Origin of the sequence: Clostridium sp. OM05-6BH (genome assembly GCF_003481635.1) — a bacterium.
GTDB lineage: Bacteria > Bacillota > Clostridia > Lachnospirales > Lachnospiraceae > Butyribacter.
Genome location: NZ_QULH01000002.1, coordinates 57,672 through 173,014 on the forward strand (window position 1 = coordinate 57,672; position 115,343 = coordinate 173,014).

Consider the following 115,343-nt stretch of genomic DNA (forward strand, 5'->3'; position numbering starts at 1 on the left):
CGGAAAAAGAACCGGACAGACAGTATTATTTTATAAAAAAACTGCAGCAGCATATTGCGCAGAAAGAGCAGGAAAAAGGGCGAAAGCTCACATGCAATATTAAAACATTTGGATGTCAGATGAACGCCAGAGATTCGGAAAAGATCCTAGGTATTCTTCAGACGATCGGATATGAGGAGACGGATAGTGAACAGGCAGATCTGGTGCTGTATAATACCTGTACCGTTCGTGAAAATGCAAATCTTAAGGTATATGGAAGGCTAGGGCAGTTAAAACGTTACAAGTCCAAAAATCCGGACATGCTGACGATCCTTTGCGGCTGCATGATGCAGGAGCCGGAAGTTATTGAGCGCATAAAGAAGAGTTATCGCAATGTAGATATTATTTTTGGCACGCATAATATATTTAAGTTGGCAGAATTGCTGGCAATGCGACTGTTTGATCAGGATGCCAAGAGAATGATCATTGATATTTGGAAAGATACAACGGAGATCGTGGAAGAATTGCCAAATTCCCGTAAGTATTCTTTTAAGGGCGGCGTTAATATTATGTTTGGATGCAATAATTTTTGCAGTTACTGTATTGTGCCGTATGTACGTGGACGTGAGCGCAGCCGCGAACCGGAAGATATTATCGAAGAGATCAAAGGTATGGTAGCGGATGGCGTTGTTGAGGTGATGTTACTGGGACAAAATGTAAATTCTTACGGTAAGACGTTAGAGCATCCGATCAGTTTTGCACAGTTATTGCGTCAGGTAGAGCAGATCGAAGGGCTGGAGCGGATCCGTTTTATGACTTCACATCCGAAGGATCTGTCAGATGAGCTGATCGAGGTGATGTCGCAGTCTGATAAAATATGCAAACATCTACATTTGCCACTGCAGTCCGGAAGCAGCCGTCTGCTAAAGATCATGAATCGTCATTATACCAAGGAAAGCTATTTGGAACTGGTAGATAAGATCCGGGCCAAAAATCCGGACATTGCCCTTACGACAGATATTATTGTGGGATTCCCGGGAGAGACAGAAGAAGATTTTGCGGATACGATGGATGTTGTGGAAAAGGTTCAGTATGATAGCGCTTTTACGTTTATATATAGTAAACGCACCGGAACCCCTGCTGCCACTATGGAGAATCAGGTGCCGGAAGAAGTGGTTAAAGAACGTTTCGATCGTTTGTTAGAACGAGTTCAGCAGATTGCCGCAGTACATGCAGGCAAAGATGTCGGCAAAGTTGTGGAGGTATTGGTTGAAGAACAGAATGGACAGGATGCATCTCTTATGACAGGGCGCACCAGTCAAAATTATGTCGTGCATTTTCCGGGAGAAACTTGCTTGATCGGCAAGATCATTCCGGTGAAATTAATTGAAAGCAAAGGCTTTTATTATATGGGAGAACAAGCGTAATATCAATGGCGGTCAGAAAAAGGCGCAGCACTTGAAAAAGGGGGATTTCCATGTCACAGACAAAAAGTTTACGGCAGAAGCAGGAAGAGCGGGAACATCAAATATTAGGTCCGTTTGCATCTTATGCAGATGAGTCCGGAGGTCGCGACCGCGAGGAGCCGCAGTGTGATATCCGAACGGATTTTCAGCGCGATCGTGACCGTATTTTGCACTGTAAGGCATTTCGCCGTTTGAAACAGAAAACACAGGTCTTTTTGGCTCCGGAGGGAGATCATTATCGTACCCGTTTAACGCATACGTTGGAAGTGGCGCAAAATGCGCGGACGATCGCACGTGCGCTGCTTTTGAACGAAGATCTGACAGAGGCGATCGCACTTGGTCATGATCTTGGACACACGCCTTTTGGTCACGCCGGAGAGCGTGCACTGAACCGCATCTCTGAGGAATATGGCGGTTTTCATCACAATGAGCAGAGTGTTCGCGTGGTGGAACGGCTGGAAAAAGATGGCAAAGGCTTAAATCTGACGGCAGAAGTACGAGATGGAATCCTCAACCATCAGACAAGTCTGATGCCTATGACATTGGAGGGAAAGATTGTTCGCTTATCGGATAAGATTGCGTATATCAATTCGGATATAGATGATGCGATCCGAGCCGGTATCATACGGGAAGAGGAGATCCCAAAAGAATTGACAGATGTTTTGGGTGATACGACCAACAGTCGCCTGAATACGTTGGTGCATGACATCGTACATAACAGCGAGGGGAAGAATGAGATATGCATGTCATCTGATGTTGAGAAAGCAATGTATGCATTGCGCAAGTTCCTATTTGCTAATGTATATACCAATCCGATCGCCAAGGGCGAAGAGCGCAAAGTTGTACATATGATCGAGCAATTATATGAATATTTTATTCATCATTCTGACAAATTACCGGAAGAATTTTTGGAATTGATCAGGCAAGGGGAAACAACACAACGTACGGTCTGTGATTTTATTGCGTGCATGAGTGATCGGTATTCAGTAAACCTATATAAAGAGATCATGATACCGAAGTCCTGGTCGGTTCGTGGTGTGGAACACCGATAAAGAAAAATATATTTTGTCTGCAAAAAAGGAAATGGGAAAAAGACGTCGAATAACCCAAATAGAGTGTTTGATTTCGGAAAGGAGGAAACGGTGTGCCCAGATATACAGAAGAACAGATCGAACAGGTTCGGTCGGCAAATGATATAGTTGATGTGATAGGCGCGTCAGTACGATTGAAGCGTTCCGGCAGCGGGTATGTCGGGCTATGTCCGTTTCATAGTGAGAAATCACCGTCCTTTTCCGTGAACCCGGCGAGACAGATGTATAAATGTTTTGGCTGCGGTGTGGGTGGAAATGTGATCACGTTTGTCATGGAATATGAGAATTATTCGTTTCCGGAAGCGATGGAAAGCTTGGCAGAGCGGGCAGGGATCACTTTGCCAAAGCAGGAAATGACTGCCAAGCAAAAACAGGAAGAAAACTTGCGCTCAACGTTATTGGAGATCAATGCCAAGGCGGCAAGATATTATTATGCGACGCTAAAATCTCCACAGGGTAAATTAGGCCTTGAATATCTGCGGGGACGACAGCTTAGCGATGAAACGATCTTAAGGTTCGGTTTAGGTTATGCCGGACAGGGCGGCGGTGAGCTTTACCGCTATTTACGGCATGAAGGGTATGATGATCGCATTTTGCGTGAGACCGGATTGTTTAAGATGGATGAGCGTGGCGTTTATGATAAATTTTGGAACCGTGTTATGTTCCCGATCATGGATGTGAATAACCGGGTTATTGGTTTTGGAGGAAGAGTTATGGGGGATGCCAAGCCGAAATATTTGAATTCTCCTGAAACAAAACTTTTTGACAAGAGCCGTAATCTGTTTGGCCTCAATTATGCAAAGCAGGGCAAACGTAAGAAGTTTATTCTTTGTGAGGGATATATGGATGTGATCGCATTGCATCAGGCAGGATTTAGTGGTGCAGTGGCATCGTTAGGTACTGCATTTACAGAGCAGCAGGCCAATCTGCTTCGAAGATATACTGATGAAATCTATCTGACGTATGATAGTGACGAGGCGGGAGTCAAAGCAGCACTGCGTGCAATACCGATATTAAGGCGTGCAGGTATTACGGGACGTGTGGTTCATATGGAGCCATACAAAGACCCGGATGAGTTTATCAAGGGACTTGGCAGTGATGCGTTTGAAGAACGTCTGGAACAAGCACAGAACAGTTTCTTTTTTGAAGTAGATGTGCTTCGAAAACAGCACAATCTGAGTGATCCGGAGGAAAAGACAAAGTTTGTGCATGGAATGGCACGTAAACTTTTGGTGTTTGAGGACAAAGTGCAGCGGGATAGTTATTTGGAGGCGTTATCTGCTAAGTATAGTGTTCCGAAGGAAGATTTAAGATCCCTCATGATCCGCTACAGCAATATGGAGCCGGAAGGTTATCGGGAGGTCATGGAAGAACGACATGAACAGAGCAGAAGAAAGGCAATCCGCAAGGATCCGGAGGGAATGGCATATACGTATCGGCTGTTTTTGTCTTGGTTGATCGAACAGCCGGCCCTTTATGAACAGGTTAAACACATTGTGCATGTTGAGGATTTCTTAGAGGAGCCGTATCGTCAGGTGGCGGGGCTGCTATACGAGCAGCTGGAACGCGGACAAGCAGAACCGGCACAGATCATCAGTCGGTTTGAAGATGTAGAAGAGCAGCGGATGGTGGCAGGAATGTTTCAGACAACATTATCTGCGAAGATGGACAACCGTGAAAAAGAAAAGGCGGTCAACGAATTGATCCATCGGATCAAGGAGCGCAGTATAGAACATCAGACAAGAACTTTGACGGATTTTTCACAGCTTCAGGATCTTGTCCGCCAGAAAAAAGAACTGGAATCTCCGGGAAAACTGCATATTTCCCTGACAGGAGATCAGAATAGACAATAGATACAATGGAAAAACCCGGATATCCCGGTACACAGATAGAAAGGAAGGAACAACATGGCAACAGAAAAGAAACAGGCGGAGCTGCAGGAGACAGTCGTTTCCGAGACAAAGGAAAAGAAACAGACCAAAACTGCTAAGAAGGCGAGCACAACGAAAAAAACGTCTGCTTCTAAGGCAGAGACAAAAGCGGAGTCTGAGAAGGCAGCTAAGACAACGACGAAAAAGCAGTCGGCTGCGAAAGAACCTGCGGAGAAAAAGCAGACGAAAAAGGCATCTGCCGCAACGACGAAGAAGGCATCTGCCAAAGAAGCAAAAGCGACAGAAGATGAGACAAAGAAATTTATGGAGCGCATGAGAGCATTGTTAGATCTTGCAAAAAGTAAGAAAAATGTGTTGGAGATCGCAGAGATCAACAATTTTTTTAAGGATATTGATCTGACAGAGGAGCGTATCGAAAAGATCATAGAGTTTTTGGAACAAAAAAATGTGGATGTTTTACAGATTTCGGAGGACAAAGATACCGATGATGATATGATCTTGGAACTGGAGAATAATGGGGAAGTTCCGGACGATGATGAGATCGAGAATATCGATCTGTCTGTGCCGGATGGTATCAGTATTGAGGATCCGGTACGTATGTATCTGAAAGAGATCGGTAAAGTTCCGCTTCTTACTGCGGATGAAGAGGTTGAGCTTGCAAAACGTATGGAAGAGGGCGATGTGGAGGCTAAGAAGAAGTTAGCAGAAGCCAATCTTCGTCTCGTAGTCAGCATTGCAAAGCGTTATGTTGGTCGCGGAATGCTGTTTTTGGATCTGATCCAGGAAGGAAATCTTGGTCTGATCAAGGCAGTAGAAAAGTTTGATTACAAAAAGGGATATAAATTCAGTACGTACGCAACTTGGTGGATCCGTCAGGCAATCACACGTGCGATTGCAGATCAGGCGAGAACGATCCGTATCCCGGTTCATATGGTAGAGACGATCAACAAGTTTGTACGTGTTCAGCGTCAGTTATTGCAGGAACTTGGCAGAGAACCATATCCGGAAGAGATCGCAGAACAGATGGGCATGCCGGTAGAGCGTGTTCGTGAGATTCAGAAGATCTCTTTAGAGCCGGTTTCTTTGGAAACACCGATCGGTGAAGAGGAAGACAGTCATTTGGGTGATTTCATTCAGGATGATAATGTACCGGTTCCGGCAGAGGCAGCAGCGTTTACGTTGCTCCGTGAGCAGTTGGATGAAGTGCTTGGCACGTTGACGGATCGTGAGCAGAAGGTGCTCAAACTTCGTTTTGGCTTGGAAGACGGCAGAGCCAGAACATTGGAAGAAGTTGGTAAGGAGTTTAAGGTAACCAGAGAGCGTATCCGCCAGATCGAAGCGAAAGCTTTGCGCAAATTGAGACATCCGAGCCGCAGCCGCAAATTAAAGGATTATTTGGAGTAATGCAGTTATCTAAACGATTGCAGGCCGTGGCGCATCTCGTACACTCTGGCGGTGTTGTTGCTGATATTGGATGTGACCATGGATTTACCATTATATATTTGGTGATGAATCAGCTTGCATCGGCAGGGATTGCTATGGATGTGGCAGATGGACCGTTAATGCGTGCGAAAGAACATATACATCAGTATGGACTCGATAACAGGATCGCATTACGTAAGTCAGATGGTTTGCAGCAGCTTGTAGAAGGCGAGGCAGATACAATATTGATCAGCGGCATCGGTGGAGCTTTGATGGAACGTATTTTGCGGGAATTTCCGCACGTAACACAGTCTGCGAAAGAACTGGTACTTTCGCCTCAGTCAGAGATATACAAAGTACGTCATGCGCTGCACGATCTGGGTTTTGTGATCGCACGGGAAGAGATGGTATTTGATCAGGGTAAATATTATACGATCATACGGTGTGAGAGGGGCAGTGAGCATTACTTCACGGAGGAAGAATATATATATGGAGGGTACCTGATGCAAACGAGACATCCGGTATTTCTGGAATATATGCAAAAAGAGCTTGCGCGGGTGCAGCGTGTTTTGGAGGCAATGCCGGATACACAGCCGGCGAAGAGGCAGATTCTTCAGGAACAGCAGACTATCTCAGATATTTTGAATCCGAGATAACAGGCTGCATTGTCAGTGACAGAAAGGCAAAGGTGTTGTTATGGGGAAACAGATTAAAGTGGAAGTGATCATTGGCGCTAAAAGGATTCCTAAAACTTACGAAGAGGGAGTTACCTATGAGCAGGTGGCCAAAGAAGTACAATCGGCATATTCATATCCGATCATTCTAGCCAGACGTGGCGGTAAATTGGTGGAATTAAATAAGCGGATCCGTGAGGATGTCCAGATATGTTTTATGACGACGGCAGATGACAGTGGGCACAAGACGTATGTTCGTGGTGTGACATTACTGATGTTACGCGCGTTTTATGCGGTCTGCAAAGGGCAGCCGTTGGAAAATGTATATGTGAAATATCAGATCGGCGATAGCTGTTACTGCGAAGTGAGCGGTGTCCCTGTGACGGAATCTTTGCTGCAGCAGGTTGAACAGTATATGAAAGAACTGGTACATAGAGATATTCCATTTTTGAAACGGTCGGTAGATACTTCCGAAGCACTGCGTATTTTTGAAAAATATGGCATGATGGATAAGAAAAAATTATTTGAATATCGTCGTGTTTCCAAGGTAAATATATATACATTAGACGGATTTGAGGATTATTATTATGGTTATATGCCGGCAAGTACCGGTGTACTTCAGTATTTCAGTTTAGAGCCATATGAAAACGGATTTATGCTGAATCTGCCCAATAGCAAAACTCCGGATCAAACAACATTGCACAAACCAAGTCCAAAGTTGTTTGCAACCTTGCAGGAGGCGAAATCGTGGGGCAAGATGGTGGATGTTGATACGGTAGGTGCGTTGAATGATGTGATCTCGCATGGTGGTGCGCCGGAACTTATATTGGTACAGGAAGCACTTCAGGAGAAAAAGATTGCGCAGATCGCAGAGCAGATCGCCAATGACCCAAGTAAGAAATTTGTCATGATCGCAGGTCCGTCTTCTTCCGGTAAGACATCATTTTCTCATCGCTTGTCGATTCAGCTTCGAACACTCGGAGTGCATCCGCATCCGATCGCATTAGACAATTATTTTGTAGACCGCGATGAAACACCGTTAGATGAAAATGGCAATTATAACTTTGAATGTCTTGAAGCAATCGATGTTAAACTGTTTAATCAGCAGATGAATGAGCTGCTTGCCGGAAAACGTGTCGAACTGCCGACTTTTAATTTTGTGACCGGTCAAAAAGAATATAAAGGAGATTATAAGCAGTTAGGTGAGGATGATATATTAGTGATCGAGGGGATCCACGGCTTGAATGATAAACTATCTTATACGCTTCCAAAAGAAAGTAAGTTTAAGATATACATCAGTGCGCTGACCCAGATCAACATTGATGAGCATAATCGGATTTCTACGACAGATGGCAGATTGATCCGGCGAATGGTACGTGATGCCAGAACAAGAGGCGCTTCGGCCGCTCGCACGATCGGTATGTGGCCATCGGTACGCCGCGGGGAAGATCAATATATATTCCCATTTCAGGAAGAGGCGGATGTTATGTTTAACTCGGCACTGATTTATGAGCTTGCTGTTTTAAAACCGTATGCAGAAGCAATCCTCTTTGGAATACCGAAGGATGCACCGGAGTATATCGAGGCAAAGCGTCTGCTTAAGTTTTTGGATTATTTCATTGGGATCAGCAGTGAAGACATCCCGAAAAATTCACTGATGCGTGAATTTGTGGGAGGCAGTGTCTTTAATGTATAGGATTAATCTGTATAGAAAATTGCAACATTGACAGCAGGGCTGTATTAGGCACACATAATACAGTTTTTCCAGATCTGTCAGCAGGCAGTGTAGGACGGTCGGCAGATATGATAGATAACATGGTGTGCAGAAATGAGGACAAAAAGATATGGCACAGATTATTGATGGAAAGAAAATTTCAACACAGATCAAAGATGAGGTGAAAGAGCAGGTTGCTGCTCTGAAACAAAAAGGAATTGATGTAACTTTGGCCGTGATTCAGGTTGGTAAAGATCCTGCATCTACTGTATATGTCGGCAACAAAAAGAAGGCCTGCGAATATGTAGGTATTCGTTCTTTGGCATATGAACTGCCGGAAGAGACCAGTGAGCAGGAGCTTTTGGAGTTAGTACAATCGCTCAATGCTAAAGAAGATGTCGATGGCATTTTAGTTCAACTTCCGCTGCCAAAGCATATTGATGAGGATAAAGTGATCCGTACGATTTCGCCGGACAAAGATGTGGATGGTTTTCATCCGGAGAGCGTAGGACGTCTAAGTATTGGGCAGCCGGGCTTTGTTTCCTGTACACCGGCAGGGATCATCCAGCTTTTGAAACGTTCTGGAATAACGATTGACGGCAAAGAATGTGTTATTATCGGTCGGAGTAATATTGTTGGTAAACCGATGGGAATGCTCTTACTTAGGGAAAATGGAACGGTGACGATCTGTCATTCACACACTCCGGATCTGAAGACGGTTGCCAAGCGTGCAGATATTTTAGTCGTTGCGATCGGCAAGGCGAAGTTTGTAGATGCTTCTTATGTGAAAGACGGGGCCGCTGTCATTGACGTAGGAATGGATCGTGATGAAAATGGCAAGTTGTGTGGTGATGTTGACTTTGCTTCTGTTGAACCGGTTGCAGGGGCGATCACACCGGTTCCGGGAGGCGTTGGTCCGATGACGATCGCAATGCTTATGAACAATTGTGTGGAATCTGCACAGAGAAAACATTGTTAGAAATGGAGACTACGAATGGAACAACAGAATGTAACACCAATTTATTTTGTGTCGTTAGGGTGTGACAAAAATCTTGTGGACAGTGAAATGATGATCACTTCACTGCGGGAACAGGGCTTTCGTCTTGTGAATGAAGAGACAGAGGCAGAAGTGATTGTTGTAAATACCTGCTGTTTTATTGGGGATGCCAAGGAAGAAAGTATCAATACATTGTTAGAAATGGCGTCCTACAAGGAAACAGCTAAATGTAAGCTGCTTGTGGCTGCGGGATGCCTGGCTCAGCGTTACCATAAAGAGATACAAACGGAGATACCGGAAGTCGATATTATTGTCGGCACAATGGGGTATGAAAATCTCGCGGAAACGATCCGCGAAGAGTTAAAAGAGCATCAGGGTGTTGTTGAGACATTACAGAATATTGATTATCTGCCGACGCCGCTGACGAATCGAGATAGTATGTCCGGTGGATATTATGCATATCTTAAGATTGCAGAAGGCTGTGATAAATGCTGTACGTACTGCGTGATCCCGAAAGTACGCGGACATTATCGCAGTGTTCCGATGGAGAATCTGCTTGCACAGGCAGAACATCTGGTTCAAAACGGAGCCAAAGAGCTGATCTTGGTGGCACAAGAGACAACATTATATGGTGTGGATCTATATGGACACAAGAGCCTTCCTGAGCTTTTGGAAAAATTATCGGAATTAGAGGAGCTGAAATGGATCCGCATTTTATACTGCTATCCGGAGGAAATCACAAAAGAGCTGGTTCATGCGATCAAAACGCTTCCGAAAGTATGTCATTATCTGGATATTCCGATCCAGCACGGTTCTGATAGCATATTAAAGCGGATGGGGCGGCGTACCAATAGCAAAGAACTGCGGGATATGGTACATTATCTGCGTCAGGAGATTCCGGATATTGCACTTAGAACAACATTGATCACAGGATTTCCCGGCGAGAGTGAGCAGGATTTCGAACAGCTGAAAGAATTTGTGGAGGAACTTCGATTCGATCGACTTGGTGTATTTACGTACTCAAGGGAAGAAGATACACCGGCAGCCGCAATGGAGGAACAGGTGCCGGAAGAAGTTGCAGAAAAGCGGCGGGATGAGATCATGCAGATCCAGCAAAAGATTGCTTTTGAGAAGACGTCGGCACAGATTGGACGTGCTTTAGAAGTAATGGTAGAGGGGTCCCTGCCGGAAGATGGTGTTTATATTACGAGGACGTATATGGATGCACCGGAAGTGGACGGGTATGTATTTGTGGCAACTGATTGGAATCTGATGTCGGGAGATTTCTTAAACGTCAAGATTACCGGTGCAGATGAGTATGATCTCATTGGAGAGGTCATAGAGGAATAAGAGAATAGAATTGAAGGAGGATAAATATGAATTTACCAAATAAGATTACGATGCTTCGTGTATTTTTAATACCTTTTTTTGTTGTGTTTATGCTTGTATCAGCCATCCCTTATAGCAAATATATTGCATTAGTTGTTTTTGTTGTAGCAAGTCTGACGGATACCTTAGATGGTTATATCGCCAGAAAGTATAAACTTGTATCCAATTTTGGAAAATTCATGGATCCGTTGGCAGATAAATTATTAGTTTCTTCGGCGATGATCTGTCTGGTGTCCTTAAACAGAATTCCGGCTTGGGTTGTTATTGTGATCATAAGCCGTGAGTTTATCATTAGTGGATTTCGTCTGGTCGCATCGGATGCCGGTGTCGTGATAGCAGCGAGCTGGTGGGGCAAGATAAAAACAGTTGTACAGATGATCATGGTCATTGTCTTGATCTTGTCTATACACAATCCGGTTGTTGCTGTGATCGAGCAGATATTGATCTATTTAGCACTGGTACTTACGGTGGTATCGTTATTGGATTATTTGATCAAAAATTGGAAGGTTATGGATGATGGAAAGATGTAATGAGATAAGAGTACCATCTGAGGAGGCGGTACAGTTAGTAGAATATTGTATCCAAAACGGTTATAAGATTTCTACAGCGGAGTCATGTACCGGAGGCCTGATCGCAGCGGGTATTGTAGATGTACCGGGTGCATCAAATGTCTTTGAAGAGGGATATGTTACGTACGCAGACCGGGTTAAACAAAAACTGCTTCATGTATCCGTGACAACGATTCAAAAGTATACGGTGGTAAGTGCGCAGGTGGCTGAAGAAATGGCGCTTGGAACAGCGCAGGCCAGTGGAGCCGATATTTCTGTTACGACAACAGGTTATGCAGGACCGGAAGATGGTGAAGATGGGACACCGGCAGGAACCGTTTACATCGGAACCTGCTTTCGGGGGTGCGCAGAGAGCAGAAAATATTGCTTTGACGGTGATCGTGGGCAGGTGCGCTTGCAGGCAGCCCGTGAGGCAATGAAATTTGCATTAGAAAGGATGAAACAGATTGAGTGAGGTGATCGTTGTAGGCGGTGGAGCAGCCGGTATGATGGCAGCTATTGCGGCAGCGGACTGTGGACATCAGGTAACCATTATAGAAAAGAATGAAAAATTAGGGAAAAAATTATTTATTACAGGAAAAGGCCGGTGTAATATCACCAATGACAGTGATGTAGAGAATCATTTGAATCATGTGATCTCCAATCCGAAATTTATGTACAGTGCCTTTTATAGTTTTGACAGCAGCCGTATGATCGACTTCTTGGAACAGGAAGGTCTGGCGGTAAAGACAGAGCGCGGCAATCGCGTGTTTCCGCAGTCTGATAAGTCTTCCGATGTGCTGCAAACACTGCAGAAAGCACTTCGCAGAAGAAATGTTACGGTCAGATTGCATACGAAGATGACAGGACTTATGATCGAAGATCATATTTGTAAAGGTGTAAAAGTACAGAGTTATCATGGTGCATTGGAAACACTGGCAGCGGATGATGTCATCCTTACAACGGGGGGACTTGCATATCCTTCTACCGGATCGACAGGTGATGGACAACGACTGCTGAAACAGGCAGGAGTTGCTTTAGAACCATGTTATCCGGCGTTAGTGCCTGTTGAGACGGTAGAAGAGTGGCCAATCAGACTTCAGGGATTATCGCTTCGCAATGTGTCGTTGCGCGTGGAACGTGGATCGCATAAAATATACGAGGAACAGGGAGAAATGCTATTTACGCATTTTGGTGTAAGCGGACCATTGGTCTTGTCGGCGAGCAGCCTGCTCGGTCGTAAAGGTGCCAAAGACTGTAAACTGCATATTGACTTGAAACCGGCCTTGTCGGAAGAACAGTTAGATGAACGGTTACAGCGTGATTTTGCCGCACAAAAAAACAGCATGTTTAAAAATAGTCTGGGAAAGCTGCTGCCGTCAAAATTGATCCCGGTTATCGTGGAACTTTCCGAGATCACGCCGGATAAGCAGGTCAATGAGGTGACTAGGCAGGAGCGGCACAGACTGGTTAAGCTATGCAAAGATCTCACCTGTACCGTCAAAAAGCTGCGGGATTTTCCGGAAGCGATCGTTACCGGAGGAGGCATTTCCGTAAAGGCGATCAATCCGGCAACTATGGAATTAAAGGAGATTTCACATTTATTTGCCGCCGGAGAGCTGATCGATGTAGATAGTGTGACGGGAGGGTATAATCTTCAGGTTGCGTGGTCAACCGGGTATTTGGCAGGAATATCAGTGTATTGAATGATAATGGAGGATAGATATGTATAATATTGCAATTGACGGACCGGCAGGAGCCGGCAAAAGTACTATTGCCAAGATGGCAGCGAAGAAACTGGATTTCATTTATGTAGATACCGGAGCCATGTATCGTGCGATGGCGCTGTATTTTCTGCGTCGGGAAATTGATGCAAAAGATGAGAAAAAGATTGCAGAGGCCTGTGAGCATATCAATGTGACGATTGCTTATCAGGAGGGAGAACAGCAGGTACTTCTTAACGGTGAAAATGTCAATGCCTTTATTCGTACAGAAGAGGTTAGCATGATGACATCTAATACTTCAAAATATCCTGCTGTACGTGAGAAACTTCTTTATTTACAGCGGGAACTTGCGGCAGCTAACAATGTGATCATGGACGGCCGGGATATTGGAACTTGTGTCCTGCCGGATGCAGAGCTTAAGATATATCTTACAGCCAGTGCATCGGAGCGAGCTAAAAGACGTTATTTGGAGCAGAAGGAACGCGGTGTGGAAAGTGATCTTGCCCAGATCGAAAGGGATATTATTGCACGTGATGAGCAGGATATGAATCGTGAGATCGCCCCGTTAAAGCAGGCAGAAGATGCTATTTATCTAGACACCTCTGATATGACGATCGAGGAAGTAGTGACAAAGATCGTATCACTCGTTCAAAAGGCCTGAACAAAACGGATCTTTGTGGGCATAGAAAGGATTGAAAGATTTGTATGAAAGTTACATTGGCTAAGAGTGCGGGCTTTTGCTTTGGAGTGAAGCGGGCAGTGGAAATGGTTTATAAGGAAGCGGAGACGGGAAAGAAAGTGTATACGCTCGGTCCGATCATTCACAATGAGCAGGTTGTGCAGGATCTGGAACAAAAAGGTGTGCGTGTGATCGATACGCCGGAAGAACTTTCCAAAGCGGAGGATGCGACGGTGATCATCCGCTCACATGGCATCAGCGCAGACGTGTATCATCAACTGGAAGACAAAAAGGTTCGCATTGTTGATGCGACCTGTCCTTTTGTCAGCAAGATCCATCGCATTGTTGAGAAAAAATATCAGGAAGGAAGCTGTATTGTCATTGTCGGCAATGCAAACCATCCGGAAGTGGAAGGGATCAATGGATGGTGCAATGGCGCAGCTACAGTGATCGGAAGCGTTTCGGAGGCAGAAAATTATAGTCAGGAACCAGCCAGGAAGCTTTGTGTTGTGGCACAAACGACATTTAATTACAAGAAATTTAAAGATATAGTTGATATTTTTTCGAAAAAGAGTTATGATATAGACGTTATGAATACAATTTGCAACGCTACCGAAGAGCGTCAGACGGAAGCGGCAGCCATTGCCGGTGACTCCGACGCAATGATAGTGATAGGTGGAAAACATAGTTCGAACACGCAGAAACTGTATGAAATATGCAAGAATGTGTGTCCGGACACACATTTTATACAGACACTTGATGACTTGGATTTGAAGCAATTTCAATCTTTTCGTAGCGTGGGTATTACTGCAGGGGCCTCGACCCCAAATACTATTATTAAGGAGGTTCAATCATATGTCAGAAATGAATAATGAGTTTGAACAGTTATTGGAAGAAACATCATTAGTAACAATCCACAATGGAGAGGTTGTAGAAGGGACAGTCATCAGCGTTAAGGAAGATGAGATCGTTCTTAACATCGGCTACAAAGCAGATGGTATCATTACTAGAAATGAGTATAGTAATCAATCCGGCATTGATCTGAGAGATGTTGTGAAAGAAGGCGACAAAATGAACGCCAAGGTACTCAAGGTGAATGATGGTGAGGGACAGGTATTATTAACATACAAACGCCTTGCTATGGAGAAGAGTAATGAGCGCATTCGTGAAGCATTTGAGAATAAAGAAGTACTTACAGCTAAGGTTGTCAATGTATTAACAGGTGGCTTGAGTGTCATCGTTGATGAGACTAAGATCTTTATTCCAGCCAGCCTTGTATCTGATACTTATGAGAAAGATCTTTCTAAGTATGCAGGACAGGAGATTGAGTTCGTTGTCAGCGAGTTTAATCCAAAGAAGAGAAGAATCATTGGTGACAGAAAGCAGCTTTTGGTTGCAGAGAAGAAGAAGAAACAGGAAGAGCTTTTTGCAAGAATTCATGTTGGCGATACTGTAGAAGGTGTTGTTAAGAATTTGACAGATTTCGGTGCATTCATCGATCTTGGCGGAGCAGACGGACTTCTTCATATTTCAGAGATGTCTTGGGGACGTGTTGAAAATCCTAGAAAGGTATTCAACGTTGGCGACAAGACTAAGGTTCTTATTAAAGACATCAAAGACGATAAGATTGCATTGAGCCTGAAGTTTGAGGATCAGAATCCATGGTTAAATGCTGATGGAAAATATAGCGTTGGTTCTGTTGTGAAGGGTAAAGTTGCACGTATGGCTGATTTCGGTGCATTCATTGAGTTAGAGCCTGGTGTTGATGCATTACTGCATGTATCTCAGATCTCTAAGGAGCATGTTGATAAGCCGTCTGATGTATTGAAAGTTGGTCAGGAAGTGGAAGCTAAAGTTGTTGATTTCAATAGCGAAGATCACAAGATCAGCCTGAGCATCAAGGCTTTATTGAATGACTCACAGGCGGAGGAAGAAGAGGATGTCGCTGAAGAGCCAGCAGAGTAATAGTAGGTAATCGCTCGCCAATCCGTACTTGTACGGGTTGGCGATTTTTTTCGTATAGGGTTTTCGTTTGTGCGAAAAGTATGGAATGAAATTTGCGTATGTAAAGGAGGTCAGAAATGGGCGATTATGAGTTGTTTAAGAAACAGGTATTCGGGTTGACCCAGATAGACCTGAGTTGTTATAAAGAACGTCAGATGAAACGACGCATTGATGCGTTGATCACAAAGTGCAAGATTACATCATACGAGGAGTATATCCGATTGCTAAAGACAGATAAAGTGAGATTGGATGAGTTTGTGGCATACTTGACCATTAATGTATCTGAATTCTATCGCAATCCGGAGCAATGGAAGCTGTTAGAAGATGAGATGCTTCCGTATTTATTTGAGCGCTTTGGCAATGATCTGCATATATGGAGTGCTGCCTGCTCGACAGGAGATGAACCGTATACACTTGTTATGCTGTTAGCAAAGTTTATTCCGCTGGATAAGATCCATGTTTATGCGACGGATATTGACAGACAAGTGTTAGAAAAGGCGCAGATGGGTATTTATGATGAAAAGAGCTTAAAAGGACTACCGAAAGAATTTGTGTCGAAATATTTTACACAGGTTTCTGACCGGAGTTATCAGATCAGTGATCAGATCAAGCGTTGTGTCAAATTTTGTCAACATAATCTGCTGAAGGATAGATATCCAAAAGAATGTGATCTGATCGTCTGCCGTAATGTGATGATTTATTTTACGGAGGAAGCCAAAAAGGAGATATATCAAAAGTTTAATGCATCCCTTAAAAAAGACGGGTTGTTGTTTGTTGGAAGTACAGAACAGATCATATCGCCCGGCAATATCGGATTTGCAAGTTTTAAGTCATTTTTTTATAAACGCTTATAGTGTGGATAGTGAAAGGCATGGTGAAGAAAGATGGAGACTAAGATTAAGATCGTTGTGGATGCGATGGGTGGTGATTACGCACCAGAGGTTCCGGTACAGGGAGCCGTAGAAGCATTGCAGGAAAATACAAATATTTCTATCGTATTGGTAGGTAGAACGGATGCGATCAAGGAGCAGCTTGCAAAATATACGTATGATAAAGAGCGCATAGAGATCGTTCATGCAGAGGAAGTGATCGGATTTGACGAGCCACCGGTGATGGCAGTTCGCAAAAAGAAGGATTCTTCCATCGTAGTTGGCATGAAACTCGTTAAAAAAGGCGAGGCAGATGCATTTGTATCAGCAGGAAGCACCGGTGCTATATTAGTTGGTGGTCAGATGATCGTTGGAAGGATCAAAGGTATTGAACGAGCACCGTTAGCGCCATTGATCCCAACGGCCAAAGGACCGGCATTGCTGATCGATTGTGGAGCAAATGTAGATGCCAGAGCTTCTCATTTGGTGCAGTTTGCACAGATGGGATCCATATATATGAAACACGTTGTTGGAGTAGACAATCCTAAAGTTGCTATTGTAAATATTGGCGCAGAAGAAGAAAAAGGAAACCAATTGGTGAAAGAAACATATCCTTTATTGAAAGAATGTAAAGATATTAATTTTACCGGAAGTATTGAAGCAAGAGACATTCCGAAGGGTGATGCCGATGTTATTGTATGTGAGGCATTTGTTGGCAATGTTATTTTGAAATTATACGAGGGATTGGCAGGGACGCTGCTTTCTAAGGTGAAGCAGGGGCTCATGTCTACACTTCGCAGTAAGATAGGGGCATTGTTGATCAAGCCAGCATTGAAAAAGACAATGAAAGAGTTTAACACGGATGATCATGGTGGAGCACCATTGCTTGGCTTGAGAGGATTAGTTGTTAAAACGCATGGCAGCTCCAATGCGAAAGATGTCAAAATGGGCATTTTGCAGTGTGTGCAGTTTACCGAAGAGCAGATCAATGAAAAGATCAAAGAGAATCTTGCAGTAAAGCAGGAAGATTAGCGAATAGTATGAGATGGGAAAGGAATGAGTGTTTCTTATGGAGTTTGAAAAGCTGCAGATGATCATTGCAGAAGTTCTGGGCAAAGACTCGGAGCAGATTTATGCCAAAGCGCGGCTGGTGGAGGATCTGGGAGTGGATTCTCTGGAAGTTTTTCAGATCATTATGGGAATGGAAGACACGTTTGATGTTATTTTAGAGGAAGAAGCGGTGTATCAGGTGAAGACGGTACAGGATCTGTGCAATCTTGTGATGATACCTGCATAAAAAGGAGTATGATGAACAGTGAGACAGGAAAAGATAATTGAGTTTGAAAAAAAGATTGGATACACGTTTGAAAATCCGTATCTGTTGGTGACGGCATTGACTCACAGTTCGTATTCAAATGAAAAACGACTGAAAAAATATAAATGCAATGAGCGTTTGGAGTTTTTGGGAGACGCTGTATTAGAGTTGATCTCCAGCGAGTATATTTTTAAGGAAAATCCGCAGAAACCAGAGGGAGATCTTACAAGGATACGGGCAAGTTATGTCTGTGAACCGACGCTGGCAGCTTGTGCGCGAGAAATTTCTTTGGGTGATTATCTGCTTTTGGGTAAAGGAGAGGATCGCACCGGGGGCAGAGAGCGGGATTCTATTTTGTCAGATGCCATGGAGGCTACGATCGGTGCTGTTTATCTGGATGGAGGATTTGCCAGAGCAAAAGAGTATGTCGAGGCATTTGTGCTGCGTGATATCGAGAACAAAAAGTTGTTTTATGACAGCAAAACGATCCTGCAGGAGATTGTGCAGGGAAGACATCTTGCATTGGCATATCAGTTGGTGAAAGAAACCGGACCGGATCACTGTAAATCATTTGAGGTTGCTGTGATGATCAACGGTAAAAAGATAGCGGTCGGGACAGGAAGAACAAAGAAAAAAGCAGAGCAGTCGGCAGCGTATGAGGCAATTCTTGCTTTGCGGGAGAAATGAGGTAAGGGATGTATTTAAAAAGTTTGGAGGTACATGGCTTTAAGTCGTTTGCCAATAAATTAGTATTTGAATTCCATAACGGAATCACTGCTATCGTTGGACCAAATGGCAGTGGTAAGAGTAACGTGGCAGATGCTGTCAGATGGGTGCTTGGTGAACAGAGTGCCAAACAGCTTCGTGGAGCGAAGATGGAAGATGTCATTTTTGCCGGAACACAGCTTCGTAAGCCACAGGGCTTTGCGTATGTGGCGATCACGATCAATAATGAAGATCACAAGTTGAAAGTGCCGTATGAAGAGGTAAAGATTGCTCGACGGGTATACCGATCCGGTGAAAGCGAGTACCTGCTCAACGGTGCTTCGTGTCGTTTGCGGGATATTCAGGAATTACTGTTAGATACCGGTATTGGTAAGGAAGGTTATTCTATCATCGGGCAGGGTCAGATTGATAAGATCTTAAGTGGTAAGCCGGAAGAGCGTCGCGAGCTTTTTGACGAGGCTGCCGGTATTGTGAAGTTCAAAAAGCGCAAAACGGTTGCTGAGAAGAATTTAGAGGAAGAGCAGCAAAATCTTGTGCGAATCGAAGACATTTTATCGGAGTTGGAAAAACAGGTTGAGCCATTGGAGGCGCAATCCGAAAAAGCAAAAGAATATTTGAGTTACCGTGATGAACTGCGCAATCTGGATATCAATGTATTTTTGCAGGATTACAAAGAAAACAGCGCTTCCATGGAGGAACTTCGCGAGAAGGAAAGTATTGCAGATGGAGATCTGGCTAAGACAAAGGAAGAATATGAAACGGTCAAGTCAGAATATATTCAATTAGAAGAGGCACTGGATAAACATACGCGGAATCTGGAAGAATGCCGTGAAACGCTGAGTGCTGATAAAGTGAAGTTGAATCAGCAGGAAGGCGATATAAAAGTATTAGAGGAGCAGATCAATGCGGTGCGCCAAAGCGAGCTGTATTATCGTGAGCAGATAGAGAACTACCGTGCCAAAGTGTCTGAACTGGAAAGCGAACAGGAAGAGCATCGCGCAAAAACGAAAGAATTTGAAGATAAATTACAGCAGATGGAACAGTCCCGTCAGGATGTTACTGCTAAGCGGGAAAAGACCGGCAATGAGATCGCACTTCTCGAGCAGGAGATCGCAGGTCACAATGAGGCGATCGCACAGGCAAAAGATGCAAATACAGATGTTGTGACGCAGGAAGAACGCTTTCAAACGCTGTTAGAGCAGAACAATATCAAAAAAGTGGAACTGACAAAACGGATTTTGGAAAATAAAACGCAAACGGCCGGTTTGCAGGAAATTTTAGACCGAGAGCAAAGCAATCTGCAGGAGATCACGGATAAGATACAAGCGTTAGATGATGCCGGAGCAGAACTCGCACATTCTGTCAAGCATCTGCAGGGACAGACAGAGCAGTTAAATCTCGAGCGCCGTGAGACGGAGCGACAGTATCACATGGATCATTCCAGACTGCGTTCTCTGCAAAATATGACAGAGCGCTATGAGGGGTTTGGGCAGAGCATCAAGCGTGTTATGGAGCAAAAGCCGAATTATCCTGGCATTGTCGGAGTTGTGGCAGATATTATCCGCGTAAATAAAAAGTATGAGATCGCAGTGGAAACTGCACTTGGCGGCAGCATTCAAAATATCGTGACCGATAATGAGCAGACCGCCAAAAGTATGATCGCTCATTTAAAAAAGAATCGCTACGGCAGAGCTACATTTTTGCCGTTGACCAATATACATACAAAGGCAGCAAGCCGCGCACAAAATATTATGGCAGAGCCGGGTGTGATCGGTATGGCATCCACCCTTGTAGAGGCAGAAGATCGCTTCTCAGAATTGGTAGAATATTTGCTGGGACGTTTTGTTGTAGTTGATCATATCGATCATGCGATCGCTTTGGCCAAGAAGTATCATCACACGATACGTATCGTTACGACAGAGGGTGAACTCTTAAATCCGGGTGGTTCTATGTCCGGTGGTGCTTTTCGTAACAACAATAATCTGTTGGGAAGACGCCGCGAGATGGAGGAACTTGAGCAGCAGACGAAGAAATGGAAAGCGCGCCTTACCGAAATCGATGCAGATATTGCCAAGTATGAGAAAGATGGTGCGCAGATCCGTCAGAAGATCGAGACAAATCATCACCTGCGAGAAGAACTGGTATTGCAGCAAAATACTGCAAAATTGCAATATGATCGTGCAAACCGCGATATGGAACAAGCGAAGGAACAGCTTGATCACATTCGTTTTGAAAGTCAGGGGATCGAGGGACAGAAAAAGGAGCTGCAGGATGAATTAGATAAGCTGCAGGATCAACGTAAGGAAAATGAGGATCAGAATAAGATCCGCGAAGAGCGCATTGCAGAGTGTACGGACAAGCTTGATCAGGTCCGGGAGCAGCAAAAACAATTAGAGACAGAAGATGCACAGCTCCAATTGGACTATACAACATTGGAGCAGAAGAAACAGTTTCAGCAAGAAAATGTGAATCGTGTTGCCGGAGAACTGCAGAATATTTGCCAGCAGATGGAGGAAGCATCCGGGAATAATATGCAGGCAGATGAGAGGGTACGTCAAAAAGAGGCACAGATCGCGGATTTAAGACAGCAGATGGATCAGCTTTCTGTGCAGATCACGACGTTGACAGAGATGGTTGAGCAGAAAGTGCAGAAACGTGAGGAGCTGACAACGAGGCAGAAAGGCTTTTTTGAGCGTCGGGAGAGCTTATCGGAGCAGATGAATGCATTGGATAAAGAGGTGTTCCGCCTGCGCAACAGTCAGGAAAAATTGCAGGAAAAGATGGATTCTTACACGAACTATATGTGGGAGCAGTATGAACTGACCTTTAGTAAAGCGGAAGAAATTCGTGTAGCGTTAAATATGTCCGGGGCGCAAATGCGTGCCCAGATCAAAACCCTAAAAGGCAAGATCAAAGGCTTAGGGGATGTCAATGTCAATGCAATTGAACAGTACCGGGAGCTAATGGAACGCTATGAACTGCTTAACGGCCAGCATGATGATCTCATTAAGGCAGCCGATGTCTTACGTGGCATTATCGAGGAACTGGATACTGAGATGAGAAAACAGTTTGAAGAACAGTTTGCTGAAATTCAGACACGTTTTGATAAAGTGTTTAAGGAACTATTTGGTGGTGGACGTGGAGCACTGGAGTTGACAGAGGGAGAAGATGTCCTTGAGGCAGGCATTAAGATCGTTGCCCAGCCGCCGGGAAAGAAACTGCAAAATATGATGCAGATGTCCGGTGGAGAGAAAGCTCTGACAGCGATCGCACTGCTTTTTGCCATCCAAAGTCTGAAACCATCTCCGTTTTGTCTGTTGGACGAGATCGAGGCAGCGTTGGATGATTCTAATGTAGGGCGTTATGCCAATTATCTGCATAAATTGACCGAAAATACACAGTTTATCGTTATTACGCATCGACGTGGTACGATGAATGCTGCAGATATCCTATATGGTATCACTATGCAGGAAAAGGGAGTATCTACGTTGGTTTCTGTCAGTCTGTTGGATGAAAAAGAGATTGCCAATTAGATGGACAGATTGTCGGCATTTGAAACATATTGTATCTGATGTTGCATTTTAGCAGTAAAACAGGTAATATAGTAAGATGGTGCATAAAAAAGAATAACATGGAGAGTGAATATGAGTGAAAAAAAGGGATTTTTCAGCAGACTGAAAGACGGACTGACAAAAACACGAGACAACTTTGTCGCTGGAATTGACAATATATTCAACGGCTTTTCGGAGATTGACGATGATTTCTATGAAGAGCTCGAAGAAGTGCTTATTATGGCAGATATTGGTGTAAATACTACGTCAAAGATCATTGAGAATCTGCAGCAAAAAGTCAAAGAGCAGAAGATCAAAGAGATCAGTGTCTGCAAGCAACTGTTGATCGACAGTATCAAAGATCAGATGCGCGTGGATGAACATGCATATGACTATGAGAATGAGACTTCGGTTGTATTGTTGATCGGTGTCAACGGCGTTGGAAAAACAACGTCAGTAGGCAAGTTGGCAGGACAGTTCAAAAACAATGGTAAGAAAGTGATACTTGCAGCTGCTGACACATTTCGTGCGGCAGCAATTGAACAGCTTACCGAATGGGCAAAGCGTGCAGGCGTGGAGTTGATCTCCGGTCAGGAAGGCGGTGATCCGGCAGCAGTTGTGTATGATGCCGTAAATGCAGCAAAGGCAAGAAAGGCAGATATTTTGCTCTGTGATACAGCAGGACGACTTCATAACAAGAAAAATTTGATGGAGGAGCTGCGCAAGATCAATCGAATTATTGAACGTGAATATCCGGATGCACATCGGGAGACACTGGTTGTATTGGATGGAACGACGGGACAGAATGCATTAGCACAGGCAAAACAGTTTGGCGAAGTGGCAGACATTACCGGAATCATTTTGACAAAATTAGATGGTACGGCCAAAGGTGGGATTGCGATCGCAATTCAATCAGAGCTGCATGTACCGGTGAAATATATTGGTATTGGAGAGCAGATTGATGATCTGCAGAAATTTGATGCAGATCAATTTGTTGACGCACTGTTTGAATGATTGACAGGATAAAAAGAAAATTCATTGGAGGATAGTAACATGATGACATTAGATAAGTTTGAAGAAGCTTCAGAAAAGGTTAAGGAAGTCGTACTTCCGACCAATCTGATCTATAGCGAGTACTTTTCAGAACAGACAGGAAATAAAGTATATCTGAAACCGGAAAATATGCAGTACACAGGAGCTTATAAGGTGCGAGGCGCTTATTATAAGATCAGTACAATGTCATCGGACGAAAGAGAAAAAGGATTGATTACGGCATCTGCAGGAAATCATGCGCAGGGAGTTGCCTACGCGGCCAAATTATATGGTGTTCCGGCAACGATCGTAATGCCGACAACGACGCCATTGATAAAAGTGAATCGAACGAAAGGTTATGGCGCTAACGTGATACTGCATGGATCAGTATACGATGAAGCCTGCCAGAAAGCGTTGGAATTGGCAGAGAAGAGCGGTGCTACTTTTGTACATCCGTTTAATGATGAAACCGTTGCAACCGGTCAGGGAACGATTGCAATGGAAATCTTTAAGGAACTGCCGACAGTAGACATTATTTTGGTCCCGATCGGTGGTGGTGGACTGGCAGCCGGTGTTTCAACACTTGCTAAGCTGTTAAATCCGAACATCAAAGTGATCGGCGTAGAGCCGGCAGGCGCAAGCTGTATGAAAGCATCTTTAGATGCGGGCAAAGTAGTTACACTGCCAAATGTAGAGACAATTGCGGATGGTACCGCTGTTAAAACTCCGGGAGATAAGATTTTCCCATATATACAGAAAAATATTGACGAGATCATTGCTGTTGAGGATGAAGAGTTGATCGTCAATTTCTTAGATATTTTGGAAAACCATAAGATGTTAGTAGAAAACTCAGGCTTGCTTACTGTGGCAGCATTAAAGCATCTCGACTGCAAGGGCAAACGGGTCGTTTCAATCTTAAGTGGCGGTAATATGGACATTATTACGTTGTCTTCCGTCGTTCAGCATGGACTGATCGCCCGCGGCAGAGTATTTACCGTTGCCGTACAGTTACCGGACAGACCGGGTGAACTTGTCAACGTAGCGGATATTATCGCAAAAGAAAAAGGAAATGTTATCCGCTTAGAGCATAATCAGTTTGTCAGCATTAACCGTAATGCGGCAGTTGAGCTTCGGATCACGCTTGAGGCATTTGGACAGGAGCACAAAAATGAGATCTTAAAGGCGCTTCGTGACAAGGGATATGACGCAAAAGAAGAGACACCGACAGGTATGTATTAGAAAGGAATGGTTGTTTTATGGCAGGAACAGAAAATACAAAGGCATCAGAATTGTTGCACACACCCGGTGGAGTGCGGGATATTTATGGCAGTGCTTGTGCCAGAAAGCTGGAGGTACAGCATTCGTTAGAGCAGGTGATGCATTCCTATGGATTTCGAAATGTGCAGACACCGACGTTTGAGTATTTTGATATTTTTAATAAAGAACGTGGAACAGCTGCATCCAATGAGATGTTTAAGTTCTTTGACCGTGGCAACAATACACTAGTATTGCGACCGGACATGACGCCGGCGATCGCACGCTGTGTTGCCAAATATTTCCGTGAGGAGACTGAGCAGATGCGTTTCTGCTACACGGCACAGACTTTTGTCAGTACCGGACAATACAAGGGTAAATTACAGGAAGTGACACAGGTTGGAGCAGAGCTTTTTATGGATGACAGCTCCGATGCGGATGCAGAGATGTTAGCATTGACGATAGAATGTCTGTTAGAGAGCGGTTTGAAGGAATTTCAGATCGAAGTGGGACATGCCGATCTGTTCCGGGCTTTGGTAGAGGAAGCAGGCTTTGAGGAGGAGACGATCGAGACGCTGCGTGATCTGATCGAGAGCAAAAACTTCTTTGGCGTGGAAGAATTGTTAGGCAAGCTCACGGTACAGCAGGGGTTAAAAGAGGTCTTTGTGAAACTGCCGGAGCTATTAGAGAATTTAAAAGATGCGGCAGATTTTGTGCGTGCGAGAAGTAAGAGCGAGCGCGTATATAAAGCATTAGAACGCTTGGAAAAATTAGAAGAGATCTTAAAGATATATGGTTTAGAAGATTATGTCACGATCGATCTCAGTATGCTGAGTCATTACAGCTATTATACAGGAGTTGTATTCCGTGCCTATACATATGGAAATGGTGAGGCGATCGCCAGCGGTGGCCGCTATGACGGTTTGGTGGCACAGTTTGGCAAAGAGGCGCCGGCAATCGGTTTGGTTATCGTATTAGACCAGTTGATGATCGCAATGGAGCGTCAGAAGCTGTTTGGAGAGACTGCACTTGGCGGAACACTTTTGGTGTATCCGAAAGAGGTGCGTGCGCAGGCTTTGCAGGAGGCTAAGAAAATGCGTGAAGGTGGACAAGTTGTTCAGATGATGCGCAAATCTTCCAAAAAAGAAATTGAAGAATATGTTGCTTACGCAAAACGCAACGGTAATGATTCTTTGATCTACCTGACGAAAGATGGCGAAAAACAGCAGATGATAGAGGCGAAATAAGTAGGAGGATAGCGATGAAATACATAACATTTGCCCTGGCAAAAGGGCGTTTGGCAAAACAGACATTAGCGCTGTTAGAGCAGATTGGTATTACATGTGAGGAAATGAAGGATGAGAAAACGCGTAAGCTGATCTTTGTAAATGAAGAACTTGGTTTTAAGTTTTTCCTTTCGAAAGCATCGGATGTTCCGACTTATGTTGAAATGGGTGCTGCTGATATTGGTGTAGTCGGTAAGGATACCATTTTGGAAGAGGGCCGCAAGTTATACGAAGTATTGGATCTCAATTGCGGCAAATGCCGTATGTGTGTTGCAGGACCGAAAGAGGCGAAGGAACGCTTGAATGACGGTTCTCTGATCCGTGTGGCAAGCAAGTATCCTCGCATTGCAAAGGATTATTTTTATAATGTCAAACATCAGACAGTTGAGATCATTAAACTGAATGGGTCGGTAGAGCTTGCTCCAATCGTTGGTCTGTCAGAAGTGATCGTGGATATTGTTGAGACAGGTTCGACACTGCGTGAAAACGGTTTGGAAGTATTGGAAGAGATCTGTCCGTTATCGGCGAGAGTGGTTGTTAATGAAGTGAGTATGAAGATGCAGCATGAGCGTATTACAAAGTTGATCCGAGATTTGCGGGAAGTTATTCCACAGTAACATAGAAAGAGGAGGAAATTACGATGAGAATTGTAAAGCTGACACAAAAAGAGCGCGAAAATATTTTGGAAAATCTTTTGAAAAGAAGTCCGAATCAATATAGCAAATTTGAGACAACGGTTCGCGATATTTTGGATAAAGTGAAAGCAGAAGGTGACCAGGCACTGTTTGCGTATACAGAACAGTTTGATGGTGTAAAGATCACTGAGGAAACCTTCCGTGTTACCGAAGAAGAAATTGCTGAGGCATATGAAAAAGTAGATTCTCATCTGATTGAAATCATTCGTAAGGCGTTAGTGAATATTCGTGATTATCACCAGAAACAGGTTCGATACAGTTGGTTTGACAGCAAACCGGATGGCACGCTGTTAGGTCAGAAAGTAACAGCATTGGAACGTGTTGGTGTATATGTTCCGGGTGGTAAAGCAGTATATCCGTCATCGGTTCTGATGAATATTGTTCCGGCAAAGGTGGCAGGAGTAGAACGTATCGTTATGACAACACCGCCGGGAAAAGATGGCAAAGTATATCCGATCACATTGGTTGCAGCCAAAGAGGCTGGCGTCGATGAGATTTATAAAGTGGGTGGAGCACAGGCAATCGGTGCTTTGGCATATGGAACCGAAAGCATCAAAAAGGTTGATAAGATCGTGGGACCAGGCAATATTTTTGTGGCACTGGCCAAGAAAGCGGTATATGGACATGTCAGCATTGACTCGATCGCCGGCCCGAGTGAGATTTTAGTACTGGCAGATGAGACAGCCAACCCACGTTATGTAGCTGCTGACTTATTGTCACAGGCAGAACATGATGAGATGGCATCTGCAATCTTGATCACGACTAGCGAAGAGCTGGCTGATAAAGTATCCGAAGAAGTTGATGGTTTTGTGAAAAAATTATCCCGTCAGGAGATCATCCAAAAATCATTGGATTCTTACGGTTATATTCTGGTTGCAGATACGATGGAAGAGGCGATTGAAACAGCTAACGAGATTGCTTCAGAGCATTTAGAGATCGTTACGAAAAATCCATTCGATACAATGACGAGAATCCGTAACGCCGGAGCGATTTTCTTAGGAGAGTACAGCAGTGAGCCTTTGGGTGATTATTTTGCAGGACCAAACCATGTGCTTCCGACAAATGGCACTGCGAAGTTTTTCTCTCCACTGTCGGTCGATGACTTTATTAAGAAGTCCAGTATCATTTCCTATTCCCGAGAGGCACTGGAGCTAGTACATCAGGATATCGAGGACTTTGCAACTGCTGAGAAGCTGACTGCACATGCAAATTCAATCGCTGTTCGATTCGAACAATAATTGGAATACAAATTGCAAACTTTTGAAAAATCGGGTAAAATAAAAGGAAAAGCAAAGAAATGAGGATTCCTATGGAACAGAACGTGAAGTGCCGTCAGGCTGAGGTGACAAGAAAGACCGGAGAAACGGATATTACAATCCGTTTAAATTTGGATGGAACAGGGAAAGCTTCTATTCAGACCGGGATTGGATTCTTTGATCATATGTTGAATAGTTTTGCCAGACATGGGTTGTTTGATCTGGAAGTACAGGCAAAGGGTGATCTGGAGGTGGACTGCCATCATACGATAGAGGACACCGGAATTGTTTTGGGTGAGGCGATCCGTCAGGCTGTAGGGGATAAAAAGGGCATCTGCCGTTTTGGCGAGTGCATCTTGCCGATGGATGAAACGCTAGTACTATGTGCATTGGATCTGTCAGGCAGACCATACCTGCGCTATCATCTGGACCTTACAGTTCCATCTGTGGGACAGTTCGATACAGAGATGGTTCATGAATTCTTTTATGCAGTAAGCTATGCAGCAGGAATGAATCTTCATGTAAAACAGCTCGATGGGGAGAACAATCATCACATTATTGAGGCTGCTTTTAAGTCGTTTGCAAAAGCATTGGATCGTGCTGTGAGTTATGACGGACGTATATCCGATGTATTATCAACCAAAGGAAGCCTATAGGAGGACGATTATGAACCACAAAAAGATAATTCCTTTTATTAATGCAGAGAATGAGTATCCTGCAAATGTCATTCAGTTGGCAAACCGCTATTCCTGTGAGGGAGCGGACGAATTGTTTTTATATAATTATACCGGAGATGAAGCTTCCAGAGAGGAGTTTTTGTCTACCGTGCGGGAGATTGAAAAACAGATCGACATTCCATTTACGGTTGGAATCTATGTATCACGGTTTGAGGATGCCAAAAAGGCACTCTATACCGGAGCAAGTTCTGTTGTGATCCGTAAGGCTTTGCTGCCGGAGGAGAAAGAATTAAATGAGATCCTGCGCCGTTTTGATCGTGATAAACTGGCTGTGGAAGTCGACATGAAGGCTGATTTTCAAAATGCGGAACAGCTCAATGCTTTTTATGAGCAGGGATTTGGTACGGTCGTGTTAAAGCATATTGATACGACAAAGAGTTTTAGTGATGCAATCGATCAGTGCAAAATGACGGTTTTGATCCGAGATGGATTGATCCGTAATGATCTAAGTGAGCTGCTTTCCTATAGCAATGTATACGGTGTATCAACTAATTATTTTGAGGACAAAGATATTTATAAAGCAAAACGTGCATTGAAGCAGAATGGTATAGCTGTGGAAGTTTTCGAAAGCCTGATCGATTTTGCTGATTTTAAGCTGGATGCCAATGGGTTGATCCCGGCAATTGTGCAGGATTATCGCACCGGTGAAGTTCTTATGCTTGGATATATGAATGAGGAATCTTATGCGAAGACGATCGAAACAGGCCGCATGACATATTTCAGCCGAAGCAGACAGAAACTTTGGTTAAAGGGTGAAACTTCCGGTCATTTTCAGTATGTTAAATCATTGTCGTTAGATTGTGATAATGATACGATTCTTGCTAAAGTGCGTCAGATCGGTGCTGCCTGTCATACCGGCAATCGAAGCTGTTTTTTCAAAGAATTGGCCAAGAAAGAATATATTCAGACGAATCCTCTTACCGTATTGATGGAAGATTACAACGTTATTATGGAACGAAAAAATCATCCAAAGGAAGGTTCGTATACGAATTATCTGTTTGATAAGGGAATCGATAAGATTCTTAAGAAATGTGGAGAAGAGGCAACGGAGATTGTGATCGCTGCCAAAAATCCGGATGCAGAAGAGCTGCGCTATGAGATTGCAGATTTCCTGTATCATATGATGGTCCTGATGGCAGAATGTGGTTTGGACTGGAATGATATCACGAAGGAATTGGTGAATCGCAGGTAATAATAAGAAGGAGGAGAAGATATGATTGGTGTTTTGTTAGCAAAGGGGATTGCTGATCTGTCCTTTGGAGGTGCGCTGCTCTGGTATGTCGTTAAATATATCGTCAGTGCTGCTCTTGCCGTCGCAGCGGTTATGTTGGGAATCCGCCTGCGCAAAAATAAAAACGCAAAGACAGAGCAGTTAGCAGTGGATAAGGAAAGTGCTCATGGAAATTGAGAAAAAATATCAGATCAAAGAAATGCCTTGTTTGGATGGGGCTATGACAAAGGAAATGGAGCAGGGGTATCTCTGCACGGATCCGGTAGTGCGTATCAGACGAAGCAATGACAAGTATATTTTGACCTGTAAATCCTTTGATGGAATGATTGGCGAAAGACGGGCGGATGTTCGTATGTGCCAGGAGTATGAGATAAACCTGCCGGAGGAAAGTTATAAGCATCTGCGCCAGAAGGTAGATGGCGGCTTGATCTCTAAGACACGGTATATTATTCCGTTAGCAGATGGGCATATTGCGGAATTAGATGTATTTCATGGTCCCTTAGAGGGACTTCGTTTTGTTGAAGTGGAATTTCAGGATGAGGAAGATGCAGATCTGTTTGTTCCGCCGGAATGGTTTGGTCAAAATGTAAGTGGTGATAAACGTTATTCCAACAGTTTTTTGTCAACGCAGACAGGGCTGGAAGCGTTTTTGTAAATACAAAGTAAATCCGAATGAAGACAAAATAATGCGACTACAGGGAAATTCGGTTACTGCAATAAAAAATAATGGAGGCACATTATGTTTAAAATTTTAAAGAAAGAATACCTTGCCAATAATATCTGGCTTATGGATATTGAGGCACCAAGAGTGGCAAAACACTGTCAGCCGGGTCAGTTTGTCATTGTCAAGACCGATGAAAAAGGAGAGCGTATTCCGCTTACGGTATGTGATTATGACCGCGAGCAGGGAAGTGTTACGATTGTATTTCAGACAGTTGGAGCATCTACTACGGAGATGGCAAAGTATGAGGTAGGAGAATCCTTTATGGATTTTGTAGGACCGCTTGGATGTGCATCTGAGTTGATCAAGATGCCATTAGATGAGTTGAAAAAGGAGAAGATTCTTTTTGTATGTGGTGGTGTAGGTACTGCACCGGTATATCCACAGGTAAAATGGATGAAAGAACATGGTGTTGATGTCGATGTTATTATCGGCGCCCGCACAAAAGATATTATTATTTTGGAAAATGAGATGCGCGAAGTAGCTGCGAACCTTTATATTGCTACCGATGATGGTTCTTATGAGTTCAAAGGTAACGGCTGTGACAAGATCAATGATCTGATCGGACAGGGTAAGGAATATACGAAGGTTGTAGCGATTGGACCGATGATCATGATGAAATTTGTATGTAAGCTTACAAAAGAGCTTGGTATCCCTACGATCGTCAGCATGAACCCAATCATGGTCGATGGAACAGGTATGTGTGGTGCGTGTCGTTTGAAAGTTGGCGATGAGATCAAATTTGCCTGTGTAGATGGACCTGAGTTTGATGGACATTTGGTTGACTTTGACCAGGCAATGCTGCGTCAGCGTATGTACAAGACAGAAGAAGGCAGAGCAATGCTTAAATTGCAGGAAGGTGATACCCATCACGGTGGATGTGGCCAGTGCCATTAATGATAGAACAAAATAGAATAAACACTTCGAATGGAGGATAACAATGGAAGTAGATGTAATGAAGAGAGTTCCTGTACGTGAGCAGGACCCGAAGGTACGTGCCAAGAACTTTGAAGAAGTATGTCTTGGATACAATAGAGAAGAGGCAACGGCAGAGGCATCTCGCTGCCTGCAGTGTAAAAATCCGCAGTGCGTGAAAGGCTGTCCGGTAAATATTGATATTCCGGGATTTATTAGCAAGCTCGTAGAGGGCAGTGTAGAAGATGCTTATCATGTGATCAGTAAGTACTCTGCACTTCCGGCTGTATGTGGTCGTGTATGTCCACAGGAGAGCCAGTGTGAGTCCAAATGTATCCGTGGAATCAAAGGTGATGCTGTTTCTATCGGTAAGCTAGAGCGCTATGTTGCAGATACAGCAAGAGAAGAAGGCATTAAGCCGGCACCTGCAGAGACGAAGAACGGCAAGAAAGTTGCTGTGATCGGTTCCGGACCTGCAGGACTTACCTGTGCAGGAGATCTTGCAAAGCTTGGTTACGATGTTACTATTTTTGAGGCGCTGCATAAGGCTGGTGGCGTATTATCTTATGGTATTCCGGAGTTCCGTCTGCCAAAGACAAAAGTAGTGGATAAGGAAGTAGAAAACGTACAGTCACTGGGCGTTAAGATTGAGACAAACGTTGTGATCGGTAAGGCAACAACAATAGATGAGTTATTAGAAGAGGAAGGATTCGATGCGGTATTCGTAGGATCCGGTGCAGGTCTTCCTAGATTTATGGGTATTCCGGGCGAGAATGCCAATGGCGTTTTCTCTGCCAATGAGTATTTGACCAGAAGTAACCTTATGAAAGCCTTTGACGAGAACTATGACACACCGATCATTGCCGGCAAGAAAGTTGCTGTTGTTGGTGGTGGTAACGTAGCAATGGATGCAGCCAGAACTGCACTTCGTCTGGGGGCTGAAGTTCATATTGTATATCGACGTAGCGAAGAAGAACTTCCTGCACGTGTCGAGGAAGTACATCATGCAAAGGAAGAGGGAATTATTTTTGATCTCCTCACAAATCCAACACAGATCTTTACCGATGAAGATGGTAACGTTTCCGGTATGGAATGCATCCGTATGGAGCTTGGTGAGCCGGATGAATCCGGAAGACGCAGACCGGTGGAGGTTGCCGGATCTGAGTTTACGCTGGATGTAGATACCGTTATCATGTCTTTGGGAACCAGCCCAAATCCATTGATCTCTTCGACAACGAAGGGATTAGAGACAAACCGTCGTAAATGTATCGTTGCAGAGGAGCAGAATGGTCAGACATCAAAGGCAAAGGTATATGCCGGTGGTGATGCTGTTACCGGTGCTGCTACGGTTATTTTGGCAATGGGAGCCGGTAAAGCTGCTGCAAAGGGTATTCATGAATTCCTGAGCAAGTAATACGTATAAGTGAGTTTGCTGTCACGTAAGACCATGGACTGCAAATGGCGAGATCGTATTAACGAATAAACCGGATATCGGACTGTCGGAAGAGAGGACTCTTCCGGCGGTCTTTTTTACTTTATAGGAAACTTTTCGTTTCCTATAAAGTAAAAAACGCTCCGCGAGGATGCGCATCTCGCGGAGAAGAAGTTAGCTGTAAACAGCACCGCTCGAGCGCGAAAGAGTCGCAAGCGACTCTTTGTTCATTAATAACTGAAACTGCTGTTGTGTAGCGTGCGATCACCGCACAAAGTACTTGAAAGTACGAATTTATAGGGGCTTTCTGAGATTTTAGGCAAAAAAATTGTGCATATTGTATGGTTTGAAAGAGCAAAAAAGACAAATTGCACAAAATCAGGGTTGTCAATTTTTGTATTATCTGATTTTCTTTGTGAGAATTGCTATTTATGAGCATTTTTATTAGTACATACGTCCATTGTCCGGATGATATCATTTTGGTACGATATTACTAGTCCAGTGAGTGAGAAACATACACAAGATTTCAGTTTGCTGGACTGGAAAATCCAATTGTCAGGCAGATCATCTGATTGACATTCTAAGTTTTTGAAGGGTCTTTTGTTCATAATCACATTGAGAGAGTAAAGCAGCTTTCATATAGTATTTCTATTCATGATTTATTTCAGAATAAGTTCCCATATCGGACAAATCTACCTTTTACTAAAACACGATTTCTTCCATCGCTGTGCAACAGGGCAAAGAGAGGGATGATAGCTGTAGACAGCATAGAAGAGAACCGGATTTTCAAATGGAGTCGTTCATTAGGTTTCTCGAGGTTATAAGCTTTGATAGGGTGGGAGTATCGGGAAACCTCAAATTCAGCACAGATGAAACGGGCTGTTATAGCTTGTTTTGTCGAGAGTACATCAAGCAAATAGGGTATGGAGGAGATTATAGGATGTATGATTTTGAAGAGTTTAAAAATGTTATGGAACAGATGGTAAAAGAAAAATTTTCGGAGGGATATCAGGTCGAACGGCATAAAGTGATCAAAAACAATCAACTTGAATTGGATAGTTTGGTAATATTGGCAGAGGATACTAATGTATCACCACAGTTTTATATGCAGCAGCTCTATCCAAGATATGAACAGGGAGAGACGATGGAACAGTTAGTAGCTGACATTGTTTCGACCTATCACGAAACAGCCAAAAACAATCGGTTCGACAGTGAGAATCTGACATTGGAGGCGTGTCGGGAACAAATTATTTACCGCGTGGTATCTTTAGAGAAAAATGAAGAGCAGTTGGCGGAAGTTCCTTACATTCCATTTATGGATCTAGCAATCACCTTTCATTGTCTGATGGTGCAGGATGAACATGGAATTGCCTCTTTCCGGATCAGCCTTGATCTAATGCAGAAATGGGGATTGGATCATCAGACGTTGTTTACGATCGCACAAAACAATACGATGAAGCGTTTCCCGATTTCTATATGTCGTATGGAAACTATGTTATATGAGTTCTTTCAGCAGACAGATCATGAAAGCTCCTTGGATGATATTATGCAGACGGGGGATGAAAATATTTGGGGGAATCGAGCGTTTTGGGCAAAAAGTCGCGAAGGTGATCCATATGTTCTAACAAATTCGTCGAAGATTAATGGTGCGGCGGTTGTTTTGTATCCGCAATGCTTACAGCATATAGGAGAAAATATAGGAGGCAATTATTATTTGCTGCCTAGCAGCATCCACGAAATGATCATTATGCCGGAAAATGCAACAATGTCTCGGAAAGAACTGTGTGAAATGGTTACGGAGGTCAACGCGCAGTATGTTGAGCAGGATGAAGTATTATCGGATGCCGTTTATTATTATTCCTGTGTCAATAAAACATTGCAGATCTGCAACGGATAGCTTAATACATATCACTTATTAAGCGATATGAGGTTGTGAAAAAAATTTGAGGAATGGGAAGTTATTACAAGTTTGTACTAAGTAGCTATTTAAAAAGAGTTGGAAATTGTGTATAATAGGAAAAAGAGTTTTGCTTAAACAGCAAAGGAGTGGATTTTATGGATATGGTAAATAGTATTGCCGATATGTCGATCGCGATGGCAGGCAATCAGTTGATGACTAATGTCAGCACGGCAGTTCTTGATATGACGATGGATACCTATCAGGAACAGGCTGCGGAACTGACTAAAATGATGGAGACTTCTGTGACACCCCATTTAGGACAGCATATCGACATGACGATTTAAGAGGACAAAGAAATGGAAACGAGACAGTCTTGCGACTGGCTCGTTTCTTAATTGCAAAAAATTGGAGTCTGTGGCAATTATGATGTAGATGGTTATTATGAAGATAATAAATCGGATTATGATAATTACGATGATGCCTATGATGCTTTTGAAGATGACGAGGATTCGTGGGATGATTATTGATGCAAATGGAATAGAGAAGCTTACCAACATTAAAAGTACACCAGATCCGTGCCTTGACGGTTATATTCCCTTATGATATAATATTTCTCGCTGATTAATTGCACCTGTAGCTCAGTGGATAGAGCAACGGTTTCCGGAACCGTGTGCCGGGGGTTCGAGTCCCTCCAGGTGCGTTTTGATATTTGAGGAAGGATGTGGGTATATGCCGCTGCGATATAAAAAGTTTATTTTGATCTTTACGCTGGCAGTTATGTTTATTGGGTTGGGAACATTTTCTTTGATGGCTCCGGACCTTAATTTTTCGTTGTCAGCCACGAAGAGTGATGAACAGAATATAGCGGATGCGATAAAAGGCAAGTCGGATAAAGATATTAAAGAAGAGATCACCGATCTTGTGAAAGAATATTTTGATGCCAGACAGAAAGTAGATATGGATGCCTTGGCAGATTGTGTGACCGATGTGGACAACATTGACGAGCGCAAGTTGGTGGCGGCAGCGGAATATATTGAAAAATATGAGAATATTTCCTGCACGATCAAGGAAGGCTATGAAACAGGAAGTTATCGTGTTTACGCCTATCATGAAGATAAATTATATGATATTGATACGAAGATTCCATCGCTTACGGCATTATACATCAAGATGCAGCCGGATGGAAGATTTATGTTGCATTTTGGGACCTTGTCCGGCAAAGAGCAGAAGAAGATTGAAAAGCTGGATGCCAGCAAAGACGTCAAGGCGTTGCAGGATTCGGTTAATAAGAAATTAGAGGAGCTTCAAAGTACAAATCAAGAAGTTCGTGATTTCTGCAATATGTTGAATGAGTCTTCGGGCGATGGACCGGAAAGCACGGCTAATATTGATGGAGAAGCCGGAAGTGCGAATGGAGCAACCCCGGTGCCAACCGCACAGGGGGCACAGACACAAGCACCGGTGGCGACACAAGCACCGGCGGCGACACAGGCTCCGATGGCAACACAAGCACCGGCAGCGACGCAGGCACCAGCCGCTACACAGGCTGCACAGTAAATGAGGAAGTATAGGTAAGATAAGGTGATTCTTTTGAAGAGTCACCTTTTTCCATAAGGAAAGCAGGCAACACAGATGAGACTGCGTTTTGGGGTATACAGGCATGAAGCAGTAGGAAAGAAGTTCGCAGAGTTACTTTGCGGATGGAGAAAGGAATGTAACAATAGTATGGCAGACAATACGGGAGTAAGGATTAATAAATTTTTAAGTGAAGCGGGGGTATGCTCGAGGCGCGAGGCTGATCGAATGTTGGAGCAGGGGCGCATCACGATTGATGATAAGCCGGTAACAGCCGGTACAAGAGTGCATGACGGAGCTGTTGTGCGGGTAGATGGACGCCAAGTGACCAAAGAAGAGGAAGAGATTTTTCTGGCGTTTTATAAGCCCAAGGGGATCGTTTGCACGACAGCGCAGGAGGAAAATGGAGAACCGATCAAGAATGTTGTAGATTATATTGATTATCCAAAGCGAGTTTATCCTGTCGGCAGATTGGATCAGGCTTCGGAAGGGCTATTGCTTTTGACCAATCAAGGCGATGTAATGGAAAAAATTCTGCGCAGCCGTTACGGGCATGAAAAAGAATATTTTGTCAAGGTAGATCGTCCGATCCGCGATGAAGATTTACGTAAACTTGCCGCCGGTGTTCCGATTTTGGACACTGTAACAAAACCGTGCAAAGTGTGGCGGGAAGATGCGGATAGTTTTCATATCATATTGACGCAGGGATTAAATCGTCAGATCCGACGAATGTGTGAATATTTGGATTATCGGGTAACGCATTTGCGGCGTGACCGCGTGATGAATATTACATTAAAAGGGTTGAAAAAAGGCCGTTATCGCAGCTTGACGCCAATGGAGATCCGCGTGCTTCGCAAAGAACTGGAGCGGTAACGTCAGCATTTTCAGAAAGAATGGGGAATGATATGGAAGAGAAGAGAGCTAGGATCTTAGAGTTAGTAGAGCAGTTAAATCACGCGGCGGCAGTGTATTATCAGGGCCGTGATGAGGTTATGAGTAACTACGAATACGACAAACAATACGATGAATTACAGGCATTAGAAAAGGAGACGGGGATTGTTTTGGCGGGCAGTCCGACGCAGCGTGTAGGCTATGAGGTGCTTAGTGAGCTGCCAAAAGAACAACATCCTTCACCGATGCTTTCTTTGGACAAGACAAAGGATACAGAACAATTAGCGGCTTGGCTTGGTGAGCATCCGGGTCTGCTTTCGTGGAAAATGGATGGGCTTACTATCGTACTTACGTATCAGGAGGGAACTCTGCAAAAGGCAGTTACCCGCGGTAATGGTCAGGTAGGAGAAGTCATTACCGGTAATGCTCGTATGTTTGATAATGTACCGTTGCAGATCCCATTTCAGGGAGAATTGGTACTGCGCGGAGAAGCGGTGATTACGTATTCCAGATTTCGGGAGATCAATGAATCCCTTCCGGTGGAAGAGCAATACAAAAATCCGCGTAATTTGTGCAGCGGTTCTGTACGCCAGCTTGATAGCCGTGTTACGAAGAGCAGACATGTGAACTTTTTTGCTTTTTCGCTCGTGACGGCAGAAGGTGTTGATTTCAAAGATTCGCAGGAGAATAAATTCAAATTTTTGCAGGAACAGGGATTTACGGTTGTCGAATATGTTCGTGTTACCGGGGAGACATTGCCTGCAGCAGTGGCAGAATTTGCAGAAAAAATCGTCACCAATGATTTTCCGTCGGATGGCCTTGTACTTCTTATGGATGAGATCGCATACGGAGAAAGTTTGGGAAGGACCGCTAAATTTCCGCGAAATGCGATGGCTTTTAAGTGGGCAGATGAAATAGCCGAAACGGTGTTAGAGGAAGTGGAGTGGAGTGCCTCGAGAACGGGGCTGATCAATCCGGTTGCAGTGTTTGAACCGGTGGAATTGGAAGGAACAACGGTAAGTCGTGCGAGTGTGCATAATGTCAGCATAGTTGAACAGCTTGCTTTGGGGGTTGGTGATCATATTCAGGTGTATAAAGCAAATATGATCATTCCACAGATTGCGGAAAATATGACACGAAGCGGGACGTTACCTATTCCGGAAGAATGTCCGGTGTGTCATAGTGCAACAGCCATTCATGAAGAAAATGGAGTGAAGGCTTTGTTTTGTGAAAATGCATCCTGTCCGGCTAAGAAGATCAAAAGTTTTTCACATTTTGTCAGCAGGGATGCGATGAATATTGACGGCATGTCAGAAGCAACAATCGAGAAATTGATGAATCAGGATATGATCCATGAACCTGCAGATCTGTTTCGATTAGATCGATATAAAGACCAGATCATTGCAATGGATGGGTTTGGCGAAAAATCTTACGAAAAAATGGTTCAGTCAGCGACAAAGGCGGCACATACGACGATCATTCGCTTTTTGTATAGTTTAGGCATTCCGAATGTAGGATTATCCAATGCCGGCCTGATCTGTCGCTATTGCGCATATGATTTTGATCGTGTTTTGGCGGTTTCTGAAGAGGAGCTGACACAGATTGATGGCGTTGGTGCTGTGATCGCCAAAGCGGTAACAGATTATTTTGCGGTTGAGGCGAATCGACAAGTAGTGCAACATCTGTTACAATATATTTCGTTCGAGAAAATTGCGGATGATAATGTATCGAAAGATATGGAGGGAATCACGTTTGTAATTACCGGATCCGTTGAGCGGTTCAAAAACCGCAAAGAGCTGAAAGAGCTGATCGAATCGCATGGCGGAAAGGTGACAGGCAGTGTCACTTCTAAGACGAACTATTTGATCAACAACGATGCGATGAGCAACTCGACAAAAAATAAAAAAGCAAGAGAGCTTGGAATACCGATTTTGACGGAGCAAGCGTTTATAGAACAATATCACTTGTCCTAGCAGAAAAGTGCAGATATGCAGAAATGAGGTTTTATTATGCCAATTAAAGTACAAAATAATCTTCCGGCGAAAAAGATCATGGAGCAGGAAAATATATTTATGATGGACGAAACACGTGCAACGACGCAGAATATCCGTCCACTGTATATTGCTGTTCTCAATCTGATGCCACTAAAGGAAGATACGGAGGTTCAGCTGCTACGCAGTTTATCCAATACGCCATTGCAGATCGAGATTACATTTTTGACAACAGCATCGTATATTGGTAAAAATACGACGCTCAGTCATTTGAATGAGTTTTATAAGACCTACGATGATGTAAAAGAACGTAAATTTGACGGTTTGATCATTACGGGTGCTCCGGTGGAGCAGATGGAATATGAGGAAGTGCAGTATTGGGAAGAACTGAAGCAGATCATGGAATGGTCTAAGGCGAATGTGACATCAACAATGCATATTTGCTGGGGGGCTCAGGCAGGATTGTATTATCATTATGGAATCAAGAAACATCTGCTTCCAAAGAAAATAGTTGGTGTGTATGAACATCGGGTACACCATCGAAAAGTACCGCTTCTTCGCGGATTTGACGATGTATTTTATGCACCACATTCCCGTTATACCGGAGTTGATCATGAGGCGATTGAAGCGTGTGACACGCTAACTGTACTTGCAGACTCCGACAAGGTGGGAGAACTGTTATTAGTATCTGATGATGGTAAGCAGATCTTTGTGATGGGACATTTGGAATATGATCGTATGACGTTGGATTACGAATACAAGCGTGACAGTAAAAAAGGCTTAAATCCGGATCTGCCGGAGAATTATTATCCGGATGACGATTCGTCACAAAGACCATTGCTTCGTTGGAGAGGTGCTTCCAATGCCTTGTTTTCTAACTGGGTCAATTACTACGTATACCAAAATACGCCTTATGAGTGGTCATAAATGTGAGTGCGTAGCCCAGTCATGGATTATTTGAAATTATGTGAGCAATTATTATGAAAAATGAAAACAAACTAAAATACGAAAAATATATTATGAATATATCCATGATCGGAAGCGTTCTATTTATGATCGCAGAAGGTGTCATGGCATTTTGGACGAGATCACATTCTATTTTGATGGACTGTATCTTTGATTTGACAGATCTGATCATGATCGGTCCGTTTTTATTACTGGTGCCGTTGCTGTATAAGCCGGTAACAGAGCGCAGGCCATACGGTTTTGCCCAGGTGGAGTCATTGTTTGTCGTTATTAAGTACAGTGTGCTATTGGCGATCACGGTCCGACTGGTTTGGGATAACTTTTATGCGATATTGCATGGTGGTCGTGAAGTGGACGGCGGTAAGATTGCAGTGTTTGAGCTGATTGTTTGTGCATGTTGTCTGATCGTTTATATATTACTGCATTATTTTAGCAGACGTTATGCATCTATGACGATACAGGCAGAGATTTACATATGGAAGCTGGATGTGATCTCCAGTTTGGGTGTTTCTCTTGCATTTTTTGTAGAACAGTTCTTGCAAAAGACAACATGGAATCATCTGGCAGCTTATATTGATCCGATCGTTGCCATTATCATGTCGTGTTTGCTTTTAGTAGAGCCGGTCAAAATGATCATACACAATGTAAAAAGTCTGATATTGTTTGCACCGGATCAGGAAATCATGGATTCTATCCGGCAGATTGCAGAACATCACATGGATAAGATTCATTATGACATTGAATTTTTGGATGTGATACAGACAGGACGTAAAACTTGGGTTGAGATCTATCTGACCAGTCATAATCGCATTATCAATACCAAGATATTATTGCAGTTACGTAATGATATTCGTGCGGAGCTGCAGCAAGTATTTGATCAGGTATACGTGGAATTGATCCCAAGTTTGCCAGACGAATAGACTTGCGCAGAAACTAAAACTTCCCATACCGGAAGCTACTGCAAGAACCACATATTGCTTATTATGTCAAAGAATGCCAGGTGTTTTGCAGCCACAACATAGCGGCTTCTGTCGACAGAGAACTATAGTAATTGCCTTGCCGCTTTTTCGTTTTTGGTGATTTCTAGATTTTGTTGTCTCTGATGATTGATCTACATGCCCTTCGGAAACTCGAAGTCCCGGAAGCAAGGTATTCATCATTTTTGAAAGGGACTTTGCGCTCGTCGTTACTTATGTCTCGTATTTCAGAGACATTAAGTAACGTGACGTAGCGCATCGTAGCGAAAGCGTCCCGTCCAAAAATGGATGATACCTTGCTAAACCGGGACATCTCAGACAATCCTTCGGGCATGTATTCATCAGAGACGTAACAAAATAAGAAATCACCTAAAAACTCTGCGTTCTGCGGCAATTATCTTAGTTCTCTGCCGACAGAATAAGTTAGCTTATCGGCTGCAAAATACTATATTTATTGCTGACATAATAAGCAATATGTGGTTGCGTGAGATAATGAGGTGTGGGAAGTTTCAGTTACTAAATAATAAAAACGCCTGCGGACGAGTTCCTGGCAGGCGTTTTGTGTATTATGATAAAGCAAAGAGACTTACAGTGTGCGTTCACTGCCCCAGAAGAAGAGTGCTACTGTACCCGGACCGGTATGACTTCCTATGGTCGTGCCGATATTGTTGATCACTACTTTGCCGTTTAAGTTTGGAAAGCGTGCCTCTATCAGATCGGCAACTGCTTTGGCATCTTCATAGCAGGCAGATTGGGATATAAAACATTTCCCATCGTAGTCTAAGCCATTTTCGGCATCTTCTTCCATTTTAGCGACAATTTCACGGATCACCTTACGTTTTCCACGAATCTTAAAGCGCGGAATCAGCTTGCCCTCGCTGTTTACATCCAGCAATGGGCAGATGTTCAGCAAGTTTCCGATGGTACCGGCGGATTTTGATACACGACCGCCTTTTATAAAGAAAGTCAGATCGGAAGAGAAGAACCAATGACGTAAATGAAGCTTATTGGCCTCTGTCCAGTCACGCAGTTCATCAATAGTCATTCCATCATCGCGCAGATCTGCCAGACGATCCATCAATAGTCCATATCCAGCGGAGGCAGCCAGTGAATCAACAATATAGATTTTGCGGTCTGGATATTTTTCGGCGAGAATATCTCTGGCAATACAGGCGGAATTCATGACGCCGGAAATGCCGGAAGAGAGGCAGACATGTAGAATATCTTTGCCTTCCTGCAGAAAAGGTTCAAAATACTGCTCAAATTCTTCTGCATTGATCTGAGATGTTTTAGTGTCTTCGCCTTGCTCCATACGTTTATAAAATTCATCAAAAGGAATTGATTTGCCGAGATCATCCATATAACTTTTGCCGCCCAATTCAAAATGAAAACAGATATAATGAATAGATCTGGCCTCAAACTGTTCGTCTGTCAAGTCTGCTGTAGAACAACAGCTTAATACATAATTTTCTGCCATTTTAATACCATACCTTTCTCAAAAATGTCTTGCATGATCACAGGGGGTCATAATATTCCTGCATTATGCATGTCAGGACTCATTGTACCATGGAATTCTGATAATTTCAAATTACAACGGTAACGCCTCAAATTGTTCTTGAATCTGCAAAATATATTCAGTATAATATTTGTATATACGGCATAATGCGCCATACAAGGAGGACAAGATGAACTTTTTAGAAGAACGTATCCTAAGGGATGGTATAGTAAAAGAAGGTAACGTGTTGAAGGTGGATAGTTTTTTGAACCATCAGATGGATATTTCATTATTTGAGCAAATGGGAGAAGAGTTTAAAAAACGTTTTGCCGGTAAGGAGATTAATAAAATTGTTACGATAGAGGCTTCCGGCATAGGAATTGCATGTGTGGTAGCAAAGTATTTTAACGTTCCGGTTGTATTTGCTAAGAAATCTAAGAGTATCAATATTGAGGGAGATATGTATGTTGCTGAGGTGGAATCCTTTACACATAAGTGTAAAAATCAGGTCATAGTTTCCAAAAAGTTTTTATCTCCGGAGGACAAGGTGTTGATCATTGATGACTTTCTTGCCAATGGTTGTGCACTGCAGGGGTTGATTTCAATTATTACGGAGGCCGGAGCTTCTGTAGAGGGTATTGGAATTGCTATTGAAAAGGGTTTTCAAATGGGTGGCAAACTGATCCGCAATCTTGGTTATCAGTTAGAGTCTCTTGCAATTGTGGACAGCATGAATGCAGATACGAAAGAAATTGTATTTCGTGAGCAGTAAGCGGATCTGTTAGAACTATAGATATAAGATCGGGTGGATTGCAAAGAAATGAAAAGGACGTTTTTCTATATGCAGAAAGACGAAATGAGAAGCAGGAAGGATAAAGAACATGAAAACAAATGAAGCATCTGTACAAAATATTTATACATTAGACGGAAAAGTACCACTTCTTAAGGCAATTCCGTTTGGGTTGCAGCATATATTAGCTATGTTCGTTGCTAATATTGCACCGATCATCATTGTTGCAGGAGCAAGTGGATTGTCCTCTACTCAGACGGCAATGTTGATCCAAAGTGCAATGATCATTGCCGGTATTGGTACATTGATTCAGTTGTTCCCGGTATGGAAGATTGGTTCCGGATTACCAATTGTTATGGGTATCAGCTTTACGTTTGTGTCCATTGCATGTGTTATAGGAGCAAAATATGGTTATCCGGCGATTGTTGGTGCCGTGTTGATCGGCGGTATCGTAGAGGGCGTTTTGGGATTATTTGCCAAGTACTGGATCAAGATTGTTGCACCGATCGTAGCAGCAAGTGTTGTTACATCCATTGGTTTTTCATTGTTATCTGTTGGGGCTAATTCCTTTGGAGGTGGCAGTGGAAGTAAAAACTTTGGTGCTTGGGAGAACTGGGTGTTAGGCGGTGTTACGTTGCTTGCCTGCATTTTGTTTAATATTTTTGCCAAATCTTACTTCAAACAGCTTTCTGTTTTGTTCGGTTTAGTAGTTGGTTATATTTTGGCCATTGTAATGGGGATGGTGGATTTTTCCGGACTAAAGGGAAGTTCGATCATTGCATTGCCACATCTTATGCCATTTAAGCCGGAATTTCATGCTGGCGCCATTGTATCCATTGTATTGATCTTTTTGGTGTCGGCGACAGAGACGATCGGAGATACATCTGCGATGGCATCTTCCGGTTTAAATCGTGATGTCACACCGGAGGAAACTGCCGGGTCAATTGCTTGCGATGGTTTTATCAGTGCATTATCAGCAGTGTTTGGCTGTATGCCAATTACTTCATTTAGCCAAAATGTGGGCTTGATCGCAATGACGAAAGTAGTGAATCGATTTGCAATCGCAACAGGTGCGGCTATCATGATCTTAGCGGGAATCTTCCCGATCTTTGGAGCATTATTGGCAACATTACCGGATGCGGTATTAGGTGGATGCACGATCATGATGTTTGGAACGATCGTTGTCAGTGGTCTGCAGATGATCGGAAAATGTGGCTATACGCAGAGAAATATTACGATCGCTGCATTATCGCTCAGCGTTGGTATTGGTTTTACACAGGTTCCTGAACTGTTCGCAATCTTTCCTGAAATGGTACAAAATGTATTCGGGCAGAACTGCGTGGCAGTTGTATTTTTGGTTTCTATCATATTGAATCTGGTTTTACCACAGAATATGGAGGCAACGATACAAGAAAAAGCGTAAGTAAACACAGTGAGACGATGTGCTTTTGGAACTTTAGAAGCGAGTTGTCTGCTGTTAGAAAGGATGGGAGAATGAACAACAAAATAACGAAGAAAAGACGAGTTTTGGCTGTTGTACTGACTATCAGTCTGTTGTGCATGACCGGCTGTGGGGCAGCTAACGGCACACCGGACGATGTGGCGTCAAATGACGGAGGCAGTCAGACAGAGAGCGAAACAGGAAGTGGTGGCATCAGCAAAGATGACATCAAAGTCGGTGTATTATATATATCGGATCCGGCAGAGGGAAGCGGTTATTCATATACGCATGATCTAGGTGTCAAGGGAATGCAGTCTAATCTCGGACTCAAGGAAGATCAGATAGAGCGTAAGATCGTGGATGATAGTGATGCAGCAGCCACACAGGAAGCAATCGAAGCCTGTATTTCGGATGGCTGTAATATTATATTCACAACGAGTTGGGGTTACATGGATACCACAGAAAAGATGGCAGAAAAGTATCCTGAAATTTATTTTTCCCATGGAACCGGTTATAAGAGCAACGGCAAGAACTTTACTAATTATTTTGGCAGAATCTATCAGGCACGGTATTTAAGTGGAATCGTGGCAGGGATGAACACGAAGTCCGGCAAGATTGGATATGTTGCAGCCCAGGATTCTTCAAATTCAGAGGTAACGGGTGGTATTGATGCTTTTGCAATTGGAGTTGCATCGGTTAATAAATCGGCAAAGATTTATGTAAAAATAACCAATAGCTGGTATGACGCAGCGAAGGAAAAGGCGGCATCAGAAAAATTGTTGTCGATGGGCTGCGATGTTATGGCACAGCATTGTGATACGGCATATCCCCAGACATTAGCGCAGAAAAAGGGTGTGTATGGTATCGGTTATAACTCGGATATGAGTAAAGAAACACCGGATTCCTGCCTGACCAGTGTGATTTGGAATTGGAGTGCTTATTATACGTCGGCAGTACAAAGTATTATGGACGGAACATGGACTGGTGAAAATTATTATGGAGGCATGGCAGAGGGGCTGATTCAGATCACCGATCTGGCATCGTTTGCAAAGGAAGGAACGCAGGAAAAAGTTGATGAAGCGACCACAGCAATCCTTAGTGGTGAAAACAACGTATTCGATGGTGTATTAGAAACAAATACCGGGAAGAAGATTGGGGTAGCAAACAGTACATTAGACGATGCAACGATTACCGGAAACATTAACTGGTACTACAAAAATGTAGTGATCGTGAAATAGGAGGGTGGCTATGAAATTTACGATTCGCAAGAAAGTGTTGGTTTGCTCACTGCTCCCACTTGTTTTACTCGGGGCAATTGTTATTTTGGTGGCAGCAACGATCATGAAGGGTGCAATCATACAACATGTAGAAAATTCTCTGCGAGGAACAGCAACAGCGACACAGGCAGCATATGATCAAAATACCGGATCTTATCTGGAAACGGAGAATGGTGATGTATGGAAAGGCAGTTACAATATTTCCCAGTCCGACAATCTGGTAGATACGATCAAAGAAGAATCCGGCATGGAAGTTACCTTCTTTTATGGAAACAAGCGAATTATGACTTCTGCCAAGGATAAAGATGGCAATCGTATTTTACAGAGTGAGGCAGGAGAAAAGATCCAAAAAGAAGTTCTAAATGCAGGGCACGAATATTTTAGTGAGAATGTTTCTATTGAAGGGACTATGTATTATGGATATTTTACTCCGGTATATCAGCCGGATGATAAAAGTACACCAATTGGAATGGTGTTCGCAGGAAGTCCCAAACAGGAGACATTTCGCAGCGTTATAAAGATTATTAGCACGATAATAGCAATTGTAGTGTTTGTTACGATTGTGTGTGTGATCATTGTCAGTATTTGTGCAAGCTCGATCACAAAGGCTCTTAAAGTAGGTATTGCATCAGTTCAGCAGGTATCTGCCGGGAATCTGCAATTGACGATATCAGATAAACTGGCTCGACGCAAAGATGAGATTGGAGATCTGTCGCGGGCAATCCGCAAGCTTCAGCAGGAATTGCTTGGCATTATAAGCGGCATTAAGAAAAGCACAGATTCTCTGCGTGATTCATCCGACTCATTAGAACAGACGGCACATCAAACTTTTCACAGCATCGAAAATGTCAAAGAGACAATGGATGGTATAACGGAGGGGGCAGATCGACAGGCAGAAGATATCAAAAAAGCGTCCTTCAATGTTAATAATATGGGAAATCTGCTTTTAGAGACCGGACAGGAGGCAGAAGATCTTGGCAATGGTGCAGACAGCATGAAAAAGGCAAGTGATCATACATCGGAAATTGTACATCAGCTTCGCGTGATCAGTGATGAGGTACATCAGGCTGTAGAGACGATCGCACAACAGACAAAACAGACAAATGCATCCGCACAAAAAATTCGTGAGGCTTCTCGCTTTATTTCAGAAATTGCAGAAGAAACAAATCTGTTAGCTTTGAATGCCAGCATTGAAGCGGCTAGGGCAGGAGAAGCCGGCAAAGGCTTTGCCGTAGTAGCGTCTGAGATTCAGAAGCTGGCAGAGCAGACGAATAGTGCCAGCGGCAATATCGAAGAGATTGTTGAGGCACTGTTAAATGATTCAGAACTTGTTGTTGAGACAATGACGAATGCACAGGGTATTATTACCCGGCAAAATGATTTTATTGAAGGAACGGAAGGCAGTGTGGCAACCGTGATGAATGAAATCGAGCATTCGGTAAGCAGTATACGCAGCATAGAGAGCCGCATGAAAGAATTAGAGTGTGCGAGAAAAGAAATCATGCAGGTGTTTAAGGCTATGTCAGATATTGCCACTCATAATGTAAGCGACACAGAAAAGACCAATACAGCATTGGGTGCTATGACAGCAGACTTTAAGAATATCGAACAGTCGACGGAAAGTCTGCGAACAATGGCAGATGCGTTGGCAAACCATATTCAGAATTTTCAGGTGTAATTAGTTGCGTCAGTTTAGTGGAATATGCTATAATAGCAGTTACAAGAAATTAGGTAACTGCACAGCATGGAGGATTAATATGCAAAGAATAGCTTATTCCAAAAAGATCATATGCTATTTGTTCATATTATGCATCGCATTGACCAGCACATTTTCTGCGAATGGTGAATGCGGTGTGTTTTCTATGCAGAGACAGCAGACATATTGTTCTAAACAGACTGTGCAGGTTGACTCTTTTCAGAATGCAAAAGCAGAGCATTATTTACATATGATACAAACTTCTTTTGCCAAGGAAGATTGTCGGATTGAGGATGGATCGGCAAATACGATGCAGAAACTGAATCTGATTCGGGAGCAGAAGACGGTTAGTTTATCAAAGTTTGAGCGTATTTGCTATTGCTTGACAGATTGTTATGCAAGATGCGTTAGCATTATGCATAATCAATATATTCTAAAGGCGACATTGATCCGGGATGTTCATCAACAGATCGTGTCTTTTATTCATCGGAAGGACGGGCAGAAAATCCCCGCAATATTCTTTTTTTGACACGCAGATTTTTACCTGCGTTCGTCATGTATTTCCAAATTATACAATATGTATGTGCATAAGATTGCACAGGTAAATGAGACCGCTCAGCCAAAGGGGGCACGGTTTTTTTATGGTAGAAAAAAAGAATAAATAGGAGGTTTTTGCATATGTTAGAAACAATAGGTATTGTTTTAGTCGTTGTGGCATTGATCGCGGTAGGCGTTTTTTCATGGAAGTGGGAGAATAGCGGATCTGATGACATTAAGAGAACGCAGACAAAGGACGAACATAAAGAAGCGTAATAGATTCAACAAAGGCACATAAAGAATGCAAGCATGGAGGTATACATGAAACAAATACTTGTCCGATACATCAACATCATATTAGGCGCAATAGTGGCAGCATTTGCTTTGGAAGAGTTTTTAGTTCCAGCGAACATTTTGGACGGCGGGATTGTGGGAACCAGTATTATCATTAGTTCGATAACTCCGATCTCGTTAAGTATATTGACGGTATGCTTAAATTTACCGTTTGTATTGGTGGGAGCGAAGCAGTTGGAAAAAAGCTTTCTTCCGAGGACCATTGTGGCAATGGGGGTATTCTCTCTCTTTTTAGAAATTTTTAACCGTTGGCACTATGATGCTACCTATGATGCATTATTGGCGACAGTGTTTGGAGGATTGATTCTTGGTGCCGGAGTTGGACTTATTATTCGAAACGGAGGATGTTTGGATGGCACAGAGACAGTAGCGATCATGGTCGCCAAAAAGACATCACTTTCCGTAGGTCAAATTGTTCTGGTCTGTAACATTATCATTTATTTGATCGCCGGTATATTGTTCGGATTGGATCGTGCGTTATATAGTCTTCTGACCTATTTTATTACATCTAGGATCGTGGATTATATTAATACAGGATTGGATCAGGGCAAAGCTGTAATGATCATTACGGATCAGGGACGCGTGATCGCAGAGGATATTTATAAGACGTTAGGCCGGACAGTTACTTTTTTGTCCGGTGAAGGGCTTTTATCCGGGGAGAAGACAGTCCTATATTGTGTCATTACCCGGATGGAGCTTCCGTTGATCCGTAAGATCATAGAAAAAGATGATTATTCGGCATTTATGACGATTTCAGATGTATCGGAGATCATCGGACATCATATTAAAAACTCAGAAAGCAAAATTTACACCAAATTATAACAAACCATGGAGCGGAGAAAGTTCTCCGCTCCGTTTTTGATAGGGTCATTTGCAGCTGGTAACAATAGTGATAGGGCTTGTATAATTTAGACGAATATTATATAATTTAAAATTGTGGATTAACATTAGGAATTGCTGTTCAAAGAAGGGTTGACTGGTATGGTTAATGAGAAAAAAGTACGCTTAATGACGCAGCTTGCGTTAGACGAAAAGCGGTTTTATAAAGATGAACTAGACGAAAGTGGATATTTTCGTTCAGATTATATCCGTTCCAATACATTAAAGGTGCTGCTGGGCTATAGCATTTCCTATTTACTGATCATGGGACTGGTTGCCATGTATTATGTTGATTATCTGTTTACAAATGTAGTGCAGATGGATATGCAGAGCATGGTGTGGCTGGCCGGATGTATATATGTAGGATTATTATTGATCATTACGTTGTTTTGTGTATTGTTTTATATGACCAAATATACAAACAATCGCAAGCGTTTGCGCAAATATATGATGGAAATAGATAAGCTGCAGAAGTTTTATCGGGACAGCAAAGATAATAAAGAGACCAAAGAAATTAAGGAGGGAGACGCTGTATGACTCAGTTATTGATATTGCGTGAACATATACAGAAAATGTATCAGCGTTATTCATCCCTTTTTCAGGTGGTCATGCGGTTTATGGTTGGATTTGGATTGTTTTTTGCGATCAACCGTGTGTTGGGATATCGTCCAATACTTTCACATGGTTATGTGAATGTGATCATGGGAGTGATCAGCGTGATCTTTCCATTAGAGGCAATGATCTTCTTGGTGGCATTGTTTATTGTATTACAGGTCATGTATGTGTCCAAAATGCTGGCATTTTGTATTGGTGTTATATTTTTGATATTGTATCTGTTATATATTCAGTTCATTCCCAAACATGGATATGTGCTGATTGCTGTGCCGTTAGCATATTCTGTAGGACTCTCTGCAGGAGCACCGGTGCTGTTGGGATTGCTTTTTGGTCCGGCCGGAGTGCTGCCAGGTGTGATCGGAGTGTTGCTTTACTATTTGTTTCGCAATTTGATTACGGTTGCTTCTTCTGCAACGACAGATTCCTTCGATCTGTTTCAGGTGCTGATCGATCAGTTGGTAGAGGACGAAGAGTTGTTTGCCGCAATAGCAGTCTTCGTGGTGGTCATGTTGGTAGTGTATATGATTCGCAGCCTGCGCGTTGATTTCAGTTTTGAAGCGGCGATCATCATCGGGATTGTCAGTGATATCATTTTATGTTTGTTTGCTAACTATTTACAGCTCATGAAACTGCATATGATCCCATTTTTTGCAGGTGCGGTCATATCCCTCGGCTTAGTGTGGCTGATACAATTTTTCCGTTTGTCATTAAATTATGCCGGCGTTGAGAATTTACAGTTTGAAGATGAGGAATATTATTATTATGTCCGCGCAGTACCCAAGAACAGTATTGCAACAAAGAGTAAGCGTATAAAACGCTTTAATGCACATTTGTTTACTGACCGCAACGAGTTGTTAGCAGCAGAGATGGAAGATAACGAAGCAGTGCCGGATGGCGGTAACAGGGAGAATAAGGAGGATTCATGAATCAAATTATTGCGTCATTAAAAGGATATGTATATGGATTATCGCTCCCGAAGATTGGTGTTGTGGATATCCTGGAGATTATAATTATCGCTTTTGCGTTGTATCATGTGACATTTTGGGTAAAGCGTACAAGAGCATGGACACTGGTAAAGGGTGTTTTTGTGCTGTTTAGTGCTTATATTGTTGCCTATATTTTAGATATGAGTGTTATATTGTGGGTGTTTGATAAGACGATCGGTCTTGGTATTACAGCGTTGCTGATCGTTTTTCAGCCGGAATTGCGCAAGGCGTTGGAAGAGTTGGGACAAAAAAAGATTGTCAGTTCTATTTTGCCGTTTGATGAGAACAAAGATAGAAATATACGCTTTACAGATCGTACCGTGAACGAGATCGTGCGTGCAACTTCTGAGCTTGCCAAAGCAAAGACCGGTGCACTGATTATTATGGAAAAGGATATTATCTTATCTGAATATGAAAGAACCGGTATTATTATCGATTCTGCGATCAGCAGTCAGCTTTTGATCAATATTTTTGAGCATAATACGCCGCTGCATGATGGTGCTGTGATCGTAAGAGGAGATCGTATTGTTGCGGCAACCTGTTATCTGCCATTGTCAGACAATATGGGATTATCTAAAGATCTTGGAACGAGGCACCGTGCTGCAGTTGGTATTAGCGAGGTGAGCGATAGTCTTACCGTGATTGTATCTGAGGAAACCGGTATGATTTCCGTAGCAGTTGGTGGTAAATTATTGCGTAATATTGACGGGGATCTTTTACGACGTAAATTGAATGATTTTCAGGGGAAACCTTCTGAGGAGAAGCCAAAGAAATACTTTTGGCGTAGAAAAGGAGGGGATCGCACATGAAAGAATTAAAACAATTGATGAAAGATGTTGTGCTGCATAATATTGGGATCAAAGTGCTGTCATTGATCGGTGCTCTGTTTGTATGGCTGATCATTATCAATATTGATGATCCTTATAAGACGAAAGTGTTTCAAGTGCCGGTCGAGACGATCAATGAAAGTGCATTGCAGTCTGTTAATAAGGTGTTTGAAATTACATCCGGCAGTATTGCCAATGTCAAGGTCGGTGGCAAACGAAGTGTGATTGATCGTTTAGATTCTACAGATATTCGTGCAACAGCAGATCTTTCGAATCTGTCTTCGGTAAATGCGGTAAATATTGTGCCATCACTTCGTAAAAAAGTGTCATCGGACGTTACTTTGGAATGTACTCAGGTGTTGAAAGTTGCATTGGAGGATATGGCAACCAAGCAGGTTAAGGTAACGGTTGTCACCCAAGGAGAACCGTCAGAAGGTTACTCTATTGGAAAATGCACGGCAAAACCCAATATGATTCAGGTGACAGGAGGAAAATCTGTTGTGAAACGTATTTCCTCGATCAAGGTGTTTTTGAATGTGGAGGGAGTCAGTGAAGACTTTATGAGCCGATTGGAACCGGTTGCTTATGATTCCAACGATGAAGTAGTTAAGTCTAACACTCTGCATTATAGTCAGAATAAGATCAAAGTGCGGGCAAAGGTTTTGGAAAACAAAACAATTCCGGTAAGAGTCAGTGTGACAGGAACGCCGGCAGCGGGATATGAGTATGTAGAAACAGAATGTCTGCCACAAGAGATCCAAATTGCCGGCAGCGAGAAGAAAATGGAGTCACTTTCTGAAATTGTGATACCGATGGATATTAGCGGATTGAATGACCAGTCCGGAGGTTTGGAAAAGACGGTCAGTGTGCCGGCCTTATTGCCAGAGGGAGTTACTGTATCAGAAGAGTATGAGACGATCTCCGTGAAGGTGACGATAGAAAAATTAGTGGAACGAACTTTGCGTATTAAAGAGACAGATGTGGCATTTCGTAATTTGGCAAGCGGATATGTTGCGACAGCCGGAGCACCTGGAGACATTTTAAGCCTCACGATTTCGGGAAGAGCCTCCATATTGAATGAGATTCCGGATACTGCCATCAATGCATATGTAGATTGTGACGGTTTGAAAGCCGGAGAGCATCAGGTTCGCGTGCAGTTGGATCTGTCGGATACTTGTAAAATCACAAAATATGCAACGATAAAGATTCATATCACGAAGGAACGAGGAGGCAGTACGGCGAGCTCTTCCCCATCGCCAACAACAAAGCCGACCGAAAGACCGCAAAATACGACGACGGAAAAACCGAGCGAGGAGCCAATGCCGACGGAGACACCTTCACAAGAAGAATGATCTGTCAGAAATTGTTATCATGATGATTTTTGATGTGTGAAATATAAAAACGCTTCGGTAAGCAATCTGCCTGCCGAAGCGTTTTTGTAATTATTCATATTTTGTCATAGCATAGATCTGCTGCCTATGATCAACCGTTCGTGGCATTTTTCTTAGCACGGAAACGAAGAGTCGGATCGAGAATCTTTTTACGGATACGTAAATTCTCCGGTGTAATCTCTAATAACTCATCGGTATCGATAAATTCCAGTGCCTCTTCCAAACTGAGTACCTTAGGCGGCGTAAGCTTTAAGGCATCGTCTGCGCTGGAAGAACGGGTATTTGTCAGATGTTTTGTTTTGCATACATTTAACTCAATATCCTCTGTTTTACCATTTTGCCCAATGACCATTCCGGCATATACTTTTTCACCCGGGCCAACGAACAGAGTACCACGATCCTGTGCGTTGAATAATCCATAAGCAACGGTTTCACCGGATTCAAAGGCGATGAGAGATCCTTGCTTGCGATAAGCGATATCACCTTTGTACGGACCGTAGTCTTCAAATACGGTGTTGAGAATACCGTTTCCTTTTGTATCGGTCATAAATTCACCACGATAACCGATCAGTCCACGAGATGGGATAACAAATTCAAGACGAGTGAATCCACCACCGATAGATCCCATTCCCTGTAATTCACCTTTACGAGTGCTTAATTTTTCGATGACACTGCCGGCAAATTCCTCTGGGACATCAACGAAGGCACGCTCCATTGGTTCTAATTTTTTTCCGCGTTCATCGGTTTTATATAATACTTCTGCTTTGCTGACAGCAAATTCATATCCCTCACGACGCATATTTTCGATCAAAACGGACAAATGCAGTTCGCCACGTCCGGATACTTTGAAACTGTCCATATTGTCAGTTTCTTCTACACGAAGGCTGACATCAGAGTTCAACTCGCTGAAAAGACGATCGCGCAGATGACGAGATGTGACAAATTTTCCTTCCTGACCGGCCAAAGGACTGTCATTTACCATGAAATGCATAGCGATTGTAGGTTCCGAGATCTTCTGGAAAGGAATTGGTTCCGGATGCTCAGGAGAACAGATCGTATCGCCAATATGGATATCAGTTACGCCTGAGATCGCTACGATAGAACCAATCGTTGCTTCCGTAACTTCTACTTTCTTCAGCCCGTCAAATTCATAGAGTTTAGTAATACGCACTTTGTTCAATTTATCTTTGTCATGTGCATTAACGATCACAACATCTTGTCCGACTTTGACAGAACCGTTATCCACTTTACCGATACCGATACGACCGACATATTCGTTGTAGTCAATGGTGCTGATAAGTACCTGTGTACCTGCGTCAGGATCTCCTTCCGGTGCCGGAATGTAGTTTAAGATCGTTTCAAACAGTGGCTCCATGTCTTTGCCGGGTTCGTCGGATTTGTAAGATGCAATACCCTCACGAGCGGAAGCGAAGATGAATGGGCAATCTAATTGTTCTTCGTTAGCATCCAGATCAATAAACAGTTCTAATACTTCATCTACTACTTCATCCGGTCTTGCTTCCGGACGATCGATCTTGTTGATGCAGACAATAACCGGAAGTTCCAGCTCTAATGCTTTTTTGAGAACAAATTTTGTCTGTGGCATAGCACCTTCAAAGGCGTCTACGACAAGAACAACACCGTTTACCATTTTGAGGACACGTTCTACCTCGCCACCAAAGTCAGCATGGCCCGGTGTATCGATAATATTGATCTTTGTATCTTTGTAAGTGATTGCTGTATTCTTAGATAAAATAGTGATTCCGCGCTCACGCTCAATGTCGCCGGAATCCATGACACGTTCTGCAACTGCCTGATTGTCGCGAAAAACACCGCTTTGTTTTAGCAATTCATCGACTAAGGTTGTTTTTCCATGATCGACATGGGCAATGATCGCAATGTTTCTAATATCTTCTCGTTTCATAGTATACATTTACCTCCATTTCGGAGCTGATTGATTGTTTTTGTTTGCTGCTCCGAAGCAAATTGTTTTTATGGGAAACTGCTCATAACGTGGTGACACGCCACCAAGAATTACTTTGGCAAATCTCGGCGATGTCACGCTGGCTTTGCTCTTTTTATTGGACAAACCCACAATTAACTAGTATACTATAAAAATAAGATTATACAATTGACAAATGTGCCAAAAATAATCAGAAATGTCGAATAATGTTTTACAAAAAGGTTTAACCTAAGAAAGAAGCAGTTATATAATAGCAAATATCAACGTATATATTTATGAAACTAAAAATACCAATGGGGCGGGAACCCCAAGCGGCGTCCTTTTCAATAGGGTGCAGGAAAAAGGAGGATATGAAATATGTTGGATAAAGTATTCACAAACAACCAGGTGACAATTGCAGGTGAAGTAGTCAGTGAGTTTACATTCAGTCATGAAGTCTATGGAGAACATTTCTACATCGTCAATATCGCAGTATGCAGACTTAGCAATTCGTATGATGTAATTCCGGTTATGGTGTCAGAAAGATTGATTGATGTTACGTCTGATTATCGTGGATGCGTTTTGCAGGTGTCCGGTCAATTCCGTTCTTACAACAGACATGAAGAAAATAGAAATCGTTTGGTGTTATCCGTATTTGCCAGGGAGGCAGTGCTTGCTTCGCAGGAAGATGAGGATGAGCAAAATCCGAATCATATTTTTTTGGACGGATATGTGTGCAAGCATCCGGTGTATCGTAAGACACCGTTGGGGCGTGAGATTGCCGATGTGTTGTTAGCGGTGAATCGTCCGTACGGCAAGTCGGATTATATTCCGTGTATCTGCTGGGGAAGAAATGCACGTTTTGCCGATAAATTTGAAGTAGGTTCTCATATACAGATATGGGGCAGGATCCAGAGCCGTGAATATCAGAAAAAGATTGCAGAAGACCAGTATGAGAAACGAGTGGCGTATGAAGTATCTGTAAGCAAGTTAGAGTATATCGCGGAGGAAAATTAGAAAAAGTAGATTTTTTATGTGAATTATGATAGAATGGCTAGAGTTGACAGGTAGATTATTTTGTTGCTCTAGCCATTTTTGCGGCCAATAGGGTATGGCAGCTGTTTGAGGGGGCAGATAGAAAGGATGGCGGGAAGCAGGAGGAGTCAGATGAGTCGAAGAATAGTACAGGTATATTATGGGAGCGGCAAGGGTAAGACCTCTGCAGCAGTGGGACAATGTATCCGTGCAGCGGGGCTTGGTCAATCTGTGATCATCATTCAATTTTTAAAGGGAAAAGATGCAGAAGAATTCAGCTTTTTGAACCGCCTGGAGCCGGATATTAAATTGTTTCGGTTTGAAAGAGAGAATGAATCTTATGATTGTTTGTTAGATTCTCAAAAGAAAGAAGAGAGACAAAACATTCTGAATGGATTTAATTTTGCAAAGAAGGTGATCGATACCGGAGAATGTGACGTATTAGTGCTAGATGAAGTGCTTGGTCTGGTGGACTTAGAGATTATTTCTATTGAGGATATTATCTCTTTAATTACTTTGCGCGATGATTATTGCAAGTTGGTAATGACAGGAAGATGTCTTCCGCCGGAGTTAGAGCCGTATGTTGATATTGTATCCAAGATAGATCTTGAAAAGGATCTGGAGATGTAAGGAAGCACATAATTTATATCGGTTCATATAATATACCAAGAAAATACAAAGAAATGGGGAGTCTATATGTCGATATTTACCGGTGCCGGAGTGGCACTTATTACGCCGATGAATCCGGATGGAAGTATTAATTATCCTGAGATGGAGCATATTATCAACGATCAGATCGCAGGTGGTACGGATGCGGTTATTGTGTGTGGAACAACTGGAGAAACGGCAACGATGACCTATGATGAGCATATAGAAACGATACGTGCCTGTGTGCAGATGACAGCGGGGCGTATTCCGGTTATTGCGGGTACGGGATCTAATTGTACAAAATCGGCGGTCAAATTATCCGTTGCGGCAGAACGTGCCGGTGCAGATGGTTTGCTGGTTGTATCACCATATTACAATAAGGCGACTCAAAACGGAATAAAGGCACATTATAAACAGATCGCTGCGGCGGTAGATCTACCGATACTTATGTATAATATTAAAGGTCGTACCGGTGTTAATATTGATCCACGGACAATCGTTGATCTGGTGCAGGAGGTTCCTAATATTGTGGGTGTCAAAGAAGCATCCGGAGATCTGTCACAGATTGCCGACATTATGGCGCGTTGTGACGGAGAGATTGATCTGTATTCCGGAAATGATGATCAGATAGTTCCCATTGTTGCTTTAGGCGGCAAGGGGGTTATCTCTGTATTGTCTCATGTAGCTCCAAGAGATACACATGATATGGTGATCAAAATGTTAGAAGGGGATACGGATGGCGCCAGAAGACTTCAGTTAAAGTATATTCCTTTGATCCATGCACTGTTTTGTGAGGTAAACCCGATTCCTGTAAAGGCAGCGATGAATATGTTAGGGTATCAGGCGGGACCGCTTCGCATGCCGCTCACGGAAATGGAAGAGGAGCATCAAGAGACGTTACGTGAGGCAATGCGGAAGGCAGGACTTGATGTAAAATAAAGTTTGCAGTTTGAGAAAGAAATGGAGGACTATTATGACAAAAATTATTATGTTAGGATGCAACGGAAGAATGGGACAGATGATCACAGATATGGTCAAACAGGATGATGAATGTACGATCGTTGCAGGAATTGATATTGTTGACAATAGAGACAATGGTTATCCTGTGTATACTAAATTGGCAGACTGTGATGTAGAAGCCGATGCGATCATTGACTTTACATCTGCTACTGATTTTGAGAGTCGTATGGATTATGCGGTGGACAAGCAGATCCCAATCATCGAATGTTCGACCGGATTATCTGAGGAGCAGATGGATTATTTGAAAAAAGCAAGTGAAAAGGTTGCAGTATTAAAATCTGCCAATATGTCTTTGGGCATCAATCTGTTAATGAAGTTATTAAAGGAAGCTGCCGTTAAGCTGGCGGGAGATGGATTTGATGTGGAGATCGTTGAGAAACACCATAATCAGAAGTTAGATGCACCGTCCGGAACGGCGTTGGCGTTAGCAGATTCTATTAATGAGGCGATGGACGATCGTTACGAGTATATATATGACCGTTCTCAGGTTCGCCAGAAGCGTGACAAGAAAGAGCTTGGAATCTCAGCTGTTCGTGGTGGAACGATCGTTGGAGAGCATGAGGTGATCTTTGCGGGGACAGATGAAGTGATCACATTTAAGCATACGGCATATTCACGTGCCGTATTTGCGAAAGGTTCCATTACGGCTGCAAAATATCTGAAAGGAAAAGCTGCAGGATTGTACGACATGTCAGATGTACTGTTATAATTATGTAGACAGGCAATGATAGGAGGAGTTCTATGTCGGAAAAAATATTGATATTACATAGTTTATTATCAGGGCTAGACATATTGACTGCCATCATTTTGCTCGTTGCAGTACTTAGCGGTTTAGCAACCGGGCTTGTTGTGAAACTGGGACAGATCGTGGCTGTGATCGGCTCCTACGTGATCGCTGCAGTGTTGGCATCCTATGTCGGATTAGGCAGAGAGATTGTTTTTGTAGTGGCATTTATTGTGTTGTCTATTATTTGTCGTTATTTGGTGCAGGTGCTTCGGCTTGTAGATAAACTTCCGGTTGTCGGAACCCTGGATAAATTTGGCGGAGCAGTGGTTGGATTTGTTGTAGCGTTCATTGTGCTATATTTTGTGATCAATCTCTTTTTTGATATCGTTCCGCAGAGTACATTGGATGGAATGGGTTGGACGAAAGAGGCAGTTCAAAAGACAATGTTCATTAAAGGCTTTTTGAAGAGATGACAGGAGCGGTAAAGTGTAATGAATAAAATAAATTATCAACGTGAATTGGATCAGATTTTAGCGGAGATTACGGCAAAAGGAGAGGTTCCGACACTGCTATTGCATAGTTGCTGTGCACCGTGCAGCAGCTACGTGCTGTCATATCTGGCATCTTATTTCCGCATTACGCTGTACTATTATAATCCGAACATTTCACCGAAAGAAGAATATCAAAAACGCGTGCAGGAGCAAATGCGTCTGATACGCGAGCTGCCGGTACGTTATCCGATCTGTTTTGAGGAGGGGGTATACGATCCAGAGCGTTTTTTTGAGATGGCGAAAGGGATGGAAGATATACCGGAGGGCGGAGAGCGCTGCTTTAGCTGTTATGAATTAAGACAGCGAGAGGCGGCAATTGCAGCCGCACAGGGAGGATATGATTATTTCACGACGACGTTATCGGTCAGTCCGCATAAGAATGCACAGAAGCTGAATGAGATCGGTCTGCGTCTGCAGGAGGAATATGGTGTCCGTTATCTGCTGTCTGATTTTAAGAAAAAGGGCGGTTATTTAGAGTCGATCCGTCTGAGTAAAGAATATGATCTGTATCGACAGAATTTTTGTGGCTGTGTATATAGCAGACAGAAGATGGAAAATAGAGAATCCTAGGTTGACAAGAATAGAAAGAACTACTATAATGAATTTGTTTTCGGGGCGGGGTGCAATTCCCTACCGGCGGTATTCTGTGACAGCAGTAAGCCCGCGAGCCTGCGCTAAGGCGCAAGCATGATTTGGTGAGAATCCAAAGCCGACAGTATAGTCTGGATGAGAGAAGACATGAGATATCATTGATGCGTTATAAAAGTCCTGGTAACATATACTGGGACTTTTTTATTATAGGATTAAAGGAAATGAGGGACGACTATGAGACAGGAATATATGCGTCGTGCAATCGAGTTAGCTAAACGTGGACTTGGGAGAGTGAATCCCAATCCGCTGGTGGGTGCTGTTATCGTGAAGGATGACCATATCATTGCGGAAGGGTATCATGCACGGTATGGCGATCTGCATGCGGAGCGAAGTGCTTTTTCTAAGCTTAAGGATCCTGCAGAAGCTATTGGTGCAGAAATGTATGTGACGTTGGAACCTTGCTGTCATCAGGGAAAGCAGCCGCCGTGTACACAGGCGATCATTGAACATGGTATCCGTAAGGTCTATGTCGGTTCAGATGATCCGAATGCATTAGTGGCAGGCAAGGGGATTCGGATACTCAGAGAAGCAGGTGTAGAGGTAGAAACTCACGTGCTAAAAGAGGAATGTGATGCCTTAAACCCTGTATTTTTCCACTATATTACGAGTAAGACACCATATGTCGTCATGAAGTATGCCATGACGATGGATGGGAAAATCGCCTGTGATAGTGGAGAAAGTAAATGGGTTACCGGAGAAATGGCGAGGGCACATGTGGCAAAGGTTAGAAATGCTCTTTCCGGTATTATGGTTGGTGTACAGACTGTGCTGCAGGATGATCCCAAGCTTACCTGCCGTATGCCGGGTGGCAGGAATCCGGTACGCATCGTATGCGACAGCTATTTGAGAACACACCTTGATTGTAATCTTCTTCAGACGATCGATGAAGCACCGGTTTGGATCGCAACACTTTCTGAGTGTATGGAAAGCGAAAAGGCGACAAAACTTCGAGAGAAAGGGGCAGAATTGATCGTTGTGCCACAGGCTGATGGAACGAACATGGAAGGAATAGATCTGAACGCATTATGCAAGGAGCTTGGTGAACGGGGAATAGACGGTCTGTTGATCGAGGGTGGAAGTACCTTACATGCCGGTGCTTTGCAGGCGGGCATTGTGGATCATGTACTTGTTTATATAGCCCCTAAAATCTTTGGGGGCAGTGGCAGATACACACCGGTACGCGGTGAAGGCGTGCAGTCCCCGGCACAGGCTTGGCAATTTAAGCGTAGTCATGTGACAGAACTTGGCGAAGATATCTTGATTGAATATGAGAAAGACAAGGGGGAACGGAAAATATGTTCACCGGAATAGTAGAAGAAATCGGTCAGATTGCAGCAATTCGTAAAGGAAGTGCATCGGCGGTGTTGTCGATCCAAGCCTCCAAAGTATTGGAGGGGACTAAGATCGGAGACAGCATTGCAGTTAACGGGATCTGTTTGACTGTGACAGGAATGCAGGAACGTAGTTTTACAGCAGATGTTATGGCAGAAACTTTGCGCAGAAGTTCTCTCGGGGTGTTGGGAAAAGGTGCTGCGGTCAATCTGGAACGCGCAATGGCGGCCGATGGCAGATTTGGCGGACACATTGTGTCCGGTCATATTGATGGGACCGGAGAGATTGTATCAATGCAACGAGAAGACAATGCTGTGTGGGTCGAAGTGGAAACACCGCCACAGCTGTTGCGTTATATTGTCGAGAAGGGGTCTATTGCTATTGATGGGATCAGTTTGACGGTTGCGAAAGTGACAGATAGTAGTTTTTCGGTCTCGTTAATACCACATACCGGAGAGGAGACAACATTACTTTCAAAAAAAGTGGGAGATCCGGTTAATTTGGAAAATGATATTGTAGGCAAATACGTGGAACGTTTCCTGACATTTGAGAAGCCGGCAGAAACGTCATGTCAAAGTGTTGATCTGGCATTTTTGGCAGAACATGGATTTGCGTGATATAATTGACAGAAAGGTTTGGTGCAAACAATGAGTGAGTTTCAGTTTAATACGATTGATGAGATTTTGGAAGATCTGCGCGATGGTAAGATCGTCGTTATGATCGATGATGAAGATCGCGAGAACGAGGGGGATGTGATCTGCGCAGCAGAGCATGCTACCTTAGAAAATGTGAATTTTATGGCAAGCTATGCTAAAGGCTTGATCTGTATGCCAATGGATGAGAGTTACACGAAGAAACTTGGCCTGCGACAGATGTGTGAGGTCAATACGGATAATCATTGTACGGCATTTACGGTGTCTATTGACCATAAAGATACGACAACGGGCATTTCTGCCTATGAACGTTCTATTACGGCGATGAAAACTGTAGATCCGGATGCAAAACCGGGCGATTTTCGTATGCCGGGACATATGTTCCCGCTGCAAGCCAAAAAAGGCGGCGTTTTAGAGCGTAACGGGCATACGGAGGCAACCGTTGATCTGATGCGTATTGCAGGATTGCAGCCGGTTGGTCTGTGCTGCGAGATTATGAAAGAGGATGGCACGATGGCACGTACGCCGGATCTGGTCGAATTTGCAAAGAAACATTCATTGAAGTTTGGTCGAATTGCAGATCTGGTGCAGTACCGTAAGGAACATGAAGTATTGGTAGAGTGTGTGGCAAAGGCAAAAATGCCGACCAGATATGGTGATTTTACGATATATGGATATGTCAATAAATTGAATGGTGAGCATCATGTTGCGTTGGTAAAGGGAGATATTACTGATGGGAAACCGGTGTTGTGTCGAGTGCATTCGGAGTGCCTGACCGGTGATGCACTGGGATCTGCACGTTGTGATTGCGGCCAGCAATATGACGCAGCGATGAAGATGATCGCCAAAGAGGGACGAGGCGTTTTGCTATATATGCGTCAGGAGGGACGAGGTATTGGTCTTATTAATAAGATCCGTGCCTATGAATTGCAGGATCATGGAAGAGATACGGTCGAGGCCAATTTGGAACTGGGCTTCCCGGAGGACGCCAGGGATTATACGATAGGAACACAGATTTTGGTGGATCTGGGAATCCATGAGCTGCGTCTTCTCACGAATAACCCGGCTAAAGTATATGGTTTGGCAGGTTATCAGTTAGAGATCGTAGAACGTGTTCCGATTGAAATGGAACCGGGAGAATACGATCGGTTCTATTTACAGACAAAGAAAGAAAAGATGGGGCATTTGCTGCATCTTAAATAAATAATGGAAGAAAGGTAAGGTATAAGCATGAAAACAGTAGAAGGAAAAGTAGTAGCAGAAGGATTAAAAATTGGTATTGTAGGAGCTCGTTTCAATGAATTTATCGTGTCAAAATTGATCAGTGGTGCAAGGGACGGCTTGGTTCGACATGGTGTCAATGACGATGATATTACTCTTGCGTGGGTACCTGGAGCATTTGAAATTCCGTTGGTTGCAAAGAAAATGGCATTGTCCGGCAAATATGATGCAGTAATCTGTCTTGGTGCAGTTATACGTGGCGCAACCAGTCATTATGATTATGTTTGTGCTGAAGTATCGAAAGGAATTGCAGCAGTCAGCTTAGAGGCGCAGATTCCGGTTATGTTTGGTGTTGTAACGACGGATAATATTGAGCAGGCGATTGAGCGTGCCGGTACTAAAGCGGGTAACAAAGGATATGACTGTGCGCTTGGTGCGATCGAAATGATCAACCTTACAAGACAGCTTTAGAAAGGAGTGGCCCTTAAATAGGCCGATTAGCGATGTTTCAGAATTTATATCCGGATGAAGAATACCGTTCATCTTATGAGATTCCCTATGAGAGCTATTATCAAAAGGGATTTCGTGGTATTTTATTCGATGTCGATAATACACTGGTGGAACATGATCAGCCGGTGACGATCGAAGCAATTGCGCTCTTTGAAAAGCTTCGTAAGATTGGATTTGAGGTTTGCATTATTTCAAATAACAAAGAGCCGCGAGTGAAACCTTTAGCAGATACGTTAGGTGCGAAGTATGTATATAAAGCAGATAAGCCTTCTGCCAAAGGATATGTGCAGGGGATGGAGCATATGGGTACCACTGCTTCCAATACCATGTTTGTAGGAGATCAGATATTTACAGACATCTGGGGAGCAAAACGTGCCGGCGTATATGCCGTCTTAGTGCATCCAATCGCAAAGCATGAGGAAATACAGATCGTTTTAAAAAGAAAACTGGAATGGTTTGTACTTAGACGTTACCACAAAAAGAGATCTTAATTAGACGCTGTCAGGAAAATCTGTAGGAAAGCAGACGATCTGGCAGCGTTATTTTTTTGTAATATGCCAGATACTCCTTGGAAGAGAGAGAATCGATATAGTTTTGTGGGAACTGTTTAGTACAACCGTGCATACAGGCAAGATCGACCGCTTTATTATAAGCGATTGCAGCTTCGATCAGGGATGGAAAACGTCCGATCAGATAATTGCCATTTAGATGCAGTTTGGCTATATATTCCGTATGTCCCTTATCATGAACGATCGTTACTCCGTGATATGGATTTAATACGTTGAGGTTAGAATATCGATAGTCATTTTCATTGCCATTTACAAATGTAAAATCGATATCTTTTCTTGCATAGGCACGGATGCCATAACGAGAACGGATATTGGTCTGCATGCCATATTCAGCAACGAACAGATGACCGCCGCGTTTCATGATCGCATGGTTGGAATAAAAAAAAAGGTCATCAACATCAAAGAGCAGCGTTTCTTCAGAACTCAAATAATATTGAAAATATTTTTTTCGCAAATAGATCGGTGTTTTAATATAGATCCCATTATTCTTAAAATTCAATAAGCTGATCCATTTTGAAAAAGGGAGCAAAGGGAATTGTGTTTCCTGATAATCTTCTGGTGTGATCGGTACTGTTGCAGATAACAGCTTATCGGCAGATTGGTACGCACCGTGTGCCTCAGCTTCTGAGGTAAAGCTGCCCAGACTGATATGTTTACATCGAAATGTAATAGAGGCGCGATAGTATACGCTTCCGTCTTTTTTTACAGCAGCAAATACTCCTTTTTTCATACAGATCACACGCTCCTTTCGATGCTTAGCTATATTCAATATAAAACGTTTTATATCTTTGTACGGATTAGCTATAATGTAGCATATTTCGACAGGAAATGCCAGATATGTTGAATGGTATCAGGTATAAAATTCCATTTATTTCATATACTCTGTAATAGTTTTGTAACATTATTAATTATTTCTCAATCTTCCCATATAGTCGTTGGCATAATAAGCAATATATGGGTGCGGTGGATTTGAGGTGTGGGAAGTTTGAGTTGTTATTCAATGATTTGTTTGGAGGATTTGCATGAAAAAAGACATGAGATGGAAGGTGGCACAGATTGGGATGCTGACGACGATGTTGGCAATGGAATCGATACTTCCGCAAGGTCATATTGTCGATGCCAGACATCAAACCGCTCAGTATCGAATAGAAGAAGACATGGAGCTTGCCGGGCTAAGCAGTTATGTGAGAGGCGGACAGGCAGAGGGAGCATATGTGTCTGAAACAATTGCACGAGTACATGATCAGTGGCAGCAAAAAAAACAGGAAGAAAAGCAAAAGCAGCGTATCAGACAGCAGAAATTAGAGCAGGAGAGGATGCGTAAAGAACGACAGAAACGAAAACAGGAGCAGAGGAAGCGTGCTAGAAGAGCACGGATCCGTCGCGCCAAACAGAAACAAAAAAGAGACGAAAAAAACCGACGTCTTGCCATTGAAGAAAAATGCGGAAGAGTGATCGGTACAGAGTCTGAACGTATTTTACAGCGTATTGTTGAGGCAGAGGCTGGAGGAGAGGATCTGGAGGGGAGAACACTTGTTGCGAATGTCATTTTGAATCGTGTGTTAGGAAAACAGTTTCCATCCACGATCAAGGAAGTAGTCTTTGCACATAGTGGAAGCAGATATCAATTTTCGCCGGTCAGCAATGGCAGTTATTATTCGGTACATGTGTCAAGCGGAACAAAAAAAGCAGTAAGAAGGGCCCTGCAGGGACAGGATACCTCGCAGGGCGCATTGTACTTTATGGAGAGAGCTTTAGCTGACAGTGGTAATGCTTCTTGGTTTGATCGGTGCCTGACTAAAGTGAAGAGACATGGATGCCATGAATTTTATAAATAGCACTCAAAATGGGGATCGTAGTACAGGCTGTAATTGTCTGCCATGCAAAGCCGCTTCGATCGTTTCGGGGATAAGGGATACATGAGCTACTAAGGAGCAAGGCTTTTTATGATGATCATCCTGTCCAAATGGAACAAAATATACGTTTTTAGCATTGTACAGCATTCCAAGATTCCTGAAATTCATTCCCATATTATCGTTGCTGGAAATGGAGATGACCAGCGGTTTTTCATTGCGAAGATGTGCTTTTGCTGCCATCAGTACCGGAGTATCTGTGATACCATTCACTAATTTTGCCATTGTGTTGCCGGTACATGGGGCGATGACCAGTGCGTCAAAAGGGGCTTTTGGCCCGATTGGCTCTGCGTCTTGAATTGTATATATTCCGGTATTTCCGGTAATACGTTCTACTTTTTTACAAAAGGTTTCAGCTGCAGTAAAACGGTTGTCTAAATGGCTCGTATGATTGGAAAAGATAGGCTGCACTTCATAGCCTTGTTTTACAAGTTCGCTTAATAATGTTAATGTTTTTGCAAAGGTGCAAAATGAGCCGGTAATAGCAAATCCGATGGAAATTGTTTCTTTCATGTCTTTTTCCTTTCTATCCGATTACAAATATATCATTTAAATGCTGAAAAATAATCTCAGCAGAACTTTTTGGGGCGTATTTTGCCGGCAGACCAGGATATAATGCGGCATCCAATCCTTTTTGAGCGCAATATGTGAGATCGCAGCCGCCCGGTGCACTGGCAAGATCTATGATCACGGCAGTGTCAGGAAGTCGGTCGATAAGACTTTTGCCGACAATGGGAGCAGGCACAGTGTTAAATAACCATTGGCAGGTTGAAAGATCTGTTGACTCGGTTAGATTAAGACAGTGTGAGACTTCTGCACAGGCTGTTTTTTCAGAAGATCTGGCAGAGATGATCACTGTGGCACCGAGGTTTGTCAGACGATCTGCCAACACCTTTCCGCAGCGTCCGTAACCCATGACAAGACAGGTGTGCTGATACAAGTTATAGGGAGAGTGGCGAATTGCTTCGCAGATGGCACCTTCAGCGGTTGCAACAGCATTCCATATTGCTACGGCAGAGGATTTCATATAGTCATAGATATGCAGACCGTGTTCCTGACAGCATTTTACAAATGCAGCAGGAAGATTACCACCTAAAATCAGAGAACCTGCAGGTGCCTCCTCATATGCCTGTTGCAGCGTTTTTTCGTCACATGGCACAGGAAGCAGTATTGTCTGCAGGGAAGAAGACTGTCCACAAGAATGCAGATACGATCTGCTTGTGGTGCTTTTTGAAGCAGATACTGCCTGACTGCATGTTTTGACACCCGCTTTTGCAAATAATTGTTCTAGTGCTAACTGGCGTTCATCGTCGCCGTATCGGATCAGCTCGCAAATTTCATACATAAATAATCCTCTCTTCCCGGATCATAAATTTTTCCAAATCTTTGTGAGTAAAATTCTCATAAAGTGGGATACTGTAGTTTATGCAGGAAACACAATATGGGTTCCCTTGACCAAACACAAATTTTCGGTTATGCTTAAGCCGAAGATACCGAGAGTACATCGATAAGAAATGGAGGTTTAGAAATGATACATGCAACAATAGATACATTTGAAGAGGAAGTTATTAAGCAGAAGGGCTTAGTCTTGGTGGATTTTTGGGCGCAGTGGTGCGGACCCTGCCAGATGATCGCTCCGATCTTAGCGGAGATTGATGAAGAATGTCCGGATGTTAAAGTTTGTAAGGTGGATGTCGATGCGAATATGGGACTTGCGCAATCGTATAAAGTTGTCGCAATCCCGTTTTTGATCCTCTTTCGGGATGGAGAAGTTCAGGAAAAGCTGACCGGATTACAGTCCAAGAAAGATCTTATGGATATGATCAAAAAGTATAAGGCGTAATTTATTCCCGTATATACAAAAAGCCATACAGGTTATTTCCTGTATGGCTTCTTTTTAGGGTATAAGAAAATACTCTTTTATATATTATGTACTAGGGTTGCTGTGTAATGTGAGTCTTTAATGCAGCAAAACTTTCTTTACTGATCACATGTTCAATACGACATGCATCTTCGGATGCAACACTTTCCGACACGCCCAAAGAAACTAAAAATTTCATCAAAAATTCGTGCCGCTCATAAATCATTTCAGCAATTTGTTTGCCGCTATCGGTCAAATAAATAAAACCGGAGTCAGTGACAGTGATATACTGTTTCTCACGAAGATTTTTCATTGCAACGCTGACACTCGGCTTCTTAAAGTTGAGTTCGTTGGCAATATCAACCGAGCGGACAACAGGTAATTTTCGGCTTAACACTAAGATTGTCTCCAAATAGTTTTCTAAGGATTCGTTTGATTTGTATGCTCCAGCCATATTCTTCCCCTTCCGTTGTTCATGATTATATATTATTTTAGCATATTATGAAAAAAATGACAAACGTCTGTTGTGGAAAAAAATCTCATTTTTATGAAAAATGAAGAGACAGGCAGATGAAAATATGTTAAAATAAAGGTTAAAGGCATATATGGGGCCTATAGAGATGCGGAGGTAGTACAAAATGAATGATTATGTATTGGTGGTAGATGACGAGGAAGTAAATCGGAAGCTTCTTGTCAAGATATTGGAGGCAGAGTATGAAGTGGAGACAGCTTCGGACGGTAAGCAGGCACTTCAAATGCTGAAAGCACAGCCACATAAATATGCAGCCATTGTTTTAGATCTGGTGATGCCGGATATGAATGGGTTTTCCTTTTTGGAAGAATATTGCAGTGATGCGATACTGCAGAATATTCCGGTCATTGTTTCTACCGGAGATGATAATATAGAATGTGAGACACATAGTTTGGAGCTTGGTGCCTGGGATTTCATCCGCAAGCCGTACAATGAGCGAATCATTCATTTTCGACTGCACAATGCGATCGAGAGAAGTCGTGCACAGATTTTGCGTAAGTTACAGCATATTGAGGCTTTTGATTCGTTGACCGGATTGTATGGACGAGATTATTTCCAAAAAGCAACGAGAGAAATGTTAGATGCGTTTCCTGAGGAGCAGTATGCAATGATAAGGCTCGACATTGCCAAATTTAATTTGGTCAATTCCTTTTTTGGCATTCACCGGGGTGATGAATTTCTTTGTGAGGTGGCTGATAAGATACGACAATTTGTTGCATCTAAGAATCATGTGACCTTTGGGCGTATGCGCGCAGATGTATTTGCAATCTGCATGTCGTATGAAAAGGAGAGTGAGCTGTCAGAGTTATCATATCGTTTCCGCAAGGAGATTCGTGAGATCATTCCGGAATTTGAAATGATTCCGGTGTTTGGGTTTTATTTGATCAAAGATCTAAAGATGGAAGTCAATGATATGTATGATAATGCTAAGCTTGCAACAAAGATCTGTAAAGGAAGTTATATTCAGAACTATGCCTTTTATCAGGATGAAATGAGTCAGGATCTTATTCAGGAACAGCGTATTGTAAATATGACTCGGTCTGCATTGCAGGAAGAGAAGTTTGTTCTGTTTTTGCAGCCAAAATATGATATACAGGAGGGCAAATTTGCCGGAGCTGAGGTATTAGTACGCTGGAAGGCGTCCGATCAAAAGATGATCTCTCCGGGAGAGTTTATTCCAATCTTTGAGCGGAACGGATTTATTATGAAACTGGATTTTTATGTATGGGAGCATGCGTGTAAATTGTTGCGTAGCTGGCTGGACAAAGGGTATGATCCGATGCCGATTTCTGTAAATGTATCACGTGTCAGTGTATACAATCCGAAATTAGTGGAAGTGATTAGTGATCTGGTTGCAACTTATAATATTCCGCCGGAATTATTTCAACTGGAATTGACGGAGAGCGCTTATACATCCAATCCATATATGATCCGTGAGGCAATGAAAGATTTACAGAAACGTGGATTTACAATATTGATGGATGATTTTGGCAGTGGTTATTCGTCATTAAATGTTTTGAAAGATATTGCAGTAGATGTTTTAAAGATTGACATGAAATTTATGTCGGATACTGAGATACCGGGCAGAGGTGAGAATATACTGGCTTCTGTAGTAAATATGGCAAAGGTGCTTGAGATGCCGGTTATTGCGGAGGGTGTCGAAAAGGAAAGCCAGGTGCGTTTCTTGAAGAATATCGGCTGTGAATATGTGCAGGGGTATTATTATGCAAAACCGATGCCTGCAGAGGAATATGAAAAGATGCTGTTTCGTGATGAGGAGAAGGCATTAGGATAATAATAGATAATGATCAGAGCAAGACAATGGAGGTTGGCATGAGAGTAAAGAAGTGGGCTTTGATGGGGATATTATGTGGAACAATGGTTCTGCTTGCCGGTTGTGGCAAGGCACAGAAAGCCTATAAGCAGGCTGTGGCTTTGGCAGAGAGCGGTAGTTATGAAAAGGCAGCAGCTTCCTTCAAGGAAGCCATTGCAGAAAACAAAGACAAAGCAGAGTATTATATTGATTATGGAATGACATTAAATCATCTGGGAAGCTATAAAAAGGCGATAAAGCAGTTTGAAAAAGCGTATCAGAAGGTTGATAATAAAATTTCCAGACAAAATAATAAGCGTTTATATTATGGAGAGGCGCTTGCCTATTATGGTATTCATGAATATGATAAGGCAAAGAAACAATGTGATAAAGCGTTAGAGATATCAGAAAGTAAGTCACTAAATGGTGATATTTATGCGACATTAGCAATGGCACAGTGGGCTTCCGGAGATTCATTAGGGGCACTTGGTGCCTTAGACCAGCTTATAAAAGAAAATGCAAAGGATGCGGATGGTCTTGTTCTGCGTGGTCAGATCAAACAGAGTATGAGTGAATATGATTCTGCTGCCGAAGACTTTTTGAAAGCAATTTCAGTTGATGAGAAATGTTATGAGGCGTATTTTGGATGCTATAATGTTTACAACGATGCCGGTAGGGAAAGCGATGCGAAAGATGTGCTTGAAAAATTGGTATCAATACATGGCGCAGATGCAGAAGCCAAAACGCAGATCGGACGAGCTTATATTTGTCTGGATAAGCTTGCAGATGCAGAGGATATATTGAGCGATGCCGAAAAAGAAAAAAGCACCGATGCGTTATTTTATCAAGGTAAGGTCTTGCGGATACGTGGTGATTTTGAGAATGCAATTAAGAAGTACACCAAATATTTGAAAGCACAGAACGGAGCAGTATGCGCTCTGCCGGAAGTGTATAGCGAGCTTGCGGGCTGTTATATTGAGTTACAGGATTATGGACAGGCAGAAGATTATTTAGAACAGGGACTTGATCTTGGTGTGACGATGGCTTATCAGAATCTGCTTCGTAATCGTGTTATTCTGTTGGAGCGAATGGGCAAAATGAGACAGGCTAAAGAATTGGCGGCAGAATATTTACAAACCTATCCATATGATAAAGAAATGGCGAAGGAAGCAAAGTTTATAGCAACTCGTATCGGAAATCATAGTAAGAAAAAACAAAGGTAAAGAGAAAGGTTTGGTTAGATAGTAATGTTTGAGACCGAAGAGCAGAAAGAACGCATTATTTTGGTCGCTGTTGCGACGGCGGATGGAGACGATACCGAACAATCTCTGGATGAGTTGGAAGAATTGGGACAGACGGCGGGTGCGGTGACTGTTGCTAAAGTAATACAGAATAGAGAAAAAGTGCATGCCGGAACGTATGTGGGTAAAGGAAAAATAGAGGAGATTAAGAATCTGGCGATCTCTCTGGATGCAGATACGGTAGTATGTGATGATGAGTTATCTCCGGCACAATATCACAATCTTCAGGATGCATTGGAGATCAAGGTCATTGACCGAACGGTTATGATACTTGATATTTTTGCCAAAAGAGCATCGACCAGCGAGGGAAAGTTACAGGTAGAATTAGCACAGCTTAGATACCGTGCTTCGCATTTGGTAGGAGGACGCAGCGAATTATCTCGTCTGGGTGGAGGAATTGGTACGAGAGGTCCCGGTGAGCAGAAACTGGAGATGGATCGGCGTCTGATCAAGGAACGTATTACGCTTGTGAAACGTGAATTGGAGCAGGTGAAACGTACCAGAGAGTTGACTCGTAAGAAGAGGCAGGAGAATCCTACACCGGTTGTTGCGATCGTAGGATATACCAACGCAGGAAAATCAACGTTACTCAATTATTTGACCGGAGCAGGTGTTTTGTCGGAGGATCAGTTGTTTGCAACACTGGATCCAACTACCCGCAAGCTTGTTCGTGAAGACGGTGAAGAAATGCTTTTTACGGATACGGTTGGGTTTATTCGCAAATTACCACATCATTTGATCCGAGCATTTCGAAGTACATTGGAAGAGGCGAAATACGCAGATATTATTTTGCATGTCGTAGATTGCTCGAATCCGGATCTGGATATGCAGATGCATACAGTGTATGAAACACTTCGTAAGCTGGAAATTGGCGATAAACAGATTGTCACTGCATTTAATAAGATTGATCGTTTAGAGGGAGAGCAGGTGCTCAAAGATCTGCGTGCAGACCGAACAGTCCGTATTTCAGCGCGTTCGGGAGAAGGCGTGGAGGAAATGTTAGATGCGTTGAGTGAATTGTTGAAAGCCGGTCAGGTACTTATCGACAAAATAATTCCTTATACAGATGGTTCTCAGATTAATTTGTTGCGTAAATATGGCCAGGTGTTGGAAGAAAGTTATGAAAATGATGGCACCAAAGTAAAAGCATATGTACCAAGAGAGTATGCCTATCTGTTTCAAAGTGCAGATGGTGAGGATGATCAATAGACATGGATGTAGAGTATAGATATGACTGGAAGTTGATCGCATGTGTAGATGACCATTGGGGAATTGGCAGACAGGGACAATTGTTGGTTGATATCCCGGCTGATAAAAAAGCATTTAAGGCGCATACGATCGGAAAGATTGTTGTTGGAGGCAGAAAAACAATGGAGGGACTTCCGGGTGCACGGGCGTTGCCTGATCGCACCAATATAGTTCTTTCTACGGATGAGACGTATTGTTTTGAAGGTGCGCAGGTATTACATAGCCTGCAGGAACTCAAACAGTATGTGAAACAGTATCCGGGTCAGGAAGTCTATGTAATTGGTGGGGAAGAAGTATATCGCCTGCTGCTTCCGTATTGTGATACAGCTTATATTACAAAAGTGCATCGTCAATATGAGGCAGATGCTTATTTCCCGAATTTAAATGAAAGCCAGGATTGGGAAATCTGCGAGCAGTCTTTTCTGCAAAAAGATCCACAGCAAAATGTGATATATGAATTTATCACCTATCAACGTATACAATAAGAATTCGATAGTAATGATCAGCGTATAAAGATAAAAATGGAGTGTTAAATCATTATCATTTTAAATCTAAAAATAGCACAGATATGAGGTGCCCTTCCAAGTTGATTTTTTGGAAGTTGGTACCAATCTGTGCTATTTTTCATGAAAGGATAATAGAACCTTTATGACAGACAGCAACGTTTCCATCGCTGTCTGTTTTTTGATGCTATCATCTTATTAGAGGATGACCATTGATCAGCCCATTACGATAGTTACATCGTATGAAGTTTTGCCCTTCTCATAAGGGATAACAGTGGTTCCTGTATATTCTTTGCCGTCTACAACGATCTTGGCAACGCCTTTTTCAATCTTATTTGGGTTTTCAACCTTGATGTTATACACACCTTCGCGATACTTACGTGTCATAGTGAAAGAGGTTCCCATCTCGGATGGAATACAAGGATCAACGCTCAAACCATTGAGAGTTGGAACAACACCTAAGATATACTGAGAAACATTTACAAATGTCCAGGCAGCGGTACCTGTAAGCCAGCTGTTCTTAGCCTGTCCGAAGAAGTGCGCATCTTTACCGGCGATCATCTGAGAGTATACATATGGCTCTGTGCAATGGATCTCGCTGATATCCTCGATATAAGCAGGACAAGTCTTTTTGTAGATCTCGAAAGCACGGTTACCACGACCGATAACAGTCTCAGCACAAGATACCCAAGGGTTATTGTGGCAGAAGATACCTGCATTCTCTTTATATCCAGGTGGATAAGAGGAGATTTCTCCAAGTTCTACATGGTATTTGGTGTAAGGCGGCTGTAACAATACAATACCGTACTTTGTATCCAGTTTTTCTTTTACAGAATCCAATGCTTTCTTAGCTTCACCTGTCTCAACACCGATACCGGCGAGAACGCAGAAGCCCTGAGGCTCAATGTAGATCTGACCTTCTTCGCATTCTTTGGAACCGACTTTGTTGCTCTGTGCATCATAAGCACGGACAAACCATTCGCCGTCCCAGCCGTCTGCTAACACTGCTTTGTTCATTGCTTCAACTTCAGCAAGTGCACGGTCAGCTTCAGCCTGATTACCTGTGTAAGCACACAGATCAGCATATTCTTTACCATATTTTACAAACATTCCACCGATAAATACGGACTCAGCAACCGGACCTTCACTAGGACCAAAGGTCTGGAAAGATTCACCCGGATGCTCAGAGAAGCAGTTTAAGTTGAGGCAGTCATTCCAGTCGGCGCGTCCGATGAGTGGAAGATTATGAGGTCCTTTGTGATTCACAATGTAATCGAAAGATCTCTTCAAATGCTCCATTAACGGAACTGCCTTGGATTCATCATTATCAAACGGTACCATTTCTTCTAAGATAGAAGTATCGCCTGTCTCGCGGATATATGCTGAAGTACCTGCGATCAGCCACAAAGGATCATCGTTAAAGCCGGATCCGATGTCTGCATTACCTTTTTTGGTAAGAGGCTGATACTGATGATAAGCGCTTCCGTCTTCAAACTGCGTAGAAGCAATATCAATGATTCTTTCTCTTGCACGCTCAGGGATCAGATGAACGAAACCGAGCAGATCCTGACAGGAATCACGGAATCCCATACCACGACCGATACCGGACTCGTAGTAAGAAGCGGAACGTGACATGTTAAAGGTAACCATACACTGATACTGGTTCCAGATATTTACCATGCGATCAAGTTTTTCTTCATCAGATCTTACGGTAAATTTAGATAACAGATTTTCCCAATTCTCTTTCAATTCAGCAAGAGCGGCATCTACCTGTGCATCTGTCTGATATTTTGCCAATAATTCATCAGCAGGTTTCTTATTGATAACATTTGGTGCAGTAAACTTCTGGTCTTCCGGATTCTCACAGTAGCCCAGTACGAAGATAAGGCTTTTTGACTCACCCGGCTCCAAAGTAATATTAATCTGATGAGATCCGATCGGATACCATCCGCTGGCAACAGAGTTATGAGATTTGCCCTCGGCAACAACCTGAGGATCCGTAACTCCACGGTAAGCACCTAAAAATTCATCGCGGCTTGTATCAAAGCCGTCTACCGGACAGTTTACTGAATAAACTGCAAAGTGGTTACGACGCTCACGGTACTCTGTTTTGTGATAGATTGTAGAATCAATGACTTCAACTTCACCGATATTTAAGTTACGCTGATAGTTTGTCATATCATCCATGGCATTCCAGAGACAAAACTCAATATATGAAAATACAGAGAATGATTTTTTCTCGTTGCTTTCGTTGGTCAGAGTAAGCTGATTAACCTCACAGTTATCATTGACAGGTACAAAAGCAAGCAAAGATGCCTTTAAACCGTTTTTAACGGAAGTGAAACGGCTGTAACCCATACCGTGACGACATTCATAAGAGTCCAACTCTGCCTTTACAGGCTGCCAGCCAGGGTTCCAAACTGTATTACCATCTTTGATGTAATAATAACGGCCGCCTTCATCGTTCGGGATGTTATTGTAACGATAACGCGTTAAACGAAGAAGTTTAGCGTCCTTATAAAAACTATAACCACCGCAAGTATTGGAAATTAAAGAAAAGAAGTTGTTACTTCCAAGATAATTGATCCAAGGAAGCGGTGTTTTCGGTGTAGTGATGACATATTCCTTATTCGGATCGTCAAAAAAACCAAATTTCATATTATCCTCCATTCCGCCCACAGGCATACATTTGTATTCAGATAAAAGTATATCGTATATGGGGGCGGAAATCAAGAAAATTTATTTGTATGCTTAAAGATTTTCGAACCGAAAAAATCTAGCTTTGCGGAATGAATATAATATGGTGGATGTCGATGCAGGGAATTGCGTTATCTATTAAAAATGGGTATAATAATAGGCAGATATTAGCTGGTGGTATAGGATTCGCAGTAAGAATACCGGAAAGGGCAGGGTGATCCATATGAGTAATGAGAATGCAGAGAAATTATTAACCTTTATAGAGCAGAGTCCAAGTGCATTTCACGTTGTATACAATATGCGCCGACAGTTAGATGCGGCAGGCTTTGTATATCTTCCGGAGAATAAGCCGATGAATATAGAGTATGGCAAGGCTTATTATACAATACGTAACGATGCATCACTGATCGCTTGGCGAATGCCGGAACAAGAGCCGGATGGATTTCATATTGCGGCAGCCCACAGTGATTCGCCGGCTTTTTTGATCAAAGAGCACCCGGAGATTAAGAAGAAATATTATATAACATTAAATGTAGAAAAATATGGTGGAATGATACTCTCCAGTTGGTTTGATCGTGCACTTTCAATTGCCGGACGAGTAGCAGTTGCCGGAGAACATGGGATAGAGAGCAGATTAGTTTCGATTGACCGCGATCTGCTTGTTATACCGAGTTTGGCAATTCATATGGATCGCAACTTAAATGCCGGCAAGACGTTTAATGTGCAAGAGGATATGCTTCCGGTTTATGCGCAGGAAGATGGTGCCGGGATCCGTGAATTGGCAGCCGGTGAAGCCGGAGTACAGCCAGGCCAGATCGTAGGGCAGGAATTGTATTTATATGTCCGTGAAAAGGGACACTTTGTTGGCAGAGACGGAGAATGGATATTGGCACCGAGACTGGATGATCAACAATGCGCTTATGGTGTTATACAAGGACTGCTTTCCTCACGTGTTCACAATAAGATAGCGATGGCGGCGGTTTTCCATAATGAGGAAGTGGGAAGCGGGACGAGACAAGGAGCAGATTCTACTTTTTTGGAGGATGTGATTACCTGGATCACAGAAGCGATCGGAATCTCCGATGGTGGTAAGAGGCGAATGATCACCAACAGTTTTTTGATCTCTGCAGATAATGCGCATGGGATCCATCCGAATTATGAAAGCAAAGCGGACCCCACCAATCAGCCTTTGCTTAATGGTGGGATCGTGCTTAAATTTCACGGTGGTCAAAAGTATACATCCGATGCCATGACGTCAGGATATTTGCGTACGCTGTGCAAAGGAGCGGGTGTGCCTTGTCAATCGTACCATAACCGTTCGGATATTGCCGGTGGTTCCACGTTAGGAAATATCTCAACGGCGCATGTGTCGATACCATCAGTGGATATTGGGCTGGCACAGTGGGCGATGCATTCGGCAATGGAGACAGCCGGAACAAAAGATCTGGATGCGTTGATCCGTCTTTGTGAGCATTTTTATGGAGTTGACTGATCACATCAGTTCAGCAATACGGCTTACGCCAACATAAATCTCGCTGATTTTATACCAGGTCGGATAGTCAGTTACGCCTGTTGCCGGAAGGTTAAAGATCTGTTGAAAGGTTTTGACTGCTTCCGCTGTCTTTTTTCCGTAAATACCATCTACAGCAAGTTTTGGAATCAGTGGGTAAGCACCGGCGATCGTGTTAAGCTGTTGCTGCAGCTGGCGTACTTTTTGACCGCTGCTGCCGATCGTCAGATCTGAGCCAGGCCAGGAAGATGGCACTCCGGAAATTTCCTCTGAGGAAGCGATGTACATGGAATTACCGTAGAAATAGCGTAGTATTTCGATGGCAGAGTAGCCGCGGTCACCAAGCGTTTTGGATTCCCACTGCCGCATCCAGTTAGGACAGGATACTTGACGTCCGTCACAGTATTGTGTAAAGATCGGCTGTGTAATATTAGGCCGTGCCAGATAATTGGAAAAAATGGAATCTACAGTTTGTGATATGGAAGCATAAATATTGCGTCCGGAGATCCATTTTTGATCATAGGCAGTAGAGGATGTGATCGTAAAATCATAGTTTTTATTGCGGTACCATTCGGTATATACGCGGTTGAGCGTAATGGACTGAATGGCAAGAATATTAGCAATCAGTGTTTCCTCCGGCCAAGTGGCATAGATTTCACTGGAGGCAACATTTTTAATATAATCTTTATATTTGACATAATAGTTTTTGGCGCGGGAGTCCGATGGTGGTCCATCATGGACGATTATATATTCGGGGGATGGAGTTCGAAGACAGCTTTCGTTACCCGGCGTCTTACAGGTAAGGAGTAACAGTATGAGTGAACGCGATCGTAATCGTGGCAAAGAGCGGTGGAAACAGGAGAAAAGGAAGCGGAAAAAACGGCGTAAAAACAGACAACAGCTTGAAAAGCAGCAAAATGTCAGCCGGCGCAAAAAAAGAGAAGTAGCCGCCTGGGAACGACTTGATAATACCGCCAACCTTTTTCCGGCTATTGCAACGCAGAATATGACTAACGTGTATCGGATCAGCGTGACGCTGTCGGATCATGTTGAACGGGATTTATTGCAGCAGGCACTGGATGAAGTACTTCCGGTGTTTGATACCTTTCGGGTACGTATGCGCAAAGGATTGTTTTGGAATTATTTTGAGACAAATTATAAGGCACCGCCATTGGTGGAATTAGAGGATAAATATCCTTGCAGTTATATTGAACCCTATGAAAATAACGGCTATTTGTTTCGAGTGAGTTATTATCGCAATCGCATTAATTTGGAGGTATTTCATGTGTTGGCAGATGGTATGGGAGCCGTTAATTTTTTGCGGGAATTAACGTATTGTTATTTGCGATTGGCACATCCTGAGACGGACTTCGGCGGACAGAAAGGTTTATCGGATCTGACGTCTTTAAGCACGGAGGACAGCTATGTCAAAAATTATAAGAAAAGTCATAACAAGGGTTATAAAACAGCACGTGCCGTAGAGGTTAAGGGAGAACATCTTCCGACCGGAGAACTTGGTGTGATCCATGGAAGTATGTCTCTTTCTGCAGTGAAACAGGTTTGTCATCAGAGGGACGTTAGTATCAATGAATATATGACGGCTGTATTTATTTACAGCATATACAAGGAGTATCTTAAGGAGAACCCGTCAAGCCGTCCAATCGCAGTAGCGGTTCCTGTGAATTTGAGACCATATTTTGAGTCTGTAACAACGAGAAATTTTTTCGTCATGGTCAGTGCGGTATATGCAGCCGATCGGACCGGGGAATCATTTGACAGGATTTTGGAATTGGTGACAATGAGTCTGCGTGAGCAGATCACAAAAGAACATTTGGAAGAATTGTTTTCCTATAATGTGTCCAATCAGAAAAACATTTTTCTGCGCTCAGTTCCAATGTTTATTAAAGTGCTTGCTATGCGTTTTGTATATCGCTCTTCGGCTAGAGCAAATACGAGTACGCTTACGAATATTGGAGCCTTTCAGGTACAGAAAGAATATGAGCCTTTCATAGAAAAATTTCATGGAATGATCGCTATGTCAACAGGACAGCATATTAAAACGCTGCTGTGTTCTTATCGGGACGAATTAGTGTTGAATTTCAGTTCAACGCTGCGTGATGTATCAATACAGCGACGGTTTTTCCGGAAATTAGTTGAAGATGGTATTGAAGTTACGATAGAAAGTAATGGGGTGTATTATGAGTGATCGAATATGTAAAAATTGTCGTCTTAGGATTGCGGATAATGCAAAAACCTGTTTGTTTTGTGGTCGGGTGTTGACCAAAGAATCTGACAATGTATTGGTTAATATGTATCCGGCAATATTCCACAAAACGCGTATGGCAAAGCGTATCGTATGGTCCTTTACGTTTGCTTTGATCTTAATACAGGTGTTACTTTTTGTGTTGAATTATTATTTGGATGCGGGACATCGCTGGTCTTTTGTGACAGCAGTGGTTTTTGCGTATGGAATTTTTTCGATGCACTATCTTACAGCATGGAATAAAAGCCATATTCGCAAGCTGTTTATTCAGACATTTGCAACGATTTTATTTTTGCTCTCATTAGATGCAGGGCTTGGTTTTCATGGCTGGTCAGTACAGTATGGTATGTCATGCAGCATATTAGTGCTGGATCTGTTTTTGGGTGGAGGAATGCTGATTAATCGTACTAATTGGACGAGTTATCTGACGACACAGGTGTATGCTATTGCGTTAGCAGTGATCAATCTTTGCATTGGGATTTTTGCCAAAGAAGGAAATCCGCTGTTTGCTTGGATCGTACTGTTAGTTACCCTTGTGTTATTTGGTGCTGCGGTACTTGCCGGTTCACGCAAGGCAAAGAGTGAGCTGCGAAGGCGATTTTATATATAAAGGATGCGAAACGATCTGCGTATGGGTGGTGTTAGGATAAAGCAGTGACAATTTACGGTTAAAGTGGAAAGATTATGATTCCCGGATGGGGATAAAGTATATGGAGGTAGCGTGTGCAAGAGCAGAGTTTTCAGGCAAAGTTAGTAAAAGAATGTATTCGTCTGGCGGCAGGAAACCGTTTGATTGGACCGAAGATCAAGATGGGAGAGTTGCAGCGGCATCTGGTTGATAAGGAACCGTTGTGGCGTAAGCCGGAGGATGTGCTTTGGGAACGGAAAAAGCTTGCAAATTGCACGGTTGAGGTGGTGCAGCCTCCGATTCCCGGCAAATATGCATTGCTCCAATTGCACGGCGGGGGATATGTGAATCCACTGCGCAATATTTATCGAAGTTTTGCTTATAAATATGCAATGATGTGCGGTGGAATGAAGGTATTTAGTACGGATTACCGGGTGGCACCGGAACATACTCATCCATCGGCGCTGCTAGATGCCATTGCATCTTATGAAATGATTTTGGATATGGGTTATACGGGAGATCAAATCTTTGTAGCGGGTGATTCTGCGGGAGGTGGTCTTGCGGTAGCACTCTGCATGTGGCTGCGTGAACATGACAGACCAATGCCGGCCAAGCTTGTATTGATGTCTCCATGGTTGGACATGACAGCGTCCGGGGGTTCCTACACGGACAATTATGACAAAGATCCAATGTTTGGCGGGACGAAAGAAAGTATGATCTATCGAGGAGATTATCGAGATGATCATGATCCGAAAGATCCATATCTGTCGCCGTTGTTTGGGGATTTTTCCGGTCTGCCGCCTATGTTGATACAGGTAGGTGAGATTGAAATGCTGCGAAGTGATGGCGAGTGCGCTGCACAGAAAGTACAGCAATGCGGTGGTCGGGCAACGGCACAGTGCTATGCCGGAATGTTTCATGTATTTCAGATGGGATTGTCACAAATACCGGAATCGGCAACGGCGTGGGAGGAAGTACAAAAGTTTTTAGAGGGAATGCGTGCAGAAAGTGATGAATAGACTGTAAAAAAAGCATGGCAGTTCAGAAACTGCAGCCGGCATTATTTTAGTTAGAAAATGAATCGGCTATGTGCGAAAGCAGGTTATCAGTGAAGCATGGAACAGTTAGAGTGGTACATTACGACGAAATATCAGCAGGAGGGTCCGTATCGGGAAGAGAGACGGATCCTTCTGCTTTATCGTGTCCGTATACAGGGACAGATGATGGGCATGAACGAGAGATATTATGGCAGAGCCGCATCGCCGAAAGACAACAGGAAATTTGGAGATGTGCCATTTACCTAAGACTATCCAGAGAAGATGAGGGAACCGCCATTGAGAGTAACAGCATCAGAAATCAGCGTGTACTGTTGATGGACTATATTGCGGCAAGACCGGAGCTTTATTTTACAGGCGAATGGGTTGACGATGGGTATAGCGGAAGCAGTTTTGAAAGGCCGGCGTTGCAGCGAATGCTGCAGGCTGCGAGAGATGGAAAGGTAGATTGCATTCTTGTCAAGGATCTATCTCGTTTCGGACGAGAGTATATACAGACCGGATGGTATTTGAAAAAGTGGTTCCCACAGTGGGGGATACGTTTTATTGCGGTGGCAGACCATTACGATAGTGCTAGTGCTTTGTTTGGTGAAAAGGCGTTGTTGCTTCCAATCCTCAATTTGATGAATGATGCTTATTGCAGAGATATTTCCAGAAAGGTCAAAAACAGTCAGGAGGCCAGACGCAGGCAGGGAGATTACGTAGGTGCTTTTGCACCGTACGGTTATCAAAAAGCGATGATCAATAAGCACAAATTAGTTGTCGATAGGCAGACGGCAGATGTTGTACAAAAGATATTTCATTGGAAAAATGCAGGGCATTCCGCGGAAAAGATTTGTGCGTTTTTGAATGTTTTATTGATCCCATCGCCGTACGTATATAAGAAGATAAGCGGGCAGTCTTATAAGTCCGGTTTTGTGGACAGAAGAAAACAAAATAGTTTATCGAATATGACTAACAATAAGGACGTAAATGAAACAAGTGGTCAATCTTGCCTGTCCGACAATACGGACACACAAAAAGTGCTCCTATGGTCGCCGGTCGCAGTTCGACGTATTTTGAAAAATCAATTATATATTGGGATCCTTCAACAGGGCAAAACGAGAAAGATCAACTATAAACTGGCACAGAGATGTAAAGTGCCACCTGAAGAATGGATCAGCACGGATAAGGCGGTGCCGCCGATCATTGAAGAATCTTTATTTTGGAAGTGTCAGAGCAGATGAATAATATATTGTGTCAGCGTATAGGAATTTATGCAAGGCTTTCCGTTCGAAATACGGAGAGAGAGGAAATGTCAATCGAGAATCAATTGTTACTGGTTGGTCAATATTTGGATCAACATACCGAATGTCAACAACGAAAGGTTTATGTGGACTATGGGTATAGTGGAGCAAACTTTCAAAGACCGGAATTTCAGCAGATGATAGAGGATTGTCGTTTGGGATTATTAGATGCAGTTATTGCGAAGGATCTGTCCAGACTGGGGAGAGAACATCTGCAATTGGGATGGTATCTGGAATACTTCTTTCCGGTAAATAATGTGCGGGTGATTACCGTGACGGATCATTATGACAGTGCAAGACTTACGGAACAGATGCTGATCGTTGGATTGAAAAATTTATTAAATGAATGGTATGCAGTAGATACCGGATACAAGGTACGGCTGGCGAAACGTCAGCAAAGGGAACAAGGAAATTTTATCGGTGCCAAGGCTCCATATGGATATCGGATCTGTTACCGGAATGGCAAGAGAGTATTAGAACCTGATCAGACGTTTTCTGTTTTAACAAACATACAGAATATGAGAAGAGCGGGACAATCTTCCGTGCAGATCGCAAATAAACTCAATGAGGATCACATAGCGACACCGGAGATATATCGTCGCACCGGAATTTTAAGAATACCGCAGGATCAGACAACAGATAAATGGTCAGGGGCGATGGTACGAGGTGTTTGGAACCATAAGCATATTGCATGTTGTTCGAACACCAGCGGGGATAACGACACGGCTTAGTACAATTTCACCGGTTTCTTCTATTGTTTTGATTTCCTCTTCGGGAATTTTTGGCGGGTATTTTTCGTATAGCGTATGAGGCGGTATTACAAACAGTTCTTTGTTGGCTTCCGGTGTGTTGGGGGTTGGGATCAGAGTTGTATTTTGTAAAGCGGTCTGTCCGGATAAGATTTCAGCACCGCTGATTTCTACCGGTTCAAAATTTGGAGCAGTTATTTGGATCGAATACGTAGAATATGGGCGATCAGTACCCGGCATCATGCTATACTCCAATGGCGGTGCGGGCAGAGTGATCAGATCACTTTTGCCGGCACTGTTTGTTTCGGTTTCTTCAATTATATCGTTTGCATCATTGATATTACGGATCTGTATCTTGGCTCCGGCAATCGGTCTGGAGGTTCGGCGAGATGTGATATTTGCCTGAAAAAAACCTCTATCCGGCATATCTTTTGCTGCATATAGATCGTGAGACATAGAACCTCATTTCTGTGATTCTTTAAAAATCACACATAGTTTTGGATTATTGTATGCCTCTTGTCAGTCAGGAGTGAAAGATTGAAATAATATTTTCAGTATGATATAGTTGGTAGAAATGCTGCAATTGCGGCACAAACAGTATTAAAAACTACGGAATTGCAGATAACCTGCGAATTTGGCAAAATGGTCTGCGCGGACATCTGTAAACAGAAAAGAGGATTAACATGGAACAGATCAAGATTAAATATTTTACGGACAAGATCGATAAACTTGCTTATATCGATGGGAAAAGTGATTGGATCGATCTGCGAGCTTCCGAAGAAGTTACATTAAAACAGGGTGAGTTTGCTTTGGTGCCACTTGGTGTGGCAATGGAACTTCCCAAAGGATATGAGGCACATATCGTACCGCGCAGCAGCACCTATAAAAATTTTGGCGTGATACAGGCAAATCATTGTGGTGTGGTAGACGGATCTTACTGCGGAGATAACGATATGTGGCGTATGCCGGTCATTGCAATGCGCGATACACAGATTCATGTAAACGACAGGATCTGCCAGTTTCGTATAATGAAAAATCAGCCGGAAATCTTATTCGAGGAAGTAGAACATTTGGAGGGCAAAGACAGAGGCGGCTTTGGAACTACCGGAAAACAATAACGAGTAGGGAGGACATTATGGATAAGAAAAAGATATTGCAGCATTTAGATCATACATTATTAAAACAGGATGCTACATGGGAGCAGATCAAGACACTTTGCGATGAGGGAATGCAGTATCATGTGGCAAGTGTGTGTATTCCACCTTGTTATGTCAAAGAGGCACGTGATTATGTCGAAGACCGCTTGAAGATCTGTACGGTGATCGGTTTTCCAAATGGCTATCAGACAACAGCTGCGAAAGTGGCAGAGACGAAAGAGGCAGTGGAAGATGGTGCGGATGAAATTGATATGGTGATCAATATCAATCGTGTTAAGGATGACCGCTTTGAAGAGGTACTGCAGGAAGTGAAAGAAATACGGGCAGCCTGCGAGGGGAAAGTCTTAAAAGTCATCATTGAGACTTGTCTTTTGACCAAAGAGGAAAAGCTCAAAATGTGTGAGATCGTTACAAAGGCAGGGGCGGATTATATTAAGACTTCAACCGGATTTTCGACCGGAGGGGCTACGTTTGAAGATGTGGCACTGTTGCAAAAATATGTAGGAGATTCAGTGAAAGTCAAGGCTGCAGGAGGAATCTCATCGTTAGAAGATGCAGAGCGTTTCTTAAGGCTGGGGGCTGACCGCCTTGGAACAAGCAGATTGATCGCACTATGCAAATCGACGGATTAACTATTGCATGAGGAGCATAACGAAATAAGTTTGCATCACCCAACACTTGACACAAAAAGTGATTCTGTATAAACTATAATGTGATGCGTTTTAAGATTCTTTATAAAATGCAAATTTTGATGGTAATGCGTTCTTTATGGCGTACAGAGAAAAGACCGCAGAATGGAGGTTCCAATGAATTATAAGGTAGCCGTGATACCTGGTGATGGTATCGGTCCGGAAATTGTCAGAGAGGCAAGAAAGGTATTAGACAAGGTTGGACAGAAATATGGTCATGAGTTTACATATCAGGAGCTGTTAATGGGTGGATGTTCCATTGATGCTTATGGAGAGCCGTTGACCGAGGAGACACTGGAAGCTGCGAAAGCAAGCGATTCCGTGTTGTTAGGTGCCGTGGGCGGCAACGTCGGACAGTCTAATTGGTATCAGCTTCCACCGGATAAACGACCGGAGGCAGGATTACTGAAGATTCGTAAGGGACTGGAATTATATGCTAATATTCGTCCGGCTGTGTTGTTTGATGAACTTAGCGGTGCATGTCCGTTGAAACCGGAACTGACAGAGGGTGGATTTGATTTTGTGGTAATGCGTGAGCTTACCGGCGGTCTGTATTTTGGGGATCGTAAGACGGTTGAAGAGAATGGTGTTAAGAAAGCGATCGACACGTTGACGTATGATGAAAATGAAATACGCCGTATCGCCAAATGGGGATTTGATGTCGCAATGAAGCGTGGTAAAAAGGTTTGCAGCGTGGATAAAGCGAATGTTTTGGATTCTTCCCGTTTGTGGAGAAGTGTTGTCGAGGAAGTGGCAAAGGATTATCCGGAAGTGGAACTTACTCATATGTTAGTAGATAACTGTGCGATGCAGCTTGTGCGTGATCCAAAGCAGTTTGATGTGATCCTTACAGAGAATATGTTTGGTGATATTTTATCAGATGAGGCAAGTATGGTGACCGGATCGATCGGTATGTTGTCTTCTGCAAGCCTTGGTGCAACGAAGTTAGGTCTATACGAGCCGAGTCATGGATCTGCACCGGATATTGCAGGACAAGATAAGGCGAATCCAATCGCAACTATTTTATCTGCAGCGATGATGCTTCGTTATTCCTTTGATCTGGAAAAAGAAGCCGATGCGATCGAGAATGCCGTGAAGCAGGTACTTAAAGACGGATATCGTACGATCGATATCATGGACGAGGGAAAGACGCAGGTCGGAACAATACAGATGGGTGATCTGATCGCAGAACGTATTTAATAGAACATAAATACACAAGGTAGATATTGGTGCCTGCAGATTCAAATGGCAGGTCTGGAAAGGAATAAGTGATTATTATGAGAAGTGATGCAGTAAAGAAGGGAATGCAGACAGCACCTCAGAGATCGTTGTTTAATGCATTAGGAATTACAGAAGAAGAATTGGAAAAGCCGTTGATCGGTATTGTGAGTTCTTACAATGAGATCGTGCCGGGACATATGAATATTGATAAGATCGTTGATGCTGTTAAAATGGGTGTTGCTATGGCTGGTGGAACTCCAATTGTTTTTCCGGCGATTGCAGTGTGTGATGGTATTGCGATGGGACATACCGGTATGAAATACTCTCTTGTAACGAGAGATCTGATCTGTGATTCCACAGAGTGTATGGCATTGGCGCATCAGTTTGATGCATTGGTCATGGTGCCAAACTGTGATAAAAATGTTCCGGGTCTGTTGATGGCAGCTGCTAGATTGAATATACCAACAATTTTTGTCAGCGGTGGCCCGATGTTAGCCGGTCATGTTCAGGGCAACAAGACATCTTTATCTTCTATGTTTGAGGCAGTTGGTGCTCATGCGGCAGGTAAGATGACAGAGGAACAGGTAAATGATTATGTATGCAATGCTTGTCCGACATGTGGTTCTTGCTCCGGTATGTATACTGCTAACAGTATGAATTGCCTGACAGAGGCGATCGGTATGGGATTGCAGGGCAATGGTACGATCCCGGCTGTATATTCTCAGAGAATCAAGCTTGCAAAGCATGCGGGAATGAAGATCATGGAACTTTTGGAGAAAAATATCCGTCCAAGAGATATTTTGACAGAGCAGGCATTTATGAATGCGTTGACTGTAGATATGGCACTTGGATGTTCTACAAATACAATGCTTCATCTTCCGGCAATCGCACATGAAGCAGGCGTAGAACTTAACTTAGATATCGCAAATCATATCAGTGCAAAGACTCCGAACTTGTGTCATTTAGCACCGGCAGGACATACCTATATGGAAGAGTTGAACGAGGCAGGCGGTGTCTATGCTGTTATGAATGAGCTGAGCAAGAAGGGCTTATTAAATACAGAACTTATTACTGCTACCGGTAAGACGGTAGGAGAGAATATTAAAGATTGTGTCAACCGCAATCCGGAAGTTATCCGTCCGATTGACAATCCATATAGCGAGACTGGCGGAATTGCAGTACTGCGAGGTAATATCGCACCGGATTCCGGCGTGGTAAAACGTTCTGCAGTAGTTCCGGAGATGATGGTACATGAAGGTCCGGCACGTGTGTTCGACTGCGAGGAAGACGCTATTGCGGCTATCAAGGGTGGCAAGATCGTTGCCGGAGACGTAGTAGTTATCCGCTATGAGGGACCTAAGGGTGGTCCCGGAATGCGTGAGATGTTGAATCCGACTTCTGCAATTGCTGGTATGGGACTTGGCTCTAGTGTAGCATTGATCACAGACGGAAGATTTTCCGGTGCATCGCGTGGAGCAAGTATTGGACATATTTCTCCAGAGGCAGCCGTTGGCGGTCCGATCGCTTTAGTCGAAGAAGGCGATATTATTGCAATTGATATCCCGGCAAATACGATCAATGTCAAAGTCTCTGATGAAGTTTTGGCAGAGCGCCGTGCAAAATGGCAGCCAAGAGAGCCGAAGGTCAAGAGTGGTTATTTGGCACGCTATGCGTCGATGGTTACATCAGCAGATAAGGGAGCAATTTTACAGATTCAGTAGAAGAGTGGAGGAAAGTCATGCAATTAACAGGTTCACAGATTGTGATAGAATGTTTGAAAGAACAAGGGGTAGACACAGTATTCGGTTATCCGGGTGGTGCTATTCTGAACATATATGACGAATTATATCGTCATCAGGATGAAATTAGACATGTCCTTACATCTCATGAGCAGGGAGCATCTCATGCAGCAGATGGATATGCCAGAGCAACAGGTAAAGTCGGTGTATGTATGGCAACAAGCGGACCCGGAGCAACTAATTTAGTTACCGGAATTGCGACAGCTTATATGGATTCTGTTCCATTGGTTGCTATTACATGTAACGTTGGCAAGGCGTTACTGGGTAAAGATTCTTTCCAGGAAATTGATATTGCCGGAGTGGCAATGCCGATTACGAAATACAGCTTTCTGGTAAAGGAAGTTGATAAATTGGCTGATACGATCCGTCGTGCCTTTACGATCGCAAAATCCGGCAGACCGGGTCCGGTCTTGATCGATATTGCGAAAAATGCAACGAGTGACAAAGCTGAATATGAGCCGAAAGTTCCGGAAGAGATCGAACGCAGCACAGAAAATATTGACGATGCTGTTATTGATGAGGCAATCAAGGTACTGCGCAATGCCAAGAAACCGATGGTATTCGTTGGTGGCGGCGCTGTGATCTCAGGTGCGGATAAAGAACTTAAGGAATTTGTGGAAAAAGTAGACGCACCGGTAACGGATACGTTAATGGGTAAAGGTGCATTTCCGGGTACCGATGACCGATATGTGGGAATGCTTGGAATGCATGGAACGAAGACTGCCAATTTAAGTGTTTCAGAGTGCGATGCACTGGTAGTTGTTGGTTCCCGCTTCTCTGATCGTGTGACAGGCAATACGGCAAACTATGCGAAGAATGCAACGATCATTCAGATTGACATTGATGAAGCGGAGATCAACAAGAATGTATCGGTTGATATGAGCATTATTGGTGATGTGAAAGCTGTTTTGGAGCGTATGAATGAGCGCATGGAACAGATGTATCATAAAGAGTGGATGGATAAGGTGATGGCAAGAAAGGATGCACTGCCAATGACTTATTCTGAGGAGGGATTGACTTGTCCATATGTTATGGAGAAGTTGGACGAGTTGACAAACAGTGATAAGACGATCATTTGTACGGAAGTCGGTCAGCATCAGATGTGGGCGGCGCAGTATTACCACTATACACATCCACGCACACTGATTACTTCCGGTGGCCTTGGAACAATGGGATATGGATTGGGTGCATCACTGGGTGCACAGGTCGGCTGTCCGGATAAACGTGTTATTAACATTGCCGGAGATGGATGCTTCCGCATGAACATGAATGAGTTAGCAACTGCAAGCCGTTATAACATTCCGATTATTGAGGTTATTATTAACAATCAGGTGCTTGGAATGGTTCGCCAGTGGCAGACGTTATTCTATGGAAAACGTTATTCGCAGACGGTACTGAATGACAAAGTTGATTATATCAAACTGTCTGAGGCACTTGGGGTGAAAGCGATCCGAGTTACAAAGAAGGAAGAGGTTGAGGGAGCAATCAAAGAAGCACTTTCTACAAAAGGTCCGGTTGTGATCGAGGTTGTGATCGAGAGTGATGATAAGGTATTCCCGATGGTTGCACCGGGTAAGAACTTAGAAGACTGTTTTGATGAGAAAGATTTGCAAAAACAGCAGTAAGCGTGTTAATCCTGGTATAGTCTGACACGAAGTTCGAGTAGGCTTTAGTGGAAGAGTTGAATGTTTTGATATTCATGATACATAGCAGGGTTTCATATATTTACAAAGTGACAAAAGGAAAGGGAATTCCCGGACCGTTTTGATTTTTGCGTAGTATGCGCCGCAAAAATTCAATAAAAATATGCGTATACAGAAATGAGGAGAAAAATGAGCAGAGTTTATAATTTTTCAGCAGGACCGGCAGTATTGCCAGAGGAAGTATTGCAGGAAGCAGCAGATGAGATGTTGGATTATCAGGGTTCCGGCATGTCCGTTATGGAAATGAGTCATCGCTCAAAAGTGTATGATAATATTATCAAGACCGCAGAGCAGGATCTGCGTGATCTGATGAATATTCCGGATAACTACAAGGTACTCTTCCTTCAGGGAGGTGCTTCACAGCAGTTTGCAATGATTCCGATGAATCTGATGAAGAACAAGGTTGCTGATTACATTGTAACCGGACAATGGGCAAAGAAGGCATGGCAGGAAGCTTCCAAATATGGTAAAGCGAATAAGATCGCTTCCTCCGAGGATAAAACATTCTCGTACATCCCAGACTGTTCGGATCTGCCGATCTCCGAAGATGCCGACTATGTATACATTTGTGAAAATAACACAATTTATGGTACGAAATACAAAGAGCTGCCAAACACAAAGGGTAAGACATTAGTTGCAGATGTATCTTCCTGCTTTTTGTCAGAACCGGTAGATGTCACAAAGTATGGCGTGATTTATGGCGGTGTACAGAAAAATATCGGACCGGCAGGTGTTGTCATTGTGATCATCCGCGAGGATCTTATTACAGAAGATGTTTTGGAAGGTACACCAACAATGTTACAGTACAAAATACATGCAGATGCACAGTCTCTGTATAACACACCACCGGCATATGGTATTTACATTTGCGGTAAGGTATTTAAGTGGCTCAAGAAAATGGGCGGCTTAGAGGCTATGAAGAAGCACAACGAAGAGAAAGCAAAGATCCTGTATGACTTCTTGGATCAGAGTAAACTGTTCAAGGGTACGGTAGTGCCAAAAGATCGTTCTTTGATGAATGTTCCGTTTGTAACAGGTGATGCAGATATGGATGCTAAGTTTGTCAAAGAGGCAACAGAAGCAGGTTTTGTTAACTTGAAAGGTCATCGTACCGTAGGTGGAATGAGAGCCAGCATTTACAATGCAATGCCAAAAGAGGGCGTAGAGAAGTTGGTTGAGTTTATGAAGAAGTTCGAGGAGGAAAATGCGTAATGTTTCAGTATAGTTGCTTAAATCCGATCGCACAGATTGGCTTAGATGGTTTTGATGGACAATATGAAAAGACAGATGATGTGAATGCGGCTGATGTGGTGCTTGTTAGAAGTGCAGCGATGCACGATATGGAGCTTTCTGATAAGCTCTGTGCTATCGCACGTGCCGGTGCCGGTGTCAACAATATTCCATTGGATAAATGTGCGGATCAGGGTATCGTTGTATTTAACACACCTGGTGCAAATGCAAACGGTGTAAAAGAGATGGTGGTATCCGGTATGCTTTTGGCTGCCAGAGATATTGCAGGTGGAATGCAGTGGGTTAAGGACAACGCTGATGATGAAAATATTTCCAAATCCATGGAAAAGGCAAAGAAGAATTTTGCCGGTACAGAGTTAAAAGGCAAAAAACTTGGTGTTATCGGACTTGGAGCTATCGGTGTGTTAGTTGCTAATGTGGCAAGACATTTCGGAATGGAGATCTATGGTGTAGATCCATTCTTATCCGTTAATAATGCGTTATCTCTTTCCAGAGATGTTACCGTTGTAAAATCTTACGATGAGTTGTATCAGGTATGTGATTATATTACAATTCATGTTCCTTATATTCCTGAGACAAAAGGAATGCTCAACAAGGAAGCTTTCGATCAGATGAAGGATGGCGTTGTTATCTTGAACTTTGCACGTGATCTTTTGGTAAATGATGATGACATGAAAGCTGCTTTGGAGTCTGGAAAGGTGCGTCGTTATGTAACAGATTTCCCAAATCCAGCCGTTGTTAAGATGCCGAATGTGATCGCAACACCGCATCTCGGTGCCTCTACAGCAGAGTCAGAGGATAACTGTGCCGTTATGGCAGTACATGAGCTTCGTGAATTTTTAGAGAATGGTAATATCATCAATTCTGTAAACTATCCAAATTGTGATGCAGGTGTCTGCAATACAGAAGGACGTATTACAGTTGCACATAAAAACATCCCAACGATGTTGACACAGTTTACCAATGTATTTGCTGAAGAAGGAATTAATATCGCACATATGACAAATAAGAGCCGTGGTGATTATTCATATTGTGTATTCGATATTGATGCTGCTTCTTCAAAGGCATTGGAAGATAAGCTGAATGCAATTGATGGTGTATTAAAGGTACGTATCATCAAATAATGTAGTACGATACACAATTTGCCGGATCGTTACTCTGAAAATTTTGGGGTAACGATCCTTTTTTTGAGGAGTTTTGATCTCGTATAGCAGTTGGAGGAAATGGACATGAATTATGAGGAAGCACGTAATTATATTGCACATATTCAGGGAAATCTCGGAAGTGACTATTCGTTGAAGGAAGTCACAAGATTAGCGGAATATATGGATAGACCGGATAAAAAATTGCAGATTGTGCATATTGCAGGAACCAATGGAAAAGGGTCTGCAGGAAATTATCTGGCTGGTATTTTGGCGGCATCGGGATATCGTGTGGGACGTTACGTGTCACCGACAACGCATTATTTGGAGCGTGTTCAGAAATGGGAGCCATATACAGAGCAAGCAGTTACGATCTCAGCACAGGAAGCAGCAAAGCTTCTGACTAAATTGCGCGTCTTTTGCGAGCAGATGGTCAAAGAGGGATATCATCATCCTACTGCATTCGAGATTGAGACGATATTGGCAATGCAGCAGGGTGTGGACTGGAATGTGGATGTCATGTTAGTCGAATGTGGTCTTGGGGGAAGAATGGATGCCACGAATTTTATTACTGATCCGCTGCTTTGTATGATTACTTCGATCAGCAGAGATCATATGGCGGTTTTAGGAGAAACGGTCACGGAGATTGCTGAAGAAAAATATGGGATCATTAAGAAGGGAGCCCAGGTCGTATCTGCACCGCCTAAAGAATTACAGCCATTATTAGAGCGTGTATGTCGTGAAACCGGTGCACATTTGCATCTGGTGCAATCGGTGGGACAAGTACAGATCCATTCCTGCGAAGAGACGCAGTTTTATTATCGTGACCGGTCCTATGTGTTATCTACGCCGGGATTGTATCAGATTGATAATGCAGCACTTGCACTGGAAACCGCACAGTGCATGCAGTCGATTGGCTTTGCAAAGATCAACGAAGAGAGTATGAAACGGGGAATATATTCCAGCCGGTGGCCCGGCAGAATGGAAGTGATCTGCAAGAAGCCGATCATTTTATTGGACGGAGCACATAATGAGGATGCTGCCAAACGGCTTGTACAAAGCTTAGAAGCATATTATCCGGGACAAAAATGGCAATTTATTATGGGCGTTTTTGCGGATAAAGAGTATCAAAAAATGATTCATATTCTGCTTCCGTATGCCAAGCGTTTTTTGACCGTGACTGCACCGGGTCCCAGAGGGCTTGACAGCGGTAAATTGGCAAAATCGATATGGCAGACAGCACAGAAGTTTGGAGAGAACAGGTTATCTTTGGAAGATATACAAGATGTTCGCACGATGTCGGATGCGCTTTATCAGACATTACAGATTGGAGAAAATACGATAATCTGTGGCTCGTTGTCCATTCAGGGTGCGGTACAGCGTTTTATGTCGGAAGCAGGTGAAATGGAGGAATAGAATGAGGGAACAAACCAAAAGAACAGAAATATATAAAAGAGCGTTATTGCTTGCGGTACCGATGATGATCCAAAACGGGATCACGAATATGGTGGGATTGGTTGATAATGTTATGGTGGGAAAGCTGGGCACAGAATCGATGACCGCAGTTTCTATTGTAGGACAGCTGATCTTTGTGTTTAACCTTGCAATATTCGGAGGAATATCAGGTCCGGGTATCTATGGAGCACAATATTATGGACAAAGAAATGAGGAGGGATTTCGACATACCTTTCGTATCAAGCTCTGGATATGTCTCGCATGTGTTATTATAGGAACGCTTATTTTTATGACAAGTGGAGAAACCTTGATCAGTATGTATCTACATGGTGAAAGTGCGCAGATGGATGCAGCGCTTACCATGCATCTGGGAAAAGAATATATGACGATCATGTTGTTTACGCTGCTGCCTTTTAGTATTACGCAGGTATACGCCAGCAGCTTAAGAGAGACCGGATATAGCGTCAAACCAATGATTGCCGGGATACTATCCGTTATCGTTGATATCGTGTTTAATTACCTGTTGATCTTTGGCAAATTTGGAATGCCAAGACTTGAAGTAAAAGGAGCTGCGATCGCAACATTGTTAGCACGTATCGTTGAGTGCGTGATCGTGGTAGCGTGGGCACATTATGAGCGTAGAACACACAGTTTTCTGATCGGTATTTACCGAACGATGCGCATCCCTAAGGAAATATCAATTCTGATGATCAAAAAAGGTCTGCCTATCTTTTTTAATGAGTTTTTGTGGGCAGGAGGATTAGCGGCATTGACCCAGTGTTATTCAACCAAAGGTTTAGAGATTGTTGCGGGACTTACCATCTCTAATGTTATCTGTAACCTGCTTAATGTTGTGTTTGTTGCATTAGGCTCTGCCGTGGGAATTTTATCCGGTCAGACACTTGGAGCCGGGAAGTTTGAGAAAGCGAAAGAAAATGCGTTTCATTTGATGTGGTTTACCTGTTTTGTCTGTGTGGGCCTCACCGTTATTTTGATCGCTTTTTCAGGGATTTTTCCAAAAGTATACGATACGACCGAACAGGTACGGGGGTATGGTCAGACATTTATTGTGATCACAGCATTATTTTTCCCAATACAGGGGCTGCTAAATTCCTTATATTTCACTTTGCGTTCCGGTGGAAAGACAGTGATCACCTTTTTGTTTGATAGTGTATTTTCATGGGTCGTGACAGTGCCGGTAGCAGCAGTGTTGTGTTTAACAACGCCGTTGTCTGTGTTTGTGATCTATGCCATTGTTCAGTCGTTAGATCTGATCAAAGTCGCAATTGGCTATGGTTTGATCCGCAAAGGGATTTGGATCAGCACTATTGTCGACTGATAGTAAATTATGCTATGATAATGTAGTGTTGTTTTTTGACACGATCTTTATAGGATGACAGTAATATGGATCATTCTTTACCGGTTGTAAGGAATATTCACCGCAAAGTATGTGGTAGGAAGGTATGAATCATGCAGATAGGAACAAAACAATATCAATTTGACGGACATCATGTATATGTGATGGGCATTTTGAATGTAACACCGGACTCGTTTTCGGATGGCGGCAAGTTTAATCATTTAGATCAGGCTTTGGCGCATGTGGAGGAAATGGTCGCGCAGGGTGCCGATATTATAGATATCGGAGGAGAATCAACAAGACCCGGTTATCAGAAGATAACCGTGGAAGAAGAGATCGAGCGTGTGACAGAAGTGATACGAAAAGTTAAAGAACGATTTGATGTACCGGTATCGTTGGACACCTACAAGGCACCCGTTATGGACGCAGGACTGTCTGCAGGTGCAGACATGGCAAATGATATATGGGGACTGCGTTATGATGAGCTATTTGCACAGGAAGGCTGCAAATCTGTTTGGGAGATCGGTACGATGGCGGAGATCGTCGCAAAACACCACAAACCGGTCTGCATTATGCATAATCGTCCAAAAGCAGAATATGGGCATTTTCTGATCGACATGAAGAAAGATCTGCAAAGATCGCTTATGCTCGCAGATGCGGCAGGCATAGCGAGAGATCAGATCATATTAGATCCCGGTGTTGGCTTTGGCAAAACATACGAGCAGAATTTGGCGGTGTTAGCACATTTAGATACTTTTTTGGATTTTGAGTTGCCGCTTCTTCTGGCAACTTCCAGAAAATCGGTGATCGGTCTTACGTTAGATCTTCCGGTTGAGGAGCGGGAAGAGGGGACGATGGTAACGAGTGTGTTAGCGGCGTTGAATCATTGGAATATGGTCCGTGTGCACGACGTTGAGAAAAATGTACGCGCACTGCGTATGACAGAAAAGATCATGTCTTTACAGTAAATAATGGATTTATGCCCTGACTATATTCACAAAAGGAAGGGGGACGTTCCGTGGAAGAAAACAGGATCAGAGAGCACTATGTGTTTTTTGGCAGAGTGCAGGGAGTTGGATTTCGATACCGCGCAAAATATGTTGCGAATGGTCTCAGAATTACCGGATGGGTTCGAAATGACTGGGATGGAACGGTTGAAATGGAAGCACAAGGAACGTTAGAACAGTTGAATCAAATGCTCAAATTGATCAATCAGGGAACCTATATTCAAGTAGAGGATCTTCGTCGGAAAACGATTCCGTTAGATCGGGAGGAACGAGGGTTTCATGTACGGTAATCTTGACAAAAGACAAGGTTTATGCTACAAAAAATGAGGCAATAGAGATAAGAAATGAGGTAGAAGAATGAAAGTTGCAAATTTAGTGGGATCACGTTTTAAGGAAAAGCCATCAGACTGTGTGATCGACAGCCATGCATTAATGGTGCGTGGTGGTTATATGAAATATGTCGGCAATGGTATATATTCGGAGTTCCCGACATTGCGTCGTGTAACAAGCAAGATTGAGAACATTATCCGTCAGGAGATGGATGCTATTGACGGACAGGAAGTATTATTCCCTGTTGTGCTTCCTGCAGATTTATGGGATGAATCCGGACGTTACGAAAGTGTTGGCAGCGAGTTGCTGCGTTTTACAGACCGCAATGATGCACGAATGGTATTGGGAATGACGCATGAGGAGGCTGCTGTTCAGCTTGTCAGAGAATATGCACAGTCCTACACAAAATATCCGTTTATGATCTACCAGTTTCAGCGCAAATTCCGTGATGAGGCAAGACCTCGTGCAGGAATGATCCGTGTGCGTGAATTTACGATGAAAGATGCATATTCTTTCCATACATCCCAGGAAGATTTGGAAAAATATTATGATGTTTGTTATCAGGCCTACAATCGCATTTTCCAGAAAGCAGGCATTCCGGAAGTGGTTACCGTAGCTTCGGATTCCGGTATGATGGGCGGTAATATATCACATGAATATATGCTTCTTACACCGGTAGGAGAAGATTCCATCGTTCTTTGTGAGGAATGTGATTATCGTGCCAATATGGAAGCAGCTGCAAACTGTGTTTCCGGTGACAAGATCGGGGAGCAAGCAGAGCTTGCAATGATCGAGACTCCGGACTGCAAAACAATCGAAGATGTATGTGCATTCCTGCACAGTGATGTAGAAAGTTCCTGCAAAGCGGTTGTTTATCAGAAGGCAAGCAATGGTCAGTTTGTTGTTGGTTTTGTTCGCGGTGATTATGAGATTAATGAGACAAAACTGCGCAATCTGGTTGGCGAAGAGATCTATCCGGCAGAGATTACAGAAGATTCCTGCTTAGTAGCCGGCTATATCGGACCATATGCAATTTCGGAAGAAGTAGAATATTATTTGGATCTGACATTGCAGGGGATCGAGTCTATGGTTGCCGGAGCAAACAAAGAGGGTTATCATTATACAGGACTCAATTTAAATCGAGATCTGAAAGACGCAAAATATGTTGACATTGCAAAAGTAAAAGCTGGCAGTGTATGCCCATGCTGTGGCAAGCCTGCTATTACGATCAAACGAGGTATTGAAGTAGGTAATATCTTCCAGCTTGGAACGAAGTATACTAAGGCAATGAATATGACCTATACAGATGAAAACGGCGAGTTAAAGAATCCGATCATGGGCTGCTATGGTATTGGAGTTGGACGTATGGCCGCATCTATCTGTGAGGCGCATCATGACGAATACGGTCCAATCTGGCCAATTTCCATTGCTCCTTGGGAGGTAGAAGTATGTTGTCTGCGTGCCGACGACGATGAGTGCAAAAAGGTTGCGGATGACATGTATACCGGTCTGCAGGATGCCGGCATTGAGACAATATATGATGACAGAGATGTCCGTCCGGGTGCTATGTTCTCTGACGCAGATCTGATCGGTGCACCGATCCGTGTGGTTGTCAGCCCTAGAAACTTAAAGGAATCAAAGGTTGAGATCACAACACGTGATAAGGCAGTAAAGGAAATGGTTGACTTAGACAAAGCAAAAGAGTATGTCATCGCACTTCGTCAGAAATTGTTTGATGACATTGCCAGTCATGTTGAGGCATATCAGAAATAATGACAACTTCTTTTTGAAGCTGACATTTTTGGCTTTTTTTGAAATGGACAGTTGACATTTTTGGAAAAATATTTTATAGTATTTCTTCGGGGACAGTAGTTGTCCCCGAATTACGGCGTGTGGCTCAGTTTGGTAGAGCGCTACGTTCGGGACGTAGAAGTCGCAGGTTCAAATCCTGTCACGCCGATGATACAAGGATACAGTAGGGACAGTAGTCAGAAGAATCCTTGGCAGGGGCGCCGAAGATCTTGAGCAATCAAGAGCTTCGGTTTTTCTTTTTCTTGTATTGAAATACATTTTGTTTTCGTGTAAAATGGTATCGGCTATAAGGATAAGGATGTTTTCGGACATTTTGACAGAATGGAGGTAACCATGTACAAGATTAATGACAATTACTTAAAATTACCAGGAAGTTATTTGTTTTCGACGATCGCAAAGAAAGTTGCAGCATATTCGTCGGCAAATCCGGACAAAGAGATCATCAAGTTAGGGATTGGTGATGTGACACAGCCACTTGCACCGGCGATCATTGAGCGTCTGCATAGTGCAGTGGATGAGATGGCACATGCAGAAACCTTTAAGGGATATGCTCCGGATCTGGGCTATGAATTTTTGCGTACTACGATCGTGGAAAATGATTATAAGGCACGCGGCTGTAAGATCTCTGCCGATGAGATTTTCGTCAGCGATGGTGCGAAGAGCGATTCCGGTAATATTGGAGATATTTTTTCAGTAGACAATAAGATTGCCGTATGTGATCCGGTATATCCAGTATATGTGGATACGAATGCAATGGCAGGCCGTACCGGTACTTATGATGCTAAGACGGAGAAATGGTCGGATGTGATCTATATGCCATGCACCAAGGAAAATGGTTTCTGCCCGGAATTACCAACAGAGACACCGGATATTATTTATCTGTGTTTTCCGAATAACCCAACCGGAACAACGATTACAAAATCCCAGTTACAGGAATGGGTTGACTATGCCTTGAAGGTTGGCGCAGTGATCATTTATGATGCAGCGTATGAGGCATATATTTCAACACCGGATGTTCCACACAGCATTTATGAGTGCGAAGGTGCTACCGCATGTGCCATTGAGATTAGAAGCTTTTCTAAAAATGCAGGATTTACCGGAACAAGACTTGGATTTACGGTGATTCCAAAAGAGTTAAAATGTGGAGACGTTACATTGCACAGCTTATGGGCACGCCGTCATGGCACGAAGTTCAATGGTGCTCCATATATCATTCAGGCAGCAGGTGCGGCAGTATATTCAGAGGCAGGTAAGAAGCAGACGGGTGAACAGATCGCATATTATATGAACAATGCTAAGACGATCCGTGATGGATTGATCTCTGCCGGTTATGAAGTGTTTGGCGGTGTAGATGCACCATATATCTGGTTGAAGACACCGGATAAGATGACTTCTTGGGAGTTCTTTGACTACCTGTTAGAGGAGCTTAATATTGTCGGAACACCTGGTTCCGGATTTGGTCCGAGCGGTGAAGGATATTTCCGACTGACTGCATTTGGCAGTGCCGAAAATACAGTTAAGGCAATGGATCGTATTAAAAATGGGAAAGCATAAATAGAAAATATTCACACGGCGGCGGAGAGTCGATCGATGCTTGCAGTGAGACAATGAAAACGGACAGAAAAATTCATGTTCCTGTCCGTTTTCCCTATCTACTATAGACAACCCTACGAATGGGGCATTGAGAGGTTGGAGGTTTCGATGAAACATAATTATTTAAAAGGAATCTGTGGTCTGCTTATGATGGCTCTTGTTATCGTGAGTTTACCGAAAACAGTGATGGCGGATGCCGAAGTGAAGGAAGAGGATACAAGCTATGATCGCTATATCGCTTTTGGAGAGGATCTGTCTAAAAGTGAAAAGCAGAAGGTCATGGATTCGTTTGGTATTACAAAATCCGATTTAAAAAATTATAAAACGATTAAGATCACAAACAAAGAAGAACATGAATATCTTGGTGATTATATTGCATCTTCCGTGATCGGAAAGCGTGCTCTGTCTTCTGTAATGGTCGTAAAGACCGAGAAGGGCAGCGGAGTACATGTAACAACGGATAATATCAGTTATTGTACGTCTGGTATGTATACCAATGCGCTTGTAACCGCGGGATTGGAAGATGCAGAGGTCAAAGTTACCGGACCGTTTAAGATTTCCGGAACATCTGCACTGGTTGGTGCTATGAAGGCATATTCTGTTATGACCGGTAAAGAAATTTCAGAAGATACGATGGATGCAGCAACGAATGAGCTGGTGGCTACTGCTAATCTTGCAGAAGCGGTTGGTGATAGTGATAAGGCAGAACAGTTGATCGCAGCCGCCAAGGAAAAAGTATTATCCCAGCGGTTGACGAAGCGTGAAGATATAAAAAAAGCAGTTGAATCCTCTGCTAAGGAACTGGGTATTGAGGTTCCGGAAGACGAGGTAGACAAGCTTGTTACTATGATGCAAAAAGTATCTAAAGTGGATGTTAATGTGGATGCATTGAAGAAACAGGCTGGTGAGATTTATAATAAATTGAAAGATGCAGGAATCGATCTGTCAAATGTAGATACAAAGGGTCTTGCACAAAAGATAGGCGATTTCTTTGCAAATATATTTGAAGCAATCGTACGTTTCTTCTCTGGATTATTTGGATAAGAAATGTATGCAGAAATGGAGGTAAAACGATGGCAAATGTAATCTCGGATGAAACAATAGAGTACGTTGGTATTTTGGCAAAATTAGAGCTTTCCGAGGAAGAGAAGGAAAATGCCAAAAAAGATATGGAAGAGATGTTGGATTATATTGACAAACTCGGTGAGCTTGACACATCCGGTGTAGAGCCGTTGTCACATGTATTCCCGGTTCATAATGTATTTCGCGAGGATGAAGTGAATGAACACGATGGACGAGAAAACACATTGGCAAATGCACCGGAACGCAATGGAGACAGTTTCGTAGTGCCGAAAACTATTTTGGGCGATTAGTATAAAACAGAAATGGAGGAAAAAGCATGTCTTTAATGAGTTTGACAGCGGCTGAGCTTGGCAGAAAAATTAAATCAGGTGAAGTGACAGCAGTTCAGGCAGCGCAGGAAGCACTTGATGCGATCGCAGCCAAAGAGACTGCAGTAAATAGTTTTGTTACGGTTGTGGACAGGGATAAGGTTTTGGCACAGGCAGAGAACGTGCAAAAACAGATAGAAGCCGGAGAATATGCAGACAGCCCTTTGGCGGGTGTACCGGTAGCAATTAAAGATAATATGTGCATAGAGGGAATACTTACAACCTGTAGTTCGAAGATCTTAAATAATTTTTATCCGACGTATACGGCAGAGGCGGTTTTCAACTTGCAGAAAGCAGGGGCCGTCATTATTGGAAAAACAAATATGGATGAGTTTGCCATGGGAAGTACAACAGAAACTTCTGCTTATGGCGAGACCAAAAATCCTTGGAATACAAAGCATGTGCCGGGAGGTTCGTCCGGTGGTTCTTGTGCCGCTGTTGCAGCGGAGGAGTGCTCTTTTGCCCTCGGTTCAGATACCGGCGGATCTATTCGCCAGCCATCTTCCTTCTGCGGCGTAACAGGTATTAAGCCAACTTACGGAACGGTATCGCGTTATGGCTTGATCGCATACGGATCTTCGTTGGATCAGATCGGACCGGTTGCCAAGGACGTAACAGACTGTGCAATGATCTTGGAAGCGATCGCTTCCCATGATCCGAAAGATTCCACTTCCGTACAGCGTGATGATCTGAGATTTACAGATGCTTTGGTAGATGATGTGAAGGGAATGCGCATTGGTATTCCGAAAGATTACTTTGGCGAGGGTCTTGATCCGGAAGTGAAAGCTGCTGTGCTTCAGGCAGCCAAAGAATTAGAAAAGAAAGGTGCTATTGTTGAAGAGTTTGATCTTAGCTTAGTAGAGTATGCAATTCCTGCATACTATGTCATTGCCTGTGCAGAGGCAAGCTCGAATCTGGCACGTTTTGATGGTGTGAAATATGGTTACCGTACGGATGCTTATGAGGGGTTGCATCAGATGTATAAGAAATCCCGTTCAGAGGGATTCGGCGCAGAAGTAAAACGTCGTATCATGCTTGGGTCTTTTGTACTTAGTTCAGGCTATTATGATGCCTACTATTTGAAGGCACTTCGTACCAAAGCGTTGATCAAAAAGGCGTTTGATGAAGCATTTGCTAAATATGATGTGATCTTAGGTCCGGCTGCACCGACGACGGCACCGGAGCTTGGTAAGAGTCTGAGTGATCCGTTAAAGATGTACTTGGGAGATATTTATACGATTTCTGTAAATCTTGCAGGTCTTCCGGGAATTTCTGTTCCATGTGGCAAAGATTCGAAAGGTCTGCCGATCGGATTGCAATTGATCGGTGATTGTTTCCAGGAGAACAAGATCATTCGTGCAGCATATGCATATGAGCAGACAAGATCGTATGAGCATAGTCCGATGGCATAATCGGTGAGAAAAGAAACGGGGAACGATACTTTGCTACAAGGTATCGGAAGAAATATAATGGAGGACAGATCATGAAACAATACGAGACAGTCATAGGATTAGAGGTTCATGTGGAGTTAGCGACCAAGACAAAGATCTTCTGTTCCTGCTCTACAGAATTTGGTGGAGCACCAAATTCACATACATGTCCGGTATGTACCGGAATGCCGGGTTCTTTGCCGGTATTAAATAAAAAAGTAGTAGAATATGCAGCAGCAGTTGGTCTTGCTACCAACTGTACGATCACACAAAATTGTAAGTTTGACCGTAAGAACTATTTCTACCCGGATAATCCACAGAATTATCAGATATCGCAGCTTTATCTTCCCATCTGTCGTAATGGTGGTATTGAGATTGAGACAGAAGATGGTGCAAGAAAGACAATTGGTATTCATGAGATCCATATGGAGGAAGATGCCGGTAAATTGGTTCACGATGAGTGGGGCGAAAACTCTTTAGTTGACTTCAACCGTTCCGGTGTGCCGTTGATCGAGATCGTATCAGAGCCGGATATGCGCTCAGCGTCAGAGGTGATCGCTTATTTGGAAAAGCTGCGAATGATCATTCAGTATTTAGGTGCATCTGATTGTAAACTTCAGGAAGGTTCGATGCGTGCTGATGTCAATTTATCCGTGCGTGAAGTAGGAGCAGCAGAGTTTGGAACGAGAACGGAGATGAAAAACCTGAATTCTTTTAAGGCAATCGCACGTGCGATCGAGTCCGAAAGAGAACGTCAGATTGATTTGATCGAGGCAGGCAAAGAGGTTGTTCAGGAAACCAGGAGATGGGATGATGCGAAGGAATATTCTTATGCAATGCGTTCTAAGGAGGATGCTCAGGATTATCGTTATTTCCCAGAGCCTGATCTTGTGCCGATCATTATTAGTGATGAGTGGCTGGATGAGATTCGTGCAAGACAGCCGGAATTGCAGGAAGAGAAACTGGCGCGTTATATGGACGAATATAAACTTCCGGAGTATGATGCTAAGATTTTGACCGGCAATAAGCATTTGGCAGATCTGTTCGAAAAGACGACAGAAATCTGTCATGTACCGAAGAAAGTTTCTAACTGGCTTATGGGTGAGACGATGCGCCTGATGAAAGATGCAGATCTGGAACCGGAGCAGTTATCGTTCTCTCCGGAAAATCTTGCCAAGTTGATCGGACTTACGGAGGAGCGCGCAATCAATAGTTCTGTTGCCAAAGAGGTGTTTGAACACATATTCAACGAAAACATTGATCCGGTGCAGTATGTTGAGGAAAATGGTCTTCGCACGGTTGCAGATGATGGAGCACTTCGAGCAACCATTGAGGAAATCGTATCAAATAATCCGCAGTCTGTGGAAGATTATCGTGCCGGCAAGAAAAAAGCGATCGGCTTCTTAGTGGGGCAGACAATGAAAGCAACACAGGGTAAAGCAGATCCGGGAATGGTCAATCAGATTTTGACAGAGTTGTTACAGGGGTGATCTGTGCACACCAGATAGATCCCGTAAAACCTTAGTGTGCAGAAATGAGGAGTGTCGTGAGTACAAATAGAGTGGAACAACGGAGAAGCAAACGAATACCGACCAAGATGAATTTGGAAGTATCTTCTCTGTTTAAGCAGGATAATGTCAAAGTTAATAATATTAATGCACCAATTGAGGTGATTGATATTTCAAAAGACGGCATTGGATTTTTATCATCGAGTATGCTTCCAATTGGATTTTATTTTAATGCCAGATTGGAATTTGAGAAACACGATCGTTGTTTGAATTGTGTTGTGCGTATTATTCGTCAGGCGGAGCATGCAGATGGTGTTTTCAATTATGGTTGCGAATTTGTAGGGATGGCATCCGTGTTTGATTATATTTTTGAGGAAATAGAACAGAGCGCAGAATGATCTACGCTCTGATATCAAAGGAAAAACGTTTCATTTCTTCTGTGGCATTGGTTTTGATCCGGGTGTTCAAAAAGTCATCCATCGAAACCGGTGCCTCTTCTTGTTTTGTTACTTGAACATTCGTTTGATATCCCATATCTGCTAAATTCTGTGTTAGAAGTGCTGCATTTTTGCGGAGCAGCTCCACGCTAAATTCGTCGTCAAGACGAAAGTTGGCGGCAATGTTTTGATGATCCTTATCGAGTCTGATCTCTAGTTTTCCAAGATGTTCCAGATCCAAATGGAGCAGTACACGCATCTTTTCCGGATCTGCCTGCCGTTTTTCTTTTTGCGTGTAAACATATAATTCACTGCCTGCCGTCTGACTTGGCAGTTTGATCGGCAGTTGCAGATAGGTGAACGTTTCGTTTAGTTCTTTCATAAATTGTATATTACTTTGTATATCGTGCGCATTTTGCTCGAATTGTCTGGAGTCTGACCCGGAAAGGGAAGAACCGATCAACTGTTCTAATGAATGCATTTGAGACTGGATCTGTTCCAAAAACATACCCGGCTGTCCCTTTTGAGATAGATGATCGGGGGTGATACTCCAGTTGTTTTCCAAACTTTTAGCAAATAATGACGCAAATTCATCAGATCGCAAAACTTCTTTTAGTAATGAAGGATCCGAAAGAGGGATAACATTTTTGAGTACATGCATCGTTTCCTGAATAGAAGCATTGCCGGATAGGATCTGTGCCAAAAAAGATGGGCTGACCGGCAGCTTGCTAAGCAGTGCTGCAAATGAAGATCTTGCATCCTCGGATAACACAGAACGCACCAGTCCTCTGGCAGAGGCATCCGTCTCAGTCAATTCCGACAGTGAACGAAGCAGAGTCTCGTTATCTGTATTTTCTTCCGTAACCGATGTAGACTGTCCTGCACGGAATTTTCCAAGTGTATCCGATAAAGAATGGCTGACGGTATCTTGTAGGGAATGAAATAGTTTGGATATACCTGTGTTTTCCGTCTCTGTGGACGATGCCTTTGCATCAGTCGGGATATTGGGATCCTCAGACACATTTTCCGGCTCTTTGGAACTTTGTTGATCCGCAACGGCCTTTTGAGCTGCTATAGCATCTTTGACAAGCTTGAGGGCATCTTGAACAGACAGTGTGCCATCAGAGGCAGCTTTTAATATCTGTTCCGGAAGTTCTGTTTGTGATAATAGCGTGAGAAGGGTTTCTTTATCCTGTTCAGACAGAGATGAAACTGTCAAACCATCCCAGGTTTCCGTGAAAAGTGGTTGGGTGATCTGAAGACATTGCTTTGCAAAGTCTGCTACCAATGAAGCAGAACCATTTTCGGACAATGCCTGAAGCAATACGGGAAGCTCTCCGGCAAAGTTGTTTAATTGCTCCGTCAATGTATGGATTCCCTGCCTGTAATTGCCAAACTGCTCGAGACTGTCCGGGGTAACAGGCATCATTAAACGTTTCATTAGAGCGAGAGTACCCATATCGGTACTCTTCATATCGAAGGCCTGCTGCATTAACTGTTGGATCGCTTCGCGATTGATCGGCATCAGATTATCCATCAACGCTTTAACGGCAGCCTGATTATGCTCTGAAGCGGGGAGTCCTGCTTCCTGCAGTGCCTTATTGATCAGCGTTAATTCATTTTCCGTATAACCGCTTACGGGAGATAGGATAACACCGGCCGGAGATAATCCATCCAGCTTAAAGGCAGCAGTTTGTCCGATTGATAATAAGGAACTGTCAGAAATCTGACCGCGTATCATTGTATTGTTTTCTAAGGTAAGGGTAATCTCGTTACCGGTAAGATCCGATATTTCGCCCTTGATCACATCGCCCAGCTGCAGACTGGTGGCAGCTTTTACAACGCCAAACTGTCCGGATTTTTGAACAGAGGGCGCAGAAGCATTCCCCGGAACATTGCCACGGCGAACTCCGTTACCGGTCATAGCAGAGGAAGACGTGTTTGTGCTGCGGGACTGCGAAGTATTATTCGTATTATAAGGATTAATGCGCGAGTGATCCATTTTTTTGTCCAACCTTTCTTATTTATTGTTCTCGTCTCTTATTATATCGGTATGAGCAAAGAATTTCTATAGAAAAACCTTTGTAGGTAATTTTTTTCGAAAAATACAGAAAAATACTTGACAATAATCATGTAGAGTGCTATCTTACCTATAGATGTTAGCACTCCACCATAAAGAGTGCTAACAAAACAGGAAGGAAGTGATACGGTGGAACTGGATGAGAGAAAACTTAAGATACTGCAGGCGATCATACGAACTTATTTAGATACCGGAGAGCCGGTTGGTTCGCGAACTATCTCCAAGGATACGGATCTTCACCTCAGTTCAGCGACCATTCGTAATGAAATGTCAGATCTGGAGGATATGGGTTATATTTTACAGCCACATACTTCTGCAGGACGGATTCCTTCTGACAAAGGATATCGACTTTATGTAGATACCATGCTGGAAGACAAGACGCACGAGGTGGCGGATCTTAAAGATGCTTTGGAAGAGAAGGCAGACAAGATGGATCTTTTGCTGAAGCAGGTTGCAAAGTTTTTGGCAACCAATACCAACTATGCGACAATGGTTTCAGGACCGCGTTACCAGAGTAAAAAAGTCAAGTTCATTCAGCTGACGGAAGTTGATGAGAACAGCTTGCTGGCAGTTATCGTACTCGATAACAATCATGTGAAGAATCAGATGATACGCATTAATGAGCCGCTTGATCCAGAACGCGTCGCCAAGTTAAATTTTGTGTTGAACACAGCACTTAATGGTTTGGACGTGACGGAAATGAATTTAGCACTGATCTCTCAGATCAAGGCGCAAATGAAGAGTGACAGTACTGTGATCGATTCTGTGCTGGAAGTGATCGGTAATGTGCTTACGAGTGAAGATGATCCGGAAGTGTATACGAGTGGTGCCACAAACATTTTGAAATATCCGGAATTGTCAGATAAGTCCAATGTAGAAGATCTGTTGGTTGCATTCGAAGAGAAGCAGGAGATCGGGCATTGGCTTGAAATTCCATCAACGAATACGAAGCCTTCCGAAGAAAGTCATGATATTCAAGTGTATATCGGTGATGAGACACAGGTGGCATCCATGAAAGACTGTTCTATGGTTACCGCAACCTACCGCATTCATGAAGGTGTGTATGGTAAGATCGGTATCGTAGGACCAAAGCGTATGAATTATGATAAGGTCGTTGGAACGCTGCAGTCGCTTATGGCGCAGCTTGATGACATATTTAAGGACCAATAAGCAGAGAGGTGATAACGAAGTGGCAGATATGAAAGATAAGAAAGAAGAGACGATCCATCAGGAAGAGGAAGCTGTAAAAGCAGAGGATGTAACAGAGACTGCAGAGACAGCAGAGAGTGCGGAAAGTACGGAAACATCGGAGGCTGAGCAGGCACAAGAGAGTGCCGGAGAAAAGAAATCTTTCTTCGATAAGAAAAAAGATAAAAAGACAGCAGCCCTGGAAGAAAAACTGGCAGATCTTGAAGACAAAAGAGTTCGCCAATTGGCAGAGTTTGAAAACTTCCGCAAGCGTTCCGAGAAAGAAAAGTCTCAGATGTTTGAAATGGGAGCAAAGAATGTTGTAGAAAAGATGCTTCCGGTAATCGACAACTTCGAGAGAGGTTTGTTAGCAGTTGCTGAGGAAGACAAGGAGAGTCCATTCGTACAGGGAATGGAACTGGTATATAAACAGATGCTCACTGCGTTTGATGCTCTTGGTGTAAAGCCGATCGATGCAGTTGGCAAAGAGTTTGATCCGAATCTTCACAACGCAGTTATGATGGTTGATGATGATGCGCTGGAGAGTGGCACGGTAGCCGAGGAAATGCAGAAAGGCTATATGTACAAAGACAGCGTTGTTCGTCATAGTATGGTAAAGGTAGTTAATTAAGGGAATATCCCTGAATTTTATGTTAAATGAGCAAGAATATGCATTGCATTTTAGGAGGTAATTACTATGAGTAAGATTATTGGTATTGACTTAGGAACAACAAATTCATGTGTTGCTGTTATGGAAGGTGGAAAACCGGTCGTAGTAGCCAATACAGAGGGTGCCAGAACAACACCGTCTGTAGTTGCTTTCACTAAAAATGGTGAGCGTTTGGTAGGTGAGCCTGCAAAACGTCAGGCAGTTACAAATGCTGACAAGACCATTTCTTCTATTAAGAGACATATGGGTACAGATTATCGCGTAACAATTGATGATAAGAAATATTCTCCACAGGAGATTTCCGCAATGATCCTGCAGAAGTTAAAGGCTGATGCTGAGGGCTATTTAGGTGAGAGCGTTTCCGAAGCTGTTATTACAGTTCCTGCATACTTTAACGATGCACAGCGTCAGGCGACCAAAGATGCCGGTAAGATCGCCGGTCTTGATGTAAAGCGTATCATCAACGAGCCGACAGCTGCTGCATTAGCATATGGTTTGGACAATGAGAAAGAGCAAAAGATCATGGTATACGATTTAGGTGGTGGTACATTTGATGTATCTATTATCGAGATCGGTGATGGTGTCATTGAAGTATTAGCAACATCCGGTGATAACCGTCTTGGTGGTGATGACTTTGATGAGAAGATCACACAGTACATGATCGAGACATTTAAGAAAGAAAACGGCGTTGACTTATCCAATGATAAGATGGCACTTCAGAGATTAAAAGAATCTGCAGAGAAGGCGAAGAAAGAACTTTCCTCTGCAACAACAACAAATATCAACCTTCCGTTCATCAGCATGAACGAGAATGGCCCACTTCATTTTGATATGAATTTAAGCCGTTCTAAGTTTGATGAGCTGACACATGATCTGGTAGAGAGAACAGCTACACCGGTACAGAATGCACTTAGAGATGCCGGAATCACGGCTTCTGAGCTTGGTCAGGTATTGTTAGTCGGTGGTTCTACCCGTATCCCGGCAGTTCAGGATAAGGTAAAACAGCTTACCGGACATGATCCAAGTAAGTCATTGAACCCGGATGAGTGTGTTGCATTAGGTGCATCCGTTCAGGGTGGTAAGCTTGCCGGAGATTCCGGAGCAGGCGATATCCTTCTTCTTGATGTAACTCCACTGTCTTTGGCTATTGAGACAATGGGCGGCGTAGCTACAAGATTGATCGAGAGAAATACAACAATCCCTACAAAGAAGAGCCAGATCTTCTCAACGGCAGCAGATAATCAGAGCGCTGTAGACATTAATGTATTACAGGGTGAGCGTCAGTTTGCCAAGGATAATAAGTCACTCGGTCAGTTCCGTTTGGATGGTATCCCACCGGCAAGAAGAGGTGTTCCACAGATTGAAGTTACGTTTGATATTGATGCCAACGGTATTGTAAATGTATCCGCTAAGGATCTTGGTACCGGCAAAGAGCAGCACATTACGATCACAGCTGGATCTAACATGTCTGATGATGAGATTGAGAAAGCTGTTCAGGAAGCAGCTCAATTTGAGGCTGAGGATAAGGCTCGTAAAGAAGCTGTTGATACAAGAAATGAGTCTGATAGTCTTGTGTTCCAGACACAGAAAGCATTGGATGAAGTTGGCGATAAGATCAGTGCTGACGAGAAAGCACAGGTTCAGGCTGACATTGATGCTTTGAAAGCATTGGTTGAGAAGACAGATGCAGAGAATGTTTCTGAGGCTGACGTTGCAGAGCTCAAGGCTGCAAATGAGAAATTGATGCAGAGTGCACAGAATGTGTTCCAGAAGATGTATGAAGGTGCACAGGCAGCAGGTGCAGGTCCTGATATGGGTGCAGGCGCAGGTCCGGATATGGGCTCAGGTACAGCAGACAATGGTGCAGATGATGATGTGGTAGACGGTGAATACCGTGAAGTATAAAAGCAGGAGTTTAGAAAATGGCAGAGAAGAGAGATTATTACGAGGTATTAGGCGTAAGTAAAACCGCTTCCGATTCGGAAATTAAATCGGCATATCGTAAATTGGCCAAGAAATATCATCCGGATATGAATCCGGGTGATAAAGAAGCGGAGGCAAAGTTTAAGGAAGCTTCTGAAGCGTATGCCATTCTAAGCGATGCAGACAAACGCCGCCAGTATGACCAATTCGGTCATGCAGCATTTGATGGTGGTGCCGGTGGTGGAGCAGGTGGATTCGATTTTAACGGATTTGACATGGGAGATATCTTTGGAGATATTTTTGGAGATTTCTTTGGTGGCGGAGGAAGAAGCCGTAGTGCCAATAATGGACCGATGAAAGGGCAGAATGTGCGTGTATCCGTACATTTGACATTCGAAGAGGCATGTTTTGGCACCGAAAAAGAGATTGAACTGAATATTAAAGAAGACTGTGCAAAGTGTCACGGAACCGGTGCTAAACCGGGAACACAGCCGGAAACCTGCAGCAAGTGTGGCGGCAAGGGTCAGGTTGTATTTACACAGCAGTCATTGTTTGGCGTTGTGCGAAATGTTCAGGCATGTCCGGACTGTCATGGCACCGGCAAGATCATTAAGGATCGTTGCCCGGATTGTGGCGGAAGTGGTTACATTAGCCGCAGAAAGAAAATTTCTGTCAGCATTCCGGCAGGAATCGATAACGGACAGAGTATTCGTATTCGTGATAAGGGAGAACCAGGTATCAATGGCGGTCCAAGAGGTGATTTGCTGGTACAGGTTATTGTTGGGCGTCATCCGATCTTCCAACGTCAGGATTATGATATTTATTCCACAGCACCGATTACGTTTGCGCAGGCAGCATTGGGTGCAGAAGTGCGTATCAAGACGATCGACGGAGACGTGATGTATACGGTAAAACCGGGAACGCAGACAGATACAAGAGTTCGCTTGCGTGGTAAAGGTGTTCCAACAACACGGAATAAACAGGTACGCGGCGATCATTATGTAACGTTGGTGGTTCAGGTACCAACAAAGATGAACGCCGAGCAAAAAGAACTTTTGAAAGCTTTTGATCAGGCAATGGACGGGAAGAAGGAAGAAGAACCGGAGACTGGTCATAAGTCTCACAAAGAGAAGCGAAGTCCATTCAAAAAGAAGAAATAATGGTCTGCAAATTAGAAAATAGGCACTCACACCATATGTGTGAATGCCTATTAATTGTTTCAAAAAATAATCTGTCGTTATAAAAATCTAAGAAACAACACTCGATTCAATTTCCGGTTCGATAGTTTCCTCAGCAGGCTCAAAATCTGTGATGGGCTTTGGATCAGCATCAGGTTCTTCCGTATTATCCGCTAACAGTGATTCAATTTGATCCTGTGTGATCTCATCAGAAACTTGTTGAGTTTCCGGCTGCGGTTCCTTTGTGATCTGAGCGTGCTTCTGCTCCTGCAACTGAATATGAAGAAGGAGTTCATCAATCTCATCATCATGATTGTTGATCGTCAGCGGCTCTGTTTCGTTGTTACAGAGATAGTATTTAATAATCTTGCCGGTGCTCAATCCGATCTTTTCAGCATTACAGTAATCAGAATCCCGCTGATAGGGAAGGTGATCATACATGGTGATCGGATAATCTAAGCCGGTCTCATATTTTAAGGAAAATGGCAATTTTGTTATCACGTTAAGCACTCCTCACAGGCTTTTCAAAATTTAGCAGTAGATCCTATTCACAAAGAATAAAATTTCTGCAAGTACTATTATATCGCAGAAATGAGAAAGATGCAATTAGCTGTCCAAAATTCAAAAGCGATGTTTCGGAACTATTGTTTGACTTTTTTGGGGGGTATGATATAATTAGCAATGATATTCTGGATTCGTATGCAATACAGAATAAACAGATAAAACAATGGTACAAAAGTTGTACATGATGAAGGAGAGCAAGTCAGTTATGAAAAAGTATTTGAAAAACTTTCTGCGATATAAGTATTTGCTGACAGAGTTGGTAAAGAAAAATATCAAGTTGAAGTATCGTCGTTCTTATTTGGGTATTTTATGGACGCTGATCGAGCCATTGCTCACGATGCTTGTATTGACGTTGGTGTTTGGTACATTCTTTGGTAACAACGATGAACAGTATCCTGTATATATCCTGTCCGGACGATTGTTATATTCCTTTTTTTCATCCGGCACGAAATCCGGTCTTCGAGCGGTCAGCGGTAATGCTGCAATGATCAAGAAAGTATATGTACCAAAGTATATTTATGTATTATCAACGGTCATATCGAACTTTGTTACATTTTTGATCTCACTTGTTGTGTTAGTAGGAGTGGGTGCCGTTCTTCATGTACAGCCTACCATTTATGTAGTTCAGGCAATTGTACCGCTGTTTATCTTACTGATCATGACAACGGGTATCAGTATGATCTTAGCGACCTTAAATGTATTTTTCCGTGATATCGAGTATATTTGGTCGGTATTTACCATGTTGATCATGTATGCATCTGCTATTTTCTATCAGCCGGACCGCGTCATCAATACAGGTAATGGATGGATATTTGGTGTCAATCCGGTATATATGTGTATTTCCAACTTCCGTGAGGCAGTATTGTACGGAACACCGTTAGATGCACATTACTGCATTACATCTGCTGTTATTTCAGTAGTATTGTTGATCGTTGGTATTTTGTTCTTTAACAAGAAACAGGATGAATTCATTTTGTATGTATAAAGATAATGCTTGAGAGAACATTGTATTACAAAATTTAATGAAGTGAGCGGCATGGGATAAGGCGGTTGTTCACAGATACTTGGAAAGGAATGGTTGTTATCGTGAAAGATAATGTAGCAGTTAGCGTAAAGAACGTAGGAATGTGTTTTAATCAGAGCCAGGAAAGAGTAGATAATCTCAAGGAGTATTTGATCAAATTTGTGAGACGCGATCTAAAATACGATGAGTTTTGGGCTTTGCGGGATGTAGATTTTCAAATCAAAAAAGGAGAACGACTTGGTGTACTTGGTTTGAATGGATCCGGTAAAAGTACGTTGCTAAAGGTTGTATCCGGAGTATTAAAACCAACGGTTGGTTCGGTACAGACGCGAGGAGTATTGGCTCCGCTGCTGGAGCTTGGTGCCGGATTTCATTCAGAGTATACAGGACGCGAGAATATCTATCTGTACGGAGCGGTGTTGGGATATTCCAAAGAGTTTTTAGATGAAAAATTTGATGAGATTGTCGACTTTTCCGGATTGGGAGAGTTCATTGAGGTTCCGATCAAGAACTATTCTTCCGGAATGAAATCCAGACTAGGTTTTTCAATTGCAACAATTGTAGAGCCGGATATATTGATATTGGATGAGGTATTGTCTGTCGGTGATAAGAAGTTTCGGACAAAGAGTGAGCGAAAGATCATGAGTATGTTCGAAAAGGGTGTAACCGTACTTTTTGTATCACATTCTTTGGAGCAGGTTTGTCGTTTGTGCGACAAAGCAATCATTTTGGATAGTGGTGTTCTGGTTGCTAAAGGACCGGTAGATAAAGTAGCACGTATATACAAAAACATGACAGAATAAAGAAAACATCAGGGAAAAGTTTTTGGCAGTCATACAGGAGGGGTTGTTTACAATGAAGGTTAAGCGTTATGTTAGCTTTTATATTCTGCTTCCCATTGTTTTGGAATTTTTGATTGAAGCATTAAGCCGAAAATCATTGATTGCGGCTGTAAAATATGCCATAAATAGTCCGTTGCTTTTTGCGTTTAATACGTTGATCATTATGCTAACGCTTTCTATTGCAATGTTTTTTAAGCGTGAGGTGTTTGCTTTGACCACAATTTCTGTGGTGTGGGTTATTTTTGGTATTGTTAATTTTGTAATCCTGCATTTTAGAGTCACACCGTTTTCGGCGGTTGATTTTACATTGATCAAGAGTGCGATCAGTGTATCATCTCATTATTTGAACCTATTTACGATCGCAATGATCATTGTTGCAATATTCGTTGTTTTAATAGGTCTTATCTGTTTGTTTCGAAAAGCTCCTGTGAATGAGCAACATGGACATCGAAAGATCATCTTTTCGATTTTGTGTTGTCTTACACTTGGCGTGGCAATTATTGTCCTTCATCGCTCAAGTAATTCGGTGCAGGCACTTTCCACACATTATACAAACATTTCAGAGGCCTATGAAAATTACGGTTTTGCTTATTGCTTTGCAAATAGTATACTGGATACCGGAATAAAAAAGCCGGAGGATTACAGCAAGCAGTCTGTGAAGAAGATTACAAAAGCACTGAAAGATGAAAAAAATACAGACAAACGGCCGAATATTATATTTATTCAGTTGGAGTCATTTTTTGATGTAGGTTATGAGAAAAATCTGCAATTTTCAGAAGATCCGCTGCCGGTATTTCATAGCCTGCAGAAAAAATATAGTTCAGGTTTAGTTACGGTGCCGACGGTTGGTGCCGGTACGGTAAATACGGAGTTTGAAATACTTACAGGAATGCGTCAGCACGATTTTGGGGTGAGTGAATACCCATATAAAACAGTGCTCAAAAGCAAGACGTCGGAAAGTATCTGTACAGACCTGAAAAAACTGGGATATTCGACGCATGCTGTGCATAACAATGAAGCGACGTTTTATGGTCGCAATACAGTTTTTTCTAACATTGGATTTGACACATTTTGTTCTATGGAATATATGAATGGATTGACGGATAGTCCAAATGGCTGGAGTAATG

Annotated in this window: 107 protein-coding genes, 2 tRNA genes, 1 pseudogene and 1 riboswitch (2 of these 111 cut by a window edge); of the genes and pseudogenes, 99 read left to right on the plus strand and 11 right to left on the minus strand. The window is 43.1% G+C overall.

The window, feature by feature from the left end:
• The 39 genes from miaB to DXB73_RS02920 form a co-directional block, all read left to right on the plus strand.
• Positions 1-1,406 carry the 3' portion of a tRNA (N6-isopentenyl adenosine(37)-C2)-methylthiotransferase MiaB gene (gene miaB / locus DXB73_RS02735; RefSeq protein ID WP_118690076.1) on the plus strand. It extends 61 nt beyond the left edge of the window, so only the last 1,406 of its 1,467 coding nucleotides appear in the window; its start codon lies beyond the left edge, outside the window; it ends in the stop codon at positions 1,404-1,406.
• A 50-nt stretch (positions 1,407-1,456) separates the two neighbouring features.
• Positions 1,457-2,497, plus strand: a complete 1,041-nt coding sequence (locus DXB73_RS02740; RefSeq protein ID WP_118690077.1) for a deoxyguanosinetriphosphate triphosphohydrolase — start codon at positions 1,457-1,459, stop codon at positions 2,495-2,497.
• A 92-nt stretch (positions 2,498-2,589) separates the two neighbouring features.
• Complete coding sequence (gene dnaG / locus DXB73_RS02745; RefSeq protein WP_118690078.1) at positions 2,590-4,389, plus strand: DNA primase; 1,800 nt, start codon at positions 2,590-2,592, stop codon at positions 4,387-4,389.
• Positions 4,390-4,443: 54 nt separating this feature from the next.
• Complete coding sequence (rpoD, locus tag DXB73_RS02750; RefSeq protein WP_118690079.1) at positions 4,444-5,832, plus strand: RNA polymerase sigma factor RpoD; 1,389 nt, start codon at positions 4,444-4,446, stop codon at positions 5,830-5,832.
• The gene (locus DXB73_RS02755; protein WP_118690080.1) at positions 5,832-6,506 is read left to right on the plus strand and encodes a class I SAM-dependent methyltransferase; all 675 of its coding nucleotides are present in this window, start codon (positions 5,832-5,834) and stop codon (positions 6,504-6,506) included. Before rpoD ends, DXB73_RS02755 begins: the two co-directional genes overlap by 1 nt.
• A gap of 40 nt (positions 6,507-6,546) precedes the next feature.
• Complete coding sequence (locus tag DXB73_RS02760) at positions 6,547-8,220, plus strand: nucleoside kinase (RefSeq protein ID WP_118690081.1); 1,674 nt, start codon at positions 6,547-6,549, stop codon at positions 8,218-8,220.
• 148 nt (positions 8,221-8,368) lie between these two features.
• Entirely contained in the window at positions 8,369-9,217 is an 849-nt protein-coding gene (gene folD, locus DXB73_RS02765; protein WP_118690082.1) for a bifunctional methylenetetrahydrofolate dehydrogenase/methenyltetrahydrofolate cyclohydrolase FolD, read from the plus strand.
• 15 nt (positions 9,218-9,232) lie between these two features.
• Complete coding sequence (gene rimO, locus DXB73_RS02770; RefSeq protein ID WP_118690083.1) at positions 9,233-10,585, plus strand: 30S ribosomal protein S12 methylthiotransferase RimO; 1,353 nt, start codon at positions 9,233-9,235, stop codon at positions 10,583-10,585.
• A gap of 26 nt (positions 10,586-10,611) precedes the next feature.
• Complete coding sequence (gene pgsA / locus DXB73_RS02775) at positions 10,612-11,154, plus strand: CDP-diacylglycerol--glycerol-3-phosphate 3-phosphatidyltransferase (protein WP_118506488.1); 543 nt, start codon at positions 10,612-10,614, stop codon at positions 11,152-11,154.
• Positions 11,138-11,647, plus strand: a complete 510-nt coding sequence (locus tag DXB73_RS02780) for a CinA family protein (protein ID WP_207665546.1) — start codon at positions 11,138-11,140, stop codon at positions 11,645-11,647. The genes pgsA and DXB73_RS02780 overlap by 17 nt, the downstream gene beginning before the upstream one ends.
• Before the next feature lies 1 nt (position 11,648).
• Positions 11,649-12,878, plus strand: a complete 1,230-nt coding sequence (locus DXB73_RS02785; RefSeq protein WP_347559513.1) for an NAD(P)/FAD-dependent oxidoreductase — start codon at positions 11,649-11,651, stop codon at positions 12,876-12,878.
• 19 nt (positions 12,879-12,897) lie between these two features.
• Positions 12,898-13,557: a (d)CMP kinase gene (gene cmk / locus DXB73_RS02790; RefSeq protein WP_022026304.1), complete on the plus strand. Its 660-nt coding sequence runs from the start codon at positions 12,898-12,900 to the stop codon at positions 13,555-13,557.
• A 44-nt stretch (positions 13,558-13,601) separates the two neighbouring features.
• Complete coding sequence (gene ispH, locus DXB73_RS02795; RefSeq protein WP_118506491.1) at positions 13,602-14,447, plus strand: 4-hydroxy-3-methylbut-2-enyl diphosphate reductase; 846 nt, start codon at positions 13,602-13,604, stop codon at positions 14,445-14,447.
• Entirely contained in the window at positions 14,431-15,540 is a 1,110-nt protein-coding gene (gene rpsA, locus DXB73_RS02800) for a 30S ribosomal protein S1 (RefSeq protein ID WP_118690085.1), read from the plus strand. The genes ispH and rpsA overlap by 17 nt, the downstream gene beginning before the upstream one ends.
• 116 nt (positions 15,541-15,656) lie before the next feature.
• Positions 15,657-16,433, plus strand: coding sequence for a protein-glutamate O-methyltransferase CheR (locus DXB73_RS02805; RefSeq protein WP_118690086.1), 777 nt, complete (start codon positions 15,657-15,659; stop codon positions 16,431-16,433).
• Positions 16,434-16,463: 30 nt separating this feature from the next.
• Positions 16,464-17,480, plus strand: a complete 1,017-nt coding sequence (gene plsX / locus DXB73_RS02810) for a phosphate acyltransferase PlsX (RefSeq protein ID WP_118690087.1) — start codon at positions 16,464-16,466, stop codon at positions 17,478-17,480.
• 37 nt (positions 17,481-17,517) lie between these two features.
• Positions 17,518-17,745 carry an acyl carrier protein gene (locus tag DXB73_RS02815; RefSeq protein WP_022026308.1) on the plus strand — a complete coding sequence of 76 codons (228 nt, stop codon included), beginning with the start codon at positions 17,518-17,520 and terminating at the stop codon, positions 17,743-17,745.
• Positions 17,746-17,763: 18 nt separating this feature from the next.
• On the plus strand, positions 17,764-18,450 hold the full coding sequence (rnc, locus tag DXB73_RS02820; RefSeq protein ID WP_118690088.1) for a ribonuclease III: 687 nt from the start codon (positions 17,764-17,766) through the stop codon (positions 18,448-18,450).
• 8 nt (positions 18,451-18,458) lie between these two features.
• Entirely contained in the window at positions 18,459-22,022 is a 3,564-nt protein-coding gene (gene smc, locus DXB73_RS02825) for a chromosome segregation protein SMC (RefSeq protein ID WP_118690089.1), read from the plus strand.
• Positions 22,023-22,133: 111 nt separating this feature from the next.
• Entirely contained in the window at positions 22,134-23,054 is a 921-nt protein-coding gene (ftsY, locus tag DXB73_RS02830) for a signal recognition particle-docking protein FtsY (RefSeq protein ID WP_118690090.1), read from the plus strand.
• A gap of 39 nt (positions 23,055-23,093) precedes the next feature.
• A complete protein-coding gene (gene ilvA / locus DXB73_RS02835; protein WP_118690091.1) occupies positions 23,094-24,311 on the plus strand; it encodes a threonine ammonia-lyase in 1,218 nt (405 codons plus the stop codon).
• A gap of 17 nt (positions 24,312-24,328) precedes the next feature.
• Positions 24,329-25,573 (plus strand): ATP phosphoribosyltransferase regulatory subunit, encoded by a 1,245-nt coding sequence (gene hisZ / locus DXB73_RS02840; protein WP_118690092.1) that lies wholly within the window; start codon positions 24,329-24,331, stop codon positions 25,571-25,573.
• Positions 25,574-25,587: 14 nt separating this feature from the next.
• The gene (gene hisG, locus DXB73_RS02845; protein WP_022025191.1) at positions 25,588-26,229 is read left to right on the plus strand and encodes an ATP phosphoribosyltransferase; all 642 of its coding nucleotides are present in this window, start codon (positions 25,588-25,590) and stop codon (positions 26,227-26,229) included.
• 23 nt (positions 26,230-26,252) lie between these two features.
• Positions 26,253-27,545 carry a histidinol dehydrogenase gene (hisD, locus tag DXB73_RS02850; RefSeq protein WP_022025190.1) on the plus strand — a complete coding sequence of 431 codons (1,293 nt, stop codon included), beginning with the start codon at positions 26,253-26,255 and terminating at the stop codon, positions 27,543-27,545.
• A 71-nt stretch (positions 27,546-27,616) separates the two neighbouring features.
• Positions 27,617-28,219 (plus strand): imidazoleglycerol-phosphate dehydratase HisB, encoded by a 603-nt coding sequence (gene hisB / locus DXB73_RS02855; protein WP_022025189.1) that lies wholly within the window; start codon positions 27,617-27,619, stop codon positions 28,217-28,219.
• A gap of 10 nt (positions 28,220-28,229) precedes the next feature.
• Positions 28,230-29,492 carry a bifunctional phosphoribosyl-AMP cyclohydrolase/phosphoribosyl-ATP diphosphatase HisIE gene (gene hisIE / locus DXB73_RS15045; RefSeq protein WP_022025188.1) on the plus strand — a complete coding sequence of 421 codons (1,263 nt, stop codon included), beginning with the start codon at positions 28,230-28,232 and terminating at the stop codon, positions 29,490-29,492.
• A gap of 21 nt (positions 29,493-29,513) precedes the next feature.
• Positions 29,514-29,708 (plus strand): hypothetical protein, encoded by a 195-nt coding sequence (locus DXB73_RS02865; protein WP_022025187.1) that lies wholly within the window; start codon positions 29,514-29,516, stop codon positions 29,706-29,708.
• On the plus strand, positions 29,698-30,186 hold the full coding sequence (locus DXB73_RS02870; protein WP_118506499.1) for a CYTH domain-containing protein: 489 nt from the start codon (positions 29,698-29,700) through the stop codon (positions 30,184-30,186). The genes DXB73_RS02865 and DXB73_RS02870 overlap by 11 nt, the downstream gene beginning before the upstream one ends.
• 84 nt (positions 30,187-30,270) lie before the next feature.
• On the plus strand, positions 30,271-31,149 hold the full coding sequence (locus DXB73_RS02875; RefSeq protein WP_022025185.1) for a sulfide/dihydroorotate dehydrogenase-like FAD/NAD-binding protein: 879 nt from the start codon (positions 30,271-30,273) through the stop codon (positions 31,147-31,149).
• A gap of 43 nt (positions 31,150-31,192) precedes the next feature.
• The gene (gltA, locus tag DXB73_RS02880) at positions 31,193-32,581 is read left to right on the plus strand and encodes an NADPH-dependent glutamate synthase (protein ID WP_118690093.1); all 1,389 of its coding nucleotides are present in this window, start codon (positions 31,193-31,195) and stop codon (positions 32,579-32,581) included.
• A gap of 958 nt (positions 32,582-33,539) precedes the next feature.
• Positions 33,540-34,496, plus strand: coding sequence for a DUF5688 family protein (locus DXB73_RS02885; protein WP_022025183.1), 957 nt, complete (start codon positions 33,540-33,542; stop codon positions 34,494-34,496).
• 158 nt (positions 34,497-34,654) lie between these two features.
• On the plus strand, positions 34,655-34,843 hold the full coding sequence (locus tag DXB73_RS02890; protein ID WP_118506501.1) for a YjfB family protein: 189 nt from the start codon (positions 34,655-34,657) through the stop codon (positions 34,841-34,843).
• Positions 34,844-34,894: 51 nt separating this feature from the next.
• On the plus strand, positions 34,895-35,026 hold the full coding sequence (locus tag DXB73_RS15050) for a hypothetical protein (RefSeq protein WP_279221289.1): 132 nt from the start codon (positions 34,895-34,897) through the stop codon (positions 35,024-35,026).
• Positions 35,027-35,126: 100 nt separating this feature from the next.
• Positions 35,127-35,199: transfer RNA gene (locus tag DXB73_RS02895), tRNA-Arg, on the plus strand.
• 29 nt (positions 35,200-35,228) lie between these two features.
• Positions 35,229-36,056 carry a hypothetical protein gene (locus DXB73_RS02900; RefSeq protein WP_118690094.1) on the plus strand — a complete coding sequence of 276 codons (828 nt, stop codon included), beginning with the start codon at positions 35,229-35,231 and terminating at the stop codon, positions 36,054-36,056.
• Between the two features lie 75 nt (positions 36,057-36,131).
• Positions 36,132-36,947, plus strand: a complete 816-nt coding sequence (locus tag DXB73_RS02905) for a pseudouridine synthase (RefSeq protein WP_347559507.1) — start codon at positions 36,132-36,134, stop codon at positions 36,945-36,947.
• Positions 36,948-36,979: 32 nt separating this feature from the next.
• Positions 36,980-38,938: an NAD-dependent DNA ligase LigA gene (gene ligA / locus DXB73_RS02910; protein ID WP_118690095.1), complete on the plus strand. Its 1,959-nt coding sequence runs from the start codon at positions 36,980-36,982 to the stop codon at positions 38,936-38,938.
• Between the two features lie 36 nt (positions 38,939-38,974).
• On the plus strand, positions 38,975-39,883 hold the full coding sequence (gene metA, locus DXB73_RS02915) for a homoserine O-succinyltransferase (protein ID WP_118690096.1): 909 nt from the start codon (positions 38,975-38,977) through the stop codon (positions 39,881-39,883).
• A gap of 53 nt (positions 39,884-39,936) precedes the next feature.
• A complete protein-coding gene (locus DXB73_RS02920; protein ID WP_118690097.1) occupies positions 39,937-40,842 on the plus strand; it encodes a cation diffusion facilitator family transporter in 906 nt (301 codons plus the stop codon).
• A gap of 643 nt (positions 40,843-41,485) precedes the next feature.
• On the opposite strand, the gene DXB73_RS02925 is transcribed toward DXB73_RS02920, so the two are convergent.
• Positions 41,486-42,376, minus strand: coding sequence for a DegV family protein (locus DXB73_RS02925; protein WP_118690098.1), 891 nt, complete (start codon positions 42,374-42,376; stop codon positions 41,486-41,488).
• A 208-nt stretch (positions 42,377-42,584) separates the two neighbouring features.
• Between DXB73_RS02925 and DXB73_RS02930 the strand changes: the two genes are divergently transcribed.
• The 11 genes from DXB73_RS02930 to DXB73_RS02975 all read left to right on the plus strand — a co-directional run bounded on the left by DXB73_RS02930 (position 42,585) and on the right by DXB73_RS02975 (position 53,148).
• The gene (locus DXB73_RS02930; protein WP_022024462.1) at positions 42,585-43,166 is read left to right on the plus strand and encodes a xanthine phosphoribosyltransferase; all 582 of its coding nucleotides are present in this window, start codon (positions 42,585-42,587) and stop codon (positions 43,164-43,166) included.
• A gap of 109 nt (positions 43,167-43,275) precedes the next feature.
• A complete protein-coding gene (locus DXB73_RS02935) occupies positions 43,276-44,607 on the plus strand; it encodes a nucleobase:cation symporter-2 family protein (RefSeq protein ID WP_118690099.1) in 1,332 nt (443 codons plus the stop codon).
• Between the two features lie 71 nt (positions 44,608-44,678).
• The gene (locus DXB73_RS02940) at positions 44,679-45,863 is read left to right on the plus strand and encodes a BMP family ABC transporter substrate-binding protein (RefSeq protein ID WP_118690100.1); all 1,185 of its coding nucleotides are present in this window, start codon (positions 44,679-44,681) and stop codon (positions 45,861-45,863) included.
• Between the two features lie 10 nt (positions 45,864-45,873).
• Positions 45,874-47,580 carry a methyl-accepting chemotaxis protein gene (locus DXB73_RS02945; RefSeq protein ID WP_118690101.1) on the plus strand — a complete coding sequence of 569 codons (1,707 nt, stop codon included), beginning with the start codon at positions 45,874-45,876 and terminating at the stop codon, positions 47,578-47,580.
• Between the two features lie 79 nt (positions 47,581-47,659).
• On the plus strand, positions 47,660-48,127 hold the full coding sequence (locus tag DXB73_RS02950; protein WP_118690102.1) for a hypothetical protein: 468 nt from the start codon (positions 47,660-47,662) through the stop codon (positions 48,125-48,127).
• A 149-nt stretch (positions 48,128-48,276) separates the two neighbouring features.
• Positions 48,277-48,411: a hypothetical protein gene (locus DXB73_RS15055; protein WP_022024467.1), complete on the plus strand. Its 135-nt coding sequence runs from the start codon at positions 48,277-48,279 to the stop codon at positions 48,409-48,411.
• Positions 48,412-48,456: 45 nt separating this feature from the next.
• Positions 48,457-49,311: a YitT family protein gene (locus tag DXB73_RS02955; protein WP_022024468.1), complete on the plus strand. Its 855-nt coding sequence runs from the start codon at positions 48,457-48,459 to the stop codon at positions 49,309-49,311.
• A gap of 159 nt (positions 49,312-49,470) precedes the next feature.
• The gene (locus DXB73_RS02960; RefSeq protein WP_022024469.1) at positions 49,471-49,905 is read left to right on the plus strand and encodes a hypothetical protein; all 435 of its coding nucleotides are present in this window, start codon (positions 49,471-49,473) and stop codon (positions 49,903-49,905) included.
• Positions 49,902-50,909, plus strand: coding sequence for a hypothetical protein (locus DXB73_RS02965; RefSeq protein WP_118690103.1), 1,008 nt, complete (start codon positions 49,902-49,904; stop codon positions 50,907-50,909). Before DXB73_RS02960 ends, DXB73_RS02965 begins: the two co-directional genes overlap by 4 nt.
• Positions 50,906-51,778 carry a diadenylate cyclase CdaA gene (gene cdaA, locus DXB73_RS02970; protein WP_022024471.1) on the plus strand — a complete coding sequence of 291 codons (873 nt, stop codon included), beginning with the start codon at positions 50,906-50,908 and terminating at the stop codon, positions 51,776-51,778. Before DXB73_RS02965 ends, cdaA begins: the two co-directional genes overlap by 4 nt.
• A complete protein-coding gene (locus DXB73_RS02975; protein WP_118690104.1) occupies positions 51,775-53,148 on the plus strand; it encodes a CdaR family protein in 1,374 nt (457 codons plus the stop codon). The genes cdaA and DXB73_RS02975 overlap by 4 nt, the downstream gene beginning before the upstream one ends.
• A gap of 130 nt (positions 53,149-53,278) precedes the next feature.
• On the opposite strand, the gene typA is transcribed toward DXB73_RS02975, so the two are convergent.
• Complete coding sequence (gene typA / locus DXB73_RS02980) at positions 53,279-55,111, minus strand: translational GTPase TypA (protein ID WP_022024473.1); 1,833 nt, start codon at positions 55,109-55,111, stop codon at positions 53,279-53,281.
• Between the two features lie 396 nt (positions 55,112-55,507).
• On the opposite strand from typA, the gene DXB73_RS02985 reads away from it, so the two are divergent.
• The 11 genes from DXB73_RS02985 (at position 55,508) to DXB73_RS03035 (ending at position 63,968) form a co-directional block, all read left to right on the plus strand.
• Positions 55,508-56,146: a single-stranded DNA-binding protein gene (locus DXB73_RS02985; protein ID WP_022024474.1), complete on the plus strand. Its 639-nt coding sequence runs from the start codon at positions 55,508-55,510 to the stop codon at positions 56,144-56,146.
• A gap of 150 nt (positions 56,147-56,296) precedes the next feature.
• A complete protein-coding gene (locus DXB73_RS02990; protein ID WP_118690105.1) occupies positions 56,297-56,794 on the plus strand; it encodes a cob(I)yrinic acid a,c-diamide adenosyltransferase in 498 nt (165 codons plus the stop codon).
• A 66-nt stretch (positions 56,795-56,860) separates the two neighbouring features.
• Positions 56,861-57,751 carry a 4-hydroxy-tetrahydrodipicolinate synthase gene (gene dapA, locus DXB73_RS02995; RefSeq protein WP_118690106.1) on the plus strand — a complete coding sequence of 297 codons (891 nt, stop codon included), beginning with the start codon at positions 56,861-56,863 and terminating at the stop codon, positions 57,749-57,751.
• Positions 57,752-57,785: 34 nt separating this feature from the next.
• Positions 57,786-58,541 carry a 4-hydroxy-tetrahydrodipicolinate reductase gene (dapB, locus tag DXB73_RS03000; RefSeq protein WP_022024477.1) on the plus strand — a complete coding sequence of 252 codons (756 nt, stop codon included), beginning with the start codon at positions 57,786-57,788 and terminating at the stop codon, positions 58,539-58,541.
• Positions 58,542-58,573: 32 nt separating this feature from the next.
• The gene (locus tag DXB73_RS03005; RefSeq protein WP_022024478.1) at positions 58,574-59,032 is read left to right on the plus strand and encodes a CvpA family protein; all 459 of its coding nucleotides are present in this window, start codon (positions 58,574-58,576) and stop codon (positions 59,030-59,032) included.
• An 18-nt stretch (positions 59,033-59,050) separates the two neighbouring features.
• On the plus strand, positions 59,051-59,680 hold the full coding sequence (locus DXB73_RS03010) for an epoxyqueuosine reductase QueH (protein ID WP_118690107.1): 630 nt from the start codon (positions 59,051-59,053) through the stop codon (positions 59,678-59,680).
• A gap of 32 nt (positions 59,681-59,712) precedes the next feature.
• A riboswitch (FMN riboswitch) is annotated at positions 59,713-59,852 on the plus strand.
• An 83-nt stretch (positions 59,853-59,935) separates the two neighbouring features.
• Entirely contained in the window at positions 59,936-61,072 is a 1,137-nt protein-coding gene (gene ribD, locus DXB73_RS03015; protein WP_118690108.1) for a bifunctional diaminohydroxyphosphoribosylaminopyrimidine deaminase/5-amino-6-(5-phosphoribosylamino)uracil reductase RibD, read from the plus strand.
• The gene (locus DXB73_RS03020) at positions 61,057-61,710 is read left to right on the plus strand and encodes a riboflavin synthase (protein WP_022024481.1); all 654 of its coding nucleotides are present in this window, start codon (positions 61,057-61,059) and stop codon (positions 61,708-61,710) included. The genes ribD and DXB73_RS03020 overlap by 16 nt, the downstream gene beginning before the upstream one ends.
• 30 nt (positions 61,711-61,740) lie before the next feature.
• Positions 61,741-62,949: a bifunctional 3,4-dihydroxy-2-butanone-4-phosphate synthase/GTP cyclohydrolase II gene (locus DXB73_RS03025; RefSeq protein ID WP_022024482.1), complete on the plus strand. Its 1,209-nt coding sequence runs from the start codon at positions 61,741-61,743 to the stop codon at positions 62,947-62,949.
• Positions 62,950-62,976: 27 nt separating this feature from the next.
• Positions 62,977-63,438 (plus strand): 6,7-dimethyl-8-ribityllumazine synthase, encoded by a 462-nt coding sequence (ribE, locus tag DXB73_RS03030; RefSeq protein ID WP_022024483.1) that lies wholly within the window; start codon positions 62,977-62,979, stop codon positions 63,436-63,438.
• Positions 63,439-63,470: 32 nt separating this feature from the next.
• Positions 63,471-63,968: a YqeG family HAD IIIA-type phosphatase gene (locus DXB73_RS03035; protein WP_022024484.1), complete on the plus strand. Its 498-nt coding sequence runs from the start codon at positions 63,471-63,473 to the stop codon at positions 63,966-63,968.
• Positions 63,969-63,978: 10 nt separating this feature from the next.
• Here the strand turns inward: DXB73_RS03035 and DXB73_RS03040 are convergent, their stop codons facing one another.
• Positions 63,979-64,776, minus strand: coding sequence for a hypothetical protein (locus DXB73_RS03040; protein WP_118690109.1), 798 nt, complete (start codon positions 64,774-64,776; stop codon positions 63,979-63,981).
• 292 nt (positions 64,777-65,068) lie between these two features.
• On the opposite strand from DXB73_RS03040, the gene DXB73_RS03045 reads away from it, so the two are divergent.
• A complete protein-coding gene (locus DXB73_RS03045; RefSeq protein WP_118690110.1) occupies positions 65,069-65,884 on the plus strand; it encodes a cell wall hydrolase in 816 nt (271 codons plus the stop codon).
• 3 nt (positions 65,885-65,887) lie between these two features.
• Here the strand turns inward: DXB73_RS03045 and DXB73_RS03050 are convergent, their stop codons facing one another.
• Entirely contained in the window at positions 65,888-66,472 is a 585-nt protein-coding gene (locus DXB73_RS03050) for a dipicolinate synthase subunit B (protein WP_118690111.1), read from the minus strand.
• A gap of 13 nt (positions 66,473-66,485) precedes the next feature.
• Positions 66,486-67,304 carry an NAD(P)-dependent oxidoreductase gene (locus tag DXB73_RS03055; protein WP_118690112.1) on the minus strand — a complete coding sequence of 273 codons (819 nt, stop codon included), beginning with the start codon at positions 67,302-67,304 and terminating at the stop codon, positions 66,486-66,488.
• A gap of 183 nt (positions 67,305-67,487) precedes the next feature.
• Here DXB73_RS03055 and trxA point away from each other — a divergent pair, with 183 nt between their 5' ends.
• Positions 67,488-67,802, plus strand: coding sequence for a thioredoxin (gene trxA / locus DXB73_RS03060; protein WP_022024489.1), 315 nt, complete (start codon positions 67,488-67,490; stop codon positions 67,800-67,802).
• Positions 67,803-67,893: 91 nt separating this feature from the next.
• On the opposite strand, the gene DXB73_RS03065 is transcribed toward trxA, so the two are convergent.
• A complete protein-coding gene (locus tag DXB73_RS03065; RefSeq protein WP_118690113.1) occupies positions 67,894-68,274 on the minus strand; it encodes a metal-dependent transcriptional regulator in 381 nt (126 codons plus the stop codon).
• 184 nt (positions 68,275-68,458) lie between these two features.
• On the opposite strand from DXB73_RS03065, the gene DXB73_RS03070 reads away from it, so the two are divergent.
• The 4 genes from DXB73_RS03070 to DXB73_RS03085 are packed head-to-tail and all read left to right on the plus strand — an operon-like array spanning position 68,459 to position 73,199.
• A complete protein-coding gene (locus DXB73_RS03070; RefSeq protein WP_118690114.1) occupies positions 68,459-70,147 on the plus strand; it encodes an EAL domain-containing response regulator in 1,689 nt (562 codons plus the stop codon).
• Between the two features lie 38 nt (positions 70,148-70,185).
• Positions 70,186-71,388: a tetratricopeptide repeat protein gene (locus DXB73_RS03075; RefSeq protein ID WP_182448180.1), complete on the plus strand. Its 1,203-nt coding sequence runs from the start codon at positions 70,186-70,188 to the stop codon at positions 71,386-71,388.
• Positions 71,389-71,412: 24 nt separating this feature from the next.
• Positions 71,413-72,675, plus strand: a complete 1,263-nt coding sequence (gene hflX / locus DXB73_RS03080; RefSeq protein WP_118690116.1) for a GTPase HflX — start codon at positions 71,413-71,415, stop codon at positions 72,673-72,675.
• Between the two features lie 2 nt (positions 72,676-72,677).
• Positions 72,678-73,199, plus strand: coding sequence for a dihydrofolate reductase (locus DXB73_RS03085; RefSeq protein ID WP_118690117.1), 522 nt, complete (start codon positions 72,678-72,680; stop codon positions 73,197-73,199).
• A 234-nt stretch (positions 73,200-73,433) separates the two neighbouring features.
• Here DXB73_RS03085 and DXB73_RS03090 read toward each other — a convergent pair whose 3' ends face one another.
• On the minus strand, positions 73,434-75,875 hold the full coding sequence (locus DXB73_RS03090; protein ID WP_118690118.1) for a glycosyl transferase: 2,442 nt from the start codon (positions 75,873-75,875) through the stop codon (positions 73,434-73,436).
• Positions 75,876-76,137: 262 nt separating this feature from the next.
• Here DXB73_RS03090 and DXB73_RS03095 point away from each other — a divergent pair, with 262 nt between their 5' ends.
• Complete coding sequence (locus DXB73_RS03095) at positions 76,138-77,406, plus strand: M18 family aminopeptidase (protein ID WP_118690119.1); 1,269 nt, start codon at positions 76,138-76,140, stop codon at positions 77,404-77,406.
• Here the strand turns inward: DXB73_RS03095 and DXB73_RS03100 are convergent.
• Positions 77,407-78,180 (minus strand): annotated as a pseudogene (locus tag DXB73_RS03100) (peptidoglycan-binding domain-containing protein); the annotation flags it as partial.
• 58 nt (positions 78,181-78,238) lie between these two features.
• On the opposite strand from DXB73_RS03100, the gene DXB73_RS03105 reads away from it, so the two are divergent.
• From DXB73_RS03105 to DXB73_RS03125, 5 genes are all read left to right on the plus strand, one after another.
• Positions 78,239-79,630 (plus strand): hypothetical protein, encoded by a 1,392-nt coding sequence (locus DXB73_RS03105; RefSeq protein WP_118690120.1) that lies wholly within the window; start codon positions 78,239-78,241, stop codon positions 79,628-79,630.
• Positions 79,623-80,297, plus strand: a complete 675-nt coding sequence (locus DXB73_RS03110) for a DUF6320 domain-containing protein (protein WP_118690121.1) — start codon at positions 79,623-79,625, stop codon at positions 80,295-80,297. Before DXB73_RS03105 ends, DXB73_RS03110 begins: the two co-directional genes overlap by 8 nt.
• Before the next feature lie 113 nt (positions 80,298-80,410).
• Positions 80,411-81,334: an alpha/beta hydrolase gene (locus tag DXB73_RS03115; protein ID WP_118690122.1), complete on the plus strand. Its 924-nt coding sequence runs from the start codon at positions 80,411-80,413 to the stop codon at positions 81,332-81,334.
• Positions 81,335-81,423: 89 nt separating this feature from the next.
• Positions 81,424-82,596 (plus strand): recombinase family protein, encoded by a 1,173-nt coding sequence (locus DXB73_RS03120; RefSeq protein WP_182448181.1) that lies wholly within the window; start codon positions 81,424-81,426, stop codon positions 82,594-82,596.
• The gene (locus DXB73_RS03125) at positions 82,593-83,387 is read left to right on the plus strand and encodes a recombinase family protein (protein WP_147354452.1); all 795 of its coding nucleotides are present in this window, start codon (positions 82,593-82,595) and stop codon (positions 83,385-83,387) included. Before DXB73_RS03120 ends, DXB73_RS03125 begins: the two co-directional genes overlap by 4 nt.
• Here DXB73_RS03125 and DXB73_RS14365 read toward each other — a convergent pair.
• Positions 83,304-83,861: a carboxypeptidase-like regulatory domain-containing protein gene (locus tag DXB73_RS14365; RefSeq protein ID WP_147354453.1), complete on the minus strand. Its 558-nt coding sequence runs from the start codon at positions 83,859-83,861 to the stop codon at positions 83,304-83,306. The two genes, DXB73_RS03125 and DXB73_RS14365, sit on opposite strands and share 84 nt — an antisense overlap.
• Positions 83,862-84,088: 227 nt before the next feature.
• Here DXB73_RS14365 and DXB73_RS03135 point away from each other — a divergent pair, with 227 nt between their 5' ends.
• The 19 genes from DXB73_RS03135 to DXB73_RS03225 all read left to right on the plus strand — a co-directional run bounded on the left by DXB73_RS03135 (position 84,089) and on the right by DXB73_RS03225 (position 104,708).
• Positions 84,089-84,523 (plus strand): dUTP diphosphatase, encoded by a 435-nt coding sequence (locus DXB73_RS03135; RefSeq protein WP_118506917.1) that lies wholly within the window; start codon positions 84,089-84,091, stop codon positions 84,521-84,523.
• Positions 84,524-84,540: 17 nt separating this feature from the next.
• Positions 84,541-85,194 (plus strand): deoxyribose-phosphate aldolase, encoded by a 654-nt coding sequence (gene deoC, locus DXB73_RS03140; protein WP_118690125.1) that lies wholly within the window; start codon positions 84,541-84,543, stop codon positions 85,192-85,194.
• A gap of 174 nt (positions 85,195-85,368) precedes the next feature.
• On the plus strand, positions 85,369-86,451 hold the full coding sequence (gene leuB / locus DXB73_RS03145) for a 3-isopropylmalate dehydrogenase (protein ID WP_118690126.1): 1,083 nt from the start codon (positions 85,369-85,371) through the stop codon (positions 86,449-86,451).
• A 77-nt stretch (positions 86,452-86,528) separates the two neighbouring features.
• A complete protein-coding gene (ilvD, locus tag DXB73_RS03150) occupies positions 86,529-88,193 on the plus strand; it encodes a dihydroxy-acid dehydratase (protein WP_118690127.1) in 1,665 nt (554 codons plus the stop codon).
• A gap of 17 nt (positions 88,194-88,210) precedes the next feature.
• Entirely contained in the window at positions 88,211-89,896 is a 1,686-nt protein-coding gene (gene ilvB / locus DXB73_RS03155; protein WP_118690128.1) for a biosynthetic-type acetolactate synthase large subunit, read from the plus strand.
• A gap of 207 nt (positions 89,897-90,103) precedes the next feature.
• The gene (gene serC / locus DXB73_RS03160; RefSeq protein ID WP_022025474.1) at positions 90,104-91,186 is read left to right on the plus strand and encodes a 3-phosphoserine/phosphohydroxythreonine transaminase; all 1,083 of its coding nucleotides are present in this window, start codon (positions 90,104-90,106) and stop codon (positions 91,184-91,186) included.
• Complete coding sequence (locus DXB73_RS03165) at positions 91,186-92,349, plus strand: phosphoglycerate dehydrogenase (RefSeq protein ID WP_022025473.1); 1,164 nt, start codon at positions 91,186-91,188, stop codon at positions 92,347-92,349. The genes serC and DXB73_RS03165 overlap by 1 nt, the downstream gene beginning before the upstream one ends.
• Before the next feature lie 105 nt (positions 92,350-92,454).
• On the plus strand, positions 92,455-93,783 hold the full coding sequence (locus DXB73_RS03170; protein ID WP_182448182.1) for a cyanophycin synthetase: 1,329 nt from the start codon (positions 92,455-92,457) through the stop codon (positions 93,781-93,783).
• A gap of 1 nt (position 93,784) precedes the next feature.
• On the plus strand, positions 93,785-95,161 hold the full coding sequence (locus DXB73_RS03175) for an MATE family efflux transporter (RefSeq protein WP_118690130.1): 1,377 nt from the start codon (positions 93,785-93,787) through the stop codon (positions 95,159-95,161).
• A gap of 131 nt (positions 95,162-95,292) precedes the next feature.
• Positions 95,293-96,147: a dihydropteroate synthase gene (gene folP / locus DXB73_RS03180; protein ID WP_118690131.1), complete on the plus strand. Its 855-nt coding sequence runs from the start codon at positions 95,293-95,295 to the stop codon at positions 96,145-96,147.
• Between the two features lie 50 nt (positions 96,148-96,197).
• Complete coding sequence (locus DXB73_RS03185) at positions 96,198-96,476, plus strand: acylphosphatase (RefSeq protein WP_022025469.1); 279 nt, start codon at positions 96,198-96,200, stop codon at positions 96,474-96,476.
• Between the two features lie 67 nt (positions 96,477-96,543).
• Positions 96,544-98,289 (plus strand): proline--tRNA ligase, encoded by a 1,746-nt coding sequence (locus DXB73_RS03190; RefSeq protein WP_118690132.1) that lies wholly within the window; start codon positions 96,544-96,546, stop codon positions 98,287-98,289.
• 113 nt (positions 98,290-98,402) lie between these two features.
• Positions 98,403-98,476, plus strand: a tRNA-Pro gene (locus tag DXB73_RS03195).
• Between the two features lie 185 nt (positions 98,477-98,661).
• The gene (locus DXB73_RS03200; protein ID WP_118690133.1) at positions 98,662-99,882 is read left to right on the plus strand and encodes an LL-diaminopimelate aminotransferase; all 1,221 of its coding nucleotides are present in this window, start codon (positions 98,662-98,664) and stop codon (positions 99,880-99,882) included.
• A 147-nt stretch (positions 99,883-100,029) separates the two neighbouring features.
• On the plus strand, positions 100,030-100,965 hold the full coding sequence (locus DXB73_RS03205) for a DUF1002 domain-containing protein (RefSeq protein ID WP_182448183.1): 936 nt from the start codon (positions 100,030-100,032) through the stop codon (positions 100,963-100,965).
• Positions 100,966-100,994: 29 nt separating this feature from the next.
• Complete coding sequence (gene gatC, locus DXB73_RS03210) at positions 100,995-101,294, plus strand: Asp-tRNA(Asn)/Glu-tRNA(Gln) amidotransferase subunit GatC (RefSeq protein ID WP_118690135.1); 300 nt, start codon at positions 100,995-100,997, stop codon at positions 101,292-101,294.
• Between the two features lie 26 nt (positions 101,295-101,320).
• Positions 101,321-102,784, plus strand: a complete 1,464-nt coding sequence (gatA, locus tag DXB73_RS03215; RefSeq protein ID WP_118690136.1) for an Asp-tRNA(Asn)/Glu-tRNA(Gln) amidotransferase subunit GatA — start codon at positions 101,321-101,323, stop codon at positions 102,782-102,784.
• Between the two features lie 71 nt (positions 102,785-102,855).
• Positions 102,856-104,292: an Asp-tRNA(Asn)/Glu-tRNA(Gln) amidotransferase subunit GatB gene (gene gatB / locus DXB73_RS03220; RefSeq protein ID WP_347559508.1), complete on the plus strand. Its 1,437-nt coding sequence runs from the start codon at positions 102,856-102,858 to the stop codon at positions 104,290-104,292.
• A gap of 56 nt (positions 104,293-104,348) precedes the next feature.
• Positions 104,349-104,708, plus strand: coding sequence for a PilZ domain-containing protein (locus tag DXB73_RS03225; RefSeq protein WP_022025461.1), 360 nt, complete (start codon positions 104,349-104,351; stop codon positions 104,706-104,708).
• Position 104,709: 1 nt separating this feature from the next.
• Here the strand turns inward: DXB73_RS03225 and DXB73_RS03230 are convergent, their stop codons facing one another.
• On the minus strand, positions 104,710-106,749 hold the full coding sequence (locus DXB73_RS03230; protein ID WP_118690139.1) for a flagellar hook-length control protein FliK: 2,040 nt from the start codon (positions 106,747-106,749) through the stop codon (positions 104,710-104,712).
• A gap of 207 nt (positions 106,750-106,956) precedes the next feature.
• On the opposite strand from DXB73_RS03230, the gene hrcA reads away from it, so the two are divergent.
• The 4 genes from hrcA to dnaJ all read left to right on the plus strand — a co-directional run bounded on the left by hrcA (position 106,957) and on the right by dnaJ (position 111,768).
• Complete coding sequence (hrcA, locus tag DXB73_RS03235) at positions 106,957-107,997, plus strand: heat-inducible transcriptional repressor HrcA (RefSeq protein ID WP_022025459.1); 1,041 nt, start codon at positions 106,957-106,959, stop codon at positions 107,995-107,997.
• Between the two features lie 28 nt (positions 107,998-108,025).
• A complete protein-coding gene (grpE, locus tag DXB73_RS03240; RefSeq protein ID WP_118506938.1) occupies positions 108,026-108,646 on the plus strand; it encodes a nucleotide exchange factor GrpE in 621 nt (206 codons plus the stop codon).
• A 66-nt stretch (positions 108,647-108,712) separates the two neighbouring features.
• Positions 108,713-110,590, plus strand: coding sequence for a molecular chaperone DnaK (gene dnaK / locus DXB73_RS03245; protein ID WP_118690140.1), 1,878 nt, complete (start codon positions 108,713-108,715; stop codon positions 110,588-110,590).
• Positions 110,591-110,607: 17 nt separating this feature from the next.
• Positions 110,608-111,768, plus strand: coding sequence for a molecular chaperone DnaJ (gene dnaJ, locus DXB73_RS03250; protein WP_022025455.1), 1,161 nt, complete (start codon positions 110,608-110,610; stop codon positions 111,766-111,768).
• 87 nt (positions 111,769-111,855) lie between these two features.
• Here dnaJ and DXB73_RS03255 read toward each other — a convergent pair whose 3' ends face one another.
• Complete coding sequence (locus DXB73_RS03255; RefSeq protein WP_118690141.1) at positions 111,856-112,287, minus strand: hypothetical protein; 432 nt, start codon at positions 112,285-112,287, stop codon at positions 111,856-111,858.
• 268 nt (positions 112,288-112,555) lie between these two features.
• Here DXB73_RS03255 and DXB73_RS03260 point away from each other — a divergent pair, with 268 nt between their 5' ends.
• The 3 genes from DXB73_RS03260 to DXB73_RS03270 form a co-directional block, all read left to right on the plus strand.
• A complete protein-coding gene (locus DXB73_RS03260) occupies positions 112,556-113,335 on the plus strand; it encodes an ABC transporter permease (protein WP_022025453.1) in 780 nt (259 codons plus the stop codon).
• Between the two features lie 89 nt (positions 113,336-113,424).
• Complete coding sequence (locus DXB73_RS03265; protein ID WP_022025452.1) at positions 113,425-114,177, plus strand: ABC transporter ATP-binding protein; 753 nt, start codon at positions 113,425-113,427, stop codon at positions 114,175-114,177.
• 52 nt (positions 114,178-114,229) lie between these two features.
• Positions 114,230-115,343, plus strand: partial view of an LTA synthase family protein gene (locus tag DXB73_RS03270; protein ID WP_118690142.1) — the 5' portion only. 896 nt of this gene lie beyond the right edge of the window; only the first 1,114 of its 2,010 coding nucleotides appear in the window; its start codon is at positions 114,230-114,232; the stop codon falls past the right edge of the window.

Coding starts and splice junctions, on each gene's coding strand:
- DXB73_RS02740 (WP_118690077.1), top strand. CDS start 1,457: ATGTCACAGACAAAAAGTTTACGGCAGAAGCAGGAAGAGCGGGAACAT.
- rpoD (WP_118690079.1), top strand. CDS start 4,444: ATGGCAACAGAAAAGAAACAGGCGGAGCTGCAGGAGACAGTCGTTTCC.
- DXB73_RS02755 (WP_118690080.1), top strand. CDS start 5,832: ATGCAGTTATCTAAACGATTGCAGGCCGTGGCGCATCTCGTACACTCT.
- DXB73_RS02760 (WP_118690081.1), top strand. CDS start 6,547: ATGGGGAAACAGATTAAAGTGGAAGTGATCATTGGCGCTAAAAGGATT.
- folD (WP_118690082.1), top strand. CDS start 8,369: ATGGCACAGATTATTGATGGAAAGAAAATTTCAACACAGATCAAAGAT.
- rimO (WP_118690083.1), top strand. CDS start 9,233: ATGGAACAACAGAATGTAACACCAATTTATTTTGTGTCGTTAGGGTGT.
- pgsA (WP_118506488.1), top strand. CDS start 10,612: ATGAATTTACCAAATAAGATTACGATGCTTCGTGTATTTTTAATACCT.
- DXB73_RS02780 (WP_207665546.1), top strand. CDS start 11,138: ATGATGGAAAGATGTAATGAGATAAGAGTACCATCTGAGGAGGCGGTA.
- cmk (WP_022026304.1), top strand. CDS start 12,898: ATGTATAATATTGCAATTGACGGACCGGCAGGAGCCGGCAAAAGTACT.
- ispH (WP_118506491.1), top strand. CDS start 13,602: ATGAAAGTTACATTGGCTAAGAGTGCGGGCTTTTGCTTTGGAGTGAAG.
- rpsA (WP_118690085.1), top strand. CDS start 14,431: ATGTCAGAAATGAATAATGAGTTTGAACAGTTATTGGAAGAAACATCA.
- DXB73_RS02805 (WP_118690086.1), top strand. CDS start 15,657: ATGGGCGATTATGAGTTGTTTAAGAAACAGGTATTCGGGTTGACCCAG.
- plsX (WP_118690087.1), top strand. CDS start 16,464: ATGGAGACTAAGATTAAGATCGTTGTGGATGCGATGGGTGGTGATTAC.
- DXB73_RS02815 (WP_022026308.1), top strand. CDS start 17,518: ATGGAGTTTGAAAAGCTGCAGATGATCATTGCAGAAGTTCTGGGCAAA.
- smc (WP_118690089.1), top strand. CDS start 18,459: ATGTATTTAAAAAGTTTGGAGGTACATGGCTTTAAGTCGTTTGCCAAT.
- ftsY (WP_118690090.1), top strand. CDS start 22,134: ATGAGTGAAAAAAAGGGATTTTTCAGCAGACTGAAAGACGGACTGACA.
- ilvA (WP_118690091.1), top strand. CDS start 23,094: ATGATGACATTAGATAAGTTTGAAGAAGCTTCAGAAAAGGTTAAGGAA.
- hisZ (WP_118690092.1), top strand. CDS start 24,329: ATGGCAGGAACAGAAAATACAAAGGCATCAGAATTGTTGCACACACCC.
- hisG (WP_022025191.1), top strand. CDS start 25,588: ATGAAATACATAACATTTGCCCTGGCAAAAGGGCGTTTGGCAAAACAG.
- hisD (WP_022025190.1), top strand. CDS start 26,253: ATGAGAATTGTAAAGCTGACACAAAAAGAGCGCGAAAATATTTTGGAA.
- hisB (WP_022025189.1), top strand. CDS start 27,617: ATGGAACAGAACGTGAAGTGCCGTCAGGCTGAGGTGACAAGAAAGACC.
- hisIE (WP_022025188.1), top strand. CDS start 28,230: ATGAACCACAAAAAGATAATTCCTTTTATTAATGCAGAGAATGAGTAT.
- DXB73_RS02865 (WP_022025187.1), top strand. CDS start 29,514: ATGATTGGTGTTTTGTTAGCAAAGGGGATTGCTGATCTGTCCTTTGGA.
- DXB73_RS02870 (WP_118506499.1), top strand. CDS start 29,698: ATGGAAATTGAGAAAAAATATCAGATCAAAGAAATGCCTTGTTTGGAT.
- DXB73_RS02875 (WP_022025185.1), top strand. CDS start 30,271: ATGTTTAAAATTTTAAAGAAAGAATACCTTGCCAATAATATCTGGCTT.
- gltA (WP_118690093.1), top strand. CDS start 31,193: ATGGAAGTAGATGTAATGAAGAGAGTTCCTGTACGTGAGCAGGACCCG.
- DXB73_RS02885 (WP_022025183.1), top strand. CDS start 33,540: ATGTATGATTTTGAAGAGTTTAAAAATGTTATGGAACAGATGGTAAAA.
- DXB73_RS02890 (WP_118506501.1), top strand. CDS start 34,655: ATGGATATGGTAAATAGTATTGCCGATATGTCGATCGCGATGGCAGGC.
- DXB73_RS02900 (WP_118690094.1), top strand. CDS start 35,229: ATGCCGCTGCGATATAAAAAGTTTATTTTGATCTTTACGCTGGCAGTT.
- DXB73_RS02905 (WP_347559507.1), top strand. CDS start 36,132: ATGAGACTGCGTTTTGGGGTATACAGGCATGAAGCAGTAGGAAAGAAG.
- ligA (WP_118690095.1), top strand. CDS start 36,980: ATGGAAGAGAAGAGAGCTAGGATCTTAGAGTTAGTAGAGCAGTTAAAT.
- metA (WP_118690096.1), top strand. CDS start 38,975: ATGCCAATTAAAGTACAAAATAATCTTCCGGCGAAAAAGATCATGGAG.
- DXB73_RS02920 (WP_118690097.1), top strand. CDS start 39,937: ATGAAAAATGAAAACAAACTAAAATACGAAAAATATATTATGAATATA.
- DXB73_RS02925 (WP_118690098.1), bottom strand. CDS start 42,376: ATGGCAGAAAATTATGTATTAAGCTGTTGTTCTACAGCAGACTTGACA.
- DXB73_RS02930 (WP_022024462.1), top strand. CDS start 42,585: ATGAACTTTTTAGAAGAACGTATCCTAAGGGATGGTATAGTAAAAGAA.
- DXB73_RS02935 (WP_118690099.1), top strand. CDS start 43,276: ATGAAAACAAATGAAGCATCTGTACAAAATATTTATACATTAGACGGA.
- DXB73_RS02940 (WP_118690100.1), top strand. CDS start 44,679: ATGAACAACAAAATAACGAAGAAAAGACGAGTTTTGGCTGTTGTACTG.
- DXB73_RS02945 (WP_118690101.1), top strand. CDS start 45,874: ATGAAATTTACGATTCGCAAGAAAGTGTTGGTTTGCTCACTGCTCCCA.
- DXB73_RS02950 (WP_118690102.1), top strand. CDS start 47,660: ATGCAAAGAATAGCTTATTCCAAAAAGATCATATGCTATTTGTTCATA.
- DXB73_RS15055 (WP_022024467.1), top strand. CDS start 48,277: ATGTTAGAAACAATAGGTATTGTTTTAGTCGTTGTGGCATTGATCGCG.
- DXB73_RS02955 (WP_022024468.1), top strand. CDS start 48,457: ATGAAACAAATACTTGTCCGATACATCAACATCATATTAGGCGCAATA.
- DXB73_RS02960 (WP_022024469.1), top strand. CDS start 49,471: ATGGTTAATGAGAAAAAAGTACGCTTAATGACGCAGCTTGCGTTAGAC.
- DXB73_RS02965 (WP_118690103.1), top strand. CDS start 49,902: ATGACTCAGTTATTGATATTGCGTGAACATATACAGAAAATGTATCAG.
- cdaA (WP_022024471.1), top strand. CDS start 50,906: ATGAATCAAATTATTGCGTCATTAAAAGGATATGTATATGGATTATCG.
- DXB73_RS02975 (WP_118690104.1), top strand. CDS start 51,775: ATGAAAGAATTAAAACAATTGATGAAAGATGTTGTGCTGCATAATATT.
- typA (WP_022024473.1), bottom strand. CDS start 55,111: ATGAAACGAGAAGATATTAGAAACATTGCGATCATTGCCCATGTCGAT.
- DXB73_RS02985 (WP_022024474.1), top strand. CDS start 55,508: ATGTTGGATAAAGTATTCACAAACAACCAGGTGACAATTGCAGGTGAA.
- DXB73_RS02990 (WP_118690105.1), top strand. CDS start 56,297: ATGAGTCGAAGAATAGTACAGGTATATTATGGGAGCGGCAAGGGTAAG.
- dapA (WP_118690106.1), top strand. CDS start 56,861: ATGTCGATATTTACCGGTGCCGGAGTGGCACTTATTACGCCGATGAAT.
- dapB (WP_022024477.1), top strand. CDS start 57,786: ATGACAAAAATTATTATGTTAGGATGCAACGGAAGAATGGGACAGATG.
- DXB73_RS03005 (WP_022024478.1), top strand. CDS start 58,574: ATGTCGGAAAAAATATTGATATTACATAGTTTATTATCAGGGCTAGAC.
- DXB73_RS03010 (WP_118690107.1), top strand. CDS start 59,051: ATGAATAAAATAAATTATCAACGTGAATTGGATCAGATTTTAGCGGAG.
- ribD (WP_118690108.1), top strand. CDS start 59,936: ATGAGACAGGAATATATGCGTCGTGCAATCGAGTTAGCTAAACGTGGA.
- DXB73_RS03020 (WP_022024481.1), top strand. CDS start 61,057: ATGTTCACCGGAATAGTAGAAGAAATCGGTCAGATTGCAGCAATTCGT.
- DXB73_RS03025 (WP_022024482.1), top strand. CDS start 61,741: ATGAGTGAGTTTCAGTTTAATACGATTGATGAGATTTTGGAAGATCTG.
- ribE (WP_022024483.1), top strand. CDS start 62,977: ATGAAAACAGTAGAAGGAAAAGTAGTAGCAGAAGGATTAAAAATTGGT.
- DXB73_RS03035 (WP_022024484.1), top strand. CDS start 63,471: ATGTTTCAGAATTTATATCCGGATGAAGAATACCGTTCATCTTATGAG.
- DXB73_RS03040 (WP_118690109.1), bottom strand. CDS start 64,776: ATGAAAAAAGGAGTATTTGCTGCTGTAAAAAAAGACGGAAGCGTATAC.
- DXB73_RS03045 (WP_118690110.1), top strand. CDS start 65,069: ATGAAAAAAGACATGAGATGGAAGGTGGCACAGATTGGGATGCTGACG.
- DXB73_RS03050 (WP_118690111.1), bottom strand. CDS start 66,472: ATGAAAGAAACAATTTCCATCGGATTTGCTATTACCGGCTCATTTTGC.
- DXB73_RS03055 (WP_118690112.1), bottom strand. CDS start 67,304: ATGTATGAAATTTGCGAGCTGATCCGATACGGCGACGATGAACGCCAG.
- trxA (WP_022024489.1), top strand. CDS start 67,488: ATGATACATGCAACAATAGATACATTTGAAGAGGAAGTTATTAAGCAG.
- DXB73_RS03065 (WP_118690113.1), bottom strand. CDS start 68,274: ATGGCTGGAGCATACAAATCAAACGAATCCTTAGAAAACTATTTGGAG.
- DXB73_RS03070 (WP_118690114.1), top strand. CDS start 68,459: ATGAATGATTATGTATTGGTGGTAGATGACGAGGAAGTAAATCGGAAG.
- DXB73_RS03075 (WP_182448180.1), top strand. CDS start 70,186: ATGAGAGTAAAGAAGTGGGCTTTGATGGGGATATTATGTGGAACAATG.
- hflX (WP_118690116.1), top strand. CDS start 71,413: ATGTTTGAGACCGAAGAGCAGAAAGAACGCATTATTTTGGTCGCTGTT.
- DXB73_RS03085 (WP_118690117.1), top strand. CDS start 72,678: ATGGATGTAGAGTATAGATATGACTGGAAGTTGATCGCATGTGTAGAT.
- DXB73_RS03090 (WP_118690118.1), bottom strand. CDS start 75,875: ATGAAATTTGGTTTTTTTGACGATCCGAATAAGGAATATGTCATCACT.
- DXB73_RS03095 (WP_118690119.1), top strand. CDS start 76,138: ATGAGTAATGAGAATGCAGAGAAATTATTAACCTTTATAGAGCAGAGT.
- DXB73_RS03105 (WP_118690120.1), top strand. CDS start 78,239: ATGAGTGAACGCGATCGTAATCGTGGCAAAGAGCGGTGGAAACAGGAG.
- DXB73_RS03110 (WP_118690121.1), top strand. CDS start 79,623: ATGAGTGATCGAATATGTAAAAATTGTCGTCTTAGGATTGCGGATAAT.
- DXB73_RS03125 (WP_147354452.1), top strand. CDS start 82,593: ATGAATAATATATTGTGTCAGCGTATAGGAATTTATGCAAGGCTTTCC.
- DXB73_RS14365 (WP_147354453.1), bottom strand. CDS start 83,861: ATGTCTCACGATCTATATGCAGCAAAAGATATGCCGGATAGAGGTTTT.
- DXB73_RS03135 (WP_118506917.1), top strand. CDS start 84,089: ATGGAACAGATCAAGATTAAATATTTTACGGACAAGATCGATAAACTT.
- deoC (WP_118690125.1), top strand. CDS start 84,541: ATGGATAAGAAAAAGATATTGCAGCATTTAGATCATACATTATTAAAA.
- leuB (WP_118690126.1), top strand. CDS start 85,369: ATGAATTATAAGGTAGCCGTGATACCTGGTGATGGTATCGGTCCGGAA.
- ilvD (WP_118690127.1), top strand. CDS start 86,529: ATGAGAAGTGATGCAGTAAAGAAGGGAATGCAGACAGCACCTCAGAGA.
- ilvB (WP_118690128.1), top strand. CDS start 88,211: ATGCAATTAACAGGTTCACAGATTGTGATAGAATGTTTGAAAGAACAA.
- serC (WP_022025474.1), top strand. CDS start 90,104: ATGAGCAGAGTTTATAATTTTTCAGCAGGACCGGCAGTATTGCCAGAG.
- DXB73_RS03165 (WP_022025473.1), top strand. CDS start 91,186: ATGTTTCAGTATAGTTGCTTAAATCCGATCGCACAGATTGGCTTAGAT.
- DXB73_RS03170 (WP_182448182.1), top strand. CDS start 92,455: ATGAATTATGAGGAAGCACGTAATTATATTGCACATATTCAGGGAAAT.
- DXB73_RS03175 (WP_118690130.1), top strand. CDS start 93,785: ATGAGGGAACAAACCAAAAGAACAGAAATATATAAAAGAGCGTTATTG.
- folP (WP_118690131.1), top strand. CDS start 95,293: ATGCAGATAGGAACAAAACAATATCAATTTGACGGACATCATGTATAT.
- DXB73_RS03190 (WP_118690132.1), top strand. CDS start 96,544: ATGAAAGTTGCAAATTTAGTGGGATCACGTTTTAAGGAAAAGCCATCA.
- DXB73_RS03200 (WP_118690133.1), top strand. CDS start 98,662: ATGTACAAGATTAATGACAATTACTTAAAATTACCAGGAAGTTATTTG.
- DXB73_RS03205 (WP_182448183.1), top strand. CDS start 100,030: ATGAAACATAATTATTTAAAAGGAATCTGTGGTCTGCTTATGATGGCT.
- gatC (WP_118690135.1), top strand. CDS start 100,995: ATGGCAAATGTAATCTCGGATGAAACAATAGAGTACGTTGGTATTTTG.
- gatA (WP_118690136.1), top strand. CDS start 101,321: ATGTCTTTAATGAGTTTGACAGCGGCTGAGCTTGGCAGAAAAATTAAA.
- gatB (WP_347559508.1), top strand. CDS start 102,856: ATGAAACAATACGAGACAGTCATAGGATTAGAGGTTCATGTGGAGTTA.
- DXB73_RS03230 (WP_118690139.1), bottom strand. CDS start 106,749: ATGGATCACTCGCGCATTAATCCTTATAATACGAATAATACTTCGCAG.
- grpE (WP_118506938.1), top strand. CDS start 108,026: ATGAAAGATAAGAAAGAAGAGACGATCCATCAGGAAGAGGAAGCTGTA.
- dnaK (WP_118690140.1), top strand. CDS start 108,713: ATGAGTAAGATTATTGGTATTGACTTAGGAACAACAAATTCATGTGTT.
- dnaJ (WP_022025455.1), top strand. CDS start 110,608: ATGGCAGAGAAGAGAGATTATTACGAGGTATTAGGCGTAAGTAAAACC.
- DXB73_RS03260 (WP_022025453.1), top strand. CDS start 112,556: ATGAAAAAGTATTTGAAAAACTTTCTGCGATATAAGTATTTGCTGACA.
- DXB73_RS03265 (WP_022025452.1), top strand. CDS start 113,425: ATGGTTGTTATCGTGAAAGATAATGTAGCAGTTAGCGTAAAGAACGTA.